Here is a 107,048-nt window from a genome sequence, read left to right on the forward strand (position 1 = left end):
GATCTTGCCACCTCCCCCCTCAAGGGGGAGGTGGCAAGATCATCGCCCGATCTCCAAAAGATCGCGCCGCAAACCGTCCGGATCGCCCGACGAAAGCTCGGCCTCGACGGCGGCATGGGTCTCGCGCCAGATCGGCACGGCGGCCGAGAGCACGGCGGCGCCGTCGGCGGTCAGCCGCAGCCGCTTGCCGCGCCGGTCCTTCGGGTCGGTCTCGATCGACACCCAGCCGCGCCGCTCAAGCGGCTTCAGCGCCGCCGTCAGCGTGGTTCGGTCCATGGCGAGCAGATGCGCGACCGGCCCCATCGGTGGCGGCTCCGGACGATTGAGGGCCATCATCAGCGAGAATTGGCCATTGGTGAGCCCGAGCGCCTTAAGTGCCGTGTCGAAGCGGCGCGCCAAGGCCCGCGCGGCCCGTTGGGCATGCAGGCACAGGCACGTATCGCGCACATGAATGGTGGTGGAATAGGGAATCAGGGGCTCGGTTGACATATATCAAATATGTTGATATCAACCTAAATGTCAAGATGAAACCGGGCCCGGAGGAGGGGAGAATGGAACATTCTGTCGTATCCCGTGAGGAATGGCTTGAGGCGCGCCGCGCCCTTCTCACGAAGGAAAAGGAAATGACCCGGATGCGTGACCGGGTGAATGCCGCGCGCCTGGCGCTGCCCTGGGTCAAGGTCGACAAGGACTATGTCTTCGACACCCCCGCCGGCGCCAAGACGCTGACCGAGCTGTTCGACGGCCGCAGCCAGCTGGTGATCTACCATTTCATGTTCGGCCCGGACTGGGAGGCCGGCTGCCCCGGTTGCTCCTTCCTTGCCGATCACCTGGACGGCGCGATCGTCCATCTCAACAATCACGACGTTTCGTTCGTCTGCGTGTCGCGCGCTCCGCTCGACAAGATCGAGGCCTACAAGCGCCGCATGGGCTGGCATTTCCCCTGGGTGTCGTCCTTCGGCTCCGACTTCAATTTCGACTACCACGTCTCCTTCACCAGGGAAGAACTCGCTGCCGGCCCGGTCTTCTACAATTATCGCGAGACGCCGGCCGAAGACGCGCATGACGAATTGCCCGGCCTGTCGTCCTTCTACCGTGACGCCGATGGAACCGTGTTCCACACCTATTCCAACTATGCCCGCGGCGGCGAGGAAATGCTGGGCACGATGATGATCCTCGACTGCGCCCCGCTCGGCCGCAACGAGGGCTCGACCATGGACTTCGTCAAGCGCCATGACGAATACGACACCCGCCCGAAGGCGGCGGCCTGTTGCCATTGAAGGTGAACCGAACCGAGGAGGAGAAGTCATGGAATTTTCCAAACCCCGCGAGGAGCACCGCTTTCTCGAAAAACTGGTCGGCGACTGGGTGGTGACCGCAAGCACCGGACACGAGGGCTACGATCCGAACGATCCGGCGAAGGTCTGGACCGAGACCGTTCGCTCGGTCGGCGGGCTGTGGTTCATCGCCGAGGGCAGGGGCGCCATGCCCGACGGCAATCCCGGTCAGATGGTCATGACGCTCGGCTACGACCCCAGGCTCGGCCACTATGTCGGCACCTGGGTCGGCTCGATGATGGACAAGCTCTGGATCTACAAGGGCTGGATCGAGCCGGACGGCAAGACGCTGACGCTGGAAGCGGAAGGCCCGAGCTTCGAGGACCCGGAGAAGACCGACGTTTATCATGATGTCATCACCTTCATCGATGATGACCGGCGCACCTTCTCCGGCAGCGTGCGCCTGCCGGACGGCACGTTCAAAACCTTTATGACCAGCGAGATGCAGCGCCGGGCCTGAAGCTTGCAGAGTTGCCGGGACGAACCGCGCCACAAGCACGGTCGCGTGTCCGTGTAAGGCCCCCTGCCCATCCGACGCATGCCCCGCATGGGCCCGCTCCGAGGAAAGGAACGCATGATGAAGGTCACACAGAATCTCTGGTTCGAAAAGGATATGGAAGAAGCCGTGCGCTTCTACACCTCGCTGATCCCCGGTTCCTCTGTGGATTGGATGTCGGCGGTTCCCGCCGACACCCCGAGCGGCCCGGCCGGCAGCGTCAGGCTCGCCGGCTTTACCCTCGGCGACCAGCGCTACATGGCGATCGAAGCCGGGCCGCTCGATCCGTTCAACCACAGTTTCTCCATCATCGTCGGCTGCGACAGCCAGGAGGAGATCGACCGGCTGTGGGAAGCGCTGAGCGAGGGCGGTCAGGTCGAGCAGTGCGGCTGGCTCAGGGACCGCTTCGGCCTCTCCTGGCAGATCACCCCGACCCGGCTCGGCGAACTGATGTCGGACCCGGATCCGGCCAAGGCGAAGCGCGTCACCGAGGCCATGCTGAAGATGGTGAAATTCGACATTGCCGGGCTCGAGGCTGCTGCCCGGGGCTGACGCATCATTGACGCATATTGAACCGGGCCGCCGGCCAAGGCTGGCGGGCGGTCAACACTGATCCGTATTCCGCAACCGAAGAGAAAAGGAACGGTCCATGCAAGGCACCTTCATCTGGTACGAACTGATGCCCACCGACGCGCCCTCTGCCGTCGAATTCTACACCAAGGTCGTCGGTTGGACGGCCAAGGATAGCGGCATGCCCGGATATGACTACACGATCCTTGGCATTCCCGGCTACGACATGGGCGTTGCCGGCGTGATGCAGCTCACCGACGAGATGAAGGCCAAGGGTGTCCCGCCGAACTGGGCGGGCTATGTCGCCGTCGATGATGTCGATGCCATGGCGCAAAAATTCGCCGACAATGGCGGGACCGTCCGTCACGCGCCGGAGGACATTCCCGGCGTCGGCCGTTTCGCCGTCGTCGCCGATCCGCAGGGTGCGGTGATCAGCCTGCTGAAGGTCATCATGCCGGAAGGGCCGATGCCGCCGGAGCCCGCCTTCGGCACACCCGGCGCCTTCGGCTGGACCGAACTCATGGCAGGAAATGCCGAGGAAGCCTTCGCCTTCTACCAGAAGATGTTCGGTTGGGAAAAGGACATGGCCGTCGACATGGGCGAAATGGGCACCTACCAGTGCTTTGCCAAGAACGGCAAGGCGTTGGGCGGGATGATGACCAAGCCGCCCATGGTGAGCGCACCCTTCTGGGGCTATTACATCACGGTCGATGCGATCGATGCGGCGGCCGAGCGCGTGCGCCAGGGCGGCGGCAAGATCCTGTTCGGGCCTGAGCCCGTGCCCGGCGGCAGCTTCATCCTGCAATGCCAGGACCCGCAGGGCACCTATTTCGCGCTGTCCGCGTCGAAGCGCTGACGTCTCGTGTCCTGAGCGTGTCAACTTCAGCCTCGCCCGGTCCAATTTTGGGTGGACCGGGCGAAAGCCGTATCGGCGATCTGCGATTCCGCACCGGTTCTGCTATGGGCAGAATGCCCGGCGCGACCAAGCTCCCTTGGCGGCCCGGCATGGTTCTGCTCAAGACACGGATAGGCTCATGAAAACAACCCTGATCGCCGCGCTTTTCGTCATCGCCCTGCCGTTCGCAGCCCTTGCCGCCGAGATCCGCTTGCCCGCCGATTCACCGGTCGCGAGCGTCACCATTCCCGACAGCTGGAACCCGACCGAAATCGACCACGGCGTCGAGGCGGTCTCGCCGGACGATGCAGTCTATCTGTCGATCGAAGTGGCGGACGAGCAGACCACCGACAAGATCATCGACGACATCTTTGCCTTTCTCGATGAAAACGGCGTGAAGGTCGATCCGGCCACCCAGACCGAAGCCGACAACAAGCTGAACGGCATGGATGTCTCGACCATCGACTGGGAAGGCGAAGACGAGGATGGCCCGGTTTCGGTCGGCGTCACCCTTCTGTCGCCGAGGCCCGGAAAGCTCCTGCTGATGACCTATTGGGGATCGAAGGGCGAACAGGAGAAGCATCTCAACGACTTTGTCGCCATCATCGCGTCGATCAAGCCGGTCAAGTGACAAAGACAGGCGGCGCCGGCCATTGGCCGCGGCCGCCGACTACGCCGCCGCTGCGGTGCGCTGCCGGTAGAGATGCGCAAGCATCGCGCAGGCGAGCGCCCATCCGGCCCCGATCGACCAGCCGGCGAGCACGTCGGTCGGATAGTGGACGCCGAGATAGACGCGGCTGAGGCCCACCATGACCGTCAATAGCACCGCCGATCCGAGGTAGAGGATCTTCTGGCCCCGGCTCTCCGTCATTTCCGCCAGAAGCGCGCCGAGCGTCAGGTAGACCACCGCCGAAACCGTCGCATGGCCGCTGGGGAAACTGGTGGTGAAGACGCGTGCGACGCCGGTAAGGTCCGGGCGAGGGCGGTCGAACAGCGATTTGAGCCCGCTGCTCAAAAGCGTGCCGCCGATCACCGATGCCGTCAGAAACCATCCCGTCCGCTTCCGTTCGATGAGGAAGAGATGGAGGACGACGACCGTGATCAGGATTGCGAGAACGGTAAAGCTGCCGAGCGCGGTGACGTCGCGGGCGGCTTCCTCCAGCCAGGCCGGGCCGATCGGGTCGGTCGGATCGCCGGGCGTTCGAAAGGCCATCAGCACGGCCTCGTCGATCTTCATCGTCTCGCCGTCGCTCACCTCGTCGGCGATCAGGCCGAAGCCGCCCAGCAGAACCGCCAGAGCAGCGCCTGCGGCATAGGAGGATGTCGAGCCGCCCACTTTGTGCCAGATCATCTGTCGTCTTCTTCCGTTTCACAAACCGACGCGGAGCATGTGACCCCATCAATCGCCGAAAGATTGCCGCCGAGATTTTCACCAAGGCAAGCGGAGAACGCGCATTGGCGCGCTCTGGCAGGCATGGCAGGGCAGGGGAGATCTACGGCCGAGGGGAAGTCCTGGCGAACAGTGCCGTCAGCCGGCCTTGGCCGTCTTCTTCGTCGCCCGCTTGGCGGGCTTTGCCGCCTCTTCCGGGGCGGCTTCGGCTTCGCGCAGTATACGCAGCGCCTTCAGCTTTTCGGTCTTCTTGTCGCGGGCCGTCGATTCGGCCGCGATGATGGCGCGGGCGGTATGATCGGTCGTCGCCGCCTTGTCGCGCGCGTCGACCCTGCCGGGCTTGAAGAATTTGTCCTTGGTCGCGGTCATGGGATCAGCCTTCCGAAAGGGGACGGAGGACGGCTTGCGCCCGATGGCGGGCGCAGGCCGCGGGTGAGGCCATTAACGGGTGCGCACGGCAGCCTTCTTCGGCATCGGCAGCAGGCCTTCGCGCTGCATCTTCTTGCGAGCCAGCTTGCGCAGGCGGCGAACGGCTTCGGCCTTTTCGCGAACGCGCTTTTCAGAAGGCTTTTCGAAGGCGCTGCGGGCCTTCATTTCGCGGAAGAGACCTTCGCGCTGCATCTTCTTCTTCAGTACCCGGAGTGCCTGGTCGACATTGTTGTCTCGAACGAGAACCTGCAAGGGATTTCCTTTCCATCGGCGCCCGAGCGCCGTTTAGTGTTAGAGGGTTGAAAGACTAACGCCCGACGCGGATCGAGGAGGGCTTCAGCCAGGGTTCGGCCTTGACCGTCGCCTGCTGCTGCTTCTCCACTGTTCCCGACGACGTTTCAATGCCGTCGATGTCGGACAGGGTGACGCGGCGTTCGAAATTCTCCGCGTCGAAACGGACGCGGTATTCCGGCTCGCCATGTTCGGCGGGCAATACCGTAATGATGCGACAGGCCTGCCTGTTCCGGCTTGTGCCGGAAATGCCGTCCCGAAGCAGGACCCGATCACCCACACGGGGAGACGATTTACGCATGATAGGGTCCTTTCACGACCTGTCCCGCGGAACACGAGAACCTGGGACAAATCAAAAAGGCCGGGCGTTACCCCGACCTCTTCCTGTCACTCAAAGCCTTGACTGCCGGTACATCCGTGGTCAGTCGCGGCGAATGACAATTATGCGGCCCGCAGGTTGTCCGCCGAGTTCTTGCCCGACTTCTTGTCGCGCACGATGTCGTAGGAAACCTTCTGGCCTTCAACGAGTTCGCGCATGCCCGACCGTTCAACGGCGGAGATGTGAACGAATACGTCGGTCGAGCCTTCGTCAGGCTGAATGAAGCCGAAGCCCTTGGTGCTGTTGAACCACTTTACGGTGCCAGTATTCATAACGATATCCTTTCAATCGTTGGGTTCGCCGGTGAGATATTCGTCCGGCTTGATCGACGTTGAGAGGAAATCTGACGGTGCGCCGTGGCGCGTAGACAAACACACTAGCAATCTTCGATAGCGGCAATATAAACCTTTTGCCACGGATTGCAATGAACGAATGAAGAATCTTCGGGACTTCGATTTTCACGCGAGATCGAATCCGCCCCATGCCACGCGGGCAGGCGGGCCGAGACGCCACGCTGACAACGGCCTTTATCTCACGCCACCAGCCCCTGGGCGATCTTGTAGCGCACCTCCGTCTGCTTGTCCTTTTCCGCCGGCCGCTCGAAGTGGTGGACGAAGATCCGGACCGCCTCATGCAGGCTGGTTGTGGTCGCGAAAGCCTGGCGATTCGCCTTTTGGTAGGGCTTGGCGATCTCCGCCAGCATGATCTCGACATTGCGTTGCGGATCCCTCAGCACATGATCGGGAAAGCCCGCGCCGACGCCGCCGTTCTGGTTGAGCTGGAAGAGGCCGAAGCTGCGCTCGCCCTTGAGGTTGGACGCGTCCGGGTCGAGGCCCGATTCGGCGATGGCATTGGCGATGGCGGCGATCTGCTGGGGCGTGCCATAGCCGTGCGCGGCGAACTTGGCGGCGATCATCTCGGCATGTTTGCGGCGCGCGGGCTTGATGCGCGAAGACGCATAATTGATCGCGCCGGGCGAGACCGGCACGCCGCCGCTCGACTGAAGCATTCCCGCGACGTATCTTTCGACCGCGCTGGCAATGAAGGGCCGGCTTTCCTCGAAGGCGTCCTGCAAGGCGCCGGCGATACGCTCGATGATCTGCTGTCCGGTCTCCCCCGCGAGCAGCGCCGCATCCCGCCCGGAAAGCGGCTCCGTGTCGCGCCGGTCCTGGTCCGCCGTGCTCGCAGCCTTTGCCAGAAGGTCCGCCCTGCGGGTGGCCGGCGTTTCGATCGCCAGCACGGCGGCCTCGCGCCCCAGGATCTGCGACAGCAGCAGCTGCGCCATCGATACCGGCCGGCCCAGCGCCTCGGCGAGCACCTCCTGCGCCTGCGCCGCCATGATCGCGAACAAGGTGCACTGTGCGCGCCAGTCAAGGACGTCTTCGGCACTGTAGTGGATCCCGTAGCCGGGATCGGCGCCTTGCAGCGCCCACTCCTTGGCGGAAAAGGCAAAGAGGCCGTGACCGGACGAGCCGACCGGCGGGGTTTCGCGCACATTGCTGCGCAGCTGCGCGACGGCCATCAGGTAGAAGGCGTTGCCGCCGAACATCGAGGCCTGCTCGACGCAGTGCCGTGCCACCAGGTCCTTGTCCAGCGGACCGAGGGTGTCGGCCGCCTTGTCGATCGCGTCGTCGCTGATCCACCCCTCGGTCTTTTCCCCGGTCGAAAGCCTGATCTTGGTCCAGGGCAGCTGCGTGTCGTCGACAATTTCGACCTTCATTCCGGCCTCGGCCTTCACGCCGAGTGGCTTGCCGCCGCGTTCATCCCGCATCATGCGGGTCTGTTTCATCACCGCCATGGATCAGATCCTCCCTTCCATCTTCGTCATTCGTCGCGCGACAGGTCTCCCACCTCGAACGCGTTCTTCACACCACGCGCCGAACAAGTCCTGTCGCCGGCCAGTTGCGCCACCTTGTCGAGCAGCCGGACATCCTTTTCGGTGAGGCCGTTCGCATCGAAATCGGGGCGCTCCTCGCCACGGCCGCGGAAGAATTCCTTGATCGCGGCGCGTGTTTCCGGCCCGAGTTTTCGGTCGGGCGTCAGGCAGAGCGTGCGCTGGATGCGCGCGACCACCTCCGGATCGATCATGCTTTCATAAGGCCCGCTCGGCTTCGGGCGTGGCGATGACGGCAGCGGCGCCGAGGCGCTCGTCGGCGCCTGCAGCGCGCGGACAACCTCCGCGCTCCTGATGCTCGCCACGGCGAGCGTCACCCCCGAACTGCCCGGATTGGCCTTGGCGGTCGCCGTTGCTGCGCCGATATGCTCGATCAGCTGCGCCTCGATGCCGGCCGGCAGGCACAGGTCGAGATAGCCGCGAATATGGCTGTAGGCGATAACCGGCGAAGCCGCGATCGCCTCTTTCTGCCGCGCGGTGCCGTCACGATAGGCCGCGGCGAGCTTGGCGACGAACTGCCGGGTGGGCGCCGGCGGCAATTGGTAGAGATAGGTGCCGGCGGCAATGTCCGTCAGGCTTGAGCTCAGTCCGAAGGCCTGCGCCACCACGGCCATGCTCAGCTGCGCGGCGCCGGTGACGGCCAGCACCGCATTGGTGGTCTGGCCGATGACGGAAATCGCCGATCGTGCCGCGTCGCGCTTGCGCTGCAGCTTGAACAGCCGGTCGAAATATTGCGAGCAGCTGTCATCGACATAATTGAAGCCGGCAATCGTCACGTCGTACCAGTCGACGGTCCTGTCGCCATAGCCCGCGTCGCGCACCAACGCGTCGAGTATCCTTGCCCGATGGCTGGCCGCACGCTCGACATCGGCGGCGTCAAGGACCGGCGGTAGCCCGCCATAGAACTGATCGGCCGTGGTGCACGACGAGAAACAGGCGATCGCGGCGAGCATTGCGATGCCGCGCACCTTGCCGATCAAGGACCATGCTGAATTGTCCGACATCATGTCCCCCATGCGGCGGAATGCCCACCGAGCACCGCCGTGCGCATTCATGCGCGCCCCGGAAAACAATACATCGTCCGAAATGCAATTTAAAGGAGATTTATTTCTATATTACACATACTAAAAGTTGCATCTGATGGTGCGCGACGCCCGCATGTCCCGGGTCGATAGGACAGCGGGCGCCCCTCCTTGCCCGCCGGACGCTTCCCTTCCGCGTCGGGTGGCCTATGCTGGCCGCGGCTCGCTGTCCTGGACCCCGTTTGCGGAGCATGTGATGATCGGTTCGATTGTAAGGGTGGTGATCTACGGTCTGCTCGGCCTTGTCGGCCTGCCGATCACAACGACGTTGCTGGTGCTGGCGCTCTCCCACGCCTTTGACCCGCGCTGCGGCACGCCGGGCGATTCGGGTGGCTGCGAAATGGGTGCCGTCTCGATCGGCGTGATGGCCGCCCTTCCGGGGCTCGCCATCGGCGTGGCCCTTGCCATTTTTCAGGAGTGGCGCAAACGACAGCGTGGCTAGTATCAGGGCTTCTGATGGCGCAGCGCATTGACCAGCAGCGAAAAGGCTGGCGAGGCATGGCGGCGGCTTGGATAATAGAGGTGGTAGCCGGCAAAGGGCGGCGTCCAGTCGTCCAGCACCTGCATCAGGCGGCCCGCCGCAACATGATTGCACACCATGTCCTCGAACAGGAAGGCGAGGCCATAGCCATCGAGCGTCGCCCTCAGCACCTGGCCCACATCGTTGAAGATCAGTTGGCCCTCGACCCTCACGCGGAGTTCCTGGCCGTCCTTCTCGAACTCCCAGGCATAAATGCCGCCATAGGTCGGCAGGCGCGTGGTGATGCAATCGTGCTGGGTCAGGTCGCGCGGCGAAAGCGGTGTCGGGCGGTTCGCCAGATAGTCCGGCGCGCCGACCACGACGAGGCGTGCGTCCGGCGCAATGCGCACCGCCACCATGTCCTTTTCCACTTGCTCGCCGAACCGTACCCCGGCGTCGAAGCGCTCGGCGACAATATCGGTCAACGCCAGATCGGAGAACAGCTCGACCCTGATATCGGGATTATGCCGCAGCACCGGCGAGAGCTTCGGCCATAGTACGGTGTCGATCGCGTGCTGGGTGGCGGTGATGCGGAAACTTCCGGCCGGACGGTCCCGGTATTGGCCGAGAACCTCGAGTTCCTGCTCGATGCTGTCGAAGGCGGGCCCAAGGGCCGCCAGCAGCCGTTCGCCGGGCTCCGTCGGGGCAAGGCTGCGGGTGGTGCGGGTGAGCAGCCGCACGCCGAGCCGTTCTTCCAGCCGCCTGACGATCAGGCTGAGCGAGGACTGCGACGTGCCGAGCCTTGCGGCCGCGCGGGTAAAGCTGCGCTCCTCCGCCACGCGCCGGAAGGCCATCAGGTCGCCCAGCTCTTCGCGTCGCATTCATTGATCCTCGATATAGGTGCAATCTCTTTATGCAGTCTAATCGAATTAAACCAGATCCGCTATGGTCTGTCGCAAGGGGTGGCGAGCCACCCGGCTCAACAAGGCTTGCGGGAGCGCATCATGGACATCAAGAGAGTGGGAACGCGACCCTCGACCAAGGGGCCGGCGGACTGGTTCACCGGCAGCGTGCGCATCGATCCGCTGTTCCAGGCGGAGACACCGGCCCGCGCCAATGGCGCCGCCGTCACGTTCGAGCCCGGTGCCCGCACCGCCTGGCACACCCATCCACTCGGCCAGACGCTGATCGTCACCGCGGGCCTCGGCCTCGTCCAGCGCGAGGGCGGACCGATCGAGGAGATCCGCCCCGGCGACGTGGTCTGGTTCGCGCCCGGCGAAAGACACTGGCACGGCGCCTCGCCGACCGTCGCCATGACCCATATCGCCATCCACGAGGCCCTCGACGGCAAGACCGTCGACTGGCTCGAACAGGTTACCGACGACCAGTATTCCGGCCGCTGATCCTCCCCGCGGCCGGCCCCACCCCGGATATTCCGGGGTTTCATCCCTCAACATCACTGGAGAATGCCATGCTGACCAAGGCCTTCGGCGCCTATGCCGCCGACAAACCGCTCGAGCCGATGCAGATCCCTCGTCGCGATGTGGGGCCGAACGATGTGCAGATCGCCATCGCCTATTGCGGCGTCTGCCATTCCGACCTGCACACCGTGCGCTCCGAATGGGCCGGCACGCTCTACCCGTGCGTGCCCGGCCACGAAATCGTCGGCCATGTCACCGCCGTCGGCTCGGCGGTCTCCGGCTTTAAGGTCGGCGAAACGGTCGGCGTCGGCTGCATGGTCGACAGCTGCCAGAGCTGCTACGCCTGCGACGACGGCCTCGAGCAATATTGCGAGCATGGCTTCACCGGTACCTATAACGGCAAGACGGCCGACAAGCCCGGCCATACGCTCGGCGGCTATTCGCAGTCGATCACCGTCCGGGACAAGTTCGTCGTCAAGGTCCGCCATCCGGCCGAACAACTCGCCGCCGTCGCGCCGCTTCTCTGCGCCGGCATCACGCTGTGGTCGCCGCTGCGCCACTGGAAGGCCGGACCGGGCAAGAAGGTCGGCATCGTCGGCATCGGTGGTCTCGGCCACATGGGCGTGAAGCTCGCCCGTGCGCTCGGCGCCCATGTCGTGGCCTTCACCACGTCCGAGAACAAGCGCCAGGCCGCGCTGGATCTCGGCGCGCATGAGGTGGTGGTGTCGCGCAATGCCGACGAGATGAAGGTCCATGCCAACTCCTTCGACCTGATCGTCGACACGGTGGCCGCAAGCCACAATCTCGACAGCTTCGTCAACCTATTGAAGCGCGACGGCACGCTGACGCTGGTCGGTGCGCCGGAACATCCGCATCCCTCGCCGGCCGTCTTCCCGCTGATCATGAAGCGTCGTTCGATCGCCGGTTCGACGATCGGCGGCATTGCCGAGACCCAGGAGATGATGGATTTTTGCGCCGAGCACGGCATCGTCGCCGACATCGAGATGATCGCGGCAAGCGAGATCGAAGAGGCCTATGCCCGGATGCTGAAGAGCGACGTGAAATACCGCTTCGTCATCGACAGCGCGACGCTCTGAAGGCACTTCCGCTTCTTCCCGACGGGGAGAGGGCGGAGCCCCGGCGGATCACACCCTCTTCTCCCCAGCGGGGAGAAGTGCCGAACGCGCCGCGACGTTTCCGGCCTCCTCTCCCCAGCGGGGAGAGGAGGCCGAGCGAAGCGGAGGCGGGGTGAGGGGGAACCGCGCGCGCCAAGGCAACGAGCCACGCGCCATGCTCCCGGCCTTGCTTCGCCCCCGTCATCCGGCGCTACGCGCCACCTTCTCCCCGATGGGGAGAAGACAGCCCGACAGCGCTCGCTCGGCCAAGGAAGGCAACGATCGTCGCGTGGCGAATGGGCGTTCGAGGCGGTCGTGAACGAGGACCCCGCCGGTCTTACTTGTTCTGCAGCAACCACATCTTGCCGGCCATGGTAATGCCATGGGCGGACTGGTCGACGGCGGTGTCGCTGTTGATTGCCTGCAAAAGGCCGTGCTCGCGCAATTCGTTGACCGTGGTCGTCTTGATCGACTTGATCTTCTGCGGCCGCTCCTTGAAGCGGTCGGTGCGGGCATAGGTCACCTGCGCGTTGAGGTGGGTCCAGTTATTGCCTTCTGCGGGAAAAAGGTCGCCATCCTTGGCGAGTTTCAGTCCGCGGATCTGGACGGGGGTGAGTTCGAGCATGGTCGGTCCTTGAAAATCTGTCGTGGTGTCGGTTCGAGTGCCGCGGCCGGCTTCAGACTGGCCGCTGGCCAATCAGGCGGCGGCGAGTGCGCTTTCGGCCTCGCGGAAGGAGAGCAGCCGGCCGCGCTTCTCGTCCCACAGGGCGAGCTTGACGCACGCGAAGCTGTCGCGAAGCGTGATGCGGCCGATGCCGGCGAGTTGCGGATGGTCGCGCAACACTTCCGGCAGGCGGTAATAGGGAATGCGGCTGGCCAGGTGGTGGACGTGGTGAATGCCGATATTGCCGGTCAGCCAGCGCAGGGCGAGCGGCAGGTCGTAATGCGAGGCGCCGTGCAGCGCGGCCTTGGGAAACTGCCAGTCATCGCCCTTCGACCAGTGCGTCTCCTCGAACTGGTGCTGGACATAGAACAGCCAGATGCCGGTGGCACCGGCGATCAGCACGATCGGCAGGTGGATCACCAGGAAGGGCACGAGGCCGACCGCCCAGATCATCAGGGCAGACACCACGGCAATGCCGAGATTGGTGCCCATGGTCGAGATCCACGGCTGCGCGCCGTCCTTCATCATGCCAAACGGCAGGCGCTGCTTGAACAGGAAGAGAAAGGCCGGGCCGATGCCGAACATCACCGCCGGGTGACGGTAAAGGCGATAGCCGAGCCGGCCGCGCGGCGAAAGCGCGCGATATTCCTCGAGCGTCAGCGTGGTGATGTCGCCGATGCCGCGCTCGTCGAGATTTCCGGCGCTGGCATGGTGGGCGGCATGCGCCCGCCGCCAATAGCCGTAAGGAGTGAGCGTCAAAACGCCGATCAGCCGGCCGGTCCAGTCGTCGAGCCCGCGGCGGGCAAAGAACGAGCCGTGGCCGCAATCGTGCTGGATCATGAACAGGCGCAGCAGAAAGAAGCCGGCCGGAACGATGGCGATGAGGCCGAGCCAGACGCCGTTGACCAGCGAAAGATAGGCAAGCGTCCAGAACAGGACGAACGGAACCAGCGTGATGACCAGCTCGAAAGCGCTGCGCCCGAGGCGCGGCTGTCGATAGCGCGCCAGGATCTTCAACCACGCGCCGACATTCTCATCGGCAGGTGCAGTAGGTGCGTGGATGGTGACGTGGGCGTTCATATAGTCCGATCCGTTTGTTTCAAAGGCGCGCCAAGCCGGCGCTGGCTTCCTCGGAAGCTGCGCGCGTCCTTGCGTGCGGCTCGAGGGTGCAATTTTAACGAGTTTAATTCTTGCTTGCATCCCTGACGTTCAGGGCTGTGCAAACGCAAAAAGGCCAGACATTCGCCTGGCCTTCTCAACTTCTTTAAGCCCGCCACGCCAGTACATCCGTGGTCGCGGCTAGCTGAAGCTTCAAGCGGCCTGCAGCTGGCCGGCGGACATCTTGCCCGACTTGTTGTCGCGTTCCAGCTCGAAGGAGATCTTCTGGCCTTCGACGAGATCGCGCATGCCGGCGCGCTCTACGGCCGAGATGTGGACGAATACGTCCGCGCCGCCGTTGTCAGGCTGAATGAAGCCGAAGCCCTTGGTGGAATTGAACCATTTTACTGTGCCGGTGGTCATGACGAACCCTTTCATAGCAACATTGAGATCCGCCGAACGACGCTCGACGGTTGATTTCGACTTTTGAGAGGGGGAAGTTCGTCCAGAGGCGCAGGCGCCATAAACAAATATCGGCAAACAAAGTATCGATCAGCCATAGATACACGCTCGCCCGTCCGGCGTCAACTTTTTGTTTGTGTTCCTTTTGTGTGCGTCCATGGGTTGCACTCACCCCTTGGCCGCATCCACGGCGAAGTTGTGCTGCCGCCGGGCCAGGGGCAGGGGAGCGCGTCTCTTCGGCGAATGAGGGCGGGCGGGAATACCGCGGATGCACGGGCGTGTGCCGTTGGCTGGCGCCTTAAGGGCGCGCTAACGAGGAAACGGCAAGAAAAGGCCTCTCCCGCCCTACCGCTTCAGGCTTCCCAAAATCCCGCGCACGATGGCCCGTCCGACCGAGTTGGCGACCGAACGCGCCGCACTCTTCATCGCCGCCTCGATCACCGTTTCGCGCTGATAGCCCGAGGTCCGGCGGGTCGTCGTCTTGGTCGTGCGGCGGTCGTCGTCGTCATCGTCCTTGTCGCCGAAGCCCGGAAGCGACCAGCGGCCGGCGGCCGAATCCTTTTCCGCGCCGCGCGCTTCGCGTTCCTCTTGCGTGCGCCGGGCGGCCTCGGCCTCGGCCGCCTTCTGCTCGCGGGCCATCAGGATCTCATAGGCCGATTCCCGGTCGAGATCCTTGTCATAGACCCCGGCGACCGGGCTGACATTCATCACCGCGCGGCGCTCGGCCTCGCTGATCGGACCGGGACGCCCAGCCGGCGGGCGCACCAGCGTGCGCTCGACGATCGAGGGCACGCCCTTGGGCCCAAGCGTCGAGACCAGCGCCTCGCCGATGCCGAGCATGGTGATCGCGGTCTCGCAGTCGAAGGCCGGGTTGGGGCGAAATGTGGTCGCTGCCGTCTTCACCGCCTTCTGCTCGCGCGGGGTATAGGCGCGCAGCGCATGCTGGATGCGGTTGCCCATCTGCGCCAGCACGGTGTCGGGCACGTCGAGCGGATTCTGCGTGACGAAGTAGACGCCGACGCCCTTGGAGCGGATGAGGCGAACGACCTGCTCGATGCGCTCGATCAGCACCTTTGGCGCGTCGTTGAACAGAAGATGCGCCTCGTCGAAGAAGAAGACCAGCCTCGGCTTGTCCGGATCGCCCACTTCCGGCAGTTCCTCGAACAGCTCCGACAAGAGCCACAGAAGGAAGGTCGAATAGAGCCGCGGGTTCATCATCAGCTTGTCGGCCGCCAAAACCGAGATCGCCCCGCGCCCGTCATTCGTGGTGCGCATGATGTCGGTGACGGCGAGCGCCGGTTCGCCGAAGAAATGTTCCGCGCCCTGCTGTTCCAGCACCAGAAGCCCGCGCTGCAGCGAGCCGACCGAGGCCTTGGAGATGAGGCCGAACTGGTTGGACAGCTCGCTCGCATGCTCGCCCATATAGTTCAGCAGCGCCTGCAGGTCCTTGAGGTCGAGCAGCGGCAGGCCGCCCTGGTCGGCGATCTTGAAGGCGATGTTGAGCACGCCTTCCTGCGCCTCCGACGCATCCATCAGCCGCGACAGCAGAAGCGGACCCATCTCGGCGACGGTGGTGCGCACCCGGTGGCCCTGCTCGCCGTAGAGATCCCAGAAGATCACCGGGAATTCCTGGTAGGCGAAATCGTCAAAACCGATCTGCGCCGCGCGCTGGTCTACCCAGTCCTTCTTCTCGCCCATCACGGCGATGCCGGAGAGGTCGCCCTTGATGTCGGCGCAGAACACCGGCACGCCGGCATTGGAAAAGCTCTCGGCCAGAACCTGCAGCGTCACCGTCTTGCCGGTGCCGGTGGCGCCGGTGACGATGCCGTGGCGGTTGCCGTATTTCAGATCGAGATATTCGCCCTTGTTGAGGCTGTCGTCGGGATTGCGGCTGGTGCCGATATAGAGCTTTCCGTCTTGAAGCATGAACCGCGTTCCCGTCCCTTGTTTCGCCGACCGGGCCGATCGGCAGATTGCGCCGGCCCTGACGCCCGTCATTCCTGACCCATCATTCCATGAATCGTCACCTTGCTGTTATAAGGATAGTGTGAAACATCGACAACAGCGCGCTCACCGCGCCGTCGCGCGTCGCGCCGCGGATGCCGGGCCTGGATTGACGGTCTCGGAAGACGGCCTCGGATGACTGCCCGGAAGAGGCACGCGAGGCAAGAACGCGTCGAGCAGAGACGCGCGGGAGAAACACGCTGCGGAGAAATGCGGCCTTGGGCGGCTCGTCGCTTGAGTTCGCCGGAAACTTCAATTACGTTGACGTTAACGTCAATTTTGCACCAGGAGGCTCACCATGAACGAACTCGTAAACCGCATCGCCGACAAGGTCGGCATCGAACCGGCCGTCGCCGAAAAGTCGGTCGGCATGATGCTCGGCTTCCTGCAGCGCGAGGCTGCCGACGGCCCGGTCGCCAAGATGATCGAATCCGTCCCCGGCGCGCTCGAGCTGGTTGCCAAGTATAATGGCGAAGGCGAAGGCAAGGGCCTGCTCGGCGGCCTGATGAGCGCCATCGGCGGCGGCGGCATCATGGGTCTCGGCCAGCAGCTGATGGCCCAGGGCCTCGGCATGGGCGAAATCTCCAAGCTCGCCAAGGAAACCATGACGGCTGCCCGCGAATATGCCGGCGACGAAGTCGTCGACGAAGTGGTGGCCTCGGTCCCGGGGTTGTCGCAGTTCGTCTGAGACGGGCGGGCAGGTTGGGAATGAAGAAGCCGCCGGAGTGATCCGGCGGTTTTTTTGTGTGTGGGGGGGCAATGTTGAAGGCGACTTCAAGCCCCCTCTTTTTGGTCATTCCGGCGCTCAATCCTCGTTTTAGGAAGCCGGTGGTCGCGGAGCCAAGACGTCTGCTAATTTCAAAGACCGGCTCTCGGAACTTAGTCGGTCCGGGGACGCGTCCCGGGCAAGGCGAAATGGTGCCTAATGTGGACCTTCGCTTCTATCGCCTCTTTATGGCAATCGTCAAACCGGGGGTGCGAGGAGTACAGCGATGGGCCCTATCTACGGGGGCTAATTTGAGATCGGAACCATTTTAAGTCTCGCATTTGTCAGTAATCTGCATATATAGGCAATTAAACAGCGAACTCGCGCGCTTATGAGGTGAAAAATGCTATTGCGCTTTGAGGCGGCGAATATCCATTCGTTCGCCGAGCTTCAGGAACTGTCTCTTGTCGCGAGTAGGCTTAAGGGCGTCGAGGGAGGGCTGCTCCCCATTCCTGGATCGACGGGTCTCCGTGCCGTTCCGGTGGCGTTGATCTATGGAGCGAACGCCTCGGGCAAGACCAATTTTGTCAAAGCGCTAATGTTCATGCGGAGCGCAATTCTGTTCTCGCACAGTCAGGGAAACCCTCTGGGCGGCGTACCGCGCAAACCATTTGCTCTCGATGAGGAGAGTGAGGCCAAACCATCGCATTTTGAGGCCGAGTTCGTTGTCGGCGGTTGTCGCTACATTTTTGGCTTCACCTGCGATAGTCGAAGTTTCCTGACCGAATGGCTCTACGCTTTCCCGGAAGGGAAGCGGCGGAAGTTATATGAACGGGAAGGGAAAAATGTGGATTTCGGTCCAACAATGCTCGGTGCGAAGAAGACCCTTGTGGAGTTCATGCGCAGCAATAGTCTGTTCATTTCTACTGCGACCCAGAACGACCATGAAGAACTTTCGGAGGTCGTAAGTTTTTTTCGAACTATGCAATATAGCGGCGCTGTTTCTGTCTCGCCAACAACTATTACCAACACCTTTAAAGAGGGGCAAATTGATCCTCGAACTATCACCTTCCTGCAGAGTACCGGGACAGGCATTGTGGGTCTTGAGCAGCTAGAAAGGGAGGTTTCAGAGCAGGATATGAACTTAAGATCTGAGATTTTTGCTATCGCCCGGAAGCATATTGGAGAAGAGGCGATGATCGATGACGAGCCGCAGGGAAAAGAGGTCGAGATTCAGCTTCTACATCAGGGTGCGGCCAAACAGTACGCGCTACCTCTTCGATTCGAAAGCGCTGGAACGAGGCGACTTCTTCTCATGATGAGTAAGATTCTCCGGGCTTTGGACAATGGAGACTTAATCATTGTAGATGAACTGGACGCAAGTCTACATACGCTGGTTGCTGAACAGATATTGGAACTGTTTAATAATCCAGAGTACAATTCGAAGGGTGCGCAACTCATAGCCACAACGCATGACACCAATATTTTGGCGTGCGATTTTCTACGAAGAGACCAGATATGGCTTTGTGAGAAAGACGACTTTGGCGTCTCACATATCTTCTCACTGGCCGATTTCAAACTGCGGCCAACTGACCGCTTCGAAAAGGGCTATCTTGAGGGCCGTTTCGGGGCGATACCATTCGCTGGTGATTTGAAAGCGCTCCGTGAGGGCGACGTTCCATGAGAGGGTCTCGCCGTTTCAGCTCTCTTCGTAGAAAAGTCGAAAATCGAACTCCCAAACAGAAGATCGTAATTTACTCGGAAGGCGAAAAGACCGAGCGCGATTATTTTGACGCAATGAGACGTTCGTTTCAAAGCGTTCTCGTGGATATCGAAATCATCGGTGGTGCGGGCGTTCCTCTCACGATTGCCAAAGCGGCCACGCTGAAGGCCCAGTCAGTGCGACGTCGGAACCGTGGTCAATCTTACGCGAGTCGCGATGAGTTCTGGGCGGTATTTGACCGCGACGAACACCCCAACGTCCAAGAGGCTATCGATCGCTGCCATCAGGCAGATGTCGGTGTAGCCTTTTCGGACCCCTGTTTTGAGCTTTGGTTGATCCTCCACTTTCAGGATTATGATCGACCGGATCATCGACATGATGTTCAGCGATACCTAGAAAGGCTCTGCGGCGACTACGACCATGCGAGACGCAAGACCACGAACTGTGAAAAGCTAATGGCACTCGTTGTCCAAGCGGAAACGCGCGCTGAAAGGCAGTTGGCTAGACGGAAGGAAGAGGGAGATCCGCCCGCTTCTCCCTATACTACGGTCTATGAGCTCACCCGCCGAATCCGGACGCGCTAGTCGTCTAGGAGCAGAAACAAGATCTCTCGCAGCCTCCCTCTGGATCGCAAACAGCGGCAATTTGTCATGGGCAGATAGTGCGCAACGATGGCGACAACGGACTAGTCCACTCGCGGCTTAAGATATGCCACCAATGGACTGCACCTATGCCCGTCCTCAGAACACCCTTCTCATCCCTTCTCCGCCAGCCAGTCGCGCAGTGCCGCGTTGATGCGCGATTGCCAGCCGGGGCCGGTCTGGCGGAAGCGCTCCAGCACATCCGGGTCCAGCCGGATGGTGGTCGACACCTTCGGGCTTTCACTCTTGGGCCGCCCGACCCGCACAGCCGCCGCGTCCAGCTTTTCAAGCCACGGCGACCGGCTAAGGTCCGGCGCCTCGTCCGAGTTCGGACCTGTTTTCGCTTGAGGGTTGTCGTTGTCGCTCATAGGCACCGCCTGCTCCCAACACCAGAATGCCAACCTTCCCCCGCTCGATCAAGGCTCCCCCCTCAATCCCACTCCGGCGCCAGATGCCCCGGATTGACGATCCGCCCGTCCGGCCGGGCGAGCGCCGAAATGGCGTCCATTTCCTCGGCGTCGAGCGAGAAGTCGAAGACGGCGAAATTTTCCGCGAGCCGGCTTTCGGTGGCGGTCTTGGTCAGCGCCGCAACGCTCTGCTGTTGGATCAGCCAGCGGAGCGCAACTTGAGCCGCCGTCTTGCCGTGGCGCGCGCCGATGTCCTGCAAAAGCTCGTCCTTCGGCACCCGGCCGTCGGCCATGGCGTAATAGGCCGTCACCGACATGCCGTAGGAGCGGGCGGCCGAGAGTACGGCCGTCTGGTCGAGATAGGGGTGGTATTCGATCTGGTTGGTGACGATCGGCGCCTTCGACAGGCGGACGGCCTCGCCCATCAGCGCGCAATTATAGTTGGACACGCCGATATGGCGCACCTTGCCGGCGTCGACCAGCGCGTTGAGGCCCTCGATCTGCTCGTCCAGCGGCACCGGGCTTTTCGGCCAGTGCAGGAGAAGCAGGTCGACATGGTCGGTCTGAAGCTTCTTCAGGCTCTCGTCGACCGAGGGTCCCATGTCGCGCCTCGAAAACTTGTCGACCCACACCTTGGTGGTGAGAAAGATGTCGCTCCGCGCGAGCCCTGAGCGGGCGATCGCCTCGCCGACTTCGGCCTCGTTGCCGTAGATCTGGGCGGTGTCGATATGGCGAAAGCCGGTCTTCAGGGCGAGCGGCAGGATCTTCAAAACGTCTTCGCCCGGCATGCGGAAGGTGCCGAAGCCGAGGGCGGGAATATGCGCGCCGTTGGCGGTGACATATTTCATGGGAAAACTCCTCTTTCGCGCGGGGGGAGGGCGCGTCGCGCCGCAGGACCTGTGATCGCAGTCCTCCCTAACATGAGGCTTTTGCTTCGCGCTTCAAGCGAGAACTCGGCCTTTGCGGCCAGGGCAGTGCGCGCCGGGATAGGGGCAGGCCGCCCCACGCCTTACTCGCGGATCGCGATCCCCGCCTCGATTGCCGCGGCGATGAAAGCCTTGCGCGCATCCTCGTCCTTCTTCTTGCCGGCGACCACGTCCATGCAGACGAGCAGCGCCTTGTCGAGCGCCGGTCCTTCCTCGCTCGGCCAGTCCTCGATCATCGCCCAGGAGGCGGCTTCGGTGCTGTCGATCGTCACGTCCTCGCCCTCTTCGCCGAGCGCGAGGGTGACGGGCTTTGTCCAAAGGGTGCTCATCGGCTAAGGCTTTCAGTCGGTTGGCGTCGGCATGTGCCGTCAAGGTTCGGGATTGCCTTCTAGCGAAGTTACGCCTTCACCGCCACGACAAACAGACGGGGAAACCGAAGCAGCAACCGCCCGTCCGCCATCGGCGGATAGGCTTCTCTGATGCGGGCCGTGTAGTCGGCGAGGAAGGCCGGTGCATGGTCTTCTCCCGCGGCATCGAGATAGGGGCGAAGGCCGGTGCCCTTCACCCATTCGACGATCGCCTCGGCATTTTCCATCGGATGATAGTAGACCGTGTGCCAGACATCGACGCGCGCGGCCTTCGGCGACAACCGTTCGAGATAGGCGGCGGGCGAGGGGAGGCGGGCGCGCCGCAGCCTGCCACCGGCAAAGGCGGAGCCCCAAGGTCCGGCGGCTCCAGTCTCCTCCATCAGGAGATGCGTCGGCTCATCGAGATTGTCGGGCATCTGCACGGCCAGAACCCCGCCCGGCGCCAGATGGTCGATCAGGCCCTCCATCAGGGTCAGATGATCCGGCAGCCATTGCAGCACCGCATTGGCATAGAGCAGGTCGGCCGGCGCCTCGGGTTTCCAGGTGGAAAGGTCGGCCTTGACGAAAGGCGTGTCCGGCAGCCTTGCCCGCGCCTTGTCCAGCATGTCCGCATCGCTGTCGAGGCCGGTCACAGCGCCACGCCCGAAGCGCTCGATCAGCAGTTCGGTCGAATTGCCCGGCCCGCAGCCGAGATCGTAGACGCGCTCTGCGCTCTGAAGCGGCACCTGCGCCAGAAGATCGCGCGCCGGCCGCGTCCGCTCTTCCTCGAATTTCAGATACTGCGTCGCCGACCAGGCCATGGCGTCAAGTCCCTCACAGGCTGGCGAGGTTGGGCAGGATGAGGTCCGGCCCGTGATCGCCATATTCGTCCGGCAGGTCGAGCCGGTTGATCCACACGGTACGGAAGCCAAATTTCTGCGCGCCCGCCACGTCCCAGCGGTTGGACGACTGGAAGGAGACGGCATCCGGATAGAGCCGGTAGGCGGTCGTCACCATGTCGTAGACCTGCGGCGCGGTCTTGTAGGCGCGGAGGGTATCGACGGAGAACACGTCGTCGAGGATGCCGTCGAGCGCCGCATTCTTCACCGCGGCTTGAAGCATGGCCGGCGAGCCGTTGGAGAGGATGGCCAGTTTCGCGCCGCGGCTCTTCAAGTCCTTCAGCACGGCCGGCACTTCCGGATAGCAGTCGAGCGTCCAGTAGGCCGACAAGAGGTCGGCGCGCAGCGCGCGGTCGACGCTCGGAAACCGGGCGAGCGTATAGTCGAGCGCTTCCTCGGTCAGTTGCCAGAAATCGCGATAGCTGCCCATCAGCGTGCGCACCCAGGAATATTCCAGCTGCTTGGCCCGCCACATCTCGGAAAAGCGCTGATGCTCCGGTCCGGCCCGCTCTGCATGGCGGCGCACCGCCGCATGCACGTCGAACAGCGTGCCATAGGCATCAAAGACGTAAGCTGCGGTGGACATGGCTCCTCCCTTAGTCGCATTCATCGCAGTGATAGGACGCGCGGCGCGGCGCGGCAAGGGCGCCATTCGGCTCGGTTCAGCGCGCAGCTACCTCTTCGGCCCGCGATCCCGCCACATCATGGTCGATCTCGGTCAGGGCCCGGTCGAGATGCCCTTCAAACACCAGCATCGCCTCTTCCGGTACGATGGTGATGTCCGGCGCGCCGTAGATGCGCACATGCAGCGATTGCGCAAGGCCCTCGTCGAGGCCGCGGCGCAGGAGGTCGATATAGCGCGTGCCATGGCCGGTGATGACGATCGGCATGTTGTCGTGCAGGCTCAAGACCCGCGACAGTCCCTGGCCGAGCGCCAGGCCCGCCTGGCGGAAGGCATATTCCGACATGCGGTGTCCCTGGCGGGCGCGGGCGGCGATCTTGTCCATTTCGGCCAGCGGCACGAACTTGGCCGGGATCGTGTCCGGCGGCACTTCGAAGGCGGTCCGAAGGATGCCGTAAAAGCCGGCCGAGGCCTCGACGCAGCCGATAGAGCCGCAGCGGCAGAGCTTGCCGTCGGAGGCGTTCAGCATATGGCCGAAGTTCGGCGCGCTGACCTCCAGTTCGCCGGAATGCCCGCGCCTGGCGATCCCAAGCCCGATCGAATGGCCGAGCGACAGGGTGGCGAGCGCCTGGAACGGTCTGCCGGGCTCCTTGTCGGCGCGAAGCCCCAGCGCATGGGCGACCAGCAGCGTCTCGTTGTTGAGACGGATGCGGGTCTGCGGCGATAAGGCAAGCGCGGTGGAAAAGTCGATCTCCGCCCGTCCGAACACCGGCGACCAGAGGAGCCGCGAGCCGCCGGCATCGACCATGCCCTTGGAGCTGATCGACACCGCGGCGATCCTTTCGGGCAAGAGCCGCGAGCGGCCGGCCATGCGCGACAGCGCCTCCCGGAACCCGGCAATGAAGGCGGCGGGGGAGGGGGTGCCATGGTCGCGCGGCTCGTCGAACCGGTCGGTCAGCGTTCCGGTATAGTCGGCCAGCGAATACTGGACGCTGTCCGACGAGATGCGCGCGGCGATCAGATAGCTGAAATCGCGCTTGCGGCCGAAGAGTACACGCGGCCGGCCGCGCCCGCCGGTCGCCGGCTGCTCGTGGCGCTCCAGCGCGCCGAGGCGCTCGAGATCGGCGGTGATCGCCGAGACGGTGGCCGAGGCAAGGCCGGTTGCGGCGGCAATGTCGGTATGGGCAAGAGAACCCTGCCGGCGAAGTGCGGCAAGCACCAGCGCGCTGTTTTGCTGACGCACCATTTCGGTGCTCGATTTCGTCAGCATGGCAGGCGTCCGATCATAATGGTCCTTTGCGATATGACCTTGAGCAAGATCATCAGGCCGCGCCGTTTTGCAAGCCCTCCGGGGCCTTGTTGACAGCCTCGAAATCTTCTGACATTTATTTTCTCGACTGTCGAGAAAAACCAACGGCCACTTGGCCAGGGCAAGGCAGTATTCTTCGACGGGCCGCTTTAGGGGGTGAACGGGAGGTTCGCCGGCGTGCCGCGTCTTTCAAAGGGAGGCTTTTATGAAATCCGTCTTGAAGCTGATGGCGTGCGCCGCCGTCATCACCAGCCTGCACACCGTCGCCAACGCCAAGGACCTCGTGGTCGGCGTCTCCTGGTCGAACTTCCAGGAAGAGCGCTGGAAGACCGACGAAGCCGCCATCAAGAAGGCCCTTGAGGCCTCCGGCGACAAGTACATCTCCGCCGACGCCCAGTCGTCTGCCGCCAAGCAGCTGACCGACGTCGAGAGCCTGATCGCCCAGGGCGCCAATGCGCTGATCGTGCTTGCCCAGGATTCGGACGCCATCGGCCCGGCGATCGAAAAGGCCGCCGCCGAGGGCATTCCGGTCGTCGGCTATGACCGCCTGATCGAAAACCCGGCCGCCTTCTACATCACCTTCGACAACAAGGAAGTCGGCCGCATGCAGGCCCGCGAAGTGTTCAAGGCCAAGCCGGAAGGCAATTACGTCTTCATCAAGGGCTCGTCCTCCGACCCGAACGCCGACTTCCTGTTCGCCGGCCAGATGGAAGTGCTGAAAGAAGCCGTCGACGCCGGCAAGATCAAGAATGTCGGCGAAGCCTATACCGACGGCTGGAAGCCGGAAAACGCCCAGAAGAACATGGAGCAGTTCCTGACCGCCAACGACAACAAAGTCGACGCGGTCGTCGCCTCCAATGACGGCACCGCCGGTGGCGCGATCGCCGCCCTTTCGGCCCAGGGGCTTGCCGGCTCGGTTCCGGTCTCCGGCCAGGATGCCGATTTCGCCGCCTTGAACCGCGTCGCGCTCGGCACCCAGACGGTATCGGTGTGGAAGGACAGCCGTGAACTCGGCAAGCGCGCCGCCGAAATCGCCGTCGAGCTTGCCGGCGGCAAGAAGATGACCGAGATCGAAGGCGTGACCGCGTTCTCCGGTGGTCCGAAGGGCGTCGAAATGCAGTCGGTCTTCCTCGCCCCGCTGCCGATCACCAAGGACAACCTGAACGTCGTCATCGACGCCGGCTGGATCACCAAGGAAGCCGCCTGCCAGGGCGTCACTGCCGGTTCCGTCGCGGCCTGCAATTGACACGGGCCTGACCTGACGGCCTCATGAACCTTGAAGCGTCGCGACCTCCGCAAGGTCGCGACGTCTCATAGGGTCGTAGGGGAGGCCGGGCCGCCATTGCCGCACGCGCTGCGGCGGGCGCGCCATCGCAAGGGATTACCAAAGTGGGAGAACGGCACGGCATGGCCGATATCACGAATACCACGCAGGCCGCGCGCGCCGGGGCGGGCGAAAACCCGGTGAAGCGCTTTTTCCGCGCCACCGAGATCGACACCCGCCTGCTCGGCATGATCGGCGCCATGCTGATCATCTGGATCGGCTTCAACATCATTTCCGGCGGTCTGTTCCTGACCCCGCGCAACCTGTGGAACCTGTCGGTGCAGACCGCCTCCGTCGCCGTCATGGCGACCGGCATGGTGCTGGTCATCGTCACCCGCAACATCGACCTTTCGGTCGGTTCGGTGCTCGGCTTCGTCGGCATGTTCATGGGCGTGCTGCAGGCCGAACTCCTGCCGCAGGTGCTCGGTTTCGACCATCCGCTGACCTGGGTCATCGCGCTTGGCTGTGGCCTCCTTCTCGGCGCGGCGATCGGCGCGCTGCACGGCGTCATCATCGCCTTCCTCAACGTGCCGTCCTTCATCGTCACGCTTGGTGGGCTTTTGGTGTGGCGCGGCGCCACCTGGTTCGTCACCTCCGGCCGCACGGTCGCCCCGATGGACGCGACCTTCCGCCTGATGGGCGGCGGCACGGCCGGCTCGATCGGCGCCACCGCCAGCTGGATCGTCGGCGTCATCGCCTGCCTGGCGATCGTCGCGACGCTGGTCAATTCGCGCAAGCAGCGCCGCCGTTTCGGCTTTCCGCTGCGCCCGCTCTGGGCCGAATATTTCCTCACCGGCGTCAGCTGCTTCCTGGTCCTGGCAACCGTCTATGTCTTCAACAACTACCCCTGGCCGGTGGCGATCGCCCGCAGGTTCGCCGATGAAAACGGCATCGCCTGGCCGGACGGCGGCCTGTTCATCTCGCACGGCATCGCCATTCCGGTGCTGATCGCGATTGCCGTCGGCATCGTCATGACCTTCATCTCGACCCGCCTGCGCTTTGGCCGCTATGTCTTTGCCATCGGCGGCAATCCGGAAGCCGCAGAACTTGCCGGCATCAAGACCCGCTGGGTCACCGTCAAGATCTTCGCGCTGATGGGCATGCTGTGTGCCATCGCCGCGGCGATCTCCACCGCCCGCCTCAATGCCGCGACCAATGCGCAAGGGGAACTCGACGAACTCTACACCATCGCCGCGGCCGTCATCGGCGGCACCTCGCTCTCGGGCGGCATGGGCACGGTCGCCGGTGCCATGCTCGGCGCGCTCGTCATGCAGTCGCTGCAGTCGGGCATGGTTCTGGTCGGCATCGACACGCCCTTCCAGCGCATCGTCGTCGGCGTCGTTCTCGTCGTCGCCGTCTGGCTCGACACGATCTACCGCGCGCGGGCGAGATAAGAGGATTTCATCATGACTGACAAACGCACTCCGCTCGTGCAGATGAACAATGTTTCCATTTCGTTCGGCGGCATCCACGCGGTCGAGAACGCCTCGGTCGATCTCTATCCCGGCGAGGTCGTGGCGCTTCTCGGCCACAACGGCGCCGGCAAGTCGACGCTGATCAAGATCCTGTCGGGCGCCTATCGCCGCGACGCCGGCGAGATCCTGATCGACGGGCAGCCGGCCGACATCGCCAATCCGCGCGACGCCAAGAAATACGGCATCGAGACGATCTACCAGACGCTCGCCGTCGCCGACAATGTCGACGCTGCCGCCAACCTCTATCTCGGCCGGGAACTGCGCACCCCCTGGGGCACGCTCGACGACGTGGCGATGGAGGCCAAGGCCCGCGAGGTAATGGGGCGCCTCAACCCCAACTTCCGCCGCTTCAAGGAGCCGGTGAAGGCCTTGTCCGGCGGCCAGCGCCAGTCGGTGGCGATCGCAAGAGCCATCCTGTTCGACGCCCGCATCCTGATCATGGACGAGCCGACGGCGGCCCTTGGGCCGCAGGAGACCGCCCAGGTCGGCGAACTGATCCAGCAGCTGAAGCGCGAGGGCATCGGCATCTTCCTCATCAGCCACGACATCCACGACGTCTTCGACCTCGCCGACCGCGTCTTCGTCATGAAGAACGGCAAGGTGGTCGGCCAGGCACGCACGCAAGACGTCACCAAGGACGAGGTGCTCGGCATGATCATCCTCGGCAAATGCCCGCCGGGCGCGATCCCGGGTCCGGGGGCGATGCAGGTGGCGTGAGGGGCGGCCTACGGCGGCGGCTGCACCTCTCCCCTTGTGGGAGAGGAAGCAATTTCAGCATCTTAGCGTCAGCTAAGTGCTAGAAATTGCAGGTGAGGGGGATGCGCCGCGCGAGGATACTGACCCCCTCACCAACAAAATCTACGACTTGGCTCGCGCCAAGGCCGTGATTTTGTAACCTCTCCCACAAGGGGAGAGGCGGGGTGTCGCGTGACTGGCCCGGTTTGCCCCGCCGGGCTTTTTCCGGTTGACTGGGAGATCCGGATCCCTCGCCCTCAGAACCGGGTAATCACGCTGATCCCGAGGTCGGTCGCCCGGTCCATCGCCACCAGCGCCGGCACCGCCTCGTCGAGTGAAATTTCCCGCCCGATCAGGCGTTTCGGGTCGAGCTTGCCGGCGGCCATCATCGACAGCATCGCGTCGTAGCGCCAGGCCTGCATGCCGTGGCTGCCGTAGATCTCCAGCTCGTGGCCGATCACCTGCGCCATCGGGATCTGCGGCGTCGAATGGTCTGCGAGCATCAACCCGACCTGCACGTGACGGCCGCGGCGGCGCAGATTCTTGATCGAGTTGAAGCAGGTGACGGGCGACCCGAGCGCGTCGATCGACACATGCGCGCCGCCTTTCGTGATCTCGCGCACCGCGCCGGCGACGTCCTCGGTGTCGCGCGCATTGACCGCCGCGACGGCGCCGAGCGTGCGGGCAAAGGCGAGCTTCTCCTCCGATATGTCGATGGCGATCGGATTGGCGCCAAGCGCTGCGGCAATCATGATCGCCGAAAGCCCGACGCCGCCGCAGCCATGCACCGCCACCCATTCGCCGCCGCGCACCCTTGCCTGGTCGGTCACCGCCCGAAACGAGGTGGCAAAGCGGCAGCCGAGGCTGGCCGCGGTGGCGAAGTCGACGCTATCCGGTAAATGAACGAGGTTCTGGTCGGCGAAATCGATCGCCACATATTCGGCAAACGAGCCCCAATGCGTGAAGCCCGGCTGGAACTGCGCCTCGCAGACCTGCTGGTTGCCGGAGCGGCATTCGCCGCAGCGCCCGCAGCCGGACACGAAAGGCACGGTCACCCGGTCGCCGACCTTGTAGCGCATCACTCCGCGGCCGGTGGCTGAGATCACGCCGGCCAGTTCATGGCCCGGCACATGCGGCAGCCGGATGTCCGGGTCGTGGCCCATCCAGCCGTGCCAGTCGCTGCGGCAGAGCCCGCTCGCCTCGACCTTGACGACGACGCCGTTCTCGGTCGGTGTCGGATCGGGCACGACCCGGATATCCGGCATCTGTTCAAAGGCCTCGTAATACATGGCGCGCATGGGTCGTCTCCGAAGGGCAGGGGCAAATCTCGCCGAAACCTAGCGCAGCGCTTGAGGATTGGGGCATGACTATTTTTGATCGATTTATTCACCCCAGTGCTGCTTTTTCCGGATAAAGCGGAGGAAGCGAAAGACAAGAAACGAGGACGAACCAATGGCTGTCGATACTTCCGCCCGCACCACCACCTGGACCTATGTCGATGGAGAATGGATCTCCGGCAACCCGCCGCTGATCGGTTCCGTCTCGCATGCCATGTGGCTGGGGTCGACCGTGTTCGACGGCGCGCGCTGGTTCGACGGCATCGCCCCCGATCTCGATGCCCATTGCCGCCGCGTCAACCGCTCGGCGGTCAACATGGGCATGACGGCCACGGTTTCGGCCGAGGAAATCGAACGGCTGGCCTGGGAAGGCGTGAAAAAGTTCGACGGCAAGACGGCCATCTACATCAAGCCGATGTATTGGGCCGAACATGGCATGCCCGGCTCCGTCGTCGCCGCCGACCCGGCATCCACCCGGTTTGCGCTCTGCCTGTTCGAGGCGCCGATGCACACGGCCCAGCCGCATTCGCTGACCCTGTCGCCCTTCCGCCGCCCGACGCCGGAATGCGCCATGACCGATGCCAAGACCGGCAGCCTCTATCCCAATTCCGGTCGCATGATCCTCGAGGCGCGGGCCCGCGGCTTCGACAACGCGCTGGTGCGCGACATGAACGGCAATATCGTCGAGACGGCCTCGTCCAACGTCTTCCTGGTCAAGGACGGCGTGGTCTTCACGCCCGCCGCCAACCGCACCTTCCTCGCCGGCATCACCCGCGCCCGCGTCATCGGACTCCTGCGCGCGGCGGGCTACGAGGTGCGCGAAGTGACGCTTTCGGTCGAGGATTTCATGGACGCCGACGAGATCTTCACCTCGGGCAATTATTCCAAGGTCGCCCCGGTCAACCGGCTCGACAGCCGCGAACTGCAGGAAGGCCCGGTCGCCCGCAAGGCTCTGGAGCTCTACATGGACTGGGCGCGGACCACGCGGGTGGGTTGACCGCGCAGTTTTCGCGGCCGCAGAGGCAATTTCGGCGCGCAGGGCAGGGACTCCGCGCCGGACTGCCGATGCTCTGGCCAGTGTTCCCTCCCAATGGGATTGCTGGCGTTCGCAGCGCCGAACCGGAATTCCCTCTTCTCCCCAGCGGGGAGAAGTGCCGAGCGAATGCGAGGCGATGAGGGGGCCGAGTGCGCGGCGCTTCTGGGCTTCGCCCCCCTCATCCGGCGCTCCGCGCCACCTTCTCCCCGCTGGGGAGAAGATGCGCCGCCACCTGCCTTGCCGATCCTCTGCGACTGCGGCGAAGCGCCACTTTGCAAGATAGATGTATCTTCATATATATGAAGAAACGTTTCTTCGCGGGAGAGCTCTGTGGCCAATATCACCGTTCTCGGCTCCGGTTTCGGAGCCCTCACCACCATTCGTGAACTGCGCCGCAACGGCGTCGAGGACGAGATCACGGTGATTTCGCCGCGCGACGAACTGCACTACCTGCCAAGTTCGATCTGGCTGCCGGCCGGCCTGCGCAAGGGATCGAAACTGAAGATCCCGTTGTCGAACTTCTTCACCGAGCATCGCGTGCGCCACGTCAAGGCGTCGGTTACCGGGCTTTCCGCCGACGGCCGGGTGGTGCTGACGGATGCCGGCGAGTTTGCCAACGACCAGCTGGTGATCGCCACCGGCGCCCGCTTCATCCGCAAGCTGCCCGGTATCGAGCATGGGCTGGTGCCGTGCGAGGGCATTGCCGTCGGCGAGGAGATTGCCCGCCGGCTCGAGGGCATGGCGGGCGGCACGATCGCCGTCGGCTTTGCCACCAACCCCAACGAACAGGGTGCCGTGCGCGGCGGGCCGATGTTCGAATTCCTCTTCATCATCGACAGCCTCCTGCGCCGCCAGGGAAGGCGCGAGCGCTTCAAGCTGGTCTTCTTCAATCCGTCGCCGAGGCCCGGCCAGCGGCTCGGCGACAAGGCAGTCGACGGCCTGCTGAAGGAAATGGCCAAGCGCGGCATCGAGACGAGGCTCGGTCACAAGATGGTCCGGCTCGAAGCCGACAAGGTGGTGACCGAGGGCGGCGAGTTTTCCGCCGACCTCATCCTTTTCATGCCGGGGCTGACCGGCCCCGCGTGGCTTGCCAATGCCGACCTGCCGCTCTCGCCCGGCGGCATGATCGCGGCGGATGAGAAATGCCGGGTCGAGGATCGCCCTGGCGTCTGGGTCGTCGGCGACAGCGGCAGCTTCCCCGGCCCCGACTGGCTGCCGAAACAGGCGCACCAGGCCGACCTACAGGCCAAGGCCGCAGCGGAAAACATCGCCGCGGTGCTGAAGGGCAGGGCGCCGGAGACCGATTTCAAGCCGGAACTGATCTGCATCGTCGATATGCTCGACACGGCCATGCTGGTCTATCGCAGCGAAACGCGCAGCTTCCTCGGTCCGAAGATGAAGATCTTCCACTGGCTGAAGCGCTATTTCGAAGGCCACTACCTGCGCGTCTACCGCTGACGCCTCCGGCGCGATTGCGGCTTGATCGGATGCTGTAGCCTCTCTATCTCTCGAAGGATCGTTTCCGATTTCCTCGAAGAAGGAAGGCCTCCCCTTGTCCGTTTTCGCCAATCTGCCGAAGCCCGCCGCCGCGCCGAAAAAGCCCGTCTCCGACACCCGCCACGGCATCACCCGCACCGACGACTATGCCTGGATGCGCGCCGAAAACTGGCAGGCCATGTTCAAGGACCCGACCCTGCTCGACGCCGAGCTTCGCCGCCATCTCGAGGCCGAGAACGCCTATATGGAAGAAGCCATGGCCGACACGAAAGAGCTGCAGAAAAAGCTCTTCGCCGAGATGAAGGGGCGCATCAAGGAAGACGACAGTTCGATCCCGATGAAGGACGGCCCGTTTGCCTATGGCACCGCCTTCGTCACCGGCGGCGAGCAGCCGCGTTATTTCCGCATCCCGCGCGACGCCGACCACAAGGACGAAAGCCAGCGCCACCTGCTGCTCGACGGCGACAAGGAAGCCACCGGCAAGGACTATTTCCGCCTCGCCGGCATCGACCACACCCCCGACCATGCATTCGGCCTCTGGGGCTATGACGACAAGGGCTCGGAATATTTCACCCTGCGCATCCGTGATCTGACGACCGGCGAGGATCTCGCCGACGTGATCGAGAATACCGGCGGCGGCGGCGCCTGGGCGCCGGACGGCAAGAGCTTCTTCTATACGCTGCAGGACGAGAACCACCGCCCCTCCAAGGTCTTCCACCACATCGTCGGGCAGCCGCAGTCGCAAGACCGGCTGGTCTACGAGGAAAAGGATCCGGGCTATTTCATGGGCGTCGGCGGGTCCTTGCTCGACGACTTCATCTATCTCGACATCCACGACCACGAGACCTCGGAATACCGCATCCTCTCGACGAGGGATCTGACCGCCGAGCCCATGCTGGTCGCCGAGCGGGTCGAGGGCATCGAATATTCGCTGACCGAGGGCGGCGACGTCTTCTACATCCTCACCAATGACGGCGACGCCAAGGACTTCAAGATCGTCGAGGCCCCGGTGACCGCGCCTGGCAAGGAAAACTGGAAGGAAGTGGTCGCCCATGTTCCGGGCCGCCTGATCCTCAACCACATGGCCTTCGCCCGCCATCTCGTCTGGCTGCAGCGCCGCAACGGCCTGCCGGAAATCATGATCCGCGACCGGGCGACCGGCGAGGAGCATTCGATCGCCTTTGCCGAGGAGGCCTATGCGCTCGGCCTCCAGGGTGCTGCCGAATACGACACCGACGTCATCCGCTTCTCCTATTCGTCGATGACGACGCCGACCCAGCTCTTCGACTACAATATGGCGACCCGCGAGCGCGTGCTGTTGAAGACCCAGGAAGTGCCGTCGGGCCACAATCCCGATGACTATGTCACGCGCCGCGTGCTTGCGCCGTCGCATGACGGCGTCGACGTGCCGGTGACGCTGCTCTACCGCAAGGATACGCCTCTCGACGGCTCCGCGCCCTGCCTGGTCTATGGCTATGGTGCCTACGGCATCTCGATCGCCGCCGGCTTCAACACCAATTGCCTGTCGCTCGCCGACCGCGGCTTCGTCTATGCCATCGCCCATATCCGCGGCGGCAAGGACAAGGGCTTCCAATGGTACGAAGACGGCAAGATGGAAAAGAAGGAAAACACCTTCAAGGACTTCATCGCCGCCGCCGACCATCTGGTGAAGCAAGGCTTCACGTCTCACGACCGGATCATCGCCGAAGGCGGATCGGCGGGCGGCATGCTGATGGGCGCGATCGCCAATATGGCACCGGAAAAATTCGCCGGCATCATCGCCGCCGTGCCCTTCGTCGACGTGTTGAACACCATGCTCGACGACACCCTGCCGCTCACCCCGCCGGAATGGGGCGAATGGGGCAATCCGATCGAGTCGCTTGAAGAGTACAACTGGATCGCCGCCTACAGCCCCTACGACAATGTCGGGCAAAAACCCTATCCGCCGATCCTCGCGCTCTCCGGCCTCACCGACCCGCGGGTGACCTATTGGGAGCCGACCAAGTGGATCGCCAGGCTGCGCGAAAAGGCCCCCGACGCCGGACCCTATCTCCTGAAGACCAACATGGCCGCCGGCCACGGCGGCAAGTCCGGCCGCTTCCAGCGCCTGGAGGAGATCGCCTTTGAATATGCCTTTGCGGTGAAGGTGGCGGGGAGGATGTGAGCTTGAACTCCCGCCCGGCGAGAAAACGCTAAAGGGGGGCAGGCTCCTAAGGTCGCAACGGGAGTTATTCAATGCGCGTCTACGTCGCCCTCCTGCGCGCCATCAATGTCGGCGGAACCGGCAAGCTGCCGATGGCCGAGCTGAAGAGCCTGTGCGAGGGCCTCGGCCTTGCCGATGTCTCGACCTTCATCCAGAGCGGCAATGTGATCTTTCGCGACCGCGGCGATCCGGCCGAGATCGCCGCCCGTCTCGACACCGCCCTGGCGGAAAGGCTCGGCAAGCCGCCTGGCGTCTTCCTGCGCCGGCCCGCCGAACTGGCTGCGATCGCCAAGGCCAATCCCTTCTCCGCCATGGAGCCGAACCGCGTGCTGGTCAGCTTCTTCGCCGAACCCGTTCCCGAGGATGCGCTTCACGGCCTCGTCGCCCCAGACGGCGAGGAGGTGGTGGCGCTCGGCCGCGAGATACTCGTCCACTATCCGATCGGCTCCGGCCGTTCGCGGCTCAAGCTGCCGATCCTCAGGACCGGCACGTCGCGCAATGTCAACAGCGTGGAGAAGCTGCGCGACATCGCGCTGGCCCTCGAAAGGGGGTAGCGCCGGCATGTCGACGATCATTCCACTGCTGGCTCTCGCGGTGATTGTCACGGTGCTCGTCACCGCCCTCCGGTCGATGCGCCGGCCAAAGCCCTGGCAACCGTCTTACCCGCTCATCGATGCGAGCCCCGAGGAGATGGAGCGCCGGGCGAAGGATCTCCGCGACCGGCTCTCTCGCGCCCCTTTCGGCGAGGCGCGCGCGACGGCGCTGTGGCGCAAGCTCGCTTCGGTCGGAGAGGGCGAGGGGCTGATCGTCGAATTCCACCGCGACTTCTGCGGCCAGGGGCTGATCCGCCGCGCCGGCGGCGTCGTGCTCTGCGACATCTTCGACGGCGGCGGATATACCGGCGATCCCATCGCCGCCTGGGGCGACGAAACCGACTTCGTCGCCTTCTTTGCCGGCCAGTCCGATTTCTCCTGCAGCGGCTGGGACGAGCGCGAGCCGGTCTTCCGCACCGCCGATCCCTGGTATCGCAACAACCAGCGGATCACCGGCGCCGCCATCGATGCCTGGCTTGCCAAGGATCGCTTCTGAACGAGGGGAAAGGAGGCCGCGGCGTGTGACATGCGTCACGAAGCAGCGTCACGCCCGCAATGGAATGTCAAGCGCCCGAGGCGCGCATTCGCCCTCATGCTGCAGCGCGGCGCAAGCTTCGCGCAAGCTTCAATGGTTAATGATTGGTTAACTATTGGAACGAGAGTGTGTGTCATGCGGATTGATAGCGGCCTCAGCGGCTATTCCTACCACAGTCGGTACATTCCGAGCGCCAGCGAAAGCGAAGACGCCTCGGTCGATACCTCGGCTGCCGCAAAGCCGCGCAATGCCGGCAATTCGGCCTTTTCCAGCACGCTCCTGTCGTCCAACCTCGCAACGGCACTCTGGATCGTCGAGGGTGGCCGCAAGGCGTCCGCAAGCCTCCAGCCCGAACTGACCTCGGTCGCCGAAGAGGCATCCGCTCCCTCGGTTGCCGAGAAGGTCGAGGCACTCTACCGCGAATATGAACTCGGCGAAGACGCCTGAGCGTCGACGAGTGTCGGAATGGACATGAAGCAAGGGCGCCGTCGAGCGCCCTATTTGCTGGCTTGGATTCCGGTCTGATCGGAGCGGCCGGATGAGGGGAGCGAAGCTCGGGCTGCCTTCGCCCCTCCGTCATCCGGCCCGAAGGCCGGTCTTCAATGGGCGTGGTCGTGACGGTGGTGCGCGTCGGGGTGGGCATGGCCGCCATGGTCGACGGCGCAACTGCTGCCGCAGCCGCAGCCTTCCTCGGCCTTTTTCGCCAACGCCTCCGCGCCACCCGTCTTCCATTCGTGCCAGGACTGCCAGAGGATCTGCGCCGAAGAATTGAGGAACAGGCCGGCCATGATGAAGGCGACGGCAAGGTCCGGCCAGGCGGTGGCCGTACCCCAGACGCCGACGGCGGCGATCATGACGATGACATTGCCGATCGCGTCATTGCGCGAGCACAGCCAGACCGAGCGCACATTGGCGTCGCCGTCCTTGTAGTTCATCAGGAGCAGCACGCTCGTCACATTGGCAGCCAGCGCCATGAAGCCGATCACGCCCATGACCGGCGCCTCCGGCATGCCGTCGTAGAACACCCGCCAGACGGTCGAGCCGAAGACCCAGAGCCCCATGAAGAACAGGCTGATGCCCTTGGCGGCGGCGGCCGTGCTGCGCACCTTCAAAGATGCGCCGATCACCGCGAGCGAAATGCCGTAGGTCACGGCATCGGCGAAGAAGTCGAGCGCGTCGGCTTGCAGCGCCTGCGAGCGGGCGAGCTGGCCCGCCGTCATCTCGACGAGGAACATCGCCGCATTGATGAAGATCACCAGCCACAGCCGGCGCTTGTAGGTGTCGGACATCCCGTCGAAGGGGGCGTGCTCGTGGCCGTGGCTGGCACTCATTTGGTCTTTTCCTTTTCGTCTTGCTCTCGTTCGCCGTCTTACCTAATCTCTATAGCGACTAGAGGTTCAAGAGGGTTTCTGACAAAATGTACGCGATCGGCGAACTTTCCCGCCGCACCGGCGTCAAGGTGCCGACCATCCGTTATTACGAGCAGATGGGCCTGATTTCAGCGCCGGACAGGTCGGAGGGCAACCAGCGGCGCTACGAGCGCGCCGATCTGGAGCGCCTGACCTTCATCCGCCATGCCCGCGATCTTGGCTTCCCGATCGAGGCCATTCGCGAGCTTCTGTCGCTGAGCCGCCATCCCGACGAGCCCTGCGAACGCGCCGACCATATCGCCCGCGAGCAGCTGGCCGAGGTGCGCGAAAAGATCGCCCGGCTGCAAAAGCTGGAGCACGAGCTGGACCGGATCGTCTCCCATTGCGGCAGCCACACGGTCGGCGACTGCTATGTCATCCGGGCGCTGTCCGACCACGGGTTGTGCGACCACGAGCATTGAGGGAGAGCAGGCGATGCCGGTCATCAGACAGCAGGACGCGCCGCTGGAGGAGGGCAAGGCCGAAGGGATCAATGCCGAACTCGGCGCCTATGCGGCACGGCTCCTGTCCGATGCCGGCGGACTCACCCAGTTCGGCGCCTTCGTCGAGACCCTGGCGCCCGGCTCCTTCTCCTCGCACAAGCACTGGCACGAGCGGGAGGACGAATTCGTCTATGTTCTCTCCGGCACCGTCACGCTGAACGAGGGCGACAGGCTGACCGAGATGCGGCCCGGCGATGCCGCGACCTTCAAGGCCGGCGTTCCGGTCGGCCACCGCCTGGAAAACCACTCCGATGCCGATGCCACCTATCTCGTGGTCGGCACCCGCTCGCCGGACGACGTGGTGCATTACACCGACCGGGATCTGCGGCTCACCAAGGTGAACTTCGAAAAGACCCTGACCGACAGGGCCGGCAATCCGGTCCGCCGTTAGGCGGTCGGAAAACGGTCCTACAGTGCGTCCTTCTCGAGCAGCGAAAGGCAGTCCTCGGCTCGCTTCAGCAGCGCGGTCTTCTTGCCCTCGTCCATCCGCCGCCAGCCGGCGAGGATATTGGCCATGCGGTGATTGCCGCGGAACTTGTCCTCGTTGACGGCGATGAAGCGCCAGTAAAGGGAATTGAACGGACAGGCGTTTTCGCCGGTGCTGTCCTTGACGTCATAGGAACAGCCGCCGCAGAAATTGCTCATCCGGTCGATATATTTGCCGCTCGCCGCATAGGGCTTGCTCGCCATCAGCCCGCCGTCGGCGTAGAGCGCCATGCCGAGCGTATTGGGCAGCTCCACCCATTCATAGGCATCGGCATAGACGGCGAGATACCATTCGCATACCTCATCGACCGACAGCCCGGCGATCAGGGCGAAATTGCCGGTCACCATCAGCCGCTGGATATGATGGGAATAGGCGTGTTCGATCGTGTCGCGCACGGCGCATGCCATGCAGCGCATTTTCGTCTCGCTGCTCCAGTAGAGCGCCGGCAGAGGGCGATGCGCATCAAGCGCGTTGCGTCCCACATAGTCGGGCATGAAGCGCCAGTAGACGCCACGCACATATTCGCGCCAGCCGAGGATCTGGCGGATGAAGCCTTCGACGGCATTGAGCGGTGCTACCCCTTCATGATAGGCGCGCTCCGCCCGGCGGATCACCTCGAGCGGCAGGAGTAGCCCGGCATTGAGATAGGCGGCGATCATCGAGTGGAAGAGGTAGGGCTCGCCCGCCACCATCGCGTCCTGCCAGTCGCCGAAGGAGGGCAGGATCCCGGTGACGAACTGCTCGAACTCCGCCTCGGCCTGCTGTGAGGTCACCGCGAAATGAAAGGGACGGAGCTGCCCGAAGTGATCAGGAAAGCGCGCCTCCACCAGGTCCAGCACATCGCGGGTGATCGCGTCATGCCGCCACGACAGGCGCTTCTGTCCCTTCAGCCCCTTCGGCGGCGACTTCCGGTTCTCCTTGTCGAAGTTCCATTGTCCGCCCTCCGGTTCTCCGCCCCGCATCAGCACGCCGAAATGCCGGCGCATGTCGCGGTAGAAATATTCCATGCGCAGTTCCCGGCGGCGGTCGGCCCAGCGTCCGAAGCCGGCGCGGGTGATGAGGAAGCGGTCGTCCTCGCGGATCTCGACCGGCACGCCGAGCTTTGCCTGCCAGCCGCGCATCTCGTCCATCAGCCGATATTCGCCCGGCTCGGTGACCACCAGACCCTCTGCACCGGTCTCGGCAAGCGCCCGTTCCACCTCGCCCATCAGCGACTGGCGGTTGTCCGGGTCGTCGAGCGTCACGTACCGCACGGAAAATCCACGCCCCCGCAATTCTTCGGCGAAGTGCCGCATGGCGGAAAACAGGAAAGCGATCTTCTTCTTGTGGTGGCGCACATAGCGCGCCTCCGCCATCACCTCGGCCATCAGCACGACCGAGCCTTGCGGCTTTGCATCGCGAAGCGCGGAGAGGGAATGGGAAAGCTGGTCGCCGAGAACGAGGTGAAGCAGGGTCATCCTGGAGAAACGTCGAGCGCGTTCCCCCGGATCACTCCGGCATTGACAATCGATTGAAACCGGCGCATCTAACCTGTCATGATCATCGCACGCGCACCCATCTCCTGCACGTATTTTTGGGCCTACCGGTAACCGGCGGCTCGACAGATCATCATGTCAACAGGCCGCCGTCAGGCGGCCTTGTTGTTTTCCGAGACAAAAGCTTCCCCTGACGGCGCAACGAAAGAAGGGAAGCCAGAAATGACCGAAGACACCGACATCACCCTGCCGCGACCACCCGTCGTGGTCATCCGCGCCGCCAAACCCCATGACCTGCCCGAACTGAACGCCATGATCGCGGCGCTCGCCCTGCATCATGGCGACGCCTCGGCCATGACGCCGGAAAAGCTCGAGCGCGACCTGTTCGGTCCGCTGCCGTGGATCACCGCGCTGGTCGCCGACGGCGGCGAGGGACTGATCGGCTACGCCATCCTCGTGCCGCTCTACAGGGCGGACGAAGGCAAGCGCGGCATGGACCTGCATCATCTCTACGTGCGCGACGGCCAGCGCGGCAATGGCATCGGCCAGCACCTCGTCGCGCGTGCCCGCGAGCTTGCCCGACAGTCCGGTTGCGACTACCTTTCGGTCAGTGCCGCGACCGGCAATTTCGCCGCCCATCGCTTCTACGAACACATGGACTTCGTGCCGCGTCCCGTCACCGGCATGCGCTACATGCAGGCGCTGTCTTAAGCGCAGCCACGCTTTGCCTTTCGGTTTCGAGGAGATTTTGCCATGCCCCGCATCGCTGTTGCCCTGCATGCCGATTTCGCCGATTGGGAGCCCGCGCTCCTGATGGCCGCCGCGCGCTATTATCTCGGCTGTGACGTGGTGACCGCCTCGCCGGACGGCCAGCCGGTCGTCTCGATGGGCGGCCTCAAGGTCACACCGGACATCAGCTTCGCCGAGATCGACCCCGAGCGTTTCGACGCGCTGGTGATCCCCGGCGGCTATGCCTGGGAAAAGGGCGAGGCCTTCGATTTCACCGAGCTGGCCGGGGATTTCCACGCGAAGGGGAAGGTCGTGGCCGGCATTTGCGCCGCAGCGAGCGCGCTCGCCGCAACCGGTATCCTCGACGGCGTCGCCCATACCGGCAATTCACTCGCCTCGCACCGGAAGTATCCGGGCTATCAGGGCGCGGAGCATTATCGCGACCAGCCGCGGGCCGTCTGCGACAAGGGCGTGGTCACAGCGCCGGGCTCGGCACCCGACACCTTTGCCATGGAGGTCCTGAAGGCCCTCGATCTGTGGACGCCGGAAGCGCAAGCCGAGATCTCGGCTTTTGCCGCCGAGCATCGCTAGCGTTTGCCAGGGAAAAGTGGGGAGGGGCTCGTTTTCCTGATAAGACAAGTGGAAACAACGGGGAGAGCCTCGCGGGTTCAGAACCTGGCAAACTTGAGCGCATCGACCGGAGACGAAGGGCTCCGGCGGGCGAAAAATGTTCGAGGTCGGAAGCGCCTTCGCGTCAGTGCCGGACCGGCGGGTTCTGCGACCACTGCTGCAGCGTCGTCTTGATCAGCACCAGCGCTGCCTGCTGCGCATGGTCGCGCTCGCGCGGATCGATGATGTTGGAGAGCCGTTTTTCGAAGGCCCGCACGGTTTCGTCCACCCAGCGGTGCAGCGCCGGATCCGGATAGCTGTCGAGCAGCGAGCGCAGCGCGCTTTCCATTCGCCGACGTTCCATGCTCATGCTTTGGTCCCTGGCCATTGTGACGAACCGCACTCTGGCGGCACAGGCTTGCGCCATGCTGGAGGGGTGGGGGAGGGAGTTGCCGATTGCGAAAGACCAGCCTATCTTGGCCGTAGCGGAGCAAAGTCATGCCTGAAACACTGAACATCACGGTTCCGAACGAGATGATGGAGGCCCTTCGCGGTCGGGTGAAGGCGGGCGCTTACGCGTCTACCGAGGAGGCCGTTCTCGCTGCGATCGCCAATATGGTACGTGACAGCGACACGCGGGATGATCGACTTGATCTCATTCGCGCCAGGATATCGGCGTCCCTGGACGATCCAGGCCCCAGTCTTGCCAGCTCCGATGTCCGCCGTCGTCTCGACGATCTCTATGCCCGCCATCGCGGGTGAGGACCGGAATGGAGCGCTTCGCGGTCGTTTTTCGTCCTCAGGCGCTCACCGATATCGAGGCGATCTTTCTTTATGTTCTTGAGGTGAGTCGGAGCGTTCAGACAGCCTCCGCTTTTACCGACCGCATTTATGCCCGGTGCGAGCGCATCGGCGATGCGCCCCATGGTGGCGTTGCACGCGAAGACCTGGGGTCCGGCATTCGGCTGGTCCCTTTCGAGAAACGGGCCGTCATCCTCTATCGCCTGGAGGGCCATGCCGTCGTTATCGTCAACATCTTCTACGGCGGTAGAGACTATGCCGCGCTCATGCAGGGGGAGACGGACTGAAGCTGACATAGGGCGGCTTCAAGGCGCCGCCTGCCCCTCATTCGCCTTCCGGCACCTTCTCCCCGTGAACGGGGATAAGGACCAGGCGGGACCGCGGCGGCCGTCCCCTCTCCCCACTTGCGGGGGCCCGAAGGACGGGTCGAGACACACCGCTCACTTCACCGCCGGGACGGCCTTCAGATAGGCGGCGATCGCCTCGCGGTCGGAGGCGGTAAGCTCCGCCATGTTCTTCTGCACCTCGACCATCGAACCGCCGACGCTGTCGAAGTCGGGGGTAAAACCGGTTTCGAGATAGCTGGCGATATCGCCGGTCGACCACGACCCGACGCTCTTTGAGCCGGGCGTGATGTTTGGGATCATGCCTTCGCCCTCCGGGTTCGGGCCGCCGGCCAGCCACTGGCCGCTCTTGAAGCCACCGAGCATATCGCGCGGCGTGTGGCATTCGCCGCAATGGCCGGGCCCCTCGACCAGATACTGGCCGAGCTTCACGGGTTCGTCGGCATTGGCGAGTTCGACACGGGGCGCATTGGTAAAATAGAGGAATTTCCAGCCGCCGAGCGAAAGCCGGATGTTGAAGGGGAAGGGCAGTTCGTGCTCAGGCGCCACCGCCTCGCTCGCCGGCAGCGTCTTCATGAAGCCGTAGAGATCGTTGATGTCCTTCGGCGCCATGCGCGCATAGGAGCCGTAGGGGAAGGACGGATAGAGGTGTTCCCCCTTGCGGCCCACCCCGCGCGTCATCGCATCGCCGAATTCGGAAAGCGTCCACGCGCCGATGCCGGCGGTCGGGGATGAGGAAATATTGGGTGCATGGAACGTGCCGAACGGGCTCTTGAGCGGCGCGCCGCCGGACAGCACGAGCCTTGCCTCGCCCTCGGATTTCGCCGCCGCATGGCAGCTCGTGCAGCCGCCGGCAAAGAAGATGCGCCGGCCGTTGTCGAGGTCGGGTTCCCCGAGATCGGCCCAGACGGACGGGTCTTGCCGCTCAGGCTCCGTGACGAACAGGAAGCCCGCCCCGCCGACCACGCCGAGCGCCAGAAGCGCGCCGAGCCTCTTCAGCCATTTCGATGCCATGACGGCCTCCGATCCTGTCTCGTGCGTCCATGCAGAACAACCGGCACGGCGCCGACTTGCCGCTCAGCAAGCCGGCGCCGTGCCGGGGAAGGGGCAATCCGCCTTATTTCTTCACGCGGTAGGTCTCATGACAGCTCGAACAGGTCGCGCCGACGGCCTTCATCACGGCGCCGGTGCTCGCCTGGTCGGTCGGCATGGCGGCGAGCTGGGCTTCGGCCACCTTGGCCAATTCCGCCGACTTGGCCTTGAAGTCATCCGGGTTTTCCCAGATCTTCGCCGTGGCCTCGGTTTCAAAGCCGGTTTCGGAGCCGGCGGGGAAATGGTTGGGAAAATCCTTCGACACCTCCGCCATGGTGGTCAGCGAAGCCTTGACGACCTCCGCGTCGAACGGCTTTTCACCCTTGACGATCGCGCCGATGGCGCCCATCGCGCCGCCGACCTTCTTCATCATCTCCTGACGCACGACCTGCGGCTCGTCGGCGGCGGTCGCTGCGGTCAGGCCCAGTCCGGTGACGAGCGCGGCAGCCAGGAAAAGTTTGAGCTTCATCGGGTTTCTCCAGTTTGGCGGGCCGGCGGACCGGCGCTTGGGATTGCGGAAATACGCCTCGGCATGTTTGCAAAATTGTACGACAGGAATGAAGTCACATTCCGGTGAAGTTGCCGCCGCCGTCCAATGAATTGATAAATATCACGAATTGCCGCGCGATCGGGGCCTCAACGGGTAGCGAGCCCGTGCCACAACGTGAGCGCGGCAGCCAGGATCAAAAGCCCGCCGGCGGCCCGCCCGACCCAGATCGTCGCCGTCGGATTGCCCGTCAGTGTGGCCCGCGCCCGGTCGGCGGCGAGCGCCACGCCGCCATAGACCAGCGCCTGCGTGGCCACGGTCATCAGACCCAGCACCAGCCCCTGCAGCCATATCGGCCCGTAGACGGGCTTGAGGAACTGCGGATAGACGGCGATGACGAAGAGATAGGCCTTGGGATTGAGCAGGCAGGTGGCCACCGCGCGGCGAAAGGTCTGCCACAGGGCACCCCGGTCGGCCCGCTCGACTGCGTCGACGGTGATCGCGCTTTTAACCAGTGTCCAGCCGATCCAGATCATGTAGAGCGCGCCGGCGATCAGTATCGGGGTGAACAGTTTTGGTGCAAGGACCAGCAACAGCCCGGTGCCGAGCGTGCCGTAGAGCGTGTGCACCACGCCGCCCGTCATCATGCCGGAGGTGGCGACCAGGCCGGCGCGTCGTCCGCCCGAAAGCGAGCTGACCAGGACATACAGCATGTCCATGCCCGGAACGATGATGATGCCGGCGATCAGCACCAGGAAAAGCCAGAGATTGTCGGCGTAGCTCATGTCAGTATCCTTCGTCGTCGTGAAAAGCAGTTGCGCATTTCCCGCGGAAAATCAGCCGGTTTCGCCTTTCCATAAGCCGGACCAACTGACATGCTTGTGTCAGTAGCGTTTCCGCTGGGGAGGCAAATATGCGAAAGGCGTCGCGGCTCTTCGAGATCATCCAGATCCTCAGGCTGTCGCGCCGCGTCGTCACGGCGGCCGAGATCGCCGCGCAGCTCGAAGTGACGCCGCGTTCGATCTATCGCGACATTGCAGCGCTGCAGGCCATGCGCGTGCCGATCGAGGGCGAGCGCGGGCTGGGCTACATCCTGCGCCCCGGCTTCGACCTGCCGCCGCTGATGTTTTCGGTGGAGGAGACCGAAGCGATCGTGCTCGGCCTGGCGCTGCTGGAGCGCACGGCGGATACGGCGCTGAAACAGGCGGCCCGGCGGGTCAACACCAAGATCGCCGCAGCCGTGCCGGAGCCGCTGCGCCAGGTTCTGCAAGGCAATGCGCTGCAGGCCTGGGGTTCGGTTGCGCCCGCGCCGGAAGGGATCGATCTCGCCATGGTGCGCTCGGCCATCCGCGACGAGCGCAAACTGCTCTTCGACTACCGCGACGAATGGGGCAATGCGACGGAACGCACGGTGCGGCCGCTGGCGCTCGTCTACTATTCGGCCACCGCCGTCATCGTCGCCTGGTGCGAACTGCGTGAGGCGATCCGCAATTTTCGCGCCGACCGGGTCGAGGACTGCCAGCCGCTCGAGGAGTTCTTCCCTGGCGAGGGCAATCGCCTGCGCGACTTGTGGACCGCCGGCTGGACGGGCAGCACCGTGGCCGCACCTGCCTAGGCATGGTCCGGAAAGTGGTCAGGTGTGCTCTGACAAGGGATTGTGGCCACCTTGACGCGCGCGGACGTCTTTCGCGAAGTCGGGGTCGCCAGGCAGCCTAAAGGGCGAGAACGCGGCTTACTTCGCGGCCGAAGCCGGTGATCTCGATGCGGTCGGCATGGACGGCGACAATCGCAAACGCGTTCTCGTCGAACGTGTCGACCATGCCCTTGATGTTGACGAAATGGGTGCCGTTCAGCAGGCCGTAATTGCCTGCATGGTTGTGGCCGCAGAAATAGCCGATGGCGGCGGGCGAGGCGGCGATCAGCGCGGAAACCTCCTCGGCGCCCCACAGATTGTGGTCGCTCGCCGGGTGGAGCGGATAATGGCCAAAGACGATCGCCCGCTCGCCGGCCTTATCCGCTTGTCTCAGCCGTTCGCCGAGCCAGGCGACCTGCGTAGCGCTCATGCCGGCATTCCACATCTGCGCATTGGCAGCCCCCGCCGCCGTAAGAGCGGCCAGCCTTTCGGCCGCCTCGACCCGGCGCGGATCGTCGAGCGGCGGGGCAAACAAGGAAACCTCGTTGCCGTCGGTCAGGATCAGCCGCACGCCTTTGACGACGAAGTCGTGATACGGCGCCGTCATGCCGAGCCTGGCGTACACCTCCGCCAGTCTGTCGGCCGCTACGGCAAAGTCGTGATTGCCGGGCAGGATGTGGTGCGTGTGCCGCAGGGTCTCGTAAAGCGGCAGGACCCGGTCGAAATTCTCCCAGTCCCGGTCGATCACGTCGCCGAGCGTCACTACGAAATCGAGCGCCTCGCCGTTGAACTGCGCGATCGCCGCCTCGAGCTTTTCCAGGCTCTGCGCGTAGTGGCGATTGAGCCGGGCATTGGGCTCGATCGGCGCATATTGCGGATCGGCGATCAGGCCGAAGCGGAGAAGGGGGGAAGACTGTTGGGGAAGCATTTGCGACACGTCATGAAAGGGATGGCCGGACATAGGCGCGGGCCATGACAGTCGTGTGACAGTGGCTGGGGCTCTTCTCCCTTGGTGGGAGAAGAAGCGAAATCGAGGGCTTAGCCGCAGGCTAAACCTCAGATTTCGCAGATGAGGGGGAAGGGTTGCAGGTACGTCGCCCCCTCACCAACAAAATCTACGAGTTAGCTGTCGCTAAGATCGTGATTTTGTATCCTCTCCCACGAGGGGAGAGGATGCTAAGCCTCAGATCACCCGCACCGTATAGACCTCGCCGGCGGTGAGCGGCAGCAGGCGATAGGCCATTTCGGCCTTCAGTTCCTCGTGCCGGACGATCTCGTCGGGGGTCTTGTCGGCCTTGGCACCGAGCGTGATGAATTCCTCCTTCACGTGACCGGGCTTGATCACCGCCTCGACCGTCTTGCCGCGATAGCGAAAACGGAAGACGTAGGGGCCGGGCGGATCGTTGATCACGTGGGTCCCGCCGATCGACCTATCGATGGTGAGTCGCCCGTCGGTCAGCGCGCGGGTGACCATTTCCAGTGCATCGCGACCGCCCGCGCCGGAAAAGGCGGTGACGATCTCCACCTCGCGCCGCTCCAGCGGCGTCGGGGAGAGCAGCGGAAAGGCCGCCTGCATGGCTTTCAGCGCATGCGCCACCCCGCCGGGAAAGCCGCCGCCATGATAGGCGTTGATGCTGTCGAAACTGAAGCTGATCGGGTGTCCGTTGTCGAGGACGGTGATCGAATTAGACATTGGCATAGGCCTTCAGGTTGGGAACGAACCGGTCGAGGAAGCGCGTCGTCGCCGGCATGAAATGCGAGCCGTGGTGGAACATCGGATCAAGGGAGGAGACGATCATCGTGCCCGGCGTCGAAACCCTGTCCTCGTAGAGGATCGGCCGGCCTTCGCCGTCGCGGGCAAGAACGGTGGCACCTTCAGGCGGAACGAACCAGCCGTGCAGATGCCAGGTCACTTCCTTGTCGCCGATACCGTGCATCAGGGGATGGGACGCGGCGGCCTCGGTCACCCTCACGCCGAGATCGGCCGACGGATCGAGCCACCACCACCAGTTCGTCGGAGTCTCTGTGAACTGGATGGCCGGCAGCCAGAGATCCGACCGGCTTTCGCCGAGCGCGACGACGGTGCCGCCGGCTTGCAGATGGCGGGCAACCACGTCCTTCTGCGCGATCATGCGCTGCGCCGGCGTTCGGCACGGGACCCAGAGAATGTCGTCCGGCCGCAGCACGTCACCGAGCTGTTCCGGCGTGCAGATCACATCGAAGGCATGGGTATAGCGCGGCCCTTCGAGGCTGCGGATATTGTAATAGGTGCCTGACGAGGGCGCCACGATGCGCCGGCCGGTGCGGGTCGAGGTGCGAAGGCCACGATAGGTTTCGGCCTCGGAGAGCGGCAGCACTTCAGCCGGTTTGGACGGGTTTGCCGGCCACGGATCGAGGCATGCTCCACCATTGGTCCAGACGAGGATGCGGGCGGAAAGCTCGGGCGCCAGGCCCCATTCCAGTCCCATGCCGGCGAGATCATTGCCGGAATGGGAGAAGATCCGTCCGCCCTTCGGCCGCGCCCAGACCCAGTCGACCGGGACCCTGGCTGCACCCAGTCCATTGACGGCGACGGCACCCTTTGGCAGCGGATTGCAGCCGCGCCCGTAGAAGCCGGCGACGCCCTTGTTGGTCTCCAGCTTCGTAAGCTCGATGCCGTCATAGATCGGGTGCGGATTGACCGCGGCAAGGTCGAAGTCGGCCCGCTTCGGTTCGGCGATCGGCCGGTACTGCCCCATGCCGTCGACGAGCGGGCGCACCAAATGGCCGTTGAAGAACCAGCGGCCGCCCCGGTCGAGAAAGGCGTCGAGCGCCGGCTTCAGCGTGAGCATGGCATCCTGGTCGAGCTGCTGGCCGGTGATCAGGCCGCTATGCGCCGACAGGATCTCCGGCGAGAGTTCGGCCTGCTCGACGATGGCGGCTTCGCCGCGCTGGGCGGCTTCGAGGATGCCCGGCGACGGTTTGCCATAGGCGGATTTCAGGTAGATCGTGCTCATGCTGCCTCTATTCCGGCGAAGGCGGGCAGGATCGCCCGGCGTGTCTCGCCCGTGGATCCCTGGACATTCACCCAGCGCATCGGCACGCCGTAGAGCTCGGAAAGCTTGTCCGGCTCGATCATGTCCGACACCGGACCGTGGATTTCGCCGCCGCCCGGCATCATCAGGAGCACGTCGTCGGCCGCCGCCAGCGCATGGTTGGGGTCGTGGGTGGTGAAGATGATGGCGAAGTCGCGCCGGAGCCTCAGCGTATCCAGCAGTTCGAGCGTCTTTGCCTGGTTGCCGAGATCGAGCGCCGAGGTCGGCTCGTCGAACACCAGCACCGGAGATCCGGTGGCGAGCGCCCGGGCGATCAGCACCATCTGCCGCTGGCCGCCCGACATGCGGTCGTAGCGCAGGTTGGCAAGCGCGCAGGCGCCGACCTGCACAAGGGCTGCTTCTGCCGCCTCGCGGTCGGCGGCGGACGGCTGGCCGAACAGGCCGAGCTGCACGGCGCGCCCCATGACGACGACCTCGAGGCCGAAAAGCTTCGCCTGCGAGGCGCCGTGCTGCGGCACATAGCCGGCGACCTTGGGCGCATGGCGCGTGCCCGATGCCAGCGGCTGGAAGCCGAGCAGCGCGCGCAACAGCGTGGTCTTGCCGCGACCGTTCGGCCCGAGGATCGCCATGGACCGGCCGACCGGCACGGAAAAGCTGATATCCTTGAACAGCGTGCGCGGACCGAACGCGACGGATGCCTTGTCGAGACCGATCATGGGCGGTTCGCCTCCTTGAAATGCTTGCGCAAGAGCACGGCAAAAACCGGCGCACCGATGAGCGCAGTCAAGACGCCGAGGGGGATTTCGGCCGAGGTCAGCGTCCGCGACAGCGTGTCGATGAAGGTGAGATAGGCGGCGCCGATGATTGCCGAGGCCGGGATCAGCGCCCGGTGGTCCTCGCCGACCAGAATGCGCGCGGCATGCGGCACGACAAGCCCGATCCAGCCGACGATGCCGGCGACCGCGACCGAGGTTCCGGTCATCAGCGAAATGGCGATGAAGATGTACCAGCGTTCGCGGTCGGGATTGACGCCGAGCGAGCGGGCTTCCGAGTCCTCAAGCGCCAGAAGGTTCAGCCGGTAGCGCAGCGCAAAGACGATGATGAGCCCGATCGCCATGCCGGGAACGGCAAGCCCGAGCCTCGCCCAGGTGGCGGTGGCAAACGAACCCATCAGCCAGTAGACGATGGCCGGCAGCGAGGTGTTGGGATCGGCGATGAACTGGATGATCGAGACCAGCGCCCCGAACAGCGCGCCGATCACCATGCCGGACAGGATGACGGTGATGACTTCGGTGCGGCCGTTGATGCGGGCGAGCGCCCCGACGAGGATCAGCGCCGACAGGCCGAAGACGAAGGCGAGCCCCAGCAGCACCACGCCGGAATAGCCGAACAGCAGCGCCATCGCCCCGCCGAAGGCCGCGCCCTGGCTGATGCCGAGCACCTGCGGCGAAACCAGCGGATTGCGGAACACCCCCTGCAGCGCCGCCCCGCCGACGGCAAGTGCGGCCCCGGAGAGCGCCGCGAGCAGGACGCGCGGCAGGCGCACCAGAAGCACGATGCGCTCGTCCATCTGGGCCGGTGCGAGGCCGGGGTTCAGCGCCCCGGCCATCAGGATGTCGATGATGCGCGGCACGCTGACGGAAAACCGGCCGGCGCCGATGGCAAACAGCATCGAGGCCAGAAGCGCGACGAGGAGGGCGCCGAACACGCCGATCCTCAGCGCCGAGACGCTCCGCCGAACCGGTTCCGCCACCACCGCACTCATCACTTGGCCTCGAACTGGGCGTAGTTCGTGGCGTCGCCCTGCATGTCGGTCCACAGGATGCCGTCGATGTCGGCATCGCCGAGGTCGTAATTGTAGAGCGTCTTGTAGGCCGCCTTCATCTCGGCGCGCAGGTCGTAAGTGAAGACGGCGGGATGCAGCAGATTGGCGAGCCACATCCAGGTCAGCGGGCTTTCCTGGCTCGGCGGATCCCAGCGATAGCCGCCGAGCGGCATCTTGTAGACCTTTTTCTCCTGCGCCGCCTTGGTCAGCGACAGGATCGGGTCGTTGTAGATCCGGTCGATGCCGAGCTTGGCCTCGAAGCTGTTGAGCAGGATCACATCCGGGTTCCATTCGGCGATCTGCTCGGGGCTGATCGTCGTGCCATTGCCCTCGACCGAGCCGGACGCATTCACGCCGCCGACCAGATGGATGTACCAGCCATTGTAATTGCCCTTGTTGCCCGAGGCGGTGAGGTTTTCCATGGCCCGGCCGAGATAGAGCACCTTCGGGCGCTTGTCGGCAGGGATGGCCTTGGCCTTTTCCGCCATTTCCTTGGCGACCGTGTCGCGCCAGCCGTTGATCGCGGCGGCCCGCTCGGGCTTGCCCATCGCGGTGGCGACCATCTCGTGGTAATAGCGGGTCTTCTCCTCCGTGCCGTAGGAAATGAGCGCGACGTTGAGCCCGGCATTGCTGATCGGGTCGACGAGGTCTGCGCCGTAATCGGCCCACTGGATGACGAGTTCCGGATTGGTCGCCGCCAGTTCCTCGACATTCGGAATGAAGTTCGGCGCGGTGATGTCGGACGGAATGTCCCGGGCCTCGGGGAAGATCTTGCCGAGCACGCCCTCGACGATCGCGCTCTTGGCGGTCGGGTTCATGCCGACCAGCCTGGAGGTGCCGCCGTCCATGGCGATGATGGTGGACGCCATCGGGATCGGGATCGAGGCGATGCGCTCGGCCGCCTTGGGCAGCGTGACGGTGCGGCCCCCCTGGTCGGTGATGGTGATCGGATCGGCGAATGCTGCGCCGGCAAGGCCGAGAACGGCCGCCAGGGTGAGGGGGAGACGATGAGCGGGCATCGGAGGCCTTTCGCAAAGTGGAGAAATGAAGTCATATTCAATGCGCCCAACTTGCAAACATGAATATTAATGTCAAGATATAAGCGGGAAGCTCCCCCCTGTGAATTTGTGGGTATTCGCGTGGTCCGCGGCCGCCGTTCATCGCTCCGAAAGGCTTTGCCAGTATGTTCGTATATGCGAATTGATCGATGGGCGGCCGACGACTGGGCCGAGTTCGACTGGCGACACGCCTCTTTCGTCAAATGTTTCGGTCGCGACCGCTGATTCGCACAGGGGATCGGAAATGGGCCTCTTGCGATCCGTTTATGATCCCTTAACGCATGAATGTTATATCTCGCCTGTCTGAATGGACCCGGTTGTGGTCCCGCGTGGCATGAGGGCTGGTCCAGACACGGTGCTTTCGCTTCTCCGGCTTTCTGGAACGCCCATGGTCCTCATGCCCTCTCGTCGACACTCGCAGCAAACCGTGTCCTCTTCGGATTGCGAAGCCGTCGCGCTGTCGCCCGGCGCTATCCGCGACGAGATGGCGCGGGCGTTTCAGCCGATCATCCGCGCCTTCCTGGTCCCCGTCTTCCTCTTCTATCTGTTCATCGGCATCCCGCATCTCCTGCTGCGCTCACCCGCCGATGCCGCCCTGCTGTTTTCCCTGTCGACATTGACGGCGGCGATCGCGCTTTATCTTCGCCGCTCGCTGCGGCTTGAGGAGGCGGGCTTTGCCCGGCTGGAACTGATCGGTGCGGGCGTGCTGCTGCTGATCTATCTCAACACCTGTGCCGTGCTCTATGTCGATTTCCACCCGTCGAACCTGATCTATTTCCTGCTGCTGATGATGCTCGCCTCGACGGTCGGCATCAGCAACCGTGTGGTGGCGGGCGTCAGCGTGATCACGCTGGCCACCATGCTGGCGCTCGCCTATCTCCTGGGCCCGGATTCCTTCTTCTACTTTTCCTTCGTCAGCCTCGCCGGCGCCTTCAGCGCCATCGGCCTTGCGGTCCTGATGCGGGGGGCGATCAGCAAGGCGGTGCGCTCCCGGCTGCTGGCGGAGCGGCTGCGCGAACGCGCCGAACGTCAGGCGGATTTCGACGCGTTGACCGGCCTGCCGAACCGCCGCAACTTCTTCGCCACCCTGGAACAACTGATCGGCGACGAGAGGGCGCTGAGTGCAGGCCTGCAGGTCGGCATCATCGATCTCGACGGCTTCAAGCCGGTCAACGACCTCTATGGCCATGCCGTCGGCGACGATCTTCTGGTCGAGGTCGGCCGCCGCATCCGCCAGACCTGTCCGCCCGACCATCTGGTCGCCCGGCTCGGCGGCGACGAGTTCGCGCTCGCCATCGGCCGTCCGTTGACGGAAGATGGCCTCATCCGTCTGGGTTCGGCGATCTGCGAGACGCTGCGGCGGCCCTTCGTCGTTTCCGGCGTGGACATATCGATCTCCGCCTCGGTCGGCTTTGCTCGCTACCCGGAAAACGGCCAGACGGTGCGGCAGATCTACGAGCGGGCCGACCATGCCCTCTATCGGGCCAAGCGCCAGACCCGGGGCGACGTGGTGGTCTTCTCCGAATGCCACGAGGCGGAGATGAGCGATCTCGGCCGCATCGAGCAGGCCTTGCGCTCCTGCGATCTGGTCAAGGAACTCTCGCTGGCTTTCCAGCCGCAATTCGACCTGATGCGGCAGCGGATCTCGGGCTTCGAAGCCTTGGCCCGCTGGGAAAGTGCCGCGCTCGGCAAGGTCAGCCCCGACCTGCTGATCGCCGCGGCCGAGCGCACCGGAATGATGGAGCGCGTCACGGGCGTCCTTCTGGAAAAGGCGCTTGCCGCGGCGGCGGCCTGGCCGAAGGAAATCTCGCTTTCCTTCAATCTTTCGGTGATCGATCTCGTGTCCAGCCGCTCGATCGGCAATATTGCCCGCATCGTCGACGACAGCGGCATCGATCCCGAACGGCTGGTCTTCGAGATCACCGAGACGGCGGTGATGACCGATTTCGAGCGGGCGCGGGATTCGCTCGGCGTGCTCGCCGCCAGGGGCTGTCGCATCGCGCTCGACGATTTCGGTTCGGGCTATTCGAGCTTTGCCTATATCCACCGTTTCCCCCTGCATCGGATCAAGACCGACCGCTGCTTCCTCACCCGGCTGGCCGAGGACGACGCCGTCGGTCGCACCCTGTTGCGGGCGATCGCCGATCTGTCGGCCAATCTCGGCCTCGAATGCCTGGCGGAGGGGGTGGAGACGCAAGAGGAATTGCGCACCGTGCAGTCGGCCGGCATTCGCTACGTGCAGGGCTATCTGTTCGGCAAGCCGATGGGCATTGTGGAGGCGGGCGAGCGGATCGCCGGCCAAGCGTCGACCGAAAGCCGCCGCGCCTTCTGAACCGGTCGCCTGGCGGTCACCGTACCAGCCACGGAAGGCGATTTGAACGCTTCGCGAAAAAGTGCTTCATACAATCCTTGATTGGATCCGGGCCGGTTACTCTCTCGACCGAGCGCTCTAATATGCATTTGTAAAAGCGCACCGTATACGGTACAAGGAGCTTGAATGAAGCGCGTTGTAGCGAAGTTCTTCGTTACGGCCGAAGGGGCGGAACCGGTCAAGGAATGGCTCAAGTCGCTCGACAAGGCGGACCGTCACAGGGTCGGGGCCGACATCGCCACCGTGGAGTTCGGCTGGCCCGTCGGTATGCCCACCTGCCGGCCGATAAGGGATGGCGTTCGCGAAGTGCGATCCAGCATCAAGGACGGAAATGTCGAAGCCAGAACCTATTTTGGGATTGATGACGGGATAATGCTCCTGCTGCACGGCGAAGAAGGCAAGGATGGTCAGCAGGAGGCGATCAAACTCGCGGTCAAGCGCTGGAAAGAGCACCTGGAGCGCTCAAAACGGCTAAGAAAGTTCGAGAAGAGGACGAAGAAATGAACGACTTGCAGCCCTCTGTCGGCGGGAGCCTTGAAGATTTCCTCGATGAGATCGGCGAAAGAGAGGAGATCTATGGCGAGGCGATCAAGCGGGTTTTGACCTGGCAGATCGAGGCTGCGCGCAAGAAGCAGTCGATCAGCAAATCAGACATGGCGACGAGAATGGGCACGAGCCGGACTCAGGTGGACAGGGTGCTCGATCCGCAAAATCTGGCAGTTTCACTCGACACGCTCGACAGAGCAGCCCGCTCGGTCGGCAAGAGATTGAAGATCGAACTGATTGACGCATGACCGGTCCGGCACGTCCGGATCGTGCTTCTGCGGCAGCCGCACCGTGATTCCACATATCTGCGTCCGCATCCTGTCTCCCACCGCGGGGAGACAGGATGCGCATACCATCAGTCGTCGAACTTGACGGCCTTCAGCTTGTCGATACCGAGCACCTGCAGGGCGAGTTTCTCGTAGAACGGCTCGGCCGTGCCGCTCCTGATCTTGTGCAGGAAGTATTTCTCGAAGCCGATCTTGGCGGCATGCACCCACTTGCCCTCGGACGACCAGTTGACATTGCGCGGCGGGATCTGCGGCTGGGCGACGAAAGCGATCCCCCCGTCGCCGAAGTCGGCCAGGCACACTGCGTTCCAGGTGCCCTGGGCATTGGGGTTTTCGCCCCGGACCAGGCGGGCGATGTTCTTGGCGGTCGCGGTCACCATGCTTTCGATCATGAAGCCGGTCTTCGGCACGCCCACCGGCACCGGCGTCTTGCCGGTCGGGGCAATGGCGATGCACACGCCGACGGCGAAGATGTTTTGATACTTGCCGTTGCGCTGGTGCTTGTCGACCAGGATGAAGCCGCGCGGATTGGTCAGCCCCTCGATGTCGCGCACCGCCTCGACGCCACGGAACGCCGGCAGCATCATCGTATAGGTGGACGGCACCTCGTGGATGGTCTTGGTCGAGCCGTCCTCGTTGACCTCCTCGACCGTCACCTTGTCGGTCTCGAACTTCTGCACCTTGGCATTGCAGATCCACTTGATGTGCTTGGCGCGCATCGCGCTTTCGAGAAGCCCCTTGGTGTCGCCCACGCCGTCGAGGCCGAGATGGCCGATATAGGGCTCGGAGGTGACGAAGGTCATCGGCACCCTGTCGCGCACCTTGGCGTCGCGCAGCGCCTTTTCCAGGATGAAGGCGAATTCATAGGCCGGGCCGTAGCACGACGCGCCCTGCACCGCGCCGATCACCACCGGGCCTGGATTGGCGACCAGCTTCTCGAAATTGTCCTTGGCGGCGAGCGCATGGTCGATATGGCAGACCGACTGGGTGTTGGCCTCGGGCCCGAAGCCGGGGATCTCGTCGAAGGCGAGCTCCGGGCCGGTGGCGATGACCAGGTAGTCGTAGTCGATGACGGAGCCGTCATTCAACTCCACGCGGTTGTCGGCGGCATTCAGCCGCTTGGCGCCCTGCGGATAGAGCCCGATATTGCGCTTCTTGCAGGCCGGCTCCAGGTCGACCTCGATGCTCTCCCTATCGCGCCAGCCGACGGCGACCCAGGGATTGGATGGGACGAAAGAATATTTCGAGCCCTTGTTGATGATGCTGACCCGGTCATTGTGAGAGAGATTGTCTCTCAGTTCATAGGCCAGGATGGTGCCGCCGAGACCGGCACCGAGAACGACGATATGCGCCATGAAGCAACCTCCCATTTGCTGCAAAATATATGAGAAGCAGTATGTACGAAGCTTCGTAGATATAATTTGATTTTCGTCAATATCGACGAATTTATTATCCGCCGTCCCACAAGCGTGAGAAGGCTTGCGGTACCGTCGAGGCTCAGCCCGGCAGCTTGGGCTGGACCCGGGTCTGCGGCAGCATTTCGGACGCGATGGTCATGGCGATCAGCGACAGCGGCACGGCCAGCACCGCGCCGACCGCTCCCCACATCCAGGTCCAGAAGACGATGGCGACGAAGACCATAAAGGGGTTGATTTCCAGCCGGCGCCCCATCACCGCGGGCGTTACGAGGTTTTCCATGATCGCATGCACGGTGAAGAAGGCGAGTGCCGGCGCCAGCGCCCAGATCAGCCCGTCATGGGCGAGGAAGCCGGCGACCGCCAGCGAGAGCGTCATCATGGCGATGCCGAGATAGGGCACGAAGCTCGACAGGAAGGCGAACAGGCCCCACAGCGCCGGCATCGGTAGCCCGCCGATCCAGGCGATAAGCGTCATCACCACGCCGGCCACGGCATAGAGCAGGGTCGCGGTGGCGAAATAATAGCCCAGCGCCTGCTCGATCGAATTGAGAATGCGGATCGCCGAGAGGCGCCGGGCGCGGTCGTTGAAGGCGATGATCAGGGCGCGGCGCAGCGCCAGCCGGCTGCCGAGGAAGAAGACCAGCGCGCCGAAGAAGATCAGACCCTGCACCAGGGCCGGCGTCACGCGGGTCGCCAGCGTCGAGAGCACGGTGCCCATGTTCTCGATCAATGCCTCGGAGGTGAGCGGCCCGGAGCGAAAGGTGGCGGCGGTGACGTTCAGCCATTCATGACGCTCGAGATAGGGCAGAATGCGTTCGATCGCCCGCTCGATCATCGCCGGTGCCTCGCCGGCGAGTTCGGCGAGCGGCGTCGCCAGCGTGTTGACGATGAAGAACAGCAGGAGGGCAAACAGCGAGGTGAGAATGACGGCGGTCGCCATCGGCGGAATCCCGAGAGCGCCGAGCCGGTCCGCGGCCACCCCGAGGATCAGCCCGACGACGATGGCAAGCGTGATCGGCATCAGCACGCTGGACGCCAGATAGACGACGGCCACCGTCATGATCGAAAAGATGCCGATGACCGACCAGATCAGCGCCAGGTCGAGCGCGGTCTTGCGCACCTTGACCCGGTGGGTCGCCTTGCGACGCGCCCGCTCGGCCGTCCAGGCCGCATGCTCCATCGCCTCGCGGCTGGTCCTCGACCCGTTCGCCCTGTCATTCATTTCGAAAACCCCCGATACGACTGCGCCATAACGCGGGGATGGACGGAGTGTTCCATCGGGGGGAGTGGGTGGCAGGTCGTCCTATGACGGAGAGCGGGGACGCCCCGGCACGCCCGACCCCTTGGCGTGCCTGCGCGGCTGACCGGCGAGCCGTCGCCCCCGTGGCCCGATCCCCGTCATGCCTTCTCGCGCCACGCAGCCTGTCCGGTGAGCGCATGCATCCCGGCCAGATACTGCTCTTCCGACGTCGACCACCGGAGCCGGGCATATTCTTCCACGTCCTGCCCCACCACGTAGCGCAAGCGATGCGTATCATCGTTCGCGGCGGCAAAGATCGCCTCGACCACCGACTGCTCCTCGGTCGAGGGGAAGGGATAGGCGATCATCGCCTGCAGGGCGTGGTCGAAATAGGGCTTGTAGCCGTCCGGCACGGGCGCCGCCTCAGAGGCCGCCATGCCGGTGCCGACGAAATTCGTGGCCCGCATCGCGCCGGGTTCGATCAACTTCACGCGCACATTCTGCGATTCCAGCTCGTACGACAAAGATTCCGACAGCCCCTCCACGGCCTGTTTCGAGGCGACATAAATCGACAGCAGCGGCACGGCCGCGATCCCGACGCCCGAGCTGACATTGACGATCGTAGCCCCGCCGCGTGCGCGAAGGTGCGGCAGGGCCGTGCGGATCACGTTCATCATGCCGAAGACATTGGTCTCGAAGATACGGCGGATGGCGTCGTCCGGCGTCGCCTCGAAAACCGAGACCATGGTGACGCCGGCATTGTTGACGACGGCGTCGAGCCCGCCGAAACGATCGACGCCCGCCTTGATCGCCGCGTCGATGCTGGCGGGGTCGGCGACGACGAGGGCGGCTTCCAGGATCCGCTCCGGATATTCGCTCGCCAGCGCGCCGTCCGGCTTGCGCATCGTGGCGATGACGTTCCAGCCCTGTCCGGCGAAGTGCCGGGCGGTCATCTGGCCGAGGCCCGACGAGCAGCCCGTAATGAGAATGGTCTTGGTCATGTGCTTGGCTCCTTTTTGGTTGCCAGGCTTGACTACATCGGCCCATTGCTTCTTTCTATAATGCAAAATCCGAATATCATTATGGATCGTCCCGATGGATGCGTTGACCGATGTGATTGGCCTGCTACGCCCGGAGACCGTGCTGCTCGGCGGCATGGCGGGCGCCGGCCGCTGGGGCGTGCGCGTGCCCGAGCAGCCGGGCCCGACCTTCTACCTGGTCACAGAGGGCCGCTGCTGGTTCCAGGCGGAGGAAGGCGACGCGCTCGAGCTTGGCGCGGGCGATTACGTCCTCTCCGCCCGGCCGCGCGGGGACTCGTTCGTCAGCGCGCCGGGGGGGAAGACCGAATTGTCCGACGATGCCTTCAAGGCGGCCCATTGGGTGGATGGCGAAGTGCGTGTCGGCGACCCCGACCTTGCCCCCGAAACCCGCATCCTCGGCGGCCTCGTCCGCTGCGACCCGGCCAATGCCGACCTGCTCATCGGCCTCCTCCCGCGCTTCGTCTGCGTCAGGTCCACCGAGCAGGCGGCCTCTCGCCTCCATACGCTCGTCGCCATCGTCCGGGAGGAGGCGGCTGATGCCCGGCCCGGCCGCGATGCGATCCTTTGCCGGCTCATCGAGGTGATGCTGATCGAGATCCTGCGGCGCCAGTCGGACGCCCTTGCGCCGCCGGTCGGTCTGCTCGGCGGCCTGGCGCATCCGCGCCTCGCCCAGGCGCTCGGCCACATTCATGCGGACGTCGCCCGCGGCTGGACGGTGGGCGAACTCGCCCGGCGCGTCGGTATGTCGCGTTCGGTCTTCGCGCGGCGTTTCTGCGAGGCCGTCGGCGTCGCGCCGGTCGAATATCTCTTGAACTGGCGCATGGCGCTGGCCAAGGACGCCCTTTTGCGCCGCGGGGGTTCGCTGGACGAGATCGCCGAAGCGGTCGGCTACAAATCGGCGAGCGCCTTCAGCACCGCCTTCAGCCGGCGCGTCGGCTGCCCGCCCAGCGAATATGTGCAGGCTTCGGCCGCCCTTACGCCGCCTTGAGCGTCAGCCCGATGCCCCACGGGTCCTTCAGCGCATGCCCTTCCGCCGTGCGGTCGACAGCGATCTCCAGGCTCTCCAGTGTGGCGAGCGCCGTGTCGAGTGCCGCCTGGTCGTTGAAGGTCAGCGAATAGTCGGAGAGGCCCGACATCGCCCCTTCGCGGGCCGTGGCGCCGCGGCTGTTCCAGATATTGGCGGCGATGTGGTGGTGATAGGTGCCGGCGCCGAAGAAGCTGGCGCCGGGATAGGTCGCCATCTTCTTGAGGCCCAGCACGCCTTCGTAGAAGCGGTCGGCCTCCGGGATATTGCCCACCTGCAAATGCATGTGGCCGATCGCCGCCTTGTCGCTCATGCCGCCCCAGGCGGTCTTCGGTGCGCTGTCGTAGAGCCCCTGCAGGTCGAGCGCCAGGGTGGCCATCTCCACCGTGCCGTCGGCGTGGAAATCCCATTCCTCCGGCGCGCGGTCCCGGTAGACCTCGATGCCGTTGCCTTCCGGATCGCTCAGATAGATCGCCTCGGAAACCAGATGGTCGGAGGCGCCGTCGAGCCGCACCCCGCGCGCAACCACATGCGCCAGCCAATGGCCAAGCTCGGTGCGGTCCGGCATCAGGAAGGCGGTGTGGAACAGGCCGGCGGCATTGCGCGGCGCAGGCCGCACGTCGGCGCCGGTCGAAAGCGTCAGGAGCGGGCGGGCGCCGGCGCCGAGCACGACGCCGCTCATGCCCTGCTCGAGCACTTTCAGCCCGAGCATGGTCTCATAGAACTGCCGCACCCGGTCGAGATCGGAGACGACGAGATGGGCGGTGCCGACATGGATCGGCCGGGTCAAGGCGAAGCTTGGCGCCGTGTCTGGTGTGCCTTTAGGGTTCATCGCATTGGCTCCTGTGGCCGATCGGGACTGTGTCGCGCCGGCGGCAAGGCCCGCGCCAAGCGCGAGCACCCTGCGGCGGGTGATCCGGGTCATGGTCGGTCCCTTGTGGTTTATCATCTTCCGGATCAGAATATGCGCCGTCCGCATCGTTCACGAAAGATCGGATTTGGGAGATTTATCGTTCGGCATATGTTGACGATCAGGCCGGCAAAATTGATCCTGATCAATGCGGGATGGCCGGCGGCGTTCGATTGTAGCGTTAGAAGAGAGGGAGGCGGGTCTTGAAAGGCCACGCCACAAGGAGAGCAAGAATGTACAAGAAAATCGTGGTTCCGGTCGATTGTGGCGCGCTCGACAAGGGCGAGAAGATCCTGCGCAAGGCGGCGCAATTGCTCGATGCCGGCGGCGAGATCATCCTGATGACCGTCATCGAGGACATGCCGGGCTATATCACCATCGAACTGCCGGTGAACGCCATCGAGGACGCCATCAAGGACGGCAAGGCAAAGCTCGTCGAACTGAAGGAAAAGACCGGCATCGCCGCCCGCGTCGAACTTCGCACCGGCGCGCCGGCCCGCGAGATCCTCGCCGCCGCCAACGAGCACGGCGCCGACCTGATCCTGGTCGCCTCGCATATTCCCGACCTCGGCAACTACCTGATCGGTGCGACTGCCGACCGCGTCGTGCGCCACGCCAAGTGCTCGGTGCTCGTTGACCGCTGAGCCCCGGCGAACGACACTAGTCGGCCCTGGCTGGCCCCTAGCCGGCATTGACAAGAAGAACGAGGAAACACCCGGATGAACACGGACAAATACGAACAGATCCTGAGGGATCGCCAGCGCGAGCTTTTCTCGCGGCTGCACAAGATCAATGCCGACATCGCCACCGGGCGCGACCCCGACAGCGAGGAACAGGCGGTCCAGGCCGAGAATGACGAGGTGCTCGACGAACTGGGCGAGGTCGGGGAGAAGGAGCTGAAGGCGATCGACGCGGCTCTCGACCGCATCACCAAGGGCACTTTCGGCACCTGCGCCAAATGCGGCCAGCCGATCTCCGAGGCGCGTCTGGCGGCCGTTCCCTACGCTCCGCTCTGCCAGGAATGCGCGAGCGAAGCCTGATCGGATCGCCACAGGCCTTGCGCCCTCTTCTCCATCGGCGGGGGAGGGGGCGTTTCTTGTCTGAGCGCCCGGCCACGCGCGGCCGCAGGTTGCCACTGCTGGTCCGAGGCGGTAGAAACCGATGCCGAAGTGCCCCGTCGCGACGAGCGGCGCTTGAGAACGGCTATTGAGGGCGGCGGCCGAGGACGGAGTACGACACATGGCGATTGCAGATGCGGCCGGCCAGACGGCGCGGTGGAAGGATGCAGCCCCCGGCTCCGACGACGAGGAGATCATTCCCCGCGACATCCGGTTCGGCATCCTGGAAAACCCGACCCGCCACTGGCTCGGCGGCGACTTCCACAAGACGGCGCTGATCGACGGCCTTTCCATCTTCCTGCCGGAAGGCGAGCGCTATTTCATCCGCTCGCTGAAATATTACGCGCCGAAGCTGAAGGACAAGCACCTCGCCGCCGAGATCAACGGCTATTCGGTGCAGGAGGCTTTTCACACCCGCGAGCACGAGGACTACAACCGCGCGCTCGCCAAGCTCGGCTATGACGTCGAGGCGATGGAAGCGCCGGTCATCAAGACGCTGCGCTCCGACAAGATCCCGGTCTTCCGCCTGGCCGTCACCTGCGCCATCGAGCACCTGACCGCGACGCTGTCGACGGTGACGTTGCGCAATCCGCAATTCCTCGACGATGCCGCGCCCGCCTATCGCCGGCTGTGGATGTGGCATGCGCTGGAGGAACTGGAACACAAGGCGGTCGCCCTCGACGTCTTTGCCGCGGCGACACCGAAATATTCCCCCTTCAAGCGCTACATGCTGCGCACCATGGCCTTCAACGCGGTCGCCTGGACCTTCCTCAAGATCGTGCTCGCCAATCTGGTGCGCTTTGCCCGCACAGACGGGGTCGAGACCGGCCCGCGTTTCTGGGCGCGGCTCGTCTGGGTGCTGTTCGGCAATCCCGGCTACTGGCGCAAATGCGCGCCGCTGGTGCTGAAATACTACCTGCCGGGCTTCAACCCGGTGAACAGGGACGATCACGCGCTGATCCACAAGGGCCGCGCCTGGCTCTACGATGAATTCATGGCGCTCGCGGCCGCCAAGGCCGCCCCAACGGCCGCCCCTGCCGCCGAATGAAGGGCCACCGATGACCAGCCGCCTGTTTTCCAGCGTCCTCGACGTTGCCACCCTCGGCAAGTTTCCGCGCATCCAGAAATGGGTCTGGCGGCGCATCTACAACATGCTGTCGCGCTTCTGGGGCGACAAGGACTGGCGCTTCATGAACTACGGCTACGTGCCGATGGGCGCGCCGTTTGCGCTGAAAGCCGAGGACGAGGCCGAGCGCGCCTTCATCGGCCTCTACCAGCAGGCGGTCGAGGGCCTTCCCGTCGAGGGTGCCCGCGTGCTGGAAGTGGGCTCCGGCCGCGGCGGCGGCTCGCGCTACATCGCCCGCTATTACGCGCCCGCGACTGTGACCGGCCTCGACTATTCGCCGGAAACCGTGCGCCGGGCGCAAAAGCTCAATGCCGACACGCCGGCCCTTTCCTTCGTGCAGGGCGACGCCGAGAACCTGCCTTTTCCCGACGCCGCCTTCGACATCGTCGTCAACATCGAATCCTCGCATTGCTACGGCGACGTGCCGGCCTTTGCCCGCGAGGTCGCCCGCGTGCTCAAACCCGGCGGCATCTTCACCTTCGCCGACATGCGACCGAAGAGCCAGCTTGGCCTGCTCGACGAACAGCTCGCCGCGCCCGGCCTCATACTGATCGACAAGCGCAACATCTCTGAAAACGTCGTCGCCGCCTTGAACGCGGCGGAAGCCCGCAAACAGGCCCGCATCGGCAAGGCCTTCCTGCTGCGCCGCTTCATGACCGAATTCTCCGGCTCCAAGGGCTCGGTGCTCTACAAGGCGCTGACGGGCGGCAGCGTGGTCTATCAGGCGCGGCGGTATCGGAAGGCTTAACCGCGCGTCGCTTCGCCCCGCGCCAAAGCGAGGGGCCGGGCAGGGCGGCAAACCCCATCCTCCTTCTCCCCGTTCACGGGGGTGAGGACTGTTCGGCGCAGCCGACGAAACGATCCGGTGAATCGTTTCGAATGACGAACGCCCTGAGCTTTGAGCGAAGGGCCGGCAGAGGTGCTGGCAGGCGGATGAGGGGCAGACGCCACCGTCAAATTGTTTTGGCAAACCTTGCCAAATTATGCCATTCTGCCCCGACGAGGTGACCGATATGGCGACGATGAATGTTTCGCTGCCCGATCCGATGAAGGAATGGGTCGACGCCCAGACGAAGACCGGGCGCTACAGCAATGCCAGCGACTATGTGCGTGCCCTGATCCGCCGCGACCAGGAGCGCGCCGACGCGCTGGCAGAACTGCAGAGCCTTGTCACCGAAGGTCTCGACAGCGGCGTCAGCGAGCGCTCGAAGGACGACATTCTTCAAGCCGCCCGCGAACGGCTTGCCGCCACCCGGCGATGACCTATCGCACCACCGTCGAGGCCGATCGCGACATCATCGAGATCTATGTCCTCGGTGCGCAGCACTTCGGCGTGGCGCAGTCCGACCGATATGTCGATGAGTTGTTCGACACATTTGAACTCCTCGCCGAAAATCCGCAGATGGCGCGCGAACGCCGCGAACTGAACCCGCCCATGCGGCTCCACCCTTTCCACGCGCACCTGATCGCCTACATCGTCCGGGACGGCGACATTCTGATCGTGCGCGTCCTGCATGGCCGACAGGATTGGCAGGGGCTGTTTGGGTAGCGGGGCGAAGTGATGAGCGGGCGGATGAGGAGAGGAAGGCAAGGACTGTGTTGCGCCGATACCGTTGAAAAAGGCGCGTGTTAATCTCGCTCTGAGGTTCTCGTTGTAGGGACCTGCCGAGATGTATTTCCCTTCACGCCGGTTTTGGCGCTGGTGGCGGGATCAGCTTGGCGAGTTTCCGGAGGTTTTGGGCGGCGGCGGCGAGGTGGAACTCATCACGCGCTCCGTTTGGCCCTCGTAATCGCAGGCGATCCAGTTTGAGGATGCGTTTCAGGTGCGCAAAAAGCATCTCGACCTTTTTCCTCTGATGCCTCGACGTAACATAGGCTTCGGTTTTGGCGATATCGCGCGCCAGGTCGCGAGCGCCCTCATGGATGGAGCGTGGTATCTTGCGCGCCGGGGCGTTTGGACAGCATTGAGGTTTTAGGGCGCAGGCGTCGCAGTCGAGTTTGCTGGCCCGATACCGTACCATGCCATCTTCATCCACGAGGGGACGCTCATTCTTGTAGGCGATCTGTCGTGAGCGTAACTCCTTGCCACCTGGGCAGGTATAGAGATCGCGCTCGTGGTCATAGGCGAAGTCGGCGCGCTCGAATGTGCCATCACGACGTTCGGATTTGTCGAAGACGGGAATATGCGGCTCTATCCCGCGCTCGTGGACCAGCCAGCCCAACATCTCTGCCGAACCATAGGCGGTGTCGGCGGCAAGCCGTTCCGGATAGAGACCGAAGATATCCTGAGTCCGGTCAATCATGGTGCGTGCCGCGCCGACCTCCGCCTGCCGGATCGCACGGCTTGCCTCGACATCAACGATAACGGCATTATCCAGATCGATCAGATAGTTGGTAGCATAAGCAAAGAAGGCGTGGCCTTTCATCGCTCCGGTCCATTGGGCAGCCGGGTCCGACCTCGATACGAACTTCGGCTTTGTTTCGCTAGCCGCACCCCATGCTGCGTCATCCAGCGTATCGAGATATTCCTGAACCGAGCGGCTGGTCTCGGCCATAGACTCCCAGTCGACTGCTTCCGACCCTTCCGCTGAGCGCTGCTTGTTGGCATCCGCCTTGATCAGGCTCGCATCGACGGCGAAGCCTTCGCCACCAACAAGGCCCTCTTTGATGCAACGCCTGACCGTCGTCTCGAACAACTCGCGCAGCAAGTCACTATCGCGGAAGCGGCCATGCCGGTTCTTGGAGAAGGTCGAATGATCCGGGACATCGCCTTCAAGCCCGAGCCCGCAAAACCAGCGATAGGCGAGGTTCAGATGTACCTCCTCGCACAGCCGGCGCTCCGAACGGATGCCGAAGCAGTAACCAACGATCAGCATGCGGATCATCAGTTCTGGATCAATCGAGGGCCGCCCGATCTGGCTGTAGAACGGGCGTAAGTGAGTCCGAAGGCCAGACAAATCGACGAAGCGGTCGATAGACCGAAGAAGATGGTTTGCCGGGACGTGCCGCTCGATGCTGAAGCCGTAAAACAGCGCTTCCTGCGCTACCATTCGTTCGCCCATCATCGGCACATCCTCCTAAATCCCTAGAAGGAGTGAATCAGAACTTCGCATCAACAGCAACGCCGACTTTTTCAACGGTATCCGCCAGAAGCGGTCATTGGCAATACATCCCAGCCTACGGTAATGGGCGACCTAACACGGGGGCTGACAGATGGATTTAATAGCCGATAGGCTTGTCGGGAAAGAGCTGAGGGAAATTCAGCACAAGGCAGCACATGACACGATGATCGTCTTTGAAGATGGCGCGATAACGGCTTGGTCCGAAGTCAGAATCGAAATCGCCTTCGACGATGCTCCAGTAATAGTCAAAGAGTTGGTTTGGTCTGATGAGTGGTGCAAGATTCTTCTCAGTGCCGGTGACATACGGATTGGCCGAATCCCAACCTCGCCAAATCCTGAGTGTTTCATCTATCGCTCTGCAAGTGACCCGGGTCTGATGATCGTCGATCGTGGAGAAGAATAAGTCCGTGTCCGCATAGGGCCGCCAGGCGTCTTCGGCCTTGCGCCATTAGCGGTCATCACGCCTCAGGCACGGACAAACCCTCTGATAGTGATCCCGCTTCCGCCTGTGAAATCCTGCGGGCGCTCCATATCGGCATCTGCTGCAGCAAACTCAAACGCATCATCTGACAGCGTGTAAATGGACGGAAGCTGCTTCCCTGCATCACTGCCTATGCTATCGATCCAGTCGATGCGTTTTGGGGACGTAGCGCTGTCAATCATGAACTTTCCTTCGATAAGCGCTTCCCCATCTGGAATCGCCACATGGAAAGTCTCGCCCACGATTGTCATGACCGCATCATGCGCCATGAGTGTCGATTGGATCGGCAATCCCATTTTCTTCAAATCTCACCTGGCGCCACAGACCCTGAAATCGCTCCAGATCGGTTTTCATAACAAACTCCTCTGCTTGCTGAAGTCGTATCGCAAAAACCTGTGGTCGAAGTGCAATGCCTCAAGCAATTCGGGCGTTATGACCCCTTTGGGCCGATAACAGCCGGAAACGGCTTCACCCCTACCACGCCTATCTGATCGCCTACCTCGTCCGGGACGGCGACATTCTGATCATGCGCGTCCTGCATGGCCGGCAGGATTGGCAGGGACTGTATGGCTAGGTGGGCGAAACCCGGCCAGGCGAAGCATGCCGCGCCCTCTCGCGCACGCCACCCCTAGAACTCGATCACCACCGACGGCGCACTGCGCTTCGCCTCGCCATGATACACCGCCTCGATATTGTTGCCGTCGGGGTCGAGCACGAAGGCGGCGTAGTAGCCGGGGTGGTAGGGCCGTTCGCCCGGCGCGCCGTTGTCGCTTCCGCCATGGGCGAGTGCTGCGGCATAAAAGGCCTCCACGGTCGCCGGATCCTTCGCCTGGAAGGCGAGGTGGTGCCGCCCCGTCAGCACGCCCACCGCCGCCGGGCTGTCGGCGGCCGACACGACCAGCTCGTCGGCCCAGAAATAGCCGTCCGGCGTATCGACGATGGGAATGTCGAGCACGGCCAGCACAGCCGCGTAAAAATCACGGCTGGCCTTGAGGTCCCGGACGACGAGCTGGATGTGGTCGATCAGCCGACCCCGATGCAGAAGATTGGTCTCCATGGTCTTGTCTCCCTTCTGAAAGCGGGCCGGCGGAGTGAGCCGCGGCGCCGATATCCATGTCTATGCTCACGCGGACCTATCCGCTTGCGTGCCCGACGCGCGCAAGCGAACGCGTGCCCCCCACTCACCCCATCTTCAACAACGCCCCGATCGTGCCCCCCACCAGCAGCACGATGCCGATGAGAAACGTCAGCGCGGCGCCCGGCCCGCGTTTCTTGGCGTCGGCATAATATTCCGAGGCATAGAGCACGCGCGATGCCGTCCAGCCGAGTCCGAGCAGGCCGGCAATGGCGTCGGAGACGTAAAAGCCGAACAGCCAGAGCGACGGTAAAAACAGCACCAGCTGCTCGACGGTATTCTGCTGCACGCGAAAGATCCGCTCGAAATCGGCATTGCCGGTGGTCTTCGGCGCCTCGACGCCGAATTGCTGGCGGGCGCGGGCGACTTTCAGCAGGAACCAAATATAGGCGACTAGCGCCGCAAAGGTGGCAAGCACGGTAAAGCGCATCGGAAAATTCCTTGAGGACAAACAGCAATGGCCGGCAATGGCGTGGATGCTAGGCGAAGGCCGCGCGCCGTGCAAGATGAACGGCGGCGAGCGCCCGACGCCGCCCTACAATCGCCATTCCCGCCCTTGAAGGTAACGTCAAATTTGCACATGATGTGGATGATCGTCGAGACGATCTTCTTCCAGGGGTTTGCGACTGCCATGACCGACCAGTTCCGCTTCGGACGGCAATATGATTTCCACGAACTGGTGGCCGATGGCATCGTCCACGGCATCGGCGTGGTCTTCGCCCTGATCGGCGCCACCGCGCTGATCTTCTATGCGACGGTATGGACCAGCTATGCCGAAATGGCCGCCGCCTGGATCTACGGCCTCGGCCTCGTCATCGCGCTCGCCGTCTCGTTCACCTACAATATGTGGCCGCATTCCCGCACCAAGTGGATTCTCCGGCGCTTCGATCATTCAGCGATCTTCGTGCTGATCGCCGCGACCTACACGCCCTTCCTGGTCAAGGGGGCGCATGACTGGGTGATCCTCTCGCTGCTCATCGGCATCTGGGCGACGGCCTTCGTCGGCATCTACCTGAAGTGTCGTTTTCCCGGCCGCTACGACCGGCTGGCCATCCTGCTTTACCTCGCCATGGGCTGGAGCGGGGCCATGGCGCTCGGGCCGATCTCGCAGACCCTGCCGAGCATCACCGTGCTCCTCATCATCGTCGGCGGCTGCATCTATTCGGCCGGCGTGATCTTCCATGTCTGGGAACGCCTGCGCTTTCAGAACGCCATCTGGCACGGTTTTGTCGTCACCGCCGCCGCCGTGCATTATTCCGCCGTGGTCACCGCCATCGGCCACTGACGGGCCGAGCACGGTCCGCTCCCACAAAAGGCGGGCGGGGCGCTGCGCCGCCGCCGTGGCGCATCACTGGCGCCGCTTTACAGGCTCCCCCGGCGCGGTCTAAGCAGGCGGTTCAGACACAAGACCGGGACCTTCTCCATGCCATCCTCCATCACCATCCGCGACGCCGTCGAGGCCGATCTCGAAGCGATCCGCGACATCTACAACCACGCCGTCGAGCACACCACGGCGATCTGGAACGAGGTGCTGATCGACGTCGACAACCGCCGCGTCTGGATGGAGCAGCGTCGCGCCCGGGGCTTCCCGGTGCTGGTCGCCGAGCGGGACGGCAAGGTGGCGGGCTATGCTTCCTACGGCGACTGGCGCGCCTTCGACGGCTATCGCCACACGGTCGAGCATTCGGTGTATGTCGACAAGGATTGCCGCGGCGCGGGGCTCGGCAAGCGCCTGATGCAGGCGCTGATCGACCATGCGCGGGCAAACGACAAGCACGTGATGATCGCCGCGATCGAAGCCGAGAACCAACCGTCGATCGCGCTCCACGAGCGCCTCGGCTTCCGCCTCGTCGGCATCCACCGCGAGGTCGGCCAGAAATTCGGCCGCTGGCTCGACCTGGCGATGATGGAATTGCGGCTGTGAGGGAGGCGGCTTCTGGAGGCCAGATTTGAGGCTCTGGGCGTTCCATCGTTCCTTGTTGGCGCCCCAGACTGTCTCACATGGCGCTATAATTTGGCTGTAGAATGAACTGCCATAGCGGGAGCGATGGCTCTTTATAGTCCTCTGGAATATCGAGCGCGAAGAACTTGGGATCTTGCTTCACGTCCAGAGCTTTGACTGTGTTGTCTCCAACGGTGAGTTCGCGGTAAGAATTGCTGATCATAGCGCTTAGGTTTCCGACGACCTGGAACGGCTGATCCTCGACGGGGTTTTCGGGGCTAAAAACCCAACGCAGTCCGACAACCTTGCTATCACTTATGAGAGGTGTGGCTTCGCTAACAGGCCAATTACCATATCGCATCAAGTAGAATATTATCCGCTTGCCTTGGTTGTCTGTCACCTCTTGGTCACGGCAGTAGAAATGAATTGCCCTGGTCGTGAAATACACATCTCCATTGTCAGCGGGGATCGAACATTCATCAGGTCTTCCAAGTATCACGAAACGTAGATCAGGTAGCGTTGCTATCATTCGGTCGCCTAATATCGCCATTTCGTTCCTAGCTATGGCCTCTGTAAAATTGACGACGTAGTGTCGTTTTTTCTGGCGGAAAGCTTCCTTGGCCAGCAGCACCCACACGTTGGGTTTTGAAAAGTAGATGGCAAACCGTAGCGGAATGTTGTTCAATTGAGCGTAGGCTTCGAGCCCGCGTATTGTCTTTTTCGGGACTGTGAACTCCGCTTTGAATGTCTTCATGTGGAAGTTTTTTACCTCCACCAAGTAGTATCTGCCATCTTTGAGAAATACGCGGTAGTCTGGGACTTCGAAATCGCCCTCGCTGACGAATATATCTCCGCTGTCCTCTTGCTTGATCATCTGGCATCTTCCCATCGCACCAGCCACATGAGCAAAAAGCGCCTCAGCACGTTTCCCATGCAGCAATGTTGGGTTCGTTTGAGAAGCCTTCAAAGATTCGCTGACAGTTTTGAGAAAATCCGAGAGGTCAGCCTCAGCACTGATTACGTAGTCGCGATCGCGGCCGATCGCCTTATACAATTCAATCACGTCAAATTTTGCCGGATTACGTTTCTTGCGCTGCATTGGCTCCTCCCGCTCGCAATTTCGGCCGACTCAAATGCCGCAGAAATAATCCTCCAAAAGTTCTCCTCTTGGCGTGAGATAACATTGAGTTCAGACGCTGGCGACAAGGACAACGACCAAATGTGCGACGTTCGCACACGGCAACGGAGAGTTCTTTACGGCGCTACGAAAAGAAGGGGCGCGCCTAGCGCGCCCCTTGAAGGGTGGAGGTGGAGAACGCCATCGCCGCGGCTACACTGGCTCCTGTCGCCCAGACGGTTTCGACGATATGGGTAACAATCGATGGTAGTATAATACGAGTACGCTTGACTACGCAGGCAATCGACTTCGAATTCTTTTGCTTTTTGTTCATGATGGCCTCCTTTAACTGCTCTCCGAAGATACGGAGTGCTACTAAGAGGACAACAAGAGCTAGCGCAGCCGTGGGATTTGAACCCACCCCAACCCCCGAAGAGAAATGCCCTTTTAATGTATAAGACAAGCGCCAGAAATGCAAGAAATGTTGGCGCGCCTCCCGTCAAACAGGTTGCTGCCATACCGAATGCGGACACAAGTGATCTCTCTGTGACCGGCCGGTCTTTGTCGTCGGCTGATGCGGATGGGGCGTGACGGAGACGCTCAGATCGCCTCGACGGCCTTCCGGAGCATGTCGCGCACTTCGCCCGCCACCGATTTCAGCTGCGCGTTCGGGATCGCTTCCATCGAGGCCTGCGGGTCGATGGCGCTGACCATGACGGAATGGGCGCCGGTTCGGCGCACGATGACATTGCAGGGCAGCATGGCGCCGACCTTCGGCTCGATGCCGATGGCCTGATGGGCCATTTTCGGGTTGCAGGCGCCGAGGATCAGGTAGTCGTCGATATCCTGGTCGATCTTCTTCTTCAGCGTCGCCTTGACGTCGATCTCGGTCAACACGCCGAAACCGTTGGCGGCGAGTGCCGCGCGGGTCCTTTCGACAATGCTTGCGAAATCCGTGCCCTCGAACGTCCTGTCGATCGTGTAGCTCATGTCGGTTCTCCTGTCTGTCTCCGTTGGTCTGTCGGTTCAGCCGGTCCCTCAGGCTGTCGGGATCTCCTCCGTCACCACCTCGAAGCGGGCGAGCCGCGCCGGGCCAAACGCGGTCGACAGCGCCACATCGGTGGCGTCGCGGCCGGTCGCCATCAGGATGCGGCCGATGCGGGGCTTGTTGTGGCGGGCGTCGACGGTGTGCCAGTGGCCGCCGAGATAGACCTCGAACCAGGCGCTGAAATCCATCGGGTTCGGATCGCGGGGCACGCCGATGTCGCCGAGATAGCCGGTGCAGTAGCGCGCCGGAATGTTCATGCAGCGGCAGAGTGTGATGGCGAGGTGGGCGAAATCGCGGCACACCCCGGTGCGGGCCCTGAAGCCGTCATGCGCCGAGCGCGTCGAATCCGCCTGCATGTAGTCGAAGGTGATGTGGTTGTGGACGAAGTCGAGGATCGCCTTGACCCGCGGCCAGCCGAGCGGGGTATCGGAAAAGGTCGCCCAGGCGAAATCCGCCATCCGGTCGGTGTCGCAATAGCGGCTGCCGAGCAGGAAGACCAGCACGTCGTTCGGCAGGTCCTTGATGTCGTGCTGGAAGGCATCCTCGGGCAGCACGTCCGGCTGGCCGTTGTCGTAGATCTCGAACTCGGTGGAAATGGTGGTGAGCCCGGCCGGCGCGGTGATCCGGCTGCAGGCATTGCCGAAGCCGTCGATGTAGTCGCGCGCCTCGATCGGCCGGTCGAAGCTCAACACCTGCTCGGTCAAAAGGTCGGGCCGGCGCGACGGGTGGATGTTGAGAACGAGAAGCATGGCGGTGTCACGCTCGCATTCATAGCCAATCTGGAAGCCGGCACGTATCTTCATCGTGGATCCTTTAGAAGGGAGAGTGAAACGCGCCGGCATGCCGGCCTCGGGTGAACGCATGGAAAGTCCTGGTGTTCCGGGCCATCCGCTCAGGATGGTGCGGCCTCGTCGCCGTCCGAGGTCACATTGACCTGCACGGTCAGCGACTTGAAATCGGAGGCCCGCCCGTCATAGCTGCCCGACAGCGGGACGGCCTGGCGCGGGTCGCGCGCCACGCCCACCCGGATCAGGTCGCGATTCCCGACAATGCCGTTGGTCGGGTCGAACTCCACCCAGCCGGCGCCGGGAATGTAGATCTGGCACCAGGCATGGGTCGATCCACCGCCAAGCGTGGTCGAGCCGTCGCGATCGGGCACATAGATGTAACCGGTGACGAAGCGGGCGGCGAGGCCGAGCGAGCGGGCGGCCTCCATCATCAGCAGGGCGAAATCCCGGCAGGTGCCCGTCTTCAGTTCCAGCGTCTCGAGCGGCGACTGTACCCCGTGCTCGGAGCGGCGCACATAGGCGAAGCTGTCGTGGATCATGTAGCACAGGCTCATCAGCAGGCTGCTGGTGCGGGTCGGCTGGCCCCTGTGCAGGAATTGCCGGGCAAACGCGCCCACCAGGTCGCCCGGATCGTCGAAATGACGGGCCATCGCCGGTGCCAGGTCCGGCAGTTCTTCCGCGTCATAGGTGAAGGGGTAGTCGATCGCCGTCGCGTCGATGGGGAAATCGAGTGCGGCATGCGGCGTATGGTCGAGGCGGATATTGCTCTCGAAGCGCAGGCTGGCGGTCTTCGCCTTGAAGCTGAGAAGCGCCACGCAATTGCCGAACGGATCGTGGATCCAGCGCAGCCGGTCATAGGCCGGCTCGACGGCCAGGCTGACATTCAGCAGCGTCTGGTCGAAACTGTCGCGCGGCCGGAACATCAGCCGGTGTTCGCCGAGTTTGACCGGGCGCTTGTACTGGTAGTCCGTGATGTGGCGAACGGAGAATATGGTCACAATGCTTCCCGCCCCCGCCGTGCGGGGGATGTCTCCTGCGCTCGAACCGTGCCCCACGCTGCGGTGGCCGGTCCGAGCGCAGGATTTGTTTGGAATCACAGCCGGCCGGTGAGAACCAGCACCAGAAGAACGATCAGCACGATGCCGAGCACGCCGACGCCGCCGTGTCCGAAGCCGTAGCCATAGCCGCCGAAGCGACCGCTAAAGCCACCGAGCAGGGCAATGATGAGGATGATGATGAGGATTGTTCCGAGCGACATGCAGTTGATCTCCGTTGCTGTTCGCGAGGGCCGCCGCATTGGCGAAGCGGACCGGGGGATTGATCGATGATGGCACGGCGAGGAAAGCCAAGGTCGGCCTCCGGCTCTATTAACTACAGGGGGAGGGCATCTTTGTACAGTTGTCGAAACGAAACCCCGCGCAACGAACAGGCGAAGATATGGCCCTCGACGCCAAGACAGCCACGACGGGCTGGAGCACGACCATGTCCATGTGCATGACGAGCACCACCGGCATGGCCACGACGGCCCGGTGACCGAGCCGCATTCCCATTGGAGGTGCCAAGAACCGCTGCGCCACAAGCACCCGCATTATCCCGACCTGCACCATGGCCACAGCCACGGGCGGACATGAGGCGAGGGGACGGAGACGTCAGGCCCCTGTGTCTTCTCCATGCCGGGCAAACGGCAGATCGTACATCCGCCCGAGGGCGAAGGCGGCGGCGATGATGCCTGCGGCGAAAAGCCCGAAATCCTGCGGCACGCCGAGCATGATGGCGGCGCTCCCGCCGATGGCGGACCAGGCAAGCGGGATGACCAGCAACCAGCGCACCACCGCCCAGCGCCCCGTCAGCAGGATGCCGATGGTGAAGATCGTCGTCGGGCAGGGAGCGATGCCGATCATCGGCATGGCCGGATAGCGATGCCCGGCTGCCATTCCCCAGAGTGGGTATGCGAGGACCGCGAAGATGATGAGCAGCAGGCCCGCGATCGTGCGGCCGTCTCTTCGCCTGGCGAAATCGATCTCCGTTCCCCGCCCTGCGAAAACCGCGAAAAGGACCGCCTCCGCCACGAAGAATGCAGCGAACAGAAAGGCTGCGGGATTGATCGCCGAAAAGAACAGCCCGTGATAGCCGATGCCGTTGACCGCCCACATCGCGGCAAGGACGACCAATATGCCCGGATCGGTCATCCGGCTGCGCCGCAGGAGAAGGAACAGGCACAGAAAAATGGCCGCGTAGGCGAAGACCTGCGTCGGCCAGAGCGCCGTGTTGTATTGCACGAAGACGGCGAAGAAGTCGGCGCGATCGAAGGGCATGACGGTCTCCCGCGGCAATGGGGCCGCATTCTACATCAGGATTCCGGGGGCGCCATCGTGAAGGCTCGGCGCCTTCACCCGATCAGCCGCCGATGAACTGGAAATAGACCCAGGCGAGGCCAAAGGCGGCGATCACGCCGAGCACGATCAGCAGCTTGTCGCGGCCCGGATTGGGCTTCTTCGGCTCCGGCGCCTTCGGCGGCTGCTTGAATTCGACGACATTGCTCATGGAAGTCTCCTGATATCGTTTTGCCCGGACTTTAGCCGCAAGGAGATTGAGAAAGTGCTGATGGGGGGTGGGAAATGCGGTCCGGCCTGCTACGCCTGCTCGTTTCCGCCGATCACCCCCTCTGCCCTGCCGGCATCTCCCCCACAAGGGGGGCGACCCGACTGCGGATGACTTGTCGCCAATGCTACCGGCCGGAAAAGAAATGTCCGCGTTCGGGGAGCCGAGCTTAAAAAATCCTGCCGCTCCGTCGGGCGAGCGGGCGCGTCTTTCTGGTCTCCCCCCTTGTGGGGGAGATGCCCGGCAGGGCAGAGGGGGTGCCCAGCACCGGCGCGGCCGCCGGTCCTCACTCCACCCGCTCGAACACCATCGCATGGCCGTTGATGCAGTAGCGCAACCCGGTCGGCTTCGGGCCGTCGGGGAAGACGTGGCCGAGATGGCCGCCGCAATTGGCGCAGCGGATTTCGGTCCTGACCATGCCGAGCGAGGCGTCGCGGTGCTCGGTCACGGCACCCGGCGTCACCGGTTCGAAATAGCTCGGCCAGCCGCAGCCGGCGTCGAACTTGGTGTCGGAATAAAACAGCGGCGTCTCGCAGGCGGCGCAGCGATAAAGCCCCTTGTCGAAATTGTCCCAGTAGGGGCCTGTGAACGGCCGCTCGGTGCCGTGCTCGCGCAGGATGCGGTATTGCTCCGCCGTCAGCTGCTCGCGCCACTCGTCATCCCTCTTCTCGATCTTCGGCCCGGTTGCACCGGTCGTTATGTCGGTCATCGTGGTTACTCCGATTGTCTCGGCCGATAGATAGGGTGGCGGCAAGCAGACGGCAATTGCCGCAGTGGCAGGCCCCGACGCTTATCCCTCGGATCATGTCCGTGAGCCGGCCGCCCAAGCAACGGGCGAGGCGTCGCAGTCACGACTAAAACAACTATTCTGAATATGCCGCCGCGTCTTTGACGCAACAGGGACAGGGTCCGTGAAAGTCCATGGAAAGCGTTGACAAACGTCTATTTGAACAGAGGATTTTCCGTTTTTCCTTGAGGCGCGCGACGCTTTGTCCTAACACCATGCCCACTTTCCGCCCCTTTCTTTGAAGGGGCGGCGCCGAAACGCGCTGACAGGGATAGGGAATGCTCAACGACGTCGCCGGTCTGACATTGATGGCCATGCTCCTGCCGTTCGCCGGCGCGCTTGTCGCCCCCTATCTGACCGCCCGTCTCGGCGCCAATGCGGCCTGGCTCCTGGCTCTCATCCCGGCCTTCGCCTTCGTCCATTTCGCCGGCTTCTGGCCGGCAATCGCTGCCGGCGAGGTGGTGACCGGCGGCTATGCCTGGGTGCCGAGCCTGAACCTCTCCTTCTCCTGGTTCCTCGACGGCCTGTCGCTCACCTTTGCGCTGCTGATCACCGGCATCGGCACGCTGATCGTGCTCTATTCCGGCGGTTACCTCAAAGGCCACGTCCAGCAGGGCCGTTTCTTCTCCTTCATCCTGATGTTCATGGGCTCGATGCTCGGCGTCGTGGTGTCCGACAGTTTCCTGATGCTGTTCGTCTTCTGGGAACTGACCTCGATCACCTCCTTCCTGCTGATCGGCTTCGACCATTCCCGCGAGGCCTCGCGCCGCGCAGCCCTCCAGGCGCTGGTCGTCACCGGCGGCGGCGGCCTTCTTCTGCTCGCCGGCCTGATTTTCATCTGGAACATCACGGGCTTCACCCAGCTGTCGCTGCTTTTGCATTCCGGCGACATCCTGCGCGAAAGTCCGTTCTATGCGGCGGCGCTCTTCCTCGTGCTCGGCGGCGCCTTTACCAAGTCGGCGCAGTTTCCGTTCCATTTCTGGCTGCCCAACGCCATGGAGGCGCCGACCCCGGTCTCGGCCTACCTGCATTCCGCCACCATGGTGAAGGCCGGCGTCTACCTGTTGATGCGGCTCAATCCGGTAATGGGCGATACGCCGGCCTGGGAAATCCTGCTGCCCTTCTTCGGCGGCATTACCCTTCTGGTCGGCGCCGTGCTCGCCATCCGCCAGACCGACTTGAAGCTGATGCTCGCCTATACGACCGTTGCCTCGCTCGGCCTCCTGGTCATGCTGACCGGCTTCGGCTCGCCCTATGCGGTGGCAGCCGCGGTGCTCTACCTGGTCGCCCATTCGCTGTTCAAAGGCGGCCTGTTCATGGTTGCCGGCATCATCGACCATGAGGCCGGCACGCGCGACGTGACGAAGCTTGGCGGCCTGCGCTCGGCCATGCCGATCACCTTTGTCGCCGCGCTCTTCGCCGCCATCTCCATGGCCGGCCTGCCGCCCTTCTTCGGCTTCCTCGCCAAGGAGGAGATCTATGCAGCGCTTGCCGGCCCCGATCCGCGCGCCATCCTCTTCACGCTGGTCGCCATCATCGGCAATGCGCTGATGTTCGTCATCGGCTTTGCCGTGGCGCTGAAACCCTTCCTCGGGCCCAAGGTCGAGACGCCGAAGCATGCCCATGAAGGCCCGGTCCTGCTCTGGCTCGGGCCGCTGGTGCTGTCGCTGATCGGTCTTGCCGCCGCGCTGTTCTCGCCGGTCGCGCATGCCTATGTGTCTTCGCCCATGGCCAGCGCCGTTGCCGGCGAGGCCGAAACCGTGACGATCAGCCTCGTCCCGCATATCGGCCTGCCGCTCGCGCTTTCCGTGCTGACGGTCGCGCTCGGCATCCTCGTCTTCCTCGGCCTCGATCGCGCTCGCAGCCTCGTTGCCCGCCTCGTCGACGCGCTCGGTCCGGGGCCCGATCGCGGCTTCGACCACTTCATCGCCGGACTGGTGCGCCTCTCCTGGCGCGTGACGCAACTGGTGCAGAACGGCCGGCTCGAGGTCTACATGACCTCCACCTTCCTGCTCTTGGCGCTCGTGCTGCTAGTGCCGCCGATCCTCCATGGCGAACTGCCGGCCCTGCCGGCCTGGCCGTCCGACGTGCGCTTCCATGAACTGGCCTTCATCGTCATCGCCATCGTCGGGCTGATCGCGGTTCTCGCCGCCAGGGACAGGCTGACGGCGATCGTCTCGCTCGGCATCCAGGGCTTTGCCGTCGCCGTCATCTTCCTTCTGTTCGGCGCGCCCGACCTGTCGTTCACCCAGTTCATGGTCGAGACCCTGTCGGTCGTCATCCTCGCCCTGGTCATGACCCGCTTGCGCCTCTCGCCCTCCGACCACCGCACCTGGACACAGGTTCTGGGGGACGGCGCGATCGCGATTGCCGCCGGCCTCGGCTTCGCGCTCATGCTGCTGAAGTCCACCCAGGCGCCGTTCGACGCAGCACTCACCGATTTCTTCAACGCCTATTCCAAGGTGATCGCCCACGGCGCCAATGTGGTCAACGTCATCATCGTCGACTTCCGCGGCACCGATACGCTGGGTGAAATCTCCGTGGTGATGATCACGGGCCTGGCCATCCTGGCGCTGATCCGCATCCGGGTCGTTCCCGTTGCGCCGGCCCAGAAAACCGTCGCGGCGCTCAAGGGCAAGAATGTCGAGAAGGAGCTGCGCAAATGAACACGCTGATCTTCCGCACGGTCGCGCCGTTCCTCACCGCGCTGATGCTCCTGTTTTCGATCTTCGTGCTGCTGCGCGGCCATAACGAGCCGGGCGGCGGTTTCATCGGCGGGCTGATCGCCGCCTCCGCCTTTGCCATTTACGGCATCGCCTTCGGCGTCTCGGCGGTCCGTCGGGCGCTGTGGTTCCATCCGATGTCGGTGGCCGGCGCCGGACTGCTGCTCGCCACGCTGTCCGGCATGCTCTCGGTCGTCCTCGGTGTGCCCTTCATGACCGGTCTGTGGATCTATCCGCAGATCTTCGGCGTCGAGGTGCCGCTCGCCACCGTCATGTCCTTCGACGTCGGCGTCTATCTGGTCGTCGTCGGTGCCATCACCTCGATCGCGCTCGCACTGGAAGAAAGGGAGAGCGACTGATGGAAGCGCTTCTGTCCGGCCTGGTCGGCATCTTCTTTGCCGGCGCCCTCTACCTGATGATGTCCAAGCATATCGTCCGCGTCCTGCTCGGCATCGTCATTCTCGGCAATGCGGTCAATCTTCTGCTGTTCACCACAGGTCGGCTGACCCGCGAGACGCCGCCGATCATCGCGGCAGGCTCTGACACGCTCTCGGCCGGCGCCGCCAATCCGCTGCCGCAGGCCCTCATCCTGACCGCCATCGTCATTTCCTTCTCCTTCTTTTGCTTCCTGCTGGTGCTGACCTATCGCGCCTACCAGGACCTCGGCACCGACGACACCGACGAGATGCGCGTCGCCGAGCCAAAGGGCGAGCCGCTGCCGCCGATGGGATACTGAGTGCATGATGATGTTTGCGCCTGATGTGAACCCCCTCTGGCCTGCCGGCCATCTCCCCCACAAGGGGGGAGAGACCGTGCGGCACGGGCCCGGACAAACCTCCAAGGCCCAATGGAGGCCGAGTGTTCACGGCCTGAATTTCGGACGCAGCGCCGGCGGCGGGGCGGTCTCCCCCCTTGTGGGGGAGATGGCCGGCAGGCCAGAGGGGGTCTTTTCCTGATGGCCGTAACCTCCTCCCCCATCGACCTCTCGCTCGCCTTCGTCATGGCGCCGTCGACCGGTGCCGAGTGGCTGACCATCCTGCCTGTCGCCATCGGCCTCGGCTTCGGCGCCGTGCTGATGATGCTCAGGCATTCGACCAAGGCCCATCCGTTCATCGCCATTCCGGGCCTTGCCCTGATTGTGCTGGTCGACGCGTTGCTCTTGGCGCATGTGGCGGCAAACGGCCCGGTGACGATGATGATGGGCCGCTGGCTGCCGCCCTTCGGCATCGCCTTCACCGTCGACCTGACCGGGGTGCTTCTGGCGCTCGCCGCCGCCATCGTCGCGCTGGCCGGCAGCATCTATGCGCTCGGCGACATCAACCAGAGCGGCCGCCGCTACGGCTTCTATCCCTTCCTGATGGTGCTGATGGCCGGCGTCTCCGGCGCCTTCCTCACCGGCGACATCTTCAACCTCTATGTCTGGTTCGAGGTCCTGCTGATCTCGTCCTTCGGCCTCTTGATCCTCGGCTCCGAGCGCGAGCAGATCGACGGGGCGCTGAAATATGCGGTGCTGAACCTCATCGGCACGACGCTGTTCCTGATCGCCGTCGGCTATCTCTATGCGATCTTCGGCACGCTCAACATGGCCGACATTGCGCAAAAGGCCGGGTCCTTGCGCGAAACCGCCCCGCTGATGACGCTCGGCGCCCTGTTCGTCTTCGCCTTCGGCATGAAGGCGGCCGCCTTTCCGGTCAATTTCTGGCTGCCGGCCTCCTACCACACGCCGCGCATCGTCGTCTCCGCGCTGTTCGCCGGCCTTCTGACCAAGGTCGGCGTCTATGCGCTGCTGCGCGTCATGGTCATGCTCCTGCCGGTCGAGCGCGAGGCGCTCAGCCTCGTCATCGCCATTGCCGCGGCACTCACCATGGTGCTCGGCGCCATGGGGGCGCTTGCCCAGTCCGACATCCGCCGCTTCTTGGGATTCGTCGTCGTCTCCGGCATCGGCTACATGCTGGCGGGTGCGGCGATCGCCGGAACGGCCGGGCTTTCGGCGGCGATCTTCTATGCCCTGCATTCGATCGTTCTGATGACAGCACTCTATCTTCTGGCGGGCGAGGCGGCGCGGCGCGAAGGCTCCTATCGCCTGGAAAGCCTGTCGGGCCTCTGGGCGGCTGCCCCCGCCTTTGCCGGCCTGTCGCTCGCCCTGTTCTTCGCCGGCTCCGGCCTGCCGCCATTCTCCGGTTTCTGGCCCAAGGCCATGCTGGTCAAAGCCTCGCTCGACATCGGCGCCTGGTGGTTGGCGGGTTCGATCCTCTTGTCCGGCTTCCTCACCACCATCGCCTTCGGCCGCCTCTTCCTGCTCGCCTACTGGCGCCCGGCACCGGTTGCGACCGTGGCAGTGGGCGAGGGGACGTCAGCCGCTGACGCCGCCGTTTCGTCCGCCCCGATCGCGCTTGTCCCGCGTGCCCCGGCCTCGGCCATGCTGCCGATCCTCGTCCTTTCGGCGCTCGTCGTCTGGTTCGGCCTCTTCCCCGAACCGCTGATCGATCTGAGCCAGCGGGCGGCGATCGGGCTTGCCGACCCCGCGGCCTATCTCAAGTCCGTCTTTCCCGCGGGAGGTCAGCCATGATCCTCTATGCCATCAACCTGCTCATGGCGATCGTCTGGGCCGCCATCACCGGCAGCGCCTCGCTGCACAATCTGATCTTCGGCTTCGTGCTGTCGACCCTGGCGCTCGGCCTGATCCGCGAACAGATCAACGGCACCGGCTATATCCGCCGCGTGGTGAAGATCGCCTCGCTCGCCTGGCTGTTCTTCGTCGAACTGGCCAAGTCGGCCTGGAAGGTTGCCGTCATGGTGGTGAGCCCGAGGCTCGACATCAAGCCCGGCATCTTCGCCTTTCCGCTGACGGTGACGCGCGACTTCGAGATCACGCTGCTCGCCAACCTCATCACGCTCACCCCCGGCACGCTGTCGGTCGATGTTTCCGACGACAAGAAGACGCTCTACGTGCACGCCATCGACTGCGCCGATCCCGAAGGCGCGCGCCGCGACATCGCCGACGGCTTCGAGCGCAAGATCCTGGAGGCCTTCGCATGATTGCTCCGGAAAGCATCATCCAGGCGGCGTGCAATTTCGCCCTCGTCATCCTCGGCATTTCCTTCCTTCTCACCGTCTATCGGGTGGTGAAGGGACCGACGCTGCCCGACCGGGTGCTGTCGCTCGACATGCTGGTCGGTATCGCCATCGGCTTCATCGCCGTCATCGCCATTCGCACCGGCTACACGCTCTATATCGACATCGCCATCTCGCTCGGCCTCGTCGGCTTCCTTGCCACCGTCGCCTTTGCCCGCTTCATCCTGGCGCGCGGCGTGGTCGGCGAGAAGCCGCTGGAGGACGGACCGGTGCTGCGCACCGACAAGCAGAAGACAAAGGGCGCCAAGAAGGCCAAGCCTGCGGCCGCATCGGCCGCCGGCAGCAAGTCCGGCGGCGCGACAAGGGGAGGGGCACGCAAATGATGGCCTACGGGATCGCCCTTTTCACAGGCCTTCTGATCGTCGGCGGGGCGCTTTTCGCGCTGATCGCCGCGATCGGCATCAACCGCCTGCCCGACCTCTATACCCGCATGCACGCCGCCTCCAAGGCGGGCACGGTCGGCTCGGGCCTGCTGCTGCTCGCCGTCGGCCTGCATGCCGGCGACCTTGCCACCTTCAGCCGCGCGGTTGCCGGCTTCTTCTTCTTCATCCTGACCGCCCCGGTCTCGGCCCACCTGCTCGCCAAGGCGGCGCACCAGGTCGGTTACCGGCTCTCGCCGGTCTCCGTCTGCGATGAACTGAAGAGTGATGAGTTGAAGCGCAAGGCGTCGAAGGTCAAGGCATAGACTTCAGGTCGAGAAGACCGATCCCGGCTTTTGCCGCGCAGTCGAAAAGCCAAGTAAAGCGCTGATCTGTCGTCTTGTTTTGCCGGCAACGCAGCATATTTCGCAAGCGCAGCAAGTCAATCGATTCGGATTTTGAGCAAAAGTTCCATTGGCCTCCCCATAATTGGGGAAAAATATTACGTGGATTTTTTCCGGAATAGTGGTAACGAATTGATAGAGTCACGATCCTTGGAGACTTGGTTTTCTTGCGCTCTTGATTCCCGCAGCGACGTTGTATTCGCAACTGCTTGATCTGCCGGGGGTTAAGTCCACAGAAGGCCGGACTACAGGGTCAGTCGGGACAAATTCCTGAACGCTATTCCGGAATCTAGGGGTGGATTCCACGTCGGCAACGACAGGATTTGCGTTTGCGGCCTTTGTTCCGTGGCTTCAACGAGTGGTGCCGGCCGGTCAGCTGGCGCCTTGGCAAGCACAGTTGAACAGGAGACTAGAAATGACAGAAATCGCCCATGTCGCGGGCCAGGATCTGCTGGTGGAACTCACCGCGGACATCGTTGCGGCCTATGTGAGCCACCATGTGGTGCCCGTCGGGGACCTCGCCAACCTCATTTCCGACGTACACTCGGCGCTCAGCAATACCGCGTCGCCGGCTCCGGTCGTCTCGGTCGTCGAAAAGCAGAAGCCGGCGGTCGCCGTGCGAAAGTCCGTTCAGGACGACCAGATCATCTGCCTGGAATGCGGCGGCTCCTTCAAGTCGCTGAAGCGCCACCTGATGACCCACCACAATCTCGGACCGGAAGAATACCGCGACAAGTGGGACCTGCCGATGGACTACCCGATGGTGGCTCCCGCCTATGCCGAAGCGCGCTCGCGCCTGGCCAAGGAAATGGGCCTCGGCCAGCGCCGCAAGCGCGGCAAGTAAGCGCAGCCCACCACGCGCGCCCTGCCGGAAAGGCGAAGGGCAAAACGAAACCGGACCGCGAGGCCCGGTTTTTTGTTGTTGGGAATAAGGAAATAAATCCCATCAAAATTGTGCCGCGAACGCGAAACGCGGGGAAATTCAGAGGCAACGTAAAAAATCGCGTCTTCCGCCATCCCCGCATTCTGATATGGGTGTATGAATTAATTCCTATCTATTGGGAGTAGTCATATGCCACAGCAGCAAGCCATTTCCGCCTCATCCGCTTCCGCCGCCACACCTGTCGGTCGGACCGCAATCCCGTCGCCGACGCAGTCGCCGGCGCAGTCGCAGTCCCAGGCCCAGGCCGCGGACCGCGCCGCACTGGCCGACCGGCGCATCGTCTGCATGGTGGTGCGCCAGCTCACCGCTGAACTGCTGGGCGTCGTCGGCGACCGCCAGGAGGTGCGGCGCGCGCGCCGGCGGGCCAGCTGCCATGTGCGCCAGATCGCCATGTATGTCTGCCATGTCGCGCTCTCCATGTCCTATGGCGAGATCGCCGAGGCCTTCGGGCTCGACCGCACGACGGTCAGCCATGCCTGCCATGTGGTCGAGGACCGACGCGACGATGCGGCCTTCGACACCTTCGTCAGCACCGTCGAGCGGCTGGCCGAATCGGTCTGCATGGTCGCCGGGAGGCCGGCATGATGCAGACGCTTCCGACGCCGGCCGAACGGCGCCTGCTTCTGCGCCTGCTGAAGCTTGCCCTGCGCGGCCCCCTTGAGGTCTTAAAGGGCGAGGACGGCCGGCTGTCGGTCTGTTGCGCAAAGAGCGGCGCGGAGAAGGGCAAGACAAAGGGCCGGAAGGAAGACGGGCCTGACGGTCCGGATGCCGGCCTGCCCACCCGCATCACCGACGTTCCGGCCGGCCTGTTGCGCTTTGCGGTGGCGGGCGGGCTGATCGTCCGCGATGGACCGGTGCTGAAGTCAGGCGAGGGGACGGCCACCTATCTGCGCCGGGCCATGGTCGCACCCGGCGACGAGGCCTTTCTCGAGCAGCACCGCGACATGGCCGACGAGACCCTGGTCGAGAACGGCCGGAGGCGGCCGGTCCGGCGCAATCTGGCCGAATCACCCCTGTCCGGCCTCGCCCGGCTGAAGGACCGCAACGGTGCCGCCTATTACGACGAACAGGCGATCGCCGCGGGAGAGCGGCTCGCCGTGGATTTCGAGCGCGCCGGCCTGCAGCCGCGCATCACGTCGTCCTTCGAGCCGCGCCTAGCCGGGCGGGTGCGGGGGGCGGCACCCGCCTCGGTCGAGATCGCCGATTCGGCGCTGGGCGCCCGCGCCCGGGTCAATGCGGCGATCGAGGCCATGGGGCCGGAGCTTGCCGGCGTGGCGCTCGACGTCTGCTGTTTCATGAAGGGGCTGGAGACGGTCGAGCGCGAGCGGCAATGGCCGGCCCGCTCCGCCAAGCTGATGCTGCGCGCCGCCCTTCTGGCACTCGCCCGCCACTATGCGCCGCCACCCAAGGGCGGCCGCCGCCGGCATCACTGGGGCACGCAAGATTTCCGCCCGGAAATCGGCTGATGTGTCGCCTCGCATCGGGCAGGTTGCGCGGGTGACCTTTTTGGCAACTTGGCCAAACAACCCACAGCGGCGGTCCGCATTTACGTGACATTATGCTAAATAAGCGGTAAATGCGCGCCTTGCGCCCTCCATCCCGTCGACGCACCCGCGGGCCCCTCAGCGCCTGACAAACCACTGACCGTCGGAAGACATCCATGCCCTTTCGCATCCGCACCGCCTTGAGCCCTTCCCTGGCATTCATCACCATGGCCTTTGTCCTGACGGGCGCCGTCATCGGTCTCGCCATGGCCTATGTGCTGATCAACGAACGGGGCAGCGCCTACGAGGCGGCGCGGCTGACGAGTGCCGTCGAGGTCCGCATGCGCGGTGTCCAGACGGCCGTGGCGCAGTCGCTGCACCGGGAGTGGCGTCATCTCCTGGAGGTGCGCCGGAAATTGGCCGTGCTGCGGCCGCAGGACCTGCAGACGCAGCTCGACACGCTCGTCGGCGGTGGAAGCGTGGTGTCCTGGGCCGGCTATGCGCAAAGCGACGGGACTGTCGTCGCCGCGTCCGGCGGTCTGCTGGTGGGAGAGAGTGTCGAGCAGCGTCCCTGGTTCCGGGAGGGCCTGAGGGGGACCTTTGCCGGCGATGCCCATGAGGCCCTTCTGCTTGCTGCCAAGCTGCCGCCGCAGGCCGACGGCGCCCCGCCGCAATTCCTCGACCTTGCCGCGCCCGTCGTGGATGCCGATGGTTCGGCCATCGGCGTGCTCGGGCTGCACCTCAACGTCGCCTGGGCCCAGCGCCTCCTGAACGAACTGGCCGCGTCGATGGCGGTGGATATCTTCGTCGTTGGCGCCGATGGCGCTGTCGTCGCCTCGTCCACCGGCGAACAGCCGCCGACCCTCGACCTGCCGAGCTTCCGAATGGCCCGTTCCGGCCTCTCCGGCTCGGGTGTCGAAACCTGGCCGGACGGCCGCACCTATTTCACCACCACGGTCCCCGAACTGAGCTATGCCGACCTGCCGCGGTTCGGCTGGAACCTGGTGGCCCGGATCGATGGCGAATACGCCGCCTTGCCGGCGCGTATCCTGTCGCGGGATCTGATGCTCCGCCTTGTCGGCTTTGCCCTGATCCTGGCGCTGCTTACCCTTCTGTTCATCGTCGCCTTCATCCGGCCGTTTGCCGAGCTTGCCCGCAATGCCGCCGACATTGCCGAGGGCAGGGATGTCTATCCCCTGGAAAGCCACCGGACGCGCGAGCTCGGCATGATCGGCGCGGCGCTGGCGCGCCTGCAATCGGCGGCCCATCCGCATGAAATGCCGCATGCCGGCGAGAACGAGGAGCGCGCTAGCGACGCTCGAGACGCGAGAGAGCCTCGCCCAAGACGGCGGACAGCCGGGTCGAGGTGACGCTCGGCACCGCCCCTTGCGCGTAGAGGCGCCGCAGCAGCGCCTCGTACTGATGCTCGTCCAGTTCCAGCGACAGGACGGCCCCGTCGCCGGTGGTCTCGAGCACGAAGGCCTGCATATCGCCGATATCGCGGATCTTGAGCTCGACCGCCTCCCCAGGCAATAGCTGAACGCCGCGAATGCGCGCGGTCCCCTCGGTGAGGTCGGTGAGCCAGACCCGCTTCAGCCGGCCGTCGGCGAGGATGACACAGCGTTCCGGATGGTCGGCCAGGTGCTGCTCCACCCGCGGCAGCTCGACACAGACGGTGATCGCCACGCTGAGGATCAAAAGGTTGTAGATCGTCCAGAACAGGATGACATATTTGCCGTCCCCGGAATCGGAGAAGGCAAAGCTGTCGAAGGCGATGCCGAGCAGCAGGCCCAGCGCCGTCAGCGACAGCAGGATGAGAAAGGGCATCATCATCCGCCATTGGATGACGACCCTTGTCCGGTCGCCCCCCTTGGCGGTGACGCTGAACGGATGCCCCTTCGGCCGGATCAGCCCGACCACGGCGGCGCGCGTGATCGGGATCGCGCCGAGCAATTGGCTCACATCGTTGACGATCGGAACGATCAGCCCGGACGAGACGAAGTTCAGCGCGAACAGCACCCAGAAATAATAGGGCACGAAGTAGAAGACGACATCCGCCAGGCTCGCCTCGACGACGGTGACGTTGAAGAACCAGTAGAGCAGCGGAAAGACCATGCAGGCGATGCGGAAGGAAAAGCTCGTCAGCCAGAACATCACCGAATCGACGACGCTTAAGCGGTCGCGCAGCCTCAGGCGGCTTTCGGCGAGGGGGCCCACGCGGCTGCGCGCGATCTGCATCAGCCCGAGGCACCAGCGCGCCCGCTGCGTCACATATTCCTTGAGGCCCTCCGGCGCCAGGCCCTCGGTCAGCGCCTCGTTGAGATAGACCGTCCGCCACCCCGCCTCCTGGAGCACCAGGGTCAGCATGAAGTCCTCGGTCACGCTCTCCGTCGGAAAGCCGCCGACGGCCTCTACCGCCTGCCAGCGGACGATCGACGAGGTGCCGCAGCAGAACGCGATGCCCCAGGCGTCCCGGCTCGGCTGCAGGTGATCGAAGAAGAAGCGCTGCTCGTCGGGATAGGATCGGCTCAGCCCGAGATTGTGCTGGATCGGGTCGGGATTGAAGAAGTGCTGCGGGGTCTGGACGAGACCGACGTCCGGGGCGTGAAACAGCGCCAGCGCCCGCGAGATGAAATCGGCATGGGGAACGAAGTCGGCATCGAGAACGGCGACGAAATCCGGCGGATGCGGATCAGAGGCGAGCACGCCCAGCGCGTGGTTGATATTGCCGGCCTTGGAGCCGAGGTTGTCGGCGCGGCGCAGATAGCGCACCCGCTGGCCTTTACAGAAGTCGCGCAGCCAGTCGCGCCGTCCGTCGTCGAGGATGAGCACGTCGCAGTTCGGATGATGGCTCGCCTTCGCCCCGACGATCGTCCGTTCGAGCACGTCGCGCTGCTCGTTATAGGTCGCGATCAGGATCGCCACCTTCGGCGGATCAGGCTCCCACCAGGCCAGATTGCGATCGGCCTCCTGCGAACGCGAGCCGGTCCGGCTGAGGATGGCGAAGGCGCTGAGCGAGGACAGGCCGGCCGCCGCCTCGGAAAGAAAGAAGGACCAGCTGAACAGGCAGTCCCAGGTCAGGCCGACAGGGGCAAGCGTCTCGGTTGCCCGCCACCAGAGATAGCGCAGCGTGAGCAGGGCGGCGACGGAAAACAGGCCGGCCCGGTGCCAGCTGTTCTTCGGGTCCAGCACGTCGTCCAGCAGCAGGGCCGCACCGACGAGGAGCAGCGCCAGCATCGCCACGGACTGGACCTCGCTGCCGAGGAGGAGGCTTTCCATCGTCAGTTCCAGAGCCGCCGGAGCCAGTCCAGCGGACGGTTTTCCAAAAACACCCGCCCGGTACGGCCGATGAGGCAGCGCAATTCTTCGTCCTCGCGCAGCGCCGGCACGTCGAGGGTGACGTCGAAACGCCCGAGATGACGCTCGCTGGGGGCAATCGCCAGGTTGTCGTAGACGGCGGAGGCCCCGGAGCCGGCGACACGGGTGACCGTCCCTTGCAGCAGCCGGCCGCTGCCGTTCATGCGGAACGAGGCCGAGCTGCCCGGCTCGATGCCGTTATAGACCCGCTCGGTTACGGAAAGCGTGACGATCGCCGAATCGCAATCGACCAGCCGCAGCAGGTCCTGGCCCCGCTGGACGGTCTCGCCGGAAACAGCCAGATAGTCCCAGACGAGGCCGGACACATTGGCTTGCAGGGCCGAGGAGGTCAGCAGGTTGACGCGCAGCCGCTCCGTGCGGATCCTCGCCTCCAGGGCATTGAAGATCACCGACTGTGCCTCCGCATTGGCATCGATCTCGGCCTTGCGCGCCTGAAGCTCCGATATTCTCTGCCCGGAAGAGGGGGTGTCGTTATAGCCGTCGCCCAGAAGGATGCCGCGCTCGGCGGCACCCAGGTTGATCCGGGCGACGCGGCTGGTCTCCTCCGCGTTTTTAAGGTTGAGCGCCGCGACTTCCGCCGATGACTGCGCTTCCTCGAGCGATTCCCCCGTCCTTATGCCCTGTTTGCTCAGCCGCCTGGAACGCTCCAGGCTGAGCTCGGCATAGCGCAGCCGCGCCTCAGCAGTGGAACGGCCGGCTTCGGCGCTCTCGACCATGGCACGCAACTGCTCGGTTCTTTCCTTGCGATGGGACGCGGCCTGCGCGCGCAGCTCCTCGATCGCACTCTGGATGGCATTTGCCGTCCGGTCCAGCCTGTCGATCTCCGCGAGCGTTTCGGCCCTTTCCTGGAGGAGATCGGAAAGCCGGATCGTGTCGACCAGCGGATCGGAGAGTGCGCCAAGCGTATCCCCGCGGCTGATCCGCGCGCCGAGCGGGCGGGACACGAGCTGGAACGTGCCGGCGATCGGCGCCCGGATCGTGGTGACCCGTGCATTGACGAAGGCATCCGCGCTCACCCCCGCCGTCTGTTCCCGGAAGATGACGAACAGGGCGAGAAAGACGAAGGTCAGCCCCGCGATGATCTTGATCGACCTCATGCTGGGAATGGCCCCCCGTACCGCGTGGGCGAAGCCGCGCAGACGACGGGAAGGGGCGGGTTGGAGGCTGCATTCCCATTGCCTTTGGCGGCGAAGTCATAGCCGTCGAGATTTCGGCCCATCATGGACTCCTGCGTTGTGGCGTCTGGAAACATACCACGACAACGGGAGCCGGCAGGGGGGCACTGCCACCGGCGGTTAACACCGGCTTAACAGGATGGATCAAATGGAAGACCATCTCCGCATCGGCCGGAGCATCATCCCCGGGCCTTCAAATCATCACACCAGATGCCGCGCCGCCTCCTCGCGGATGCGCTGGATCATCGAGCGCAGGCCGTTGGCGCGCTGGGCCGAGAGGTGCTCGATCAGCCCGAGTCTGGAAAACAGCTCGATGGCATCGAAGGCGACGATTTCCGAGGCGCGCTTGCCGGAATAGGCGGCGAGCACGATCGCCACCAGGCCACGCACGATATGCGCGTCCGAATCGCCGGCAAGGTCGATGACCGGGTCCGGGCCCTCATGCGGATGGGTCGAAAGCCAGACCTGGCTGGCGCAACCCTTGACCTTGTTTTCCGCCGTCCGCTCGCCTTCGGGAAGCTCGGGCAGTTCCTTGCCGAGCTCCATGACGTAGCGCATCCGGTCCTCCCAGTCGTCCAGGAAGCCAAAATCCTCGGTCATCTGCGCAAGCGTCGTCATGGGTGTCACATCCGGTTCAAGCATGGGTCGACCCGGTATAGGCGATCCGGGCGGGCATTTGAACCTTTGCGGCGGACGGCAGGCGGGGAAAAAGAAAAAGCCGCGAGGACAGGGGGTTCCTCGCGGCTCGGCAAAGGGCCGAAGTTTCCTGTGGGACAGGCAGACAGACAGGCAGACAGGCAACCGAGCATGGCCCGGATGGGCAAGGCATGCTCCGCTGCAAGCGGAGATCCGGGGCCGCCAATCGGCCCTGGGGAATTGTCGGGAGGCGGCGCCGCGTGCCTTTCGGCGGTGGCGGCCGTGCCGGGGTCGGGTTACGACTTGGGCGGGGTATAGGGTTTCGGCAGGTTGTCCTTCCGCGGGCGGCTCGCCGGGATGACCGTGCCCGTGGTGACGATATCGGTGACGGCCTCGGCCTGTGCGGGCGCGGCTTCCGCGCTCAGCGACGGCCGGGCGGGCTCATCTTCGGCGACCGCCTGTTCGCCGTCGTCGGCAAACTGGCTGTCGAGGATCTGGTAGGCGACCAGCGCGCCTTCGCGGGCTCGTTCGCCCAGAAGCTTGAAGGTTTCGGCGCCCTTTTCGCAGACGTCCGGCTTTTCCGTGCAGATGGCGGAGAGATAGTGATAGGCGTCGGTCGCCGCCACGATCGCATCGCCGATTTCAAGGCTGGGGCCCTCGGCGGCATCCTGTGCCGGCTGGCTGCCGAAGAACGACAGCACCACCAGCGTCATCGAGCACCAGAAAGCTCCCTTGATCAGAAACCACATCGTCTTCACCAATCCCGTTTTGCCCGTCCCAAAACCGTTTTCCGGTCATTGTCGGGTCGTGCCGGGTTGTCTCCCGGACTTGTGAGGGCAAGCTATCGCCGCGGTGCAAAGATCGCTTTGCAAAACCCGCTCGGATTTGTCTCAAATTTGAACGAATGAAAGTCTGGCGACCCTTCATCCGGCATTTCCATCAAACTTTACCGACCGTCGTTAAGCATAATTGTGGCGACCGCCCGGCAATCCACCGCTTCTCGGCCGGCGGGCCGGACACAAATCTTAACGCGATCAGGAAAACACTGACAAATCCGACGCTTACGCCCCGTTAACCACGTTTTCGAAAGCTCCCCCCATGTGTCCCGTTATGGGGCTTCAGGGGGTGTTCCGGGGCCTTCGGGGGGCCTTGCCTTATCTTTTCCTTAAGCGCGGCGGGCCTAAGGTCGGGGCCTCGAAAACGAACAGTTTCGCGGATTTTTGGCGTGCAAGTATTGCGTAACATGGCTGACAGGGCGAAGGCGATTTTCGATCGCATGGCCGGCAAATGCCTCGCCTCTGAGGCGGATGGCAGGAAAGCCGATCCGCGCGAGATCGCGGCCCTGCGCCGCCTGGCCGCGGGCTTTGCCCTGATGCTCGCCACCGTGCCGGTCGCACTCTCCTTTCACTACGGTCCGGCGGTCGCCATGCCGCTCGGCTTTGCCGTCGTCGTCTCGCTGTTCCTGGTCAGCGCCGTGGCGCTCGTCACCCTGCGCCGCGCGGAGACGGGCACCGCCGCCGAAAGCGGCAGCGAGGAAGCGGCACCGTCGCCCTTCGACGTCTGCCCCGGGCTGATGCTCAGCCTCGACACGGCCGGGCAGGTATGCGAGGCAGCCGGACGCGACCGCGACATGTTCCTGTCCTTCCTGCGTGATCCTTTCGGCCGGCCCTTCGTCGACCAGGTGCATGTCTCCGACCGGATCGCCTTCATCCAGGCGCTCGACGACCTGCGCCAGGGCGCCGATGCCGTCGTCATCGACCTGCGCCTCGACCGCACGGTGATCGGCCTCGACCAGGCACAGTTCATGAACGTGCGCATGGACATGACCGCCACGCGCGGCCGGGACGGCCAGCTGGCCTTCGTCTTTGCCCAACTGCTCGACATCGCCGGCGAAATGTCGATCCGCACCGTCGCCTTGGAAAAGGAAGACGAGGCCGCGGCCGCGCACGAGGCGAAGTCGCGCTTCCTCGCCGCCGTGAGCCACGAACTCAGGACGCCGCTCAATGCGATCCTCGGTTTCTCCGACATCCTCGCCGGCGAGTATTTCGGCAAGCTCGAGAACGATCGCCAGCGCGAATATGTGCAGCTGATCCGCCAGTCTGGCGCCCATCTCCTGTCGGTCGTCAACGCCATGCTCGACATGTCGAAGATCGAGGCCGGCCGCTATGAACTGGTGCTCGAGCCCTTCATGATCGGCGATGCCGTGACCGAATGCGAGCAGATGCTGTCGCTGCAGGCCGAAAACAAGGGTGTGAGGCTCACCAGCCGGGTTGCCCGCGGGCTGGGCGAGGTCGTCGCCGATGGACGCGCCGTCAGACAGGTCTTGATCAATCTCGTCGGCAATGCCATCAAGTTCACGCAAGGCGGCGGCGCCGTCATCGTCGATGCCAGCCGCGAGGGCGACGACCTGAAGATCGTCGTCTCCGACACGGGCATCGGCATCGCGCCGGAAAAGATGGCGCTGATCGGCCGGCCCTTCACCCAGGTCCATGCCGACCTGAGCCGCGCCTATGAAGGTTCGGGGCTCGGTCTGTCGCTGGTCAAGGGCCTGACCGCGCTGCATGGCGGCACGTTCCAGATGGAAAGCCTGCCGGGCGTCGGCACCGTCGTCACCGTCCGCCTGCCGGCCGATGGGTCCGGTGCGCTGATCGACGCCGCCGAAGGACACAACACGGTCGAATTCCCGCCGCGGCTCAAGCCTGCGGATTGGCCGGCCGCGATGGAAAGTGAGAGAGAGACTGCCTATGACGAAGCGAAAGCGAAAATCGCCTGAGAGAAAGCCGGCCCTTAAGGTGGCCGGCCTTCTGCTCGAAGGCGTTGGCGCTGTGGCGCGCCTCGTCGGCCGTTATCCGCGGTCGGTGGGCGGCTTTTCCGCCTTTGCCGTCGCCTTCGGCTTCGTCGCCGCCAATGCGCTCTGGTACCAGCCGGGCCATCACCCGTCGCCGATCTTCTCGACCCGCGACGTGAGCGATTTCAATGCGCTGGCCGGCATTACCCGCCATCCACAGGTCGAGCCGGACCCGGCCGAAGTCACCAGCTTCAAGATCGAGCGCGCGACTGAGGCCTCGGCCGAGGGCAACCTGGCCGCCGCACCCGGGGACAAGCCTGCCGCTGCGCCGCAAAGCGCTGCCGCGACCTCCGTCCAGCCGTCCGACGCCGCCCCGGTTGCCACCGCCGAGAATGCCGCGCTGGTCGTCTCCGTGCAAAACGAACTTGCCCGGCGCGGCCTCTATGACGGTCTTGCCGATGGCGTGATCGGCCCGCGCACCGAGGCCGCGATCACCGTCTTCCAGAAGTCGATCGGCGTCGAGGCGAACGGCCTTGTCGGTCCGGAACTGCTGGCTGCGCTGAAGGCCGACCGCAGCGTCACCGCCGCCGTGCCGAAAAGCCGCCCGCCGGAGGACCTGAGCGCCTCCGCCGCCGACCCGGTCGCCGCCGCCATCCGCAATGCCTCCAAGGTCGTCACAACCGCGCCGGTCTCAAGGGACCCAACCCCCGCGGCCCTTCCTGTTTCGCTGCGCGGCACCGCCGCCGATGCGGCGCTGATCATGGAAATCCAGCGGGGGCTTGCCAACATCGCCTATACCGATGTCAGCGTCGATGGCGTGGCCGGCGAGCAGACCCGCAACGCCATCCGCCGCTTCGAGCGCCACTACCGCCTGCCGGAAACCGGCGAGCCGAGCGAGACCGTGCTAAAGAAGCTCCGCGACATCGGCGCTCTTTGACGCATCCGGCGACGTCGCACCGGGACATCGTTAATTCGCATATGTTCAGATTTGCGAATCCTTAACCGTGAAGCGTCACAATCGCGCATTCCCGGGGGAGGATCTGCAATGAATGCAAGCAACAGTCTGGCCTTGCCAGAAGAATTCACGGAGGCGCTGCCTGCCGAAGAGCCGGCCGAACGACACGAGGCGGCCGACGCCGAGACGCTGCGCCGCATCGTCACCAAGCTCGCCGACGAGGCCTCGACGCTCGGCATCGACCTGGTCGATATCGCCGGCGCGATCCAGGACGTCGCCGCCATGTCGAAGCGCCATGCCTCGACCTTTGACGAGGTGACGCGCACCGCGCTCTCCATCGCCGAAACCAACAAGACGGTCGCTTCCTCGCTGCGCGCCACCGACGAGACCGCCGTCGAGGCCCGCCGCATGCTGGGCGAATCCTCCACGCGGCTGTCCGGCGCGGTCGGCAAGATCGACCTGATGGTCGAAGCCTCCCAGGAGATCTCGACCGAGATCGGCTCCTTCTCCGTCTCTCTCGCCAATGTCGACAAGGTCGCCGAGGAGATCGGCGCGATCGCCCGCCAGACCAATCTTCTCGCGCTCAATGCCGCGATCGAGGCGGCCCGCGCCGGCGAGGCGGGCAAGGGCTTTGCCGTGGTCGCCGCCGAGATCCGCGCCCTGTCCTTGCAGACCTCGCAGGCCACCGGCTCGATCCAGCAGACGCTGAACGAGATCCGCGGCAAGATCACCCGCCTGTCCGAGGCCGGCCAGGGCGCCAGCGAAAGCGCGCTCGCCGTGCGCGAGACCTCGCAGGCGATGAACAATTCCTTCGGCACGATGGAACAGGTCATCACCCGCATCCTCGACGGCTCGAGCGTCATGGCCAGGACCACCGACACGGTCGACCGCCAATGCGCCGAATTCGTCGGCACGCTCAATGTCATGGCCGCCGAGGTGTCGGAATCCGACACCGCCCTGCAGAATGCCGCGACCCGCGTCGACCGCGTCGTCGCGCTGTCGGAAACGCTGATCCAGCTTACCGCATCGGCCGGCATCGAGACGCACGACAGTCCGTGGATCAACGCCGCCTGCGATGTCGCGGCCCAGATCTCCGCCACCTTCCAGCGCGGCGTCGATAGCGGCCGCATCGGCATGAGCGCGCTGTTCGACCGCAATTACCGGCCGATCCCCGGCACCGATCCGGTGCAGATGATGGCGGCCTTCACCGACTTCACCGACCAGGTCCTGCCCGCCATTCTCGAACCGGTGCTCAACCTGTCCGATCGCGTCGGCTTCTGCGCCGCGGTCGACACCAATGGCTACCTGCCGACCCACAACAGGAAGTTCTCCGCTCCGCAGCGCCCCGGCGATCCGGTATGGAACACCGCCAACTGCCGCAACCGCCGCATCTTCGCCGATCGCGTCGGCCTGTCCGCCGGCCGCTCGACCGCGCCTTTCCTCGTCCAGACCTATCGGCGCGACATGGGCGGCGGCAATTTCGTCGTGATGAAGGATATTTCCGCCCCGATCATCGTCTCCGGCCGCCACTGGGGCGGCCTCAGGCTGGCGATCCGCGTCTAGCCGGCGTGCGGCTGCAGGTGGCGTTGGCGGGTCAGGCAAGCCGGGCCCGGCCAGCACGTGGTCGGTGGGGGCAGGGCAGGGCGGATAGTCGCCCTGTCGTGCAGCAGATCCTAATCCGTAAAGATTGAATTAAGTCTTTTCCGGTAAGTTTCCGTTAGCAATTCGCACCCGGGGTGATCTCCAAGGGTGCGAGATCCGGTCATCCCCTTGTTGTGCGTATGGGTTCGTGATGCGTTTTTCGGTTGTTCCTGCGATCTTCCTCGCCTGCCTGACCCTGTCGGGCTGCATATCCGGTTCCGATCCGGAAGCCGTCCTTTCGCCCGCACCCTCGCGCGAGACGACCGGCGCGCTGGCGAAAACCTCCCGCCTTGTGCCGGCAGCCGATATCGGCGCTACTGCAGTCCCGCCTGCGGCGATCGCCGAGGCACCGATGGCCGCCTCCGCCGCCGGCGAGACCCATGAACTCGCCTGGGCCGGCAATGTGCCCCAGCCCCAGGCCTTCGCCACGACGGCGATGACGGTCGGCATGCCGGTGCCATCGGACAAGCCGATCGCCGCGATGATCACGCCCGAGCCGCCCGCGGCAAACGGCCAGCGCACGCGCTCGAAGGTCTACAGCCAGCAGTTCCGCGACGCCAAGCCGATCAATTTCGGCAAGGTCTCGCCGAAGAAATATGCCGTCCACGGTGTCGACGTGTCGCGTTGGCAGGGCGACATCGACTGGCCGAAGCTGCGCACGCAGGGTGCCAACTTCGCCTATATCAAGGCGACCGACGGCGGCGACCATCTCGACCCGATGTTCAAGACCAACTGGCGTCGTGCCAAGGAGGCGGGCATCCGCCGCGGCGCCTATCATTTCTTCTACTGGTGCCGCACCGCCGGCGAACAGGCCGACTGGTTCATCCGCAACGTACCGCGCGATCCCGACGCTTTGCCGCCGGTCATCGACGTCGAATACAACGGCGAATCGAGCTGCCGCTTCAAGCTGTCGGCGGAAAAGGCGCGCGAAAAAATGCAGGTCTTCATGGACCGGCTCGAGCGCCACTACGGCAAGCGCCCGGTCATCTATACCGCGCCCGACTTCTACAAGGACAACCTGCGCGGCCATTTCCTCGACTACCCCTTCTGGCTACGCGCCGTCGCCGCCCACCCGTCCAAGGTCTATCCCGGCCGAAAATGGCTGTTCTGGCAGTATTCCGGCTCGGGCCTGTCGCATGGCGTCAAGGAAAAGATCGACCTCAACGTCTTTTCCGGCAGCGAGGGCGACTGGCATCAATGGCTGAACGCCGGCCGGACCTGAGGCGGGGAGGGGATAGCCTGGCGCGCCGGCAGGTCCTGGAGCCCGGCGCCCGCATCCGCGCGGAGAGCCCGAGCCCCATTCCCATTCCTCAGCCTTTGCCGTAGAACGCGGCCATGCGTGTCCGTTCCGATCTCTTCGTTTCCGCCCTCGTCCGTCGCGTCTTTTCCATGGGCGGCTTTGCCGCCGTGGCGAAGAAGGGCGTCGAGGAAGCCGGGGCCATCTTCGTGCGCCAGCGTTTTCGCGATGGCAGCGAAACCCTGTTCGGCCCGGCCCCCCAGGCCTTGGTGATCGACGAGGACCGCGATTCCCGCATGTTCGAGGTGAGGCTGCAGCGCGGCGAGGCAGCCGCCGTCGATACCCTGCTTGAGCGCGAACGCCGCTTCGACCCCGATTTCTGGGTGCTGGAGGTCGAGCTGGAGGACATCGGTACGCTCTTGCCCATGGCGGCTGGGTGACTGGCGCCGGTATTGTCTCCTTGGAGAAAAGCAAGGCCGTCCAGCCGGTAGGGAGCACCCGTTTACCTTCGCCCGAGATAGTCTGGCGACGCGTCGGACGCTGTACTATCGTCGCTGCGAACAGAGGAGTCCCCATGCATCGCATCCTGCCCGTCCTGATCGCCCTGGCGACGCTCTCCTGGCCAGCTGTCGCGCCGGCGCAGGAACCGCTGGTGATCCCGGCCCCGACCCTGGGCGGCAATCCGTCCGACGACGCGGCGATCTGGCATGTCTACGGACTGATCCCCGGCGACATGCTCAACATCCGCTCCGGCGCCGGCCCGGCCTTCCGGGTGATCGGCGCGCTGCAGGAGGGCCAGCCGGTGCGCAATCTCGGCTGCCGCGAGCGCGACGGCGGCTTCTGGTGCCGGATTTCCACCTATGACCGGCCAAGCATCAGCGGATGGGTCAATGGCCGCTACATCACTGACGAATGGGTGCCGCCGGCCGGCGCAGAGCCTGAGGACGACGAGGACCGCGTCATTCCGGGAACCGCCTATCACGCCACCGGCACGATCCGCTGCCAGAGGCTGGGCGACACACGCATCGCCCCTTGCGCCTTCGGCATCGTCCGCAACGGCCCCTTCGCCGAAATCGACCTGACCTTTGCCGACGGCTATACCCGTTCGCTCACCTACCGCGCCGGCCGCTTTGCCGCCAAGGACGGCGCAGAGGTCCGCTCCCACAAACAGGGCGGCGTCGCCGTCGTCACCGTCAATGGCGAGGAGACATTCCACATTCCCGATGATGTCGTGATGGGGTGGTGAGGACGATCCCGCCCGGCGGAGAAGCTGCCCCTCACCTTGACCCGACCAAGGTCGAGCCGCGTGAATCGACCCGTCCTTCGGACCCGCAAGCGGGGAGAGGGAATGGCCACGGCGGTGCCGCTTGTCCCTTCTCTCGTTTACGGCAGGGCAATTCCACATGGATTTTGGGCAGCGCACGAAGCAGGCTCCCTCTTCTCCCCAGCGGGGAGAAGGTGGCCCGCAGGGCCGGATGAGGGGGCGCGGAGCGCACAAGGTGTGCCGGGCTGCCCCCTCATCGCCTCGCATACGCTCGGCACTTCTCCCCGCTGGGGAGAAGAGGGAGGCCGGAGCCGCCACAGGCATCCGCTATGCGATTACCTTGCCGTTCACGGGGAGAAGGTGCCGGCAGGCGGATGAGAGGGGCAGGCCCTAGATACTGACGCCTTAAGCCGCCAGCGCCTTGGCGATCTGGGCGCGAAGAGTGCCGAGATCCTTGGCGAAGCCGCGAATGCCTTCGGCGAGCTTTTCGGTCGCCATGGCATCCTCGTTCATTGCCCAGCGGAAGCCCTTCTCATCGAGCGAGATCCGCGGCTCGGCCTTGACGCTTTCCGGCGAGAGCAGACGCGGCAGGTCGCCGGTCGCGGCGTCGAGTTCGTCGAGCAGCTGCGGGCTGATCGTCAGGCGGTCGCAACCGGCCAGCGCTTCGATCTCGCCGGCATTGCGGAACGAGGCGCCCATGACGATCGTCTTGATGCCGTTCGACTTGTAGTAATTGTAAATCGAGCGCACCGAGAGAACGCCCGGATCGGTCTCGGACGTGTAGTTCTCGCCGGTCGACTTCTTGTACCAGTCGAGGATGCGGCCGACGAAGGGCGAGATCAGGAAGACATTGGCGTCGGCGCAGGCAATCGCCTGGGCCTTGGAGAACAGCAGCGTCAGGTTGCAGTCGATGCCTTCGCCCTGCAGCACTTCCGCGGCGCGGATGCCTTCCCAGGTCGAGGCGAGCTTGATCAGGATGCGGTCGCGCTCGATGCCGCGCTCCTTGTAAGCGGCGATGATCTGGTGGGCCTTTTCGATCGACGCCTTGGTGTCGAAGGACAGGTCGGCATCGACCTCGGTCGAGACGCGGCCCGGCACGAGGCCGGCAAGCGCCGCCCCGACGGACACGGCCAGGCGATCGGCGATGGCCTCAACCACGGCTTCGTTGGAGCCACCCCTGGCCTTGCCCCAGGTGATCGCTTCCTTGAAGGCATCGGCGAAAGCTTCGGTGCCAAGCGCCTTCAGGACGATCGAGGGATTGGTCGTGCAGTCCACCGGCTTCAGGCGGGCAACGGCCTCGATGTCGCCGGTATCGGCGACCACGGTGGTCATGGCGCGAAGCTGTTCGAGTTTGGAAGTCATGATCGTCATCCCTGTTCTTCAAAGCGGCCCTGATCCTGAACTGCCAGGGCCGAAAAATTCGAGCCGACTATCACCAGCCGAAGATGGCAAAGTCAAGAATGCGGGAAAACGATCCTAATCGATTAACAGGTCCATCGGCATCGACGGTCAGCCGCAGATTTTTCCGGCCTCCCAGCCGAGCATGGCGCGCTTGCGCGTCAGGCCCCAGTGATAGCCTGTCAGCGCCCCGCTCTTGCCGAGTGCGCGGTGGCAGGGAACGACGAACGAGATCGGATTGCGCCCGACCGCCGCACCGACCGCCCGGCTCGCCGTCGGCTGGCCGATCCGGGCGGCGATGTCGGAATAGGTGACGGCCTTGCCGAGCGGGATTTCCAGCAGGCTCTCCCAGACCCTTACCTGGAAATCCGTACCGATCAGCACGACGCGCAACGGCTGCTCGCCCGACCACTTTTGCGGATCGAAGATGCGGCTCGCATAGGGTGCCGTCGCGGCCTGGTCGGCGACATAGTTGGCCTGCGGCCAACGCTCGGCCATATCGTCGAAGCAGGCGGCCTCTCCGCCGGGATCGGCAAAGGCCAGTCCCGCCAGCCCGCGCTCGGTCACCATCACCAGCGCCAGCCCGAAGGGGGAGGGATGAAAGCCGTAGCGGATGGTCAGCCCGGCGCCCTTCGCCTTCCATTCGCCCGGCGACATGGCCTCATGCGTGACGAACAGATCGTGCAGCCGGCCCGGTCCCGACAGGCCGAGCTCGATCGATGTCTCAAGCAGCGGCATGCCTTCCTGGCCGAGCAGCCGCTTGGCATGGTCGAGCGTCACGGCCTGCAGAAAACCCTTCGGTGAAAGCCCGGCCCAGCGGGTGAAGGTCTTCTGCAATTGGCTCGGCGAGATGCCCAGCCGCGCCGCCATCGTCTCCAGCGACGGCTGCTGCTGGTAGTCGAGCGTCAGCATCTCGATCACCCGGCGCACCGTCTCGTAGTCGGAGCCTTCGGGCGTGATGTCGGTGGTTACGGAAAGGTCGATCTTCTGGGCAAGGGTCATGGCTTGGTCCTCATCTGTGCCCCGACTTCACCACGCGAAAGGCCGGTACGCCACCCGTTTCTTGCGGGGCGATCGAAGTCATCCGTCGGCGCAAACCATCCCCCTCTGCCCTGCCGGGCATCTCCCCACAAGGGGGGAGAACACAGCACGGATGCCGCTCGGCCCAATCCTCAACAAGACCGATGCCCCTTATGTGGAGCCTTACCACAGTCGTCCCGGACGCAACATTTTTCGTCTGCTGTCGAGGCTGGAGATAGGGCAGGCGGGCGCGCCAAGCGGATCTCCCCCCTTGTGGGGGAGATGCCCGGCAGGGCAGAGGGGGTATCCGCCCACGAAGCGCTCAGATCCGCTGCTTGGCCGTTGCAAGCGCGCCCTTGAACGCCCTGGCAAAACTCTCCCGGTCGTCGGGATTGAGGAAAGAGCCGATCTCGGTGCGTTTCCCCTGCCCAGTCACCTGCATCGAGACGATGCCGATCTCGTCATGGCGCTTGACGAAGAAGCGCGCCCAGAACGGGTTGTACCAGTATTCGGTCATCCGCCCCGAGGGGGTGAACTTGCGGATCTCAAGGTCGGTGCGCGAGACATAGACCTCCTCGCGGGCGCGGCCGGATCGGTAGTTCAGCCAGAAGGCGCCGTAGAGCAGCAGGAAATCGAGGCCGAAGAACAGGCCGATCGGCCAGGCCCCGGTCGACATGAAGAACGCCGCATGGACCGCGCAAACCGTGCCGGTGATCATCAGGAGGATGCGGAAGCCCTTTCGGCCGAGCGAGCGGTAGGGCACGAGTTCGGCAGCGAATATCGGCTGCTCCGCGGCGGGGTTCAGATTGCCTTTGGTCATTGGGGCCGACTATAGAGTGTCCATGACGAGTCCATCGAAGAAATCCAGCACCCAAACCTTGAAAAAGTCAATTCCCGCGGCCGCAAAGCGCAAGCCGGCAGTGCGATCGGCCTATTCAAAGGCGGAGCTCGAGGAGATTTTTCGCCGCTTTTCGGTCCAGCGGCCGGAGCCGAAGGGCGAACTGGAACACGTCAATCCGTTCACCCTCGTCGTTGCCGTGGCGCTGTCGGCCCAGGCGACCGATGCCGGCGTCAACAAGGCGACGCGCGCCCTGTTCAAGGTCGCCGACACACCGCAGAAAATGCTCGATCTCGGCGAGGAAAAGGTCCGCGACTACATCAAGACGATCGGGCTTTACCGCAACAAGGCGAAGAACGTCATCGCGCTCTCGCAGCGCCTGGTCGACGTCTATGGCGGCGAGGTGCCGAAGACCCGCGAGGAACTGGTGACGCTGCCCGGCGTCGGCCGCAAGACCGCCAATGTCGTCCTGTCCATGGCCTTCGGCATCCCGACGATCGCGGTGGACACCCATATCTTCCGCATCGCCAACCGCATCAGGCTTGCCCCCGGCAAGACGCCGGACGAGATCGAGGACAAGCTGATGCGGATCATCCCGAAGCAGTACCTGTTCCACGCCCATCACTGGCTGATCCTGCACGGTCGCTATTGCTGCAAGGCGCGCAAGCCCGAATGCGAACGCTGCGTCATCGCCGACATCTGCAAGTCGCCGGAAAAGACCTGCGACGTGCCGGCCCCGTTGGTGGAGCTGCCGCCGCAGCTTTTCGGCCCGACACCCTAGACCGCTGCTAGACGGCGAGCGGGGTGCGCGCCGAAAGCATCTTGTGCAGATGCACCATCAACCCGGCGGCAAAGAGCGGGGTCAAGAGGTTGACGAATGGGATCGCCAGGAAGGCGGCGATCACCAGACCGGCAGCGAACACCGTGCCGGAATGACGCGAGCGGAACAGCCGCGCCTCGTCGGGCGAACGGAAGCGCATGGCGGCGAATTCGAAGAATTCCCGGCCGAGCAGGTAGCCGTTGACGAGGAAGAAGGCGACGATGTTGACGCCGGGCACCAGCAGCAGCAACAGGGCGATGAAATTGCCGACGAGCACGATGCCGAAGAATTTCAGCGATGAGAGCATGGCCGTGCCGATCGGCATGGCCGTGCCCGGTCGATCGCCCGGATAATCGCGCTTCTCGATCACCTCGGCCACGTCGTCGAGGAACAGGCCGGCGATGATCGCCGTCACCGAGGACAAGAGCAGCGCCAGCGCCAGCGCCAGGCCGATGCTGGCGAAAATGCCGAAGATGAAGGTGAGCCATCCCGCCCATTCCGGCGTTCCGGGAATGAGGGCGTCGACCCAGGGCATGGCATAGGCGACGAAGGTCTCGCGAAGCGCGAACCACAGCCCCGCCAGCACCAGAAGCGTCAGCCCGATCACCTTCCAGAAGACCGAGCGTGTCTCGGGGGCAAAGAGATTGCGCAGGGCAAGGCCTGCCGCGTCAAGGATCATTCCGGCTCTCCATCACTGTCGAGGCGGATGTAGGTCGCCTAAGCCCCGCAGACAAGCTCTGCCGTCCGGCCGAAGGTGGTCCGGTTCAGGTGCGCGCTGGCAGACCCACCCGCATCTCCCCTTGCTGCCGCCCGAGCCCTCGATCTCGCATGTTCTCTCCGGTTGGGGGGAGAACATGAAGCATCAGCGCGTCCGCTGGCGCAGCGCCGGGCGGCTGCGGGTGTCGCCGGTGGGAAGGATGGCCGGTTGGGCGCGGGTGGCAGGGGCATTGGCCGGCTGGGCCGCTGCCGGCTCCTGCTCCTGCTCCTGCGGGCGGAACGTATAGCTGTCGGCGCGCCGCCAGGTCTCGATCCGTTCCTCGCATTCGACGGCAATGAGGCCGTTCCACAATTGCTCGGCGCGGGTGGTGCCGGTCGCCGGCTTGGCGAGATGCGGATAGAGCTTTTCCAGCACGAACACGGCCTCCTCGGCCTCCATGCCGACGCCGAGAAGCGTGGTCGCCAGCTGCCGGCCGGAAATGTCGAGGAGGATGCGCTCGGAGAGCCAGCGGCTGGACGAAAGGACATCGGCGAGCGTGGTGGCAAAGGCGCCGCCCTCGCGGTTGCGGGCAAAGCGCACGAGCAGCGCCGACTGCATCGGCGTGATGGTGCGAAGGCCGAGTCGGTCCGAGGCCGGGCGGCTGACATGGGCGGCGAGCCTGCGGATCTGGTCGCGCAGTTCTTCCTCGCGCGCGGCGGTGCTGTCAATGGCCACGCTTGCGGCGGCTGCCGGCTGCGGTTGCGATGAAGAGACCGGTGCGCCGGCCTTAGGCGGCTCTGCGCCCTTGGCCGACCGGGCCGAAGAGCGTTTGGCAGGAGCTGGCCCGGCAGGGGCATGTGCGGATCGGGCCGGGGGCTGTGTGGCCGCACCGGCGTCGGCGGCAGCCTCGGACGTCCCGGCGCGCGCCGCGTCCCTCGGTGGTTCGCTGTGGCGCAGGCCGACGAGTGCGTCGATCACGGTCGGCGAAAGCTGTTCGCGCCGGACGATGGCGCGGGCATGGGCGGTCCCTTGCGTGCGGGCGATCATGATCAGGAGGTCGTCGGACAGGCAGGGCGAGGAGACGAGGAAGGGCGCGGCGATCGAGATCGGTTGCGAGGCGATGAACAGCGCGACCGCGCTCGGCACGTTGGGGCACTGCGACAGGGCGGAGACCGCCTGGCGGCGGGCTTCTTCGGTCGAGGCGTGGAACAGCGGCGAAAAAAGCTCGGCGAATTGCCTGAGTTCGTTCCGGGTCGGAAATTGCAACGCCTCGAAACTCGTGACCGTCGCCATCAGCACAACGTCCCTTTTCCTCACGCTTACCGGCTTTTCCAGCTCTCGAAACTGATCGATCACGACAAGACCCACACCTACGCAATACCCGATTGGCACACATTAGAGTGAATTTGTTAGCAACCTGTTAACTAAGCTCTGGCTCAATCGACAGTCAGCGTGGTGGCGTAGAAATGATTCGCCAGGCCGCGCATGTACCGCAAATTGCGTGGCCTAAGAGGGCTGCCAGACACCCTCTTGATCGCGCAGGAGAAAGGCGCAGAATGGCTTCGGCCAGCGCCGGCCGCAGTGTCTTTGCGCGGTCCGGCAGCCGGGGATTGCGCTGGTCCTTCCAAGGAAGGGCAGGGTGAGATCGGTCAAAACTTCATCCGTCTCGATTTCTGTTGAAGGAGACGAGCATGGCGGAAATTATCAAGATCAAGGATCGGCTGTCGCTGTCCGGCCGCGCGACGCGCAGCGATGGCGGCAAGGCTGACGTGCTGCTGTTTACCGGCATACGTTATGAGCGGCGCGAGACGCAGGCCAAGGCGGATGCCCGCCTGCCGGCGCTGCCGCGCCCGAAGGGTGGCAAGGGCCAGGACAGCCTCGGCCGTTGAGCCGGGCCGGTCCATGCCTGCGGCCCACGACGCCCGGAGCGAAGCCACGGGCCCATGACCCCGGCCCATGACCCATGCCCATGACACCGCCCACCTCATCGGGCGGGAGCCAAGGCTGTCAGTCCTCGGTCAGCGGCGCGCACAGCGCCTCGTCGAGGAAGGCGCGGGCCTGGGGCGAAAAGCTCGGCGCCGGCACCATGGTGCGCAGCACGACATAACCCGTAGTGCCGCGATATTCGACCAGGATCGACTGGGTCAGCGTTGCGCCGGGGGCCTTGCGGATCTGCGCCACTTGCGCCGGGGTCGCTACAACCGCATCGAGATCGCCGCCGACCGAGGTGCGGTCGTTCATCGAGAACACTTCATTGGAACTGGCGTCATAGACCGCCATCGACCAGAAACTCGGGCCGGCGGGCGCGTAGAGCCTGAGCGGCGCGCGGGCGATGTCGAAATGGCAGACCGCTCCCTTGAGGAAGGGATCGACATTGGACAGTGCCATTTGATCGGAACCCTCGGCCCGTCCGTTGGCCGTCTTGTCGGTCGACTTGTCGGCCCTGGTGTCGACGCTGTCCGGCAGCACGATGAACCGATGCGACGGCCCGGCCGCCTTGATCCGGGTATAGGCGTCCTTGCCGGTGAAATTGGGAAGCGCCAGAATGATGATGATGTGCAGGAGGGCCGCGCCGATCAGGCCGGTCAGCGCCGCATAGGTCAGCCTGTTCATTGGCCGCACCCCAGGCTCTCGACCTTCGGCATTTCCAGCCCGATCAGCCCGGAACTGCCCGCCGCCGGCGTGTCGAGCAGCGTCAGCACCAGCGAAAACGCCCCGGTATCGGGCAGCGCCAGCCAGTTCATCGGCCGCGCCGTCGCAGAAACGCTGATCTCGAACGAGCCGTCGCGATGGCGCAGGATGCCCTGCGAATTGTGCGCCGAGGGCAGGTCGGCGCGGGGCACGAGCGGCCGTCCGTCCGGATCGGCGGCATAGAGCGTCCAAAGCCTTGCCGCCGGCGTGCGCCCGACGATCCGGTAGCTGCAGGTGCCGGTCAACAGATTGCCGTCCTCGTCGCTCGAGGCGGTGAATGACAGCCCCTCGGCCGAGCCATAGAGCAGCCGGCCGGCCTTGGCCCGGTGCGATTTCGCATAAGGATCGGCATCCGCCGTCTGCACGTCGGGAAAGGCGCTCCACACGCCCAGCCGAATGGCGCCGAAGCCCGCCGAGGCATTGAGCGCCGAAAGCGTCGTCAGGATCCCGCCGCCAAAGGCGATGACAAGCGCGACGGCGATGAGGAGAGGAACCCGAAACACGTGATGCCTTGAACCATGAAATGCTGGTCGAACGGGTAGCATTGATTCCGGGGAAGGTGAAGGGTGAGGAATGGTCGGCGCAGCCGACGAAACGATCCAGTGAATCGTTTCGAATGACGAACGCCCTGAGCGCAAGCGAAGGGCCGGGGGCGGCGGAGGGAGATGGTTCCGGCCGACAGATAGCGGCGTCGAACGGCTGAGACTTGGAAAAGAGGGGACGGCCACCGCGTCGCCGCATGTCCCTTCTCCCCGTCGGGACGGGGAGAAGGTGCCGGCAGGCGGATGAGGGGCCGGGCGGAGCGACGGTGGCGGTAGTGGCCGGGGGAGGCGGAGGCGCGCCTTGATCGGCCTGTCATCAATGCTTATGATGCAATCATTGATGACAGGAGGCCGAATATGGCGAGCATCACCATTCGCAATCTTGATGACGGCCTGAAGCAGCGGCTGCGGCTGCGCGCCGCGACCCATGGCCGGTCCATGGAAGACGAGGCGCGCGACATCCTGCGCTCGACGCTGTCGGCCGAAAGCCGGCGGCCCGCCAATCTGGCCGAGGCGATCCGGCAAAGGGTTACCGCGCTCGGCGGCGTCGAACTCGAAATCGCCCCGCGCGAGCTGATCCGCGATGCGCCGGTCTTTCCCGAATGATCGTCCTCGACACCAATGTTCTGTCCGAGCTTCTGGCGCCAACACCTGCCCCGGCGGTTGTCGCCTGGCTCGCCGCGCAGCCCGCTGCCGCCGTTTTCACCACGACCGTGACCGAGGCTGAAATTCTCTACGGATTGGCGCTTCTTCCGGGCGGTCACAGGCGTCAGGCGCTCGAGGCGGCGGTGAGGCCGATCTTCGCCGAGGATCTCGCCGGCCGGGTTCTTGCCTTCGACCGCGACGCGGCCCAAAGCTATGCGGTGATTGCCGCCCATCGCCGGGCCATCGGTCGGCCGATCAGCCAGTTCGATGCGCAGATCGCCGCCATTGCCGTCTCGCGCGGCGCCTCGATCGCCACCCGAAACATCGCCGATTTCGCCGACACCGGCGCGCTGATCGTCAATCCCTGGGATTTTCGCGGGATCAGTTGAAGCGCTCCCGCCGGGAGGCGGAAGGGCCGGCGTGGCGGGAACGAGCTTTTGTTGATGGGGCACTCACTTCGAAGCGGGCTTGAGTGAACTTGGCAGATGCGCCGCCCTAAAAGGAAGCGAAGCCGAACCTTTGCAAGCGTTCCAATGGACAGGCCGTAACAGGTTCGCCGATCCCCGTTAACCCGGCACCAGGAAACACTCTGGCATTTGGACCATCGCAGACGAATCCAGATCGCTCAGGAAGCGCACAAACTGCATCGCTCTTGCGCATCATGATCAGTTTCCCGCCCCTCCAAATGAGGCAACCGGGATACTTTGACGCAAGGTCGTATGGCACCTGCGAGCGCATCGTAATCAGTGCTTCTGAATCGCAAATTATGAGTTGATCAGCGCCGTTGGTGAGGGGAATGCGATCATCATCAAAAAGCCGCCGGATGTCTGTGAGCTTGCCGTTGGGACAACTTTGTTGCGCTTGAAAATCGATCTTTATCGAAGGTGTCGGCGACCATAACCTTTCCCATCCCCAAGAAGCGATGGCGTCGCCGAAGTACCCGAAGAACCCCCCGAAAAATCCCCCCATCACGAATCCTACGAGGGCTGAAGGCCAGCTCAAACCACGAGAACCATATCTCTCCCGATTAGGCATTCGGCGCCAACATGTAAGCGATCCACAAATCGCCGATACGAAATTCGATGCGCAACCATCCGCTAGTTTCACCGACACTGCAACGGAAACCGTCACTTTCGTCACGAATGCCGGCCTTGCCGAAAGTCGCGTCTCGAAATGCGGTCACGCATGAGGAAATCCTACTTTCATTCTCCTTCAATAGCGCCGGAACCTCTTTGGTAGCGCGTTGCATGTCGATGGCGAGTAGAGAGTTGCTGGACAGAGATGACGCAGCAAATTGCTGAAATTGATCGTGGAAGATGTCAACCAAAGCTGCAGAGTCGGTTGGGTCGCGAAACAAGGCGCCAACGACTGTATTGCTAGAAATTGGACCCTCTAGACTTTGCACCGTGATGTCGCACCATTGACGCCCCCGATCCTCGGTTGACCAACAAGCCGTGGCGTTCTTCACCCAAGCCCCATTGTTCGGTTCACTTTGCAGCTGGGTATCGCATGTGCATTTCTCACGCTCGGCGTTCTCAGCTGCTGCCTTGTCCATACCTAGTCCTGCGCAGGCTACCACAAGAGCCGAGGCTATCAGCCGATATAGACTGATCATAATATAACGCTCCCATCATTGGATTAGGCTCTAACAGCAGTGAATCACTTCTTCAAAGGCAACATCAAACAGAAAATCGATATCATTCGAGGGCGTGAGTATTTCGGAAGTGTAATGTTCAACGTGCATAAGAGAGAATTTGCACCATTGCCGCTCGCGCTTGTCCCCCGTCACTCCACCGCGACAATCTCCAACTCCTGCTCGCCCATCGTCACCACATCGCCCACCGCCTTGCCGATCAGAAGCCTTGCCACCGGCGAGATATATGAGATCGAGCCCGCCTTGGGGTCGGCCTCGTCCTCGCCGACGATACGGTAGGTCTGGACCCTGCCGTCGTCGCGCGAAAAGGTGACGGTGCTGCCGAAGGCGACGTGGGTTGCGGTCTCCGGCGGGGGCATGAGCTTTGCCGAGTGGACCCGTTCGGAAAAATAGCGCAGGTCGCGCAAGGGGCCGGCCGCCTGGCGCCGGCGTTCGTTGACGTCCTCGATCGCCGTCGTCGCCTCGTAGGCCGCGCGGGCCTCCGACAGCTGCTGCTCCAGCGCCTTCAGGCCCTTCTCGGTGACGAGGTTGGGATGCGGCGAGATGGGGCGGTCGGGCAAAAGCGTTTCCGCCGCCGCTTCGGCACTCTCTTCCTTGACGAAGGCAACGCTCACTCTGGACTTCCTCTTTGAATAGGCAGGGGCGGCCGGCGCAATCGCGGGCGCGAACGCGCGGGGGCCGGACTGAAAGGGGGACAATAGACGAACAGGCCGGTTTGATCCATCGCCCCC

The 107,048-nt window shown here is 64.0% G+C and carries 124 protein-coding genes and 1 pseudogene; 62 read left to right on the forward strand and 63 right to left on the reverse strand.

Features of this window, described 5'->3' with window-relative positions; translation table 11 throughout:
• Positions 1-39: 39 nt before the first annotated feature.
• Positions 40-489: a MarR family winged helix-turn-helix transcriptional regulator gene (locus tag DYZ14_RS16015; RefSeq protein WP_115671111.1), complete on the reverse strand. Its 450-nt coding sequence runs from the start codon at positions 487-489 to the stop codon at positions 40-42.
• Between the two features lie 62 nt (positions 490-551).
• Between DYZ14_RS16015 and DYZ14_RS16020 the strand changes: the two genes are divergently transcribed.
• The 5 genes from DYZ14_RS16020 to DYZ14_RS16040 all read left to right on the forward strand — a co-directional run bounded on the left by DYZ14_RS16020 (position 552) and on the right by DYZ14_RS16040 (position 3,929).
• Positions 552-1,280: a DUF899 domain-containing protein gene (locus DYZ14_RS16020; RefSeq protein ID WP_154721613.1), complete on the forward strand. Its 729-nt coding sequence runs from the start codon at positions 552-554 to the stop codon at positions 1,278-1,280.
• A gap of 28 nt (positions 1,281-1,308) precedes the next feature.
• Complete coding sequence (locus DYZ14_RS16025; protein ID WP_154721614.1) at positions 1,309-1,797, forward strand: DUF1579 domain-containing protein; 489 nt, start codon at positions 1,309-1,311, stop codon at positions 1,795-1,797.
• Between the two features lie 114 nt (positions 1,798-1,911).
• Positions 1,912-2,385 carry a VOC family protein gene (locus tag DYZ14_RS16030; protein WP_210209296.1) on the forward strand — a complete coding sequence of 158 codons (474 nt, stop codon included), beginning with the start codon at positions 1,912-1,914 and terminating at the stop codon, positions 2,383-2,385.
• 97 nt (positions 2,386-2,482) lie between these two features.
• Complete coding sequence (locus DYZ14_RS16035; RefSeq protein WP_154721615.1) at positions 2,483-3,259, forward strand: VOC family protein; 777 nt, start codon at positions 2,483-2,485, stop codon at positions 3,257-3,259.
• Positions 3,260-3,437: 178 nt separating this feature from the next.
• Complete coding sequence (locus DYZ14_RS16040; RefSeq protein WP_154721616.1) at positions 3,438-3,929, forward strand: histidine kinase; 492 nt, start codon at positions 3,438-3,440, stop codon at positions 3,927-3,929.
• 39 nt (positions 3,930-3,968) lie between these two features.
• On the opposite strand, the gene DYZ14_RS16045 is transcribed toward DYZ14_RS16040, so the two are convergent.
• From DYZ14_RS16045 to DYZ14_RS16075, 7 genes are all read right to left on the reverse strand, one after another.
• Positions 3,969-4,649, reverse strand: a complete 681-nt coding sequence (locus DYZ14_RS16045) for a phosphatase PAP2 family protein (RefSeq protein WP_154721617.1) — start codon at positions 4,647-4,649, stop codon at positions 3,969-3,971.
• Positions 4,650-4,826: 177 nt separating this feature from the next.
• Positions 4,827-5,057 carry a hypothetical protein gene (locus DYZ14_RS16050; protein ID WP_154721618.1) on the reverse strand — a complete coding sequence of 77 codons (231 nt, stop codon included), beginning with the start codon at positions 5,055-5,057 and terminating at the stop codon, positions 4,827-4,829.
• 72 nt (positions 5,058-5,129) lie between these two features.
• The gene (gene rpsU / locus DYZ14_RS16055; RefSeq protein WP_028737028.1) at positions 5,130-5,369 is read right to left on the reverse strand and encodes a 30S ribosomal protein S21; all 240 of its coding nucleotides are present in this window, start codon (positions 5,367-5,369) and stop codon (positions 5,130-5,132) included.
• A 55-nt stretch (positions 5,370-5,424) separates the two neighbouring features.
• Positions 5,425-5,709, reverse strand: coding sequence for a cold-shock protein (locus tag DYZ14_RS16060; protein WP_154721619.1), 285 nt, complete (start codon positions 5,707-5,709; stop codon positions 5,425-5,427).
• 140 nt (positions 5,710-5,849) lie between these two features.
• Positions 5,850-6,059 (reverse strand): cold-shock protein, encoded by a 210-nt coding sequence (locus DYZ14_RS16065; RefSeq protein WP_028737030.1) that lies wholly within the window; start codon positions 6,057-6,059, stop codon positions 5,850-5,852.
• Between the two features lie 260 nt (positions 6,060-6,319).
• A complete protein-coding gene (locus tag DYZ14_RS16070) occupies positions 6,320-7,585 on the reverse strand; it encodes a phage tail tip lysozyme (protein ID WP_154721620.1) in 1,266 nt (421 codons plus the stop codon).
• Positions 7,586-7,611: 26 nt separating this feature from the next.
• Positions 7,612-8,685: a hypothetical protein gene (locus tag DYZ14_RS16075; protein WP_154721621.1), complete on the reverse strand. Its 1,074-nt coding sequence runs from the start codon at positions 8,683-8,685 to the stop codon at positions 7,612-7,614.
• 274 nt (positions 8,686-8,959) lie between these two features.
• On the opposite strand from DYZ14_RS16075, the gene DYZ14_RS16080 reads away from it, so the two are divergent.
• Complete coding sequence (locus DYZ14_RS16080; protein ID WP_154721622.1) at positions 8,960-9,205, forward strand: hypothetical protein; 246 nt, start codon at positions 8,960-8,962, stop codon at positions 9,203-9,205.
• Between the two features lie 2 nt (positions 9,206-9,207).
• Here DYZ14_RS16080 and DYZ14_RS16085 read toward each other — a convergent pair whose 3' ends face one another.
• Positions 9,208-10,104, reverse strand: coding sequence for a LysR family transcriptional regulator (locus DYZ14_RS16085; RefSeq protein ID WP_154721623.1), 897 nt, complete (start codon positions 10,102-10,104; stop codon positions 9,208-9,210).
• Positions 10,105-10,227: 123 nt separating this feature from the next.
• On the opposite strand from DYZ14_RS16085, the gene DYZ14_RS16090 reads away from it, so the two are divergent.
• Positions 10,228-10,626: a (R)-mandelonitrile lyase gene (locus tag DYZ14_RS16090; protein ID WP_154721624.1), complete on the forward strand. Its 399-nt coding sequence runs from the start codon at positions 10,228-10,230 to the stop codon at positions 10,624-10,626.
• Positions 10,627-10,694: 68 nt separating this feature from the next.
• On the forward strand, positions 10,695-11,741 hold the full coding sequence (locus tag DYZ14_RS16095) for an NAD(P)-dependent alcohol dehydrogenase (RefSeq protein ID WP_154721625.1): 1,047 nt from the start codon (positions 10,695-10,697) through the stop codon (positions 11,739-11,741).
• Positions 11,742-12,096: 355 nt separating this feature from the next.
• Here the strand turns inward: DYZ14_RS16095 and DYZ14_RS16100 are convergent, their stop codons facing one another.
• The 4 genes from DYZ14_RS16100 to DYZ14_RS16115 form a co-directional block, all read right to left on the reverse strand.
• Positions 12,097-12,384, reverse strand: coding sequence for a hypothetical protein (locus DYZ14_RS16100; RefSeq protein ID WP_115671133.1), 288 nt, complete (start codon positions 12,382-12,384; stop codon positions 12,097-12,099).
• 72 nt (positions 12,385-12,456) lie between these two features.
• Positions 12,457-13,503, reverse strand: a complete 1,047-nt coding sequence (locus DYZ14_RS16105) for a fatty acid desaturase (RefSeq protein ID WP_154721626.1) — start codon at positions 13,501-13,503, stop codon at positions 12,457-12,459.
• 231 nt (positions 13,504-13,734) lie between these two features.
• The gene (locus DYZ14_RS16110; RefSeq protein WP_084638528.1) at positions 13,735-13,959 is read right to left on the reverse strand and encodes a cold-shock protein; all 225 of its coding nucleotides are present in this window, start codon (positions 13,957-13,959) and stop codon (positions 13,735-13,737) included.
• A 369-nt stretch (positions 13,960-14,328) separates the two neighbouring features.
• Positions 14,329-15,909 carry a helicase HerA-like C-terminal domain-containing protein gene (locus DYZ14_RS16115; protein WP_154721627.1) on the reverse strand — a complete coding sequence of 527 codons (1,581 nt, stop codon included), beginning with the start codon at positions 15,907-15,909 and terminating at the stop codon, positions 14,329-14,331.
• 376 nt (positions 15,910-16,285) lie between these two features.
• Between DYZ14_RS16115 and DYZ14_RS16120 the strand changes: the two genes are divergently transcribed.
• The 3 genes from DYZ14_RS16120 to DYZ14_RS16130 all read left to right on the forward strand — a co-directional run bounded on the left by DYZ14_RS16120 (position 16,286) and on the right by DYZ14_RS16130 (position 19,000).
• The gene (locus DYZ14_RS16120) at positions 16,286-16,675 is read left to right on the forward strand and encodes a hypothetical protein (protein ID WP_154721628.1); all 390 of its coding nucleotides are present in this window, start codon (positions 16,286-16,288) and stop codon (positions 16,673-16,675) included.
• Between the two features lie 421 nt (positions 16,676-17,096).
• Complete coding sequence (locus DYZ14_RS16125; RefSeq protein ID WP_154721629.1) at positions 17,097-18,377, forward strand: AAA family ATPase; 1,281 nt, start codon at positions 17,097-17,099, stop codon at positions 18,375-18,377.
• Entirely contained in the window at positions 18,374-19,000 is a 627-nt protein-coding gene (locus tag DYZ14_RS16130; protein ID WP_154721630.1) for an RloB family protein, read from the forward strand. Before DYZ14_RS16125 ends, DYZ14_RS16130 begins: the two co-directional genes overlap by 4 nt.
• A gap of 170 nt (positions 19,001-19,170) precedes the next feature.
• On the opposite strand, the gene DYZ14_RS16135 is transcribed toward DYZ14_RS16130, so the two are convergent.
• The 6 genes from DYZ14_RS16135 to DYZ14_RS16160 form a co-directional block, all read right to left on the reverse strand.
• Complete coding sequence (locus DYZ14_RS16135; protein WP_154721631.1) at positions 19,171-19,425, reverse strand: BrnA antitoxin family protein; 255 nt, start codon at positions 19,423-19,425, stop codon at positions 19,171-19,173.
• A 62-nt stretch (positions 19,426-19,487) separates the two neighbouring features.
• Positions 19,488-20,312 carry an aldo/keto reductase gene (locus DYZ14_RS16140; RefSeq protein ID WP_154721632.1) on the reverse strand — a complete coding sequence of 275 codons (825 nt, stop codon included), beginning with the start codon at positions 20,310-20,312 and terminating at the stop codon, positions 19,488-19,490.
• Between the two features lie 161 nt (positions 20,313-20,473).
• On the reverse strand, positions 20,474-20,719 hold the full coding sequence (locus DYZ14_RS16145) for a DUF982 domain-containing protein (RefSeq protein WP_154721633.1): 246 nt from the start codon (positions 20,717-20,719) through the stop codon (positions 20,474-20,476).
• A 68-nt stretch (positions 20,720-20,787) separates the two neighbouring features.
• Positions 20,788-21,558, reverse strand: a complete 771-nt coding sequence (tam, locus tag DYZ14_RS16150; protein ID WP_154721634.1) for a trans-aconitate 2-methyltransferase — start codon at positions 21,556-21,558, stop codon at positions 20,788-20,790.
• A gap of 13 nt (positions 21,559-21,571) precedes the next feature.
• Positions 21,572-22,222 carry a haloacid dehalogenase type II gene (locus tag DYZ14_RS16155; RefSeq protein ID WP_154721635.1) on the reverse strand — a complete coding sequence of 217 codons (651 nt, stop codon included), beginning with the start codon at positions 22,220-22,222 and terminating at the stop codon, positions 21,572-21,574.
• Between the two features lie 76 nt (positions 22,223-22,298).
• The gene (locus DYZ14_RS16160; protein ID WP_154721636.1) at positions 22,299-23,528 is read right to left on the reverse strand and encodes an ROK family transcriptional regulator; all 1,230 of its coding nucleotides are present in this window, start codon (positions 23,526-23,528) and stop codon (positions 22,299-22,301) included.
• 244 nt (positions 23,529-23,772) lie between these two features.
• Here DYZ14_RS16160 and xylF point away from each other — a divergent pair, with 244 nt between their 5' ends.
• The 3 genes from xylF (at position 23,773) to DYZ14_RS16175 (ending at position 27,083) form a co-directional block, all read left to right on the forward strand.
• Complete coding sequence (gene xylF, locus DYZ14_RS16165) at positions 23,773-24,813, forward strand: D-xylose ABC transporter substrate-binding protein (protein ID WP_154721637.1); 1,041 nt, start codon at positions 23,773-23,775, stop codon at positions 24,811-24,813.
• 161 nt (positions 24,814-24,974) lie between these two features.
• Positions 24,975-26,285, forward strand: coding sequence for a sugar ABC transporter permease (locus DYZ14_RS16170; RefSeq protein ID WP_154721638.1), 1,311 nt, complete (start codon positions 24,975-24,977; stop codon positions 26,283-26,285).
• A 12-nt stretch (positions 26,286-26,297) separates the two neighbouring features.
• Positions 26,298-27,083, forward strand: coding sequence for an ATP-binding cassette domain-containing protein (locus tag DYZ14_RS16175; RefSeq protein ID WP_154721639.1), 786 nt, complete (start codon positions 26,298-26,300; stop codon positions 27,081-27,083).
• A gap of 275 nt (positions 27,084-27,358) precedes the next feature.
• On the opposite strand, the gene DYZ14_RS16180 is transcribed toward DYZ14_RS16175, so the two are convergent.
• The gene (locus DYZ14_RS16180; protein WP_154721640.1) at positions 27,359-28,399 is read right to left on the reverse strand and encodes a zinc-dependent alcohol dehydrogenase family protein; all 1,041 of its coding nucleotides are present in this window, start codon (positions 28,397-28,399) and stop codon (positions 27,359-27,361) included.
• 154 nt (positions 28,400-28,553) lie between these two features.
• Here DYZ14_RS16180 and DYZ14_RS16185 point away from each other — a divergent pair, with 154 nt between their 5' ends.
• The 6 genes from DYZ14_RS16185 to DYZ14_RS16210 all read left to right on the forward strand — a co-directional run bounded on the left by DYZ14_RS16185 (position 28,554) and on the right by DYZ14_RS16210 (position 34,749).
• Positions 28,554-29,435 carry a branched-chain amino acid aminotransferase gene (locus tag DYZ14_RS16185; protein ID WP_154721641.1) on the forward strand — a complete coding sequence of 294 codons (882 nt, stop codon included), beginning with the start codon at positions 28,554-28,556 and terminating at the stop codon, positions 29,433-29,435.
• Between the two features lie 369 nt (positions 29,436-29,804).
• Positions 29,805-30,932 carry an NAD(P)/FAD-dependent oxidoreductase gene (locus DYZ14_RS16190; protein ID WP_154721642.1) on the forward strand — a complete coding sequence of 376 codons (1,128 nt, stop codon included), beginning with the start codon at positions 29,805-29,807 and terminating at the stop codon, positions 30,930-30,932.
• Between the two features lie 94 nt (positions 30,933-31,026).
• The gene (locus DYZ14_RS16195) at positions 31,027-33,135 is read left to right on the forward strand and encodes a S9 family peptidase (RefSeq protein ID WP_154721643.1); all 2,109 of its coding nucleotides are present in this window, start codon (positions 31,027-31,029) and stop codon (positions 33,133-33,135) included.
• A gap of 71 nt (positions 33,136-33,206) precedes the next feature.
• The gene (locus DYZ14_RS16200; protein ID WP_154721644.1) at positions 33,207-33,728 is read left to right on the forward strand and encodes a DUF1697 domain-containing protein; all 522 of its coding nucleotides are present in this window, start codon (positions 33,207-33,209) and stop codon (positions 33,726-33,728) included.
• Positions 33,729-33,735: 7 nt separating this feature from the next.
• Positions 33,736-34,263 carry a hypothetical protein gene (locus tag DYZ14_RS16205; RefSeq protein ID WP_154721645.1) on the forward strand — a complete coding sequence of 176 codons (528 nt, stop codon included), beginning with the start codon at positions 33,736-33,738 and terminating at the stop codon, positions 34,261-34,263.
• A 174-nt stretch (positions 34,264-34,437) separates the two neighbouring features.
• Complete coding sequence (locus tag DYZ14_RS16210) at positions 34,438-34,749, forward strand: hypothetical protein (protein WP_154721646.1); 312 nt, start codon at positions 34,438-34,440, stop codon at positions 34,747-34,749.
• 152 nt (positions 34,750-34,901) lie between these two features.
• On the opposite strand, the gene DYZ14_RS16215 is transcribed toward DYZ14_RS16210, so the two are convergent.
• On the reverse strand, positions 34,902-35,633 hold the full coding sequence (locus DYZ14_RS16215) for a cation transporter (protein ID WP_154721647.1): 732 nt from the start codon (positions 35,631-35,633) through the stop codon (positions 34,902-34,904).
• A gap of 86 nt (positions 35,634-35,719) precedes the next feature.
• Here DYZ14_RS16215 and DYZ14_RS16220 point away from each other — a divergent pair, with 86 nt between their 5' ends.
• Positions 35,720-36,133 (forward strand): MerR family transcriptional regulator, encoded by a 414-nt coding sequence (locus DYZ14_RS16220; RefSeq protein WP_115671183.1) that lies wholly within the window; start codon positions 35,720-35,722, stop codon positions 36,131-36,133.
• 13 nt (positions 36,134-36,146) lie between these two features.
• Positions 36,147-36,605 (forward strand): cupin domain-containing protein, encoded by a 459-nt coding sequence (locus tag DYZ14_RS16225; protein WP_154721648.1) that lies wholly within the window; start codon positions 36,147-36,149, stop codon positions 36,603-36,605.
• A gap of 17 nt (positions 36,606-36,622) precedes the next feature.
• On the opposite strand, the gene DYZ14_RS16230 is transcribed toward DYZ14_RS16225, so the two are convergent.
• Positions 36,623-38,158 carry a cryptochrome/photolyase family protein gene (locus tag DYZ14_RS16230; RefSeq protein ID WP_154721649.1) on the reverse strand — a complete coding sequence of 512 codons (1,536 nt, stop codon included), beginning with the start codon at positions 38,156-38,158 and terminating at the stop codon, positions 36,623-36,625.
• A 240-nt stretch (positions 38,159-38,398) separates the two neighbouring features.
• Here DYZ14_RS16230 and DYZ14_RS16235 point away from each other — a divergent pair, with 240 nt between their 5' ends.
• Entirely contained in the window at positions 38,399-38,887 is a 489-nt protein-coding gene (locus DYZ14_RS16235) for a GNAT family N-acetyltransferase (RefSeq protein ID WP_154721650.1), read from the forward strand.
• A 42-nt stretch (positions 38,888-38,929) separates the two neighbouring features.
• Positions 38,930-39,496, forward strand: a complete 567-nt coding sequence (locus tag DYZ14_RS16240; RefSeq protein ID WP_154721651.1) for a DJ-1/PfpI family protein — start codon at positions 38,930-38,932, stop codon at positions 39,494-39,496.
• 163 nt (positions 39,497-39,659) lie between these two features.
• Here the strand turns inward: DYZ14_RS16240 and DYZ14_RS16245 are convergent, their stop codons facing one another.
• Complete coding sequence (locus DYZ14_RS16245) at positions 39,660-39,884, reverse strand: hypothetical protein (protein WP_181904033.1); 225 nt, start codon at positions 39,882-39,884, stop codon at positions 39,660-39,662.
• A gap of 128 nt (positions 39,885-40,012) precedes the next feature.
• Between DYZ14_RS16245 and DYZ14_RS16250 the strand changes: the two genes are divergently transcribed.
• Both DYZ14_RS16250 and DYZ14_RS16255 read left to right on the forward strand, forming a co-directional pair.
• Complete coding sequence (locus DYZ14_RS16250) at positions 40,013-40,276, forward strand: ribbon-helix-helix domain-containing protein (protein WP_154721652.1); 264 nt, start codon at positions 40,013-40,015, stop codon at positions 40,274-40,276.
• An 8-nt stretch (positions 40,277-40,284) separates the two neighbouring features.
• Positions 40,285-40,602: a type II toxin-antitoxin system RelE/ParE family toxin gene (locus DYZ14_RS16255; RefSeq protein ID WP_154721653.1), complete on the forward strand. Its 318-nt coding sequence runs from the start codon at positions 40,285-40,287 to the stop codon at positions 40,600-40,602.
• Positions 40,603-40,755: 153 nt separating this feature from the next.
• Here DYZ14_RS16255 and DYZ14_RS16260 read toward each other — a convergent pair whose 3' ends face one another.
• From DYZ14_RS16260 to DYZ14_RS16270, 3 genes are all read right to left on the reverse strand, one after another.
• The gene (locus DYZ14_RS16260) at positions 40,756-41,673 is read right to left on the reverse strand and encodes a c-type cytochrome (protein WP_154721654.1); all 918 of its coding nucleotides are present in this window, start codon (positions 41,671-41,673) and stop codon (positions 40,756-40,758) included.
• 103 nt (positions 41,674-41,776) lie between these two features.
• A complete protein-coding gene (locus DYZ14_RS16265; RefSeq protein ID WP_154721655.1) occupies positions 41,777-42,220 on the reverse strand; it encodes a c-type cytochrome in 444 nt (147 codons plus the stop codon).
• Positions 42,221-42,387: 167 nt separating this feature from the next.
• Positions 42,388-43,023 carry a LysE family translocator gene (locus DYZ14_RS16270; protein ID WP_154721656.1) on the reverse strand — a complete coding sequence of 212 codons (636 nt, stop codon included), beginning with the start codon at positions 43,021-43,023 and terminating at the stop codon, positions 42,388-42,390.
• Positions 43,024-43,151: 128 nt separating this feature from the next.
• On the opposite strand from DYZ14_RS16270, the gene DYZ14_RS16275 reads away from it, so the two are divergent.
• Positions 43,152-43,853, forward strand: a complete 702-nt coding sequence (locus DYZ14_RS16275) for a helix-turn-helix transcriptional regulator (RefSeq protein ID WP_154721657.1) — start codon at positions 43,152-43,154, stop codon at positions 43,851-43,853.
• A 97-nt stretch (positions 43,854-43,950) separates the two neighbouring features.
• Here the strand turns inward: DYZ14_RS16275 and DYZ14_RS16280 are convergent, their stop codons facing one another.
• The 6 genes from DYZ14_RS16280 to DYZ14_RS16305 all read right to left on the reverse strand — a co-directional run bounded on the left by DYZ14_RS16280 (position 43,951) and on the right by DYZ14_RS16305 (position 49,750).
• Positions 43,951-44,799, reverse strand: a complete 849-nt coding sequence (locus tag DYZ14_RS16280; RefSeq protein WP_154721658.1) for a metallophosphoesterase — start codon at positions 44,797-44,799, stop codon at positions 43,951-43,953.
• Between the two features lie 255 nt (positions 44,800-45,054).
• Entirely contained in the window at positions 45,055-45,564 is a 510-nt protein-coding gene (locus tag DYZ14_RS16285; RefSeq protein WP_154721659.1) for a hypothetical protein, read from the reverse strand.
• Positions 45,557-46,867 (reverse strand): hypothetical protein, encoded by a 1,311-nt coding sequence (locus DYZ14_RS24410; protein ID WP_154721660.1) that lies wholly within the window; start codon positions 46,865-46,867, stop codon positions 45,557-45,559. The genes DYZ14_RS16285 and DYZ14_RS24410 overlap by 8 nt, the downstream gene beginning before the upstream one ends.
• Positions 46,864-47,622: an ABC transporter ATP-binding protein gene (locus DYZ14_RS16295; protein WP_154721661.1), complete on the reverse strand. Its 759-nt coding sequence runs from the start codon at positions 47,620-47,622 to the stop codon at positions 46,864-46,866. The genes DYZ14_RS24410 and DYZ14_RS16295 overlap by 4 nt, the downstream gene beginning before the upstream one ends.
• On the reverse strand, positions 47,619-48,671 hold the full coding sequence (locus tag DYZ14_RS16300; protein WP_154721662.1) for a FecCD family ABC transporter permease: 1,053 nt from the start codon (positions 48,669-48,671) through the stop codon (positions 47,619-47,621). Before DYZ14_RS16300 ends, DYZ14_RS16295 begins: the two co-directional genes overlap by 4 nt.
• Positions 48,671-49,750, reverse strand: a complete 1,080-nt coding sequence (locus DYZ14_RS16305; protein ID WP_154721663.1) for an ABC transporter substrate-binding protein — start codon at positions 49,748-49,750, stop codon at positions 48,671-48,673. The genes DYZ14_RS16300 and DYZ14_RS16305 overlap by 1 nt, the downstream gene beginning before the upstream one ends.
• Before the next feature lie 466 nt (positions 49,751-50,216).
• On the opposite strand from DYZ14_RS16305, the gene DYZ14_RS16310 reads away from it, so the two are divergent.
• The 3 genes from DYZ14_RS16310 (at position 50,217) to DYZ14_RS16320 (ending at position 52,954) form a co-directional block, all read left to right on the forward strand.
• A complete protein-coding gene (locus DYZ14_RS16310) occupies positions 50,217-52,121 on the forward strand; it encodes a putative bifunctional diguanylate cyclase/phosphodiesterase (protein ID WP_195949986.1) in 1,905 nt (634 codons plus the stop codon).
• A 165-nt stretch (positions 52,122-52,286) separates the two neighbouring features.
• Positions 52,287-52,664 (forward strand): type II toxin-antitoxin system RelE/ParE family toxin, encoded by a 378-nt coding sequence (locus DYZ14_RS16315; RefSeq protein WP_154721665.1) that lies wholly within the window; start codon positions 52,287-52,289, stop codon positions 52,662-52,664.
• On the forward strand, positions 52,661-52,954 hold the full coding sequence (locus tag DYZ14_RS16320; RefSeq protein ID WP_154721666.1) for an XRE family transcriptional regulator: 294 nt from the start codon (positions 52,661-52,663) through the stop codon (positions 52,952-52,954). The genes DYZ14_RS16315 and DYZ14_RS16320 overlap by 4 nt, the downstream gene beginning before the upstream one ends.
• Positions 52,955-53,061: 107 nt before the next feature.
• On the opposite strand, the gene DYZ14_RS16325 is transcribed toward DYZ14_RS16320, so the two are convergent.
• The 3 genes from DYZ14_RS16325 to DYZ14_RS16335 all read right to left on the reverse strand — a co-directional run bounded on the left by DYZ14_RS16325 (position 53,062) and on the right by DYZ14_RS16335 (position 56,652).
• Positions 53,062-54,348: an NAD(P)/FAD-dependent oxidoreductase gene (locus tag DYZ14_RS16325; RefSeq protein ID WP_154721667.1), complete on the reverse strand. Its 1,287-nt coding sequence runs from the start codon at positions 54,346-54,348 to the stop codon at positions 53,062-53,064.
• 142 nt (positions 54,349-54,490) lie between these two features.
• Entirely contained in the window at positions 54,491-55,633 is a 1,143-nt protein-coding gene (locus tag DYZ14_RS16330) for an AI-2E family transporter (protein ID WP_154721668.1), read from the reverse strand.
• A 176-nt stretch (positions 55,634-55,809) separates the two neighbouring features.
• Positions 55,810-56,652 carry an SDR family oxidoreductase gene (locus DYZ14_RS16335; RefSeq protein ID WP_154721669.1) on the reverse strand — a complete coding sequence of 281 codons (843 nt, stop codon included), beginning with the start codon at positions 56,650-56,652 and terminating at the stop codon, positions 55,810-55,812.
• A gap of 94 nt (positions 56,653-56,746) precedes the next feature.
• Here DYZ14_RS16335 and DYZ14_RS16340 point away from each other — a divergent pair, with 94 nt between their 5' ends.
• Positions 56,747-57,679 (forward strand): AraC family transcriptional regulator, encoded by a 933-nt coding sequence (locus tag DYZ14_RS16340; protein ID WP_154721670.1) that lies wholly within the window; start codon positions 56,747-56,749, stop codon positions 57,677-57,679.
• Here the strand turns inward: DYZ14_RS16340 and DYZ14_RS16345 are convergent.
• A complete protein-coding gene (locus DYZ14_RS16345) occupies positions 57,666-58,631 on the reverse strand; it encodes a VOC family protein (RefSeq protein WP_445292539.1) in 966 nt (321 codons plus the stop codon). The genes DYZ14_RS16340 and DYZ14_RS16345 overlap by 14 nt on opposite strands.
• A gap of 227 nt (positions 58,632-58,858) precedes the next feature.
• Between DYZ14_RS16345 and DYZ14_RS16350 the strand changes: the two genes are divergently transcribed.
• The 6 genes from DYZ14_RS16350 to DYZ14_RS16375 all read left to right on the forward strand — a co-directional run bounded on the left by DYZ14_RS16350 (position 58,859) and on the right by DYZ14_RS16375 (position 62,418).
• Positions 58,859-59,269, forward strand: a complete 411-nt coding sequence (locus DYZ14_RS16350) for a universal stress protein (protein ID WP_154721671.1) — start codon at positions 58,859-58,861, stop codon at positions 59,267-59,269.
• Between the two features lie 75 nt (positions 59,270-59,344).
• Positions 59,345-59,665, forward strand: coding sequence for a TraR/DksA family transcriptional regulator (locus DYZ14_RS16355; protein WP_115672481.1), 321 nt, complete (start codon positions 59,345-59,347; stop codon positions 59,663-59,665).
• 199 nt (positions 59,666-59,864) lie between these two features.
• Positions 59,865-60,791 carry a metal-dependent hydrolase gene (locus tag DYZ14_RS16360; RefSeq protein ID WP_154721672.1) on the forward strand — a complete coding sequence of 309 codons (927 nt, stop codon included), beginning with the start codon at positions 59,865-59,867 and terminating at the stop codon, positions 60,789-60,791.
• Positions 60,792-60,801: 10 nt separating this feature from the next.
• Positions 60,802-61,617 (forward strand): class I SAM-dependent methyltransferase, encoded by an 816-nt coding sequence (locus DYZ14_RS16365; RefSeq protein ID WP_195949988.1) that lies wholly within the window; start codon positions 60,802-60,804, stop codon positions 61,615-61,617.
• Positions 61,618-61,882: 265 nt separating this feature from the next.
• Positions 61,883-62,131: a type II toxin-antitoxin system ParD family antitoxin gene (locus tag DYZ14_RS16370; RefSeq protein WP_154721674.1), complete on the forward strand. Its 249-nt coding sequence runs from the start codon at positions 61,883-61,885 to the stop codon at positions 62,129-62,131.
• Positions 62,128-62,418, forward strand: coding sequence for a type II toxin-antitoxin system RelE/ParE family toxin (locus tag DYZ14_RS16375; protein ID WP_154721675.1), 291 nt, complete (start codon positions 62,128-62,130; stop codon positions 62,416-62,418). The genes DYZ14_RS16370 and DYZ14_RS16375 overlap by 4 nt, the downstream gene beginning before the upstream one ends.
• 133 nt (positions 62,419-62,551) lie before the next feature.
• On the opposite strand, the gene DYZ14_RS16380 is transcribed toward DYZ14_RS16375, so the two are convergent.
• A complete protein-coding gene (locus DYZ14_RS16380) occupies positions 62,552-63,934 on the reverse strand; it encodes a transposase (protein WP_154721676.1) in 1,383 nt (460 codons plus the stop codon).
• A 148-nt stretch (positions 63,935-64,082) separates the two neighbouring features.
• On the opposite strand from DYZ14_RS16380, the gene DYZ14_RS16385 reads away from it, so the two are divergent.
• Positions 64,083-64,394, forward strand: a complete 312-nt coding sequence (locus DYZ14_RS16385) for a hypothetical protein (protein WP_154721677.1) — start codon at positions 64,083-64,085, stop codon at positions 64,392-64,394.
• A 62-nt stretch (positions 64,395-64,456) separates the two neighbouring features.
• Here the strand turns inward: DYZ14_RS16385 and DYZ14_RS16390 are convergent, their stop codons facing one another.
• On the reverse strand, positions 64,457-64,723 hold the full coding sequence (locus DYZ14_RS16390) for a TIGR03067 domain-containing protein (protein ID WP_210209297.1): 267 nt from the start codon (positions 64,721-64,723) through the stop codon (positions 64,457-64,459).
• A gap of 224 nt (positions 64,724-64,947) precedes the next feature.
• On the opposite strand from DYZ14_RS16390, the pseudogene DYZ14_RS16395 reads away from it, so the two are divergent.
• Positions 64,948-65,046 (forward strand): annotated as a pseudogene (locus DYZ14_RS16395) (type II toxin-antitoxin system RelE/ParE family toxin); the annotation flags it as partial.
• Between the two features lie 54 nt (positions 65,047-65,100).
• Here DYZ14_RS16395 and DYZ14_RS16400 read toward each other — a convergent pair.
• Together DYZ14_RS16400 and DYZ14_RS16405 are read right to left on the reverse strand one after the other, a co-directional pair.
• The gene (locus DYZ14_RS16400) at positions 65,101-65,529 is read right to left on the reverse strand and encodes a VOC family protein (protein ID WP_154721678.1); all 429 of its coding nucleotides are present in this window, start codon (positions 65,527-65,529) and stop codon (positions 65,101-65,103) included.
• Between the two features lie 124 nt (positions 65,530-65,653).
• Complete coding sequence (locus DYZ14_RS16405) at positions 65,654-66,037, reverse strand: MAPEG family protein (RefSeq protein ID WP_154721679.1); 384 nt, start codon at positions 66,035-66,037, stop codon at positions 65,654-65,656.
• A gap of 201 nt (positions 66,038-66,238) precedes the next feature.
• Here DYZ14_RS16405 and trhA point away from each other — a divergent pair, with 201 nt between their 5' ends.
• The gene (gene trhA, locus DYZ14_RS16410; RefSeq protein WP_154721728.1) at positions 66,239-66,892 is read left to right on the forward strand and encodes a PAQR family membrane homeostasis protein TrhA; all 654 of its coding nucleotides are present in this window, start codon (positions 66,239-66,241) and stop codon (positions 66,890-66,892) included.
• Between the two features lie 138 nt (positions 66,893-67,030).
• On the forward strand, positions 67,031-67,531 hold the full coding sequence (locus DYZ14_RS16415) for a GNAT family N-acetyltransferase (RefSeq protein WP_154721680.1): 501 nt from the start codon (positions 67,031-67,033) through the stop codon (positions 67,529-67,531).
• A gap of 73 nt (positions 67,532-67,604) precedes the next feature.
• Here the strand turns inward: DYZ14_RS16415 and DYZ14_RS16420 are convergent, their stop codons facing one another.
• The 9 genes from DYZ14_RS16420 to msrB all read right to left on the reverse strand — a co-directional run bounded on the left by DYZ14_RS16420 (position 67,605) and on the right by msrB (position 73,812).
• A complete protein-coding gene (locus DYZ14_RS16420) occupies positions 67,605-68,648 on the reverse strand; it encodes a hypothetical protein (protein WP_154721681.1) in 1,044 nt (347 codons plus the stop codon).
• 184 nt (positions 68,649-68,832) lie between these two features.
• Complete coding sequence (locus tag DYZ14_RS16425) at positions 68,833-69,000, reverse strand: hypothetical protein (protein WP_154721682.1); 168 nt, start codon at positions 68,998-69,000, stop codon at positions 68,833-68,835.
• Between the two features lie 266 nt (positions 69,001-69,266).
• Complete coding sequence (locus DYZ14_RS16430) at positions 69,267-69,656, reverse strand: DUF302 domain-containing protein (protein ID WP_154721683.1); 390 nt, start codon at positions 69,654-69,656, stop codon at positions 69,267-69,269.
• A gap of 48 nt (positions 69,657-69,704) precedes the next feature.
• Positions 69,705-70,517 (reverse strand): transglutaminase-like domain-containing protein, encoded by an 813-nt coding sequence (locus DYZ14_RS16435; protein ID WP_154721684.1) that lies wholly within the window; start codon positions 70,515-70,517, stop codon positions 69,705-69,707.
• A gap of 89 nt (positions 70,518-70,606) precedes the next feature.
• Positions 70,607-71,500, reverse strand: a complete 894-nt coding sequence (locus tag DYZ14_RS16440; RefSeq protein ID WP_154721685.1) for a transglutaminase family protein — start codon at positions 71,498-71,500, stop codon at positions 70,607-70,609.
• Between the two features lie 95 nt (positions 71,501-71,595).
• Positions 71,596-71,760: a DUF3309 family protein gene (locus tag DYZ14_RS16445; RefSeq protein ID WP_154721686.1), complete on the reverse strand. Its 165-nt coding sequence runs from the start codon at positions 71,758-71,760 to the stop codon at positions 71,596-71,598.
• 391 nt (positions 71,761-72,151) lie between these two features.
• Positions 72,152-72,817 carry a DUF6064 family protein gene (locus DYZ14_RS16450; RefSeq protein WP_154721687.1) on the reverse strand — a complete coding sequence of 222 codons (666 nt, stop codon included), beginning with the start codon at positions 72,815-72,817 and terminating at the stop codon, positions 72,152-72,154.
• A gap of 82 nt (positions 72,818-72,899) precedes the next feature.
• Positions 72,900-73,046 carry a hypothetical protein gene (locus tag DYZ14_RS24145; protein ID WP_195949990.1) on the reverse strand — a complete coding sequence of 49 codons (147 nt, stop codon included), beginning with the start codon at positions 73,044-73,046 and terminating at the stop codon, positions 72,900-72,902.
• Between the two features lie 343 nt (positions 73,047-73,389).
• On the reverse strand, positions 73,390-73,812 hold the full coding sequence (gene msrB, locus DYZ14_RS16455; protein ID WP_154721688.1) for a peptide-methionine (R)-S-oxide reductase MsrB: 423 nt from the start codon (positions 73,810-73,812) through the stop codon (positions 73,390-73,392).
• Positions 73,813-74,168: 356 nt separating this feature from the next.
• Between msrB and DYZ14_RS16460 the strand changes: the two genes are divergently transcribed.
• The 11 genes from DYZ14_RS16460 (at position 74,169) to DYZ14_RS16510 (ending at position 84,308) form a co-directional block, all read left to right on the forward strand.
• Positions 74,169-76,556: a putative monovalent cation/H+ antiporter subunit A gene (locus tag DYZ14_RS16460; RefSeq protein ID WP_154721689.1), complete on the forward strand. Its 2,388-nt coding sequence runs from the start codon at positions 74,169-74,171 to the stop codon at positions 76,554-76,556.
• Positions 76,553-76,972, forward strand: coding sequence for a Na+/H+ antiporter subunit B (locus DYZ14_RS16465; protein WP_154721690.1), 420 nt, complete (start codon positions 76,553-76,555; stop codon positions 76,970-76,972). Before DYZ14_RS16460 ends, DYZ14_RS16465 begins: the two co-directional genes overlap by 4 nt.
• Positions 76,972-77,349: a Na+/H+ antiporter subunit C gene (locus DYZ14_RS16470; RefSeq protein WP_115672462.1), complete on the forward strand. Its 378-nt coding sequence runs from the start codon at positions 76,972-76,974 to the stop codon at positions 77,347-77,349. Before DYZ14_RS16465 ends, DYZ14_RS16470 begins: the two co-directional genes overlap by 1 nt.
• 219 nt (positions 77,350-77,568) lie before the next feature.
• Positions 77,569-79,182 (forward strand): Na+/H+ antiporter subunit D, encoded by a 1,614-nt coding sequence (locus tag DYZ14_RS16475; protein WP_154721691.1) that lies wholly within the window; start codon positions 77,569-77,571, stop codon positions 79,180-79,182.
• A complete protein-coding gene (locus DYZ14_RS16480; RefSeq protein ID WP_154721692.1) occupies positions 79,179-79,652 on the forward strand; it encodes a Na+/H+ antiporter subunit E in 474 nt (157 codons plus the stop codon). Before DYZ14_RS16475 ends, DYZ14_RS16480 begins: the two co-directional genes overlap by 4 nt.
• A complete protein-coding gene (locus DYZ14_RS16485; protein ID WP_154721693.1) occupies positions 79,649-80,071 on the forward strand; it encodes a cation:proton antiporter in 423 nt (140 codons plus the stop codon). Before DYZ14_RS16480 ends, DYZ14_RS16485 begins: the two co-directional genes overlap by 4 nt.
• Positions 80,068-80,433 (forward strand): monovalent cation/H(+) antiporter subunit G, encoded by a 366-nt coding sequence (mnhG, locus tag DYZ14_RS16490; RefSeq protein WP_154721694.1) that lies wholly within the window; start codon positions 80,068-80,070, stop codon positions 80,431-80,433. Before DYZ14_RS16485 ends, mnhG begins: the two co-directional genes overlap by 4 nt.
• A 493-nt stretch (positions 80,434-80,926) precedes the next feature.
• Complete coding sequence (locus DYZ14_RS16495) at positions 80,927-81,355, forward strand: MucR family transcriptional regulator (RefSeq protein ID WP_154721695.1); 429 nt, start codon at positions 80,927-80,929, stop codon at positions 81,353-81,355.
• A 228-nt stretch (positions 81,356-81,583) separates the two neighbouring features.
• Positions 81,584-82,039 carry a helix-turn-helix domain-containing protein gene (locus DYZ14_RS16500; RefSeq protein WP_232365565.1) on the forward strand — a complete coding sequence of 152 codons (456 nt, stop codon included), beginning with the start codon at positions 81,584-81,586 and terminating at the stop codon, positions 82,037-82,039.
• A complete protein-coding gene (locus DYZ14_RS16505; RefSeq protein WP_154721696.1) occupies positions 82,036-82,920 on the forward strand; it encodes a DUF6456 domain-containing protein in 885 nt (294 codons plus the stop codon). Before DYZ14_RS16500 ends, DYZ14_RS16505 begins: the two co-directional genes overlap by 4 nt.
• Before the next feature lie 194 nt (positions 82,921-83,114).
• On the forward strand, positions 83,115-84,308 hold the full coding sequence (locus DYZ14_RS16510) for a cache domain-containing protein (RefSeq protein WP_154721697.1): 1,194 nt from the start codon (positions 83,115-83,117) through the stop codon (positions 84,306-84,308).
• Here the strand turns inward: DYZ14_RS16510 and DYZ14_RS16515 are convergent.
• From DYZ14_RS16515 to DYZ14_RS16530, 4 genes are all read right to left on the reverse strand, one after another.
• Positions 84,247-86,217 carry a glycosyltransferase family 2 protein gene (locus DYZ14_RS16515; RefSeq protein ID WP_154721698.1) on the reverse strand — a complete coding sequence of 657 codons (1,971 nt, stop codon included), beginning with the start codon at positions 86,215-86,217 and terminating at the stop codon, positions 84,247-84,249. The genes DYZ14_RS16510 and DYZ14_RS16515 overlap by 62 nt on opposite strands.
• Positions 86,218-86,219: 2 nt before the next feature.
• Positions 86,220-87,413, reverse strand: a complete 1,194-nt coding sequence (locus DYZ14_RS16520) for an HlyD family secretion protein (protein ID WP_154721699.1) — start codon at positions 87,411-87,413, stop codon at positions 86,220-86,222.
• Between the two features lie 279 nt (positions 87,414-87,692).
• Positions 87,693-88,109, reverse strand: coding sequence for a SufE family protein (locus DYZ14_RS16525; protein WP_154721700.1), 417 nt, complete (start codon positions 88,107-88,109; stop codon positions 87,693-87,695).
• 314 nt (positions 88,110-88,423) lie between these two features.
• Positions 88,424-88,876 carry a DUF5330 domain-containing protein gene (locus DYZ14_RS16530; protein ID WP_154721701.1) on the reverse strand — a complete coding sequence of 151 codons (453 nt, stop codon included), beginning with the start codon at positions 88,874-88,876 and terminating at the stop codon, positions 88,424-88,426.
• Positions 88,877-89,370: 494 nt separating this feature from the next.
• Here DYZ14_RS16530 and DYZ14_RS16535 point away from each other — a divergent pair, with 494 nt between their 5' ends.
• The 6 genes from DYZ14_RS16535 (at position 89,371) to DYZ14_RS16560 (ending at position 95,994) form a co-directional block, all read left to right on the forward strand.
• Positions 89,371-90,900: a sensor histidine kinase gene (locus tag DYZ14_RS16535; protein ID WP_154721702.1), complete on the forward strand. Its 1,530-nt coding sequence runs from the start codon at positions 89,371-89,373 to the stop codon at positions 90,898-90,900.
• Complete coding sequence (locus DYZ14_RS16540; RefSeq protein ID WP_154721703.1) at positions 90,872-91,852, forward strand: peptidoglycan-binding domain-containing protein; 981 nt, start codon at positions 90,872-90,874, stop codon at positions 91,850-91,852. Before DYZ14_RS16535 ends, DYZ14_RS16540 begins: the two co-directional genes overlap by 29 nt.
• A 108-nt stretch (positions 91,853-91,960) precedes the next feature.
• Positions 91,961-93,433 carry a methyl-accepting chemotaxis protein gene (locus DYZ14_RS16545; protein WP_154721704.1) on the forward strand — a complete coding sequence of 491 codons (1,473 nt, stop codon included), beginning with the start codon at positions 91,961-91,963 and terminating at the stop codon, positions 93,431-93,433.
• A 229-nt stretch (positions 93,434-93,662) separates the two neighbouring features.
• Positions 93,663-94,733: a glycoside hydrolase family 25 protein gene (locus DYZ14_RS16550; RefSeq protein ID WP_154721705.1), complete on the forward strand. Its 1,071-nt coding sequence runs from the start codon at positions 93,663-93,665 to the stop codon at positions 94,731-94,733.
• A gap of 113 nt (positions 94,734-94,846) precedes the next feature.
• On the forward strand, positions 94,847-95,188 hold the full coding sequence (locus DYZ14_RS16555) for a DUF1491 family protein (RefSeq protein ID WP_154721706.1): 342 nt from the start codon (positions 94,847-94,849) through the stop codon (positions 95,186-95,188).
• A 134-nt stretch (positions 95,189-95,322) separates the two neighbouring features.
• Positions 95,323-95,994: an SH3 domain-containing protein gene (locus DYZ14_RS16560; RefSeq protein ID WP_154721707.1), complete on the forward strand. Its 672-nt coding sequence runs from the start codon at positions 95,323-95,325 to the stop codon at positions 95,992-95,994.
• A 423-nt stretch (positions 95,995-96,417) separates the two neighbouring features.
• Here DYZ14_RS16560 and tal read toward each other — a convergent pair whose 3' ends face one another.
• The 3 genes from tal to DYZ14_RS16575 all read right to left on the reverse strand — a co-directional run bounded on the left by tal (position 96,418) and on the right by DYZ14_RS16575 (position 99,250).
• On the reverse strand, positions 96,418-97,374 hold the full coding sequence (tal, locus tag DYZ14_RS16565) for a transaldolase (protein WP_154721708.1): 957 nt from the start codon (positions 97,372-97,374) through the stop codon (positions 96,418-96,420).
• A 147-nt stretch (positions 97,375-97,521) separates the two neighbouring features.
• Positions 97,522-98,412 carry a methylated-DNA--[protein]-cysteine S-methyltransferase gene (locus DYZ14_RS16570; RefSeq protein ID WP_154721709.1) on the reverse strand — a complete coding sequence of 297 codons (891 nt, stop codon included), beginning with the start codon at positions 98,410-98,412 and terminating at the stop codon, positions 97,522-97,524.
• Positions 98,413-98,752: 340 nt separating this feature from the next.
• Positions 98,753-99,250 (reverse strand): DUF2244 domain-containing protein, encoded by a 498-nt coding sequence (locus DYZ14_RS16575; RefSeq protein ID WP_154721710.1) that lies wholly within the window; start codon positions 99,248-99,250, stop codon positions 98,753-98,755.
• Positions 99,251-99,272: 22 nt separating this feature from the next.
• Here DYZ14_RS16575 and nth point away from each other — a divergent pair, with 22 nt between their 5' ends.
• Positions 99,273-100,049, forward strand: a complete 777-nt coding sequence (gene nth / locus DYZ14_RS16580) for an endonuclease III (protein ID WP_154721711.1) — start codon at positions 99,273-99,275, stop codon at positions 100,047-100,049.
• A 7-nt stretch (positions 100,050-100,056) separates the two neighbouring features.
• On the opposite strand, the gene DYZ14_RS16585 is transcribed toward nth, so the two are convergent.
• Complete coding sequence (locus tag DYZ14_RS16585; protein ID WP_154721712.1) at positions 100,057-100,767, reverse strand: sulfate transporter family protein; 711 nt, start codon at positions 100,765-100,767, stop codon at positions 100,057-100,059.
• A 183-nt stretch (positions 100,768-100,950) separates the two neighbouring features.
• Positions 100,951-102,141 (reverse strand): DUF2336 domain-containing protein, encoded by a 1,191-nt coding sequence (locus tag DYZ14_RS16590; protein ID WP_195949992.1) that lies wholly within the window; start codon positions 102,139-102,141, stop codon positions 100,951-100,953.
• 335 nt (positions 102,142-102,476) lie between these two features.
• Between DYZ14_RS16590 and DYZ14_RS16595 the strand changes: the two genes are divergently transcribed.
• Positions 102,477-102,674: a hypothetical protein gene (locus DYZ14_RS16595; protein ID WP_115672433.1), complete on the forward strand. Its 198-nt coding sequence runs from the start codon at positions 102,477-102,479 to the stop codon at positions 102,672-102,674.
• Positions 102,675-102,792: 118 nt separating this feature from the next.
• Here the strand turns inward: DYZ14_RS16595 and DYZ14_RS16600 are convergent, their stop codons facing one another.
• Positions 102,793-103,398, reverse strand: a complete 606-nt coding sequence (locus DYZ14_RS16600) for a DUF1254 domain-containing protein (protein ID WP_154721714.1) — start codon at positions 103,396-103,398, stop codon at positions 102,793-102,795.
• Positions 103,395-103,979 (reverse strand): DUF1214 domain-containing protein, encoded by a 585-nt coding sequence (locus DYZ14_RS16605; protein ID WP_154721715.1) that lies wholly within the window; start codon positions 103,977-103,979, stop codon positions 103,395-103,397. Before DYZ14_RS16605 ends, DYZ14_RS16600 begins: the two co-directional genes overlap by 4 nt.
• A gap of 396 nt (positions 103,980-104,375) precedes the next feature.
• Here DYZ14_RS16605 and DYZ14_RS16610 point away from each other — a divergent pair, with 396 nt between their 5' ends.
• Together DYZ14_RS16610 and DYZ14_RS16615 are read left to right on the forward strand one after the other, a co-directional pair.
• Complete coding sequence (locus DYZ14_RS16610) at positions 104,376-104,624, forward strand: FitA-like ribbon-helix-helix domain-containing protein (protein WP_154721716.1); 249 nt, start codon at positions 104,376-104,378, stop codon at positions 104,622-104,624.
• Complete coding sequence (locus DYZ14_RS16615; protein WP_154721717.1) at positions 104,621-105,052, forward strand: type II toxin-antitoxin system VapC family toxin; 432 nt, start codon at positions 104,621-104,623, stop codon at positions 105,050-105,052. The genes DYZ14_RS16610 and DYZ14_RS16615 overlap by 4 nt, the downstream gene beginning before the upstream one ends.
• A gap of 106 nt (positions 105,053-105,158) precedes the next feature.
• Here the strand turns inward: DYZ14_RS16615 and DYZ14_RS16620 are convergent, their stop codons facing one another.
• The 3 genes from DYZ14_RS16620 to greA all read right to left on the reverse strand — a co-directional run bounded on the left by DYZ14_RS16620 (position 105,159) and on the right by greA (position 106,931).
• Positions 105,159-105,632 (reverse strand): hypothetical protein, encoded by a 474-nt coding sequence (locus DYZ14_RS16620; RefSeq protein WP_154721718.1) that lies wholly within the window; start codon positions 105,630-105,632, stop codon positions 105,159-105,161.
• A gap of 58 nt (positions 105,633-105,690) precedes the next feature.
• Entirely contained in the window at positions 105,691-106,218 is a 528-nt protein-coding gene (locus DYZ14_RS16625; RefSeq protein ID WP_154721719.1) for a hypothetical protein, read from the reverse strand.
• Between the two features lie 230 nt (positions 106,219-106,448).
• A complete protein-coding gene (gene greA / locus DYZ14_RS16630; protein WP_154721720.1) occupies positions 106,449-106,931 on the reverse strand; it encodes a transcription elongation factor GreA in 483 nt (160 codons plus the stop codon).
• Positions 106,932-107,048: the final 117 nt, after the last annotated feature.

Source organism: Ciceribacter sp. T2.26MG-112.2 (genome assembly GCF_900492205.1).
GTDB classification, from domain to species: domain Bacteria; phylum Pseudomonadota; class Alphaproteobacteria; order Rhizobiales; family Rhizobiaceae; genus Allorhizobium; species Allorhizobium naphthalenivorans_A.

Coding starts and splice junctions, on each gene's coding strand:
- DYZ14_RS16235 (WP_154721650.1), top strand. CDS start 38,399: ATGACCGAAGACACCGACATCACCCTGCCGCGACCACCCGTCGTGGTC.
- msrB (WP_154721688.1), bottom strand. CDS start 73,812: ATGACCGACATAACGACCGGTGCAACCGGGCCGAAGATCGAGAAGAGG.
- DYZ14_RS16120 (WP_154721628.1), top strand. CDS start 16,286: ATGAACGAACTCGTAAACCGCATCGCCGACAAGGTCGGCATCGAACCG.
- DYZ14_RS16185 (WP_154721641.1), top strand. CDS start 28,554: ATGGCTGTCGATACTTCCGCCCGCACCACCACCTGGACCTATGTCGAT.
- DYZ14_RS16265 (WP_154721655.1), bottom strand. CDS start 42,220: ATGAAGCTCAAACTTTTCCTGGCTGCCGCGCTCGTCACCGGACTGGGC.
- DYZ14_RS16030 (WP_210209296.1), top strand. CDS start 1,912: ATGATGAAGGTCACACAGAATCTCTGGTTCGAAAAGGATATGGAAGAA.
- xylF (WP_154721637.1), top strand. CDS start 23,773: ATGAAATCCGTCTTGAAGCTGATGGCGTGCGCCGCCGTCATCACCAGC.
- DYZ14_RS16295 (WP_154721661.1), bottom strand. CDS start 47,622: ATGATCGGTCTCGACAAGGCATCCGTCGCGTTCGGTCCGCGCACGCTG.
- DYZ14_RS16255 (WP_154721653.1), top strand. CDS start 40,285: ATGGAGCGCTTCGCGGTCGTTTTTCGTCCTCAGGCGCTCACCGATATC.
- DYZ14_RS16415 (WP_154721680.1), top strand. CDS start 67,031: ATGCCATCCTCCATCACCATCCGCGACGCCGTCGAGGCCGATCTCGAA.
- DYZ14_RS16070 (WP_154721620.1), bottom strand. CDS start 7,585: ATGGCGGTGATGAAACAGACCCGCATGATGCGGGATGAACGCGGCGGC.
- tal (WP_154721708.1), bottom strand. CDS start 97,374: ATGACTTCCAAACTCGAACAGCTTCGCGCCATGACCACCGTGGTCGCC.
- DYZ14_RS16335 (WP_154721669.1), bottom strand. CDS start 56,652: ATGACCAAGACCATTCTCATTACGGGCTGCTCGTCGGGCCTCGGCCAG.
- DYZ14_RS16095 (WP_154721625.1), top strand. CDS start 10,695: ATGCTGACCAAGGCCTTCGGCGCCTATGCCGCCGACAAACCGCTCGAG.
- DYZ14_RS16215 (WP_154721647.1), bottom strand. CDS start 35,633: ATGAGTGCCAGCCACGGCCACGAGCACGCCCCCTTCGACGGGATGTCC.
- DYZ14_RS16575 (WP_154721710.1), bottom strand. CDS start 99,250: ATGACCAAAGGCAATCTGAACCCCGCCGCGGAGCAGCCGATATTCGCT.
- DYZ14_RS16240 (WP_154721651.1), top strand. CDS start 38,930: ATGCCCCGCATCGCTGTTGCCCTGCATGCCGATTTCGCCGATTGGGAG.
- DYZ14_RS16200 (WP_154721644.1), top strand. CDS start 33,207: ATGCGCGTCTACGTCGCCCTCCTGCGCGCCATCAATGTCGGCGGAACC.
- DYZ14_RS16285 (WP_154721659.1), bottom strand. CDS start 45,564: ATGTCTAATTCGATCACCGTCCTCGACAACGGACACCCGATCAGCTTC.
- DYZ14_RS16450 (WP_154721687.1), bottom strand. CDS start 72,817: ATGCCCTTCGATCGCGCCGACTTCTTCGCCGTCTTCGTGCAATACAAC.
- DYZ14_RS16155 (WP_154721635.1), bottom strand. CDS start 22,222: ATGTCCACCGCAGCTTACGTCTTTGATGCCTATGGCACGCTGTTCGAC.
- DYZ14_RS16320 (WP_154721666.1), top strand. CDS start 52,661: ATGAACGACTTGCAGCCCTCTGTCGGCGGGAGCCTTGAAGATTTCCTC.
- DYZ14_RS16355 (WP_115672481.1), top strand. CDS start 59,345: ATGAACACGGACAAATACGAACAGATCCTGAGGGATCGCCAGCGCGAG.
- DYZ14_RS16505 (WP_154721696.1), top strand. CDS start 82,036: ATGATGCAGACGCTTCCGACGCCGGCCGAACGGCGCCTGCTTCTGCGC.
- DYZ14_RS16100 (WP_115671133.1), bottom strand. CDS start 12,384: ATGCTCGAACTCACCCCCGTCCAGATCCGCGGACTGAAACTCGCCAAG.
- trhA (WP_154721728.1), top strand. CDS start 66,239: ATGACCGACCAGTTCCGCTTCGGACGGCAATATGATTTCCACGAACTG.
- DYZ14_RS16325 (WP_154721667.1), bottom strand. CDS start 54,348: ATGGCGCATATCGTCGTTCTCGGTGCCGGTCTCGGCGGCACCATCCTG.
- DYZ14_RS24410 (WP_154721660.1), bottom strand. CDS start 46,867: ATGAGCACGATCTACCTGAAATCCGCCTATGGCAAACCGTCGCCGGGC.
- DYZ14_RS16065 (WP_028737030.1), bottom strand. CDS start 6,059: ATGAATACTGGCACCGTAAAGTGGTTCAACAGCACCAAGGGCTTCGGC.
- DYZ14_RS16540 (WP_154721703.1), top strand. CDS start 90,872: ATGACGAAGCGAAAGCGAAAATCGCCTGAGAGAAAGCCGGCCCTTAAG.
- DYZ14_RS16460 (WP_154721689.1), top strand. CDS start 74,169: ATGCTCAACGACGTCGCCGGTCTGACATTGATGGCCATGCTCCTGCCG.
- DYZ14_RS16465 (WP_154721690.1), top strand. CDS start 76,553: ATGAACACGCTGATCTTCCGCACGGTCGCGCCGTTCCTCACCGCGCTG.
- DYZ14_RS16535 (WP_154721702.1), top strand. CDS start 89,371: ATGGCTGACAGGGCGAAGGCGATTTTCGATCGCATGGCCGGCAAATGC.
- DYZ14_RS16495 (WP_154721695.1), top strand. CDS start 80,927: ATGACAGAAATCGCCCATGTCGCGGGCCAGGATCTGCTGGTGGAACTC.
- DYZ14_RS16135 (WP_154721631.1), bottom strand. CDS start 19,425: ATGAGCGACAACGACAACCCTCAAGCGAAAACAGGTCCGAACTCGGAC.
- DYZ14_RS16570 (WP_154721709.1), bottom strand. CDS start 98,412: ATGACCCTTGCCCAGAAGATCGACCTTTCCGTAACCACCGACATCACG.
- DYZ14_RS16230 (WP_154721649.1), bottom strand. CDS start 38,158: ATGACCCTGCTTCACCTCGTTCTCGGCGACCAGCTTTCCCATTCCCTC.
- DYZ14_RS16130 (WP_154721630.1), top strand. CDS start 18,374: ATGAGAGGGTCTCGCCGTTTCAGCTCTCTTCGTAGAAAAGTCGAAAAT.
- DYZ14_RS16090 (WP_154721624.1), top strand. CDS start 10,228: ATGGACATCAAGAGAGTGGGAACGCGACCCTCGACCAAGGGGCCGGCG.
- DYZ14_RS16510 (WP_154721697.1), top strand. CDS start 83,115: ATGCCCTTTCGCATCCGCACCGCCTTGAGCCCTTCCCTGGCATTCATC.
- DYZ14_RS16610 (WP_154721716.1), top strand. CDS start 104,376: ATGGCGAGCATCACCATTCGCAATCTTGATGACGGCCTGAAGCAGCGG.
- DYZ14_RS16555 (WP_154721706.1), top strand. CDS start 94,847: ATGCGTGTCCGTTCCGATCTCTTCGTTTCCGCCCTCGTCCGTCGCGTC.
- mnhG (WP_154721694.1), top strand. CDS start 80,068: ATGATGGCCTACGGGATCGCCCTTTTCACAGGCCTTCTGATCGTCGGC.
- DYZ14_RS16560 (WP_154721707.1), top strand. CDS start 95,323: ATGCATCGCATCCTGCCCGTCCTGATCGCCCTGGCGACGCTCTCCTGG.
- DYZ14_RS16160 (WP_154721636.1), bottom strand. CDS start 23,528: ATGCTGACGAAATCGAGCACCGAAATGGTGCGTCAGCAAAACAGCGCG.
- DYZ14_RS16040 (WP_154721616.1), top strand. CDS start 3,438: ATGAAAACAACCCTGATCGCCGCGCTTTTCGTCATCGCCCTGCCGTTC.
- DYZ14_RS16370 (WP_154721674.1), top strand. CDS start 61,883: ATGGCGACGATGAATGTTTCGCTGCCCGATCCGATGAAGGAATGGGTC.
- DYZ14_RS16075 (WP_154721621.1), bottom strand. CDS start 8,685: ATGTCGGACAATTCAGCATGGTCCTTGATCGGCAAGGTGCGCGGCATC.
- nth (WP_154721711.1), top strand. CDS start 99,273: ATGACGAGTCCATCGAAGAAATCCAGCACCCAAACCTTGAAAAAGTCA.
- DYZ14_RS16365 (WP_195949988.1), top strand. CDS start 60,802: ATGACCAGCCGCCTGTTTTCCAGCGTCCTCGACGTTGCCACCCTCGGC.
- DYZ14_RS16405 (WP_154721679.1), bottom strand. CDS start 66,037: ATGCGCTTTACCGTGCTTGCCACCTTTGCGGCGCTAGTCGCCTATATT.
- DYZ14_RS16180 (WP_154721640.1), bottom strand. CDS start 28,399: ATGCGCGCCATGTATTACGAGGCCTTTGAACAGATGCCGGATATCCGG.
- DYZ14_RS16470 (WP_115672462.1), top strand. CDS start 76,972: ATGGAAGCGCTTCTGTCCGGCCTGGTCGGCATCTTCTTTGCCGGCGCC.
- DYZ14_RS16220 (WP_115671183.1), top strand. CDS start 35,720: ATGTACGCGATCGGCGAACTTTCCCGCCGCACCGGCGTCAAGGTGCCG.
- DYZ14_RS16020 (WP_154721613.1), top strand. CDS start 552: ATGGAACATTCTGTCGTATCCCGTGAGGAATGGCTTGAGGCGCGCCGC.
- DYZ14_RS16060 (WP_154721619.1), bottom strand. CDS start 5,709: ATGCGTAAATCGTCTCCCCGTGTGGGTGATCGGGTCCTGCTTCGGGAC.
- DYZ14_RS16340 (WP_154721670.1), top strand. CDS start 56,747: ATGGATGCGTTGACCGATGTGATTGGCCTGCTACGCCCGGAGACCGTG.
- DYZ14_RS16480 (WP_154721692.1), top strand. CDS start 79,179: ATGATCCTCTATGCCATCAACCTGCTCATGGCGATCGTCTGGGCCGCC.
- DYZ14_RS16485 (WP_154721693.1), top strand. CDS start 79,649: ATGATTGCTCCGGAAAGCATCATCCAGGCGGCGTGCAATTTCGCCCTC.
- DYZ14_RS16110 (WP_084638528.1), bottom strand. CDS start 13,959: ATGAAAGGGTTCGTCATGACCACCGGCACAGTAAAATGGTTCAATTCC.
- DYZ14_RS16035 (WP_154721615.1), top strand. CDS start 2,483: ATGCAAGGCACCTTCATCTGGTACGAACTGATGCCCACCGACGCGCCC.
- DYZ14_RS16595 (WP_115672433.1), top strand. CDS start 102,477: ATGGCGGAAATTATCAAGATCAAGGATCGGCTGTCGCTGTCCGGCCGC.
- DYZ14_RS16305 (WP_154721663.1), bottom strand. CDS start 49,750: ATGCCCGCTCATCGTCTCCCCCTCACCCTGGCGGCCGTTCTCGGCCTT.
- tam (WP_154721634.1), bottom strand. CDS start 21,558: ATGGCCTGGTCGGCGACGCAGTATCTGAAATTCGAGGAAGAGCGGACG.
- DYZ14_RS16125 (WP_154721629.1), top strand. CDS start 17,097: ATGCTATTGCGCTTTGAGGCGGCGAATATCCATTCGTTCGCCGAGCTT.
- DYZ14_RS16620 (WP_154721718.1), bottom strand. CDS start 105,632: ATGGGGGGATTTTTCGGGGGGTTCTTCGGGTACTTCGGCGACGCCATC.
- DYZ14_RS16270 (WP_154721656.1), bottom strand. CDS start 43,023: ATGAGCTACGCCGACAATCTCTGGCTTTTCCTGGTGCTGATCGCCGGC.
- DYZ14_RS16360 (WP_154721672.1), top strand. CDS start 59,865: ATGGCGATTGCAGATGCGGCCGGCCAGACGGCGCGGTGGAAGGATGCA.
- DYZ14_RS16175 (WP_154721639.1), top strand. CDS start 26,298: ATGACTGACAAACGCACTCCGCTCGTGCAGATGAACAATGTTTCCATT.
- DYZ14_RS16260 (WP_154721654.1), bottom strand. CDS start 41,673: ATGGCATCGAAATGGCTGAAGAGGCTCGGCGCGCTTCTGGCGCTCGGC.
- DYZ14_RS16350 (WP_154721671.1), top strand. CDS start 58,859: ATGTACAAGAAAATCGTGGTTCCGGTCGATTGTGGCGCGCTCGACAAG.
- DYZ14_RS16520 (WP_154721699.1), bottom strand. CDS start 87,413: ATGAGGTCGATCAAGATCATCGCGGGGCTGACCTTCGTCTTTCTCGCC.
- DYZ14_RS16045 (WP_154721617.1), bottom strand. CDS start 4,649: ATGATCTGGCACAAAGTGGGCGGCTCGACATCCTCCTATGCCGCAGGC.
- DYZ14_RS16245 (WP_181904033.1), bottom strand. CDS start 39,884: ATGAGCATGGAACGTCGGCGAATGGAAAGCGCGCTGCGCTCGCTGCTC.
- DYZ14_RS16280 (WP_154721658.1), bottom strand. CDS start 44,799: ATGCTTCCCCAACAGTCTTCCCCCCTTCTCCGCTTCGGCCTGATCGCC.
- DYZ14_RS16445 (WP_154721686.1), bottom strand. CDS start 71,760: ATGTCGCTCGGAACAATCCTCATCATCATCCTCATCATTGCCCTGCTC.
- DYZ14_RS16315 (WP_154721665.1), top strand. CDS start 52,287: ATGAAGCGCGTTGTAGCGAAGTTCTTCGTTACGGCCGAAGGGGCGGAA.
- DYZ14_RS16390 (WP_210209297.1), bottom strand. CDS start 64,723: ATGACAATCGTGGGCGAGACTTTCCATGTGGCGATTCCAGATGGGGAA.
- DYZ14_RS16515 (WP_154721698.1), bottom strand. CDS start 86,217: ATGGAAAGCCTCCTCCTCGGCAGCGAGGTCCAGTCCGTGGCGATGCTG.
- DYZ14_RS16205 (WP_154721645.1), top strand. CDS start 33,736: ATGTCGACGATCATTCCACTGCTGGCTCTCGCGGTGATTGTCACGGTG.
- DYZ14_RS16210 (WP_154721646.1), top strand. CDS start 34,438: ATGCGGATTGATAGCGGCCTCAGCGGCTATTCCTACCACAGTCGGTAC.
- DYZ14_RS16550 (WP_154721705.1), top strand. CDS start 93,663: ATGCGTTTTTCGGTTGTTCCTGCGATCTTCCTCGCCTGCCTGACCCTG.
- DYZ14_RS16500 (WP_232365565.1), top strand. CDS start 81,584: ATGCCACAGCAGCAAGCCATTTCCGCCTCATCCGCTTCCGCCGCCACA.
- DYZ14_RS16385 (WP_154721677.1), top strand. CDS start 64,083: ATGGATTTAATAGCCGATAGGCTTGTCGGGAAAGAGCTGAGGGAAATT.
- DYZ14_RS16400 (WP_154721678.1), bottom strand. CDS start 65,529: ATGGAGACCAATCTTCTGCATCGGGGTCGGCTGATCGACCACATCCAG.
- DYZ14_RS16615 (WP_154721717.1), top strand. CDS start 104,621: ATGATCGTCCTCGACACCAATGTTCTGTCCGAGCTTCTGGCGCCAACA.
- DYZ14_RS16050 (WP_154721618.1), bottom strand. CDS start 5,057: ATGACCGCGACCAAGGACAAATTCTTCAAGCCCGGCAGGGTCGACGCG.
- DYZ14_RS16085 (WP_154721623.1), bottom strand. CDS start 10,104: ATGCGACGCGAAGAGCTGGGCGACCTGATGGCCTTCCGGCGCGTGGCG.
- DYZ14_RS16330 (WP_154721668.1), bottom strand. CDS start 55,633: ATGAATGACAGGGCGAACGGGTCGAGGACCAGCCGCGAGGCGATGGAG.
- DYZ14_RS16300 (WP_154721662.1), bottom strand. CDS start 48,671: ATGAGTGCGGTGGTGGCGGAACCGGTTCGGCGGAGCGTCTCGGCGCTG.
- DYZ14_RS16435 (WP_154721684.1), bottom strand. CDS start 70,517: ATGAAGATACGTGCCGGCTTCCAGATTGGCTATGAATGCGAGCGTGAC.
- DYZ14_RS16275 (WP_154721657.1), top strand. CDS start 43,152: ATGCGAAAGGCGTCGCGGCTCTTCGAGATCATCCAGATCCTCAGGCTG.
- DYZ14_RS16250 (WP_154721652.1), top strand. CDS start 40,013: ATGCCTGAAACACTGAACATCACGGTTCCGAACGAGATGATGGAGGCC.
- DYZ14_RS16530 (WP_154721701.1), bottom strand. CDS start 88,876: ATGTGGTTTCTGATCAAGGGAGCTTTCTGGTGCTCGATGACGCTGGTG.
- DYZ14_RS16545 (WP_154721704.1), top strand. CDS start 91,961: ATGAATGCAAGCAACAGTCTGGCCTTGCCAGAAGAATTCACGGAGGCG.
- DYZ14_RS16600 (WP_154721714.1), bottom strand. CDS start 103,398: ATGAACAGGCTGACCTATGCGGCGCTGACCGGCCTGATCGGCGCGGCC.
- DYZ14_RS16525 (WP_154721700.1), bottom strand. CDS start 88,109: ATGACGACGCTTGCGCAGATGACCGAGGATTTTGGCTTCCTGGACGAC.
- DYZ14_RS16420 (WP_154721681.1), bottom strand. CDS start 68,648: ATGCAGCGCAAGAAACGTAATCCGGCAAAATTTGACGTGATTGAATTG.
- DYZ14_RS16225 (WP_154721648.1), top strand. CDS start 36,147: ATGCCGGTCATCAGACAGCAGGACGCGCCGCTGGAGGAGGGCAAGGCC.
- DYZ14_RS16115 (WP_154721627.1), bottom strand. CDS start 15,909: ATGCTTCAAGACGGAAAGCTCTATATCGGCACCAGCCGCAATCCCGAC.
- DYZ14_RS16430 (WP_154721683.1), bottom strand. CDS start 69,656: ATGAGCTACACGATCGACAGGACGTTCGAGGGCACGGATTTCGCAAGC.
- DYZ14_RS16475 (WP_154721691.1), top strand. CDS start 77,569: ATGGCCGTAACCTCCTCCCCCATCGACCTCTCGCTCGCCTTCGTCATG.
- DYZ14_RS16375 (WP_154721675.1), top strand. CDS start 62,128: ATGACCTATCGCACCACCGTCGAGGCCGATCGCGACATCATCGAGATC.
- DYZ14_RS16585 (WP_154721712.1), bottom strand. CDS start 100,767: ATGATCCTTGACGCGGCAGGCCTTGCCCTGCGCAATCTCTTTGCCCCC.
- DYZ14_RS16380 (WP_154721676.1), bottom strand. CDS start 63,934: ATGATGGGCGAACGAATGGTAGCGCAGGAAGCGCTGTTTTACGGCTTC.
- DYZ14_RS16105 (WP_154721626.1), bottom strand. CDS start 13,503: ATGAACGCCCACGTCACCATCCACGCACCTACTGCACCTGCCGATGAG.
- DYZ14_RS16625 (WP_154721719.1), bottom strand. CDS start 106,218: ATGGACAAGGCAGCAGCTGAGAACGCCGAGCGTGAGAAATGCACATGC.
- DYZ14_RS16170 (WP_154721638.1), top strand. CDS start 24,975: ATGGCCGATATCACGAATACCACGCAGGCCGCGCGCGCCGGGGCGGGC.
- DYZ14_RS16145 (WP_154721633.1), bottom strand. CDS start 20,719: ATGAGCACCCTTTGGACAAAGCCCGTCACCCTCGCGCTCGGCGAAGAG.
- DYZ14_RS16025 (WP_154721614.1), top strand. CDS start 1,309: ATGGAATTTTCCAAACCCCGCGAGGAGCACCGCTTTCTCGAAAAACTG.
- DYZ14_RS16140 (WP_154721632.1), bottom strand. CDS start 20,312: ATGAAATATGTCACCGCCAACGGCGCGCATATTCCCGCCCTCGGCTTC.
- DYZ14_RS16015 (WP_115671111.1), bottom strand. CDS start 489: ATGTCAACCGAGCCCCTGATTCCCTATTCCACCACCATTCATGTGCGC.
- DYZ14_RS24145 (WP_195949990.1), bottom strand. CDS start 73,046: ATGAGCAATGTCGTCGAATTCAAGCAGCCGCCGAAGGCGCCGGAGCCG.
- DYZ14_RS16425 (WP_154721682.1), bottom strand. CDS start 69,000: ATGAACAAAAAGCAAAAGAATTCGAAGTCGATTGCCTGCGTAGTCAAG.
- DYZ14_RS16080 (WP_154721622.1), top strand. CDS start 8,960: ATGATCGGTTCGATTGTAAGGGTGGTGATCTACGGTCTGCTCGGCCTT.